Raw genomic sequence first — 115,343 nt, forward strand, 5'->3', positions numbered from 1 at the left:
ATTACTTTGATCTTCCCGCCATTGAATTTTATTTTTAGTAGCATAAATCAAAATATCATTTCTAGAAAAAGGGAGTAACGGGCGTACTATAGGTCCATTAACTTCTGGTATTCCGGTTAAACCATCTAAACCAGTTCCTCGAGTTAAGTTTATTAAAACAGTTTCAATAATATCGTCTTTATGATGTGCTGTAATTATATAATCCAACTCATTTTCTTTCATGATTTTTTCAAACCAATTATAGCGTAATTCACGCGCAGCCATTTGTGTTGAAATACCCTTTTCTATAGCATAATTTTCGGTGTCAAATTTTACAACAGCACAAGGTATTTTTAATTTTTTTCCTAATTCAGTTACAAATAGTTCATCTTTGTTGCTATCTTTTCCGCGTAATTGAAAGTTGCAATGTGCTAAAGAAATTGGATATTCTAGCGAATGCATTAGGTGTGTTAAAACTACGCTGTCTATACCTCCAGATATAGTAATCAATAGTTTTTTACCATTTAAAAATGCTAAATTTTTATTGATGTGTGCTTGTAAAGCTGTTTTCATTGCGTAAATATAATTAATTCTAAGTGTTTGGAATTTATTTTTTGAATTTAATGAAGCTGTCAAAAAATATTAAAATCGTTATGCTAAAAGAAGTTCGGGTTGACATATAATTTACTTTTTCAACTTTCGACTATCTATGTTTAATAAAACTTGTTTCATAGCTTTTGCTTTGAGTAGGCATTCTTCATACTCTTTTTCGGGTATAGATTGTGCGGTAATTGCTCCTCCAACAGAATAAGAAACATAATTATTAGATTTATTATATAAAATACTGCGTATTATTACATTAAAATCGAAATCTCCTTTTGGTGTAATATACCCAACAGCACCTGAATATAAACCGCGTTTTGTTACTTCTAAATCTTCAATAATTTTCATTGCAGAAACTTTTGGAGCTCCGGTCATACTTCCCATTGGAAAAGTGTTTTTTATAATATCAATAGGGTGAACGGTTGGTTTTACTTTACATGAAATAGTTGAAATTAATTGATGTACTTGTTCAAAAGTATAAACTTTGCATAATTCATCAACTTTTACGGTTCCTTTAATTGCCGCACGAGATAAATCGTTTCTAACCAAATCAACAATCATAATGTTTTCAGCACGCTCTTTTGGGTTGTTTTCTAAAGCTGTAATTAAATTTAAATCTTCTTGTTTAGAAATTGCTCTTTTTGCGGTTCCTTTTATAGGTTGAGAAATTACGGTAGCTCCATCTTTTTTTAAATAACGTTCTGGCGAAGCAGAAAGTAAAAATTTAGTATCTAATTTTAAGAATGCTGCAAAAGGAGGTTTAGAAATATGATTTAAATTTTGATAGACTTCAACCGGATCAATTACTGCGTTTTCACAATAAAATTCCTGACAAAAATTGGTTTCATAAATAGCTCCTCGGTGTATATGTTTTAATACCGAATTTATTTTTTTAAAATATTCATCTTTATGAATGCGAAGCTTTATTTTTAATTGCTTTTTGTTTACTAGTTTTTGCTTGTTGTTTTTTCGTAGATTGATTTCATTTAAATCTGAATGAATTTCAGAAGAAAATGGATTCAAATATTTAATTTCAACTGTATTTCCTTTTATGAAGAATAATTTTTTAGGTTGAAAAAAATATAAATCAGGAAAATGTAGGTTGTCAAAATTATTAGAGGTTAAATTTTCAACATCATTTTTTAAATCGTAACTTAAATAACCAAAAATATAATCGTTTGTAGTGGTTTGAAATTCTTTTAATTTATTGAAGGCGTTCTTGTAAGATGATTTAATTTCAGAAAAACCATCTACAGCCAAAACAGCATCAAAATTTGAATGTTTTTGTTGATAGTTGTTACTATCTAACCAAACAGCAGTTTTAAATTGCTGCGCCCAAAACAGCAATTGTGTTTTGAGTTTAGCAATATTTTCTGATTGAAATTGATAACTTGTTCTATTCATTTCGGCAAAAATAAAAAAGTCATTTCAATTTGAAATGACTTTTTTTGTATATGTGACTCCTGCGAAGGTAGGAATCTATTAATTTGTTGAGTGCTATTCTAAACTTTTTAACTTTTAACTAAAAATCAACTATGTATTGCTCTATCATTTACAGCTAAACAAGCTTCTTTAAAAGCTTCGGTAAACGTTGGGTGTGCATGTGATGAACGTGCAATATCTTCACTAGATGCTCTAAACTCCATAGCGATAACTGCTTCAGCAATCATATCTGCTGCTCTAGCACCAATCATATGAACTCCTAAAATTTCGTCAGTTTCAGCATCAGCTAATACTTTTATTTGTCCATCTAAATCCATACTTGCTCTTGCTCTACCTAAAGCGCGCATTGCAAAAGAACCAGTTTTGTATTTTACACCAGCTTCTTTTAATTGCTCTTCAGTTTTACCAACTGCAGCAACCTCTGGCCAAGTATACACAACACCTGGTATTAAGTTATAATCTATATGTGGTTTTTGACCTGCAATTATTTCTGCAACCATAGTTCCTTCTTCTTCAGCTTTGTGAGCTAACATGGCGCCTTTTACAACATCACCAATAGCATATATATTAGAAATATTTGTTTGTAAATAATCGTTGGTTTTAATTTGTCCACGATCAGTAGTTTTAATACCTACGTTTTCTAATCCCAATCCTTCAGTATAAGGTTTTCTACCTACAGAAATTAAGGTGTAATCTCCTTTAAATTCGGTTGGGACACCTTTTTTGTTGTCGGCAGTAACAATAACTTCATCTCCATTGTTTACAACTGAAGTTACTTTATGACTTGTAAAGAATTTAATTCCTTGTTTTTTTAAGGATTTTTGCAATTCTTTTGATAGCATTGCATCCATACCAGGAGTAATAGTTGGCATATATTCAATAACTGAAACTTGCGAACCTAAACGGCTGTAAACAGAACCAAGTTCTAAACCTATTACACCACCACCAATAACAATTAAATGTTTTGGTATTTCGGTTAAACTTAAAGCTTCGGTAGAAGTAATTACTCTTTTTTTATCAATTTCAATAAATGGTAAGGTTGATGGTTTTGAGCCTGTAGCAATAATAGTTTTTGCAGCTTCAATCTCTTCAGAGGTACCATCTGCTTTTGTAATTGTAATATGCGTAGCATCTTTAAAACTTCCAACACCTTGTAGTGTGTCAATGTTATTTTTATCCATTAAATAATTGATACCACCAGAGGTTTGTGAAACTACTTCATTTTTTCGTGTAATCATTTGTTTAAAATTCACTTCTAAACCTTTTGTTTCTATACCGTGTGTTGCAAAATGCTTAGTTGCATCATAATAATGGTGCGATGAATCTAACAATGCTTTTGAAGGGATACACCCTACATTTAAACAGGTACCGCCAAGAGTATTATATTTTTCAATAATAACAGTTTTTAATCCTAATTGTGCGCAACGTATTGCAGCAACATACCCTCCAGGTCCAGAGCCTATAATGGCTACATCATATTTATTCATAATAATTTTTCTATTAGTAAGTTACAAAAATATAATATTATTTATTGAATTGAAGAAATATAAAAATATTTATAGTTAAAATTAATTTTAAAGAGTGTTTTCTGCTTGTGTGTTTGGTCTTAAGTATTTGTTTTTCAGTTTGATAGTTTGTTTTTTTGTTGTTTTATTATTTTTATGATGCTATTTTTTAACATTTTTTTACCATTTATTGTTAAAAAACATCCATTTGTTAAGTTGTTGTAAAATAAGGCTTTGTAAATGTAATAATAATTAAAATCTGTTTTATATTTGTCGTGTAATTGAGAAATGTTCCCCACAAGACTCAAAATTTTTATACCCCACAAAATAAGCTCTATATAGAATCCCCACTATATTATCTAATGGATTTTTTCATTAGAATGTTTCATAGACCCCTAAATTTAGATATACAATTTAGTAAATATTGTTACTAGATTAATTTTTGAAAATCATTTTTTGATTTCAAGATTAGTTTTAATTAAATAAAAAGATTATGAAAAAAATTACTTTTATTCGGTTTTTCGCTTTTTTAATATTGATGTTTTTGATAACTGTTGGTTATTCACAAGAGGTAAATAATAAAAGGATTGGTTTAAGTCCTGATAAAAGTCAAGTTTCTTCCAAAGCATTAAGTAAAGGGGCATTGCAATCTAAATCCCCACAAGGTTCATCAAGTATTTTAGTGCCAAATAATGATGCTACTTATGGGTCTACGCCAAAAGAATTAGTTGAAAATATTTTATCATCTACCTGTTTAACAATAGGAGACGTTAGATTTGGTTATTATAGAAGAAATAATGATAATTGGAGTTCTAACTTTGGTAATACAACATTAGATAGGCAATTAGGTTATTTTAATGATGGAAGTGCTTCTAATTTTTTAATTGATGAAGGTTTGTTGCTTTCAACAGGTAAGATTAAAAATGCTATGGGGCCGAGTTCTTCAGGAAGTTATTCTGATGAAATGAATGAGAATGCTAGTGATCCTGATTTAGAGCTTATTACTGGATATAGAATGTATGATGCAGCAGTTCTTGAAATTAACTTTACACCAATTGGAACAAAAATTGAGTTTCAATTTGTTTTTGCTTCCGATGAATATTTAGAATATTGTGGGACGCAATATGAGGATGTTTTTGGTTTCTTTTTAAGCGGTCCAGGTATTGCAGGAGGACAAGGTTATCAAAATGATGCTGTTAATTTAGCTAAATTACCTAATGGTGATCCAATTACAATTAATACAATACATCCTTATGTTCCTTCAAATATTAACAATATCCCAGTAGCTGCGCAAAATGCAGCTTATTACGCTAATAATAATATAAACATTTCAACTGAATTTGATGGTGGAACTGTTGTGTTAACCGCTGAATATACAGGTTTAGTATCTGGGCAAGAGTACAAGATGAAAATGGCTATTGCAGATGCAAGTGATCAACAATATGATGCGGGAGTTTTTTTAAAAGCAAGAAGTTTTACTTCGAATGCATTGGATATAACTAATCCTGAAGCTGTTTGTTTTGGAGAAACAGTTGATATTACGGCTTCTGAAATAACAGCTGGTAGTACATTGTCTGGACCATATACTTACTGGGAAGATGAAGATGCTACTATACCTTATAATACTCCAACTACAGCAACTGATGGTACATATTATATTAAAGCCATTGATGGCAATAGTGGTTGTGTAATTGTTAAGCCAGTTGTTGTAACGGTTAATTCTGTTGATGTTGTTGAAATTGAATCAGAACATAATAACTTACTTTGTATTGGGGGTAATGATGGCTCATTTAAAGTTGAAGCTTCTGGAGGTGTTGCACCTTATTCTTATAGTTTAAATAATATTGATTTTAGTAATACAACAGGAGAATTTAATGGATTGACAGCAGGTACATATACTGTATATGCTAAAGATATGATTGGTTGTGATGATTTAACACCATTAACAATTAATATTGCTCAGCCAGGAGGTGAAGTTTGTAAAATTGAAAAATCGAATTGTCCGCCTTCAGATTTGGCTTCAGTTTGTTCAGATGGAGATGGAGGTACACCAGTATTTTGGACACCACCTCAATTTTCTTACACTTGCTGTACTGCAGGTGGCGGAGGAGATCCATATTCATTTTTTATGGAATTTGATTTACCAGAAAGTAATTTTGGAGCAAATTGTTGGGAGTTTAATTATGCACAAAGAATAGGTCTTGATAATTTAAGACTATTTCAATCATCAGGTTCTGTAGGTTCAAAATATACAGATTCGTATTTTATTAGTCCAAAACAATATTTCTTTAATTCAAGTGGAGGAACTGATATTAATATTGAATTAATAGACGTAACTGCTACTGTAAATTGGAGATTAGATGTTTTAGATCCAAATACAAATGCTGTTTTATATTCATATTCTATAACAGGTATTACTTCAAATGGTCAGCAAACTATTTTAATTCCAGATACAGTGCCAAATGGAGTTTATAAATTAAAATTTAATTTTTCTAGTAATGATGCCAATGGAGGTGATAAAATTGAAGTTGATAAGGCTTATTACAACGCAACAATTGTTGACACAGATTGTGCAGGAGGAATTAATTTTGTAGTAACTTCTACACATATTCCAGGTGATGAATTTGTTGTGGGAACTACACCAGTAATTTATACTGCTACATTGTCTATTTTAAATGAAAATCCAATAACAAAAGAATGTATTTTTGATGTTGTTGTTAATGATCCTTCAGCACCTACAGGTGAAGCAGAACAAGAGTTTTGCGCCGTTAATAACCCTACAGTTGCCAACTTAACGACAACAACAGGGGAAGCCATTCAATGGTATGAAGATGCGACTGGAGGAACAGCATTGGATAGTACTATAGCTTTAGAAAATGAAGAAGATTATTATGCTACTCAAACTATAGGAGGTTGTGAAAGTACTACAAGACTTAAAGTTGTGGTTACTATAAGTGATCCAAATGCTCCAACAGGTGAATCAATTCAAACATTTTGTTCGTCAGACAATCCAACTGTTGGAAATTTAATAGCAATTGGTGATAATATTAAATGGTATGCAGAAGCAGGAGATAGATCTCCTTTAAGTTCAACAGATTTTTTAGATGATGGTGAAAACTATTTTGCAACTCAAACTATTGGAAGTTGCGAAAGTGATGAGAGATTTGAAGTGACTGTTACAATAAATACATTCATAAACTCAAATGCTGGAGATGATCAGCCATTATGTGATACTTCAACTTTTAATATGTCGGCTAATAGTCCTTCACCCGGAACAGGGCTTTGGACAATAGAGAGTGGAACGGCAACAATTACAACGCCAAATTCACCTAATACAACCGTTACGGGTGTAAATTCAGGTAGTGCTGTTACTTTACGATGGACAATAGAAAATGGCGCTTGTAGTGATTATGATGATGTTGTTTTGACAAATAAAGCCTTAGACGATGCCAGTTTTAGTTATTCTGTGGCAGCATATTGTGCAGATGGAACAGATCCAACACCTACAATTAGTGGATTAGCAGGAGGAACATTTAGTTCAACCACAGGATTGGTAATAAATGCAAATACAGGAGCGATAGATTTAAGTGCATCAACACCTGGAACTTATACAGTAACCTATTCAACAGGTACAGCAGGTACTTGTACAAATAGCAGTACAGATTCAGTAACCATTAACGCTTTTGACGACGCTAGTTTTAGTTATTCAGGTTCACCATATTGTGCAGATGCAACTGATCCAGAACCAACAATTACAGGATTAGCGGGAGGAACATTTAGTTCAACAGCTGGATTGGTTATAGATTCAACTACAGGGGAGGTAGATTTAGATGCTTCAACACCGGGAACATATATAGTTACTTATACTACAAATGGTACGTGCCCTAATAGTAGTACGCAATCTATTACAATTAATGATTTACCAACGGTATCAGTAAGTGGCGCAGGAGAATTGACATGTGCGGTTACAAGTTTAACATTAACAGCTGTACCAGTAGTAGATGGAACACCTTCTTACCAATGGTACAATGCTTCAGGAGCAATTACAGGAGCAACATCAGCTACGTATTCAGCAACAACACCAGACACTTATTATGTAATTGTAAAAGATGGAGATGATGGATGTACAGTAACATCTTCTAATTTAGAAGTTACACAAGACATAACAGATCCAACGGTATCAGTAAGTGGTGCAGGAGAATTGACATGTGCGGTTACAAGTTTAACATTAACAGCTGTGCCAGTAGTAGATGGAACACCTTCTTACCAATGGTACAATGCTTCAGGAGCAATTACAGGAGCAACATCAGCTACGTATTCAGCAACAACACCAGACACTTATTATGTAATTGTAAAAGATGGAGATGATGGATGTACAGTAACATCTTCTAATTTAGAAGTTACACAAGACATAACAGATCCAACGGTATCAGTAAGTGGCGCAGGAGAATTGACATGTGCGGTTACAAGTTTAACATTAACAGCTGTACCAGTAGTAGATGGAACACCTTCTTACCAATGGTACAATGCTTCAGGAGCAATTACAGGAGCAACATCAGCTACGTATTCAGCAACAACACCAGACACTTATTATGTAATTGTAAAAGATGGAGATGATGGATGTACAGTAACATCTTCTAATTTAGAAGTTACACAAGACATAACAGATCCAACGGTATCAGTAAGTGGTGCAGGAGAATTGACATGTGCGGTTACAAGTTTAACATTAACAGCTGTGCCAGTAGTAGATGGAACACCTTCTTACCAATGGTACAATGCTTCAGGAGCAATTACAGGAGCAACATCAGCTACGTATTCAGCAACAACACCAGACACTTATTATGTAATTGTAAAAGATGGAGATGATGGATGTACAGTAACATCTTCTAATTTAGAAGTTACACAAGACATAACAGATCCAACGGTATCAGTAAGTGGTGCAGGAGAATTGACATGTGCGGTTACAAGTTTAACATTAACAGCTGTGCCAGTAGTAGATGGAACACCTTCTTACCAATGGTACAATGCTTCAGGAGCAATTACAGGAGCAACATCAGCTACGTATTCAGCAACAACACCAGACACTTATTATGTAATTGTAAAAGATGGAGATGATGGATGTACAGTAACATCTTCTAATTTAGAAGTTACACAAGACATAACAGATCCAACGGTATCAGTAAGTGGTGCAGGAGAATTGACATGTGCGGTTACAAGTTTAACATTAACAGCTGTGCCAGTAGTAGATGGAACACCTTCTTACCAATGGTACAATGCTTCAGGAGCAATTACAGGAGCAACATCAGCTACGTATTCAGCAACAACACCAGACACTTATTATGTAATTGTAAAAGATGGAGATGATGGATGTACAGTAACATCTTCTAATTTAGAAGTTACACAAGACATAACAGATCCAACGGTATCAGTAAGTGGCGCAGGAGAATTGACATGTGCGGTTACAAGTTTAACATTAACAGCTGTGCCAGTAGTAGATGGAACACCTTCTTACCAATGGTACAATGCTTCAGGAGCAATTACAGGAGCAACATCAGCTACGTATTCAGCAACAACACCAGACACTTATTATGTAATTGTAAAAGATGGAGATGATGGATGTACAGTAACATCTTCTAATTTAGAAGTTACACAAGACATAACAGATCCAACGGTATCAGTAAGTGGTGCAGGAGAATTGACATGTGCGGTTACAAGTTTAACATTAACAGCTGTGCCAGTAGTAGATGGAACACCTTCTTACCAATGGTACAATGCTTCAGGAGCAATTACAGGAGCAACATCAGCTACGTATTCAGCAACAACACCAGACACTTATTATGTAATTGTAAAAGATGGAGATGATGGATGTACAGTAACATCTTCTAATTTAGAAGTTACACAAGACATAACAGATCCAACGGTATCAGTAAGTGGCGCAGGAGAATTGACATGTGCGGTTACAAGTTTAACATTAACAGCTGTACCAGTAGTAGATGGAACACCTTCTTACCAATGGTACAATGCTTCAGGAGCAATTACAGGAGCAACATCAGCTACGTATTCAGCAACAACACCAGACACTTATTATGTAATTGTAAAAGATGGAGATGATGGATGTACAGTAACATCTTCTAATTTAGAAGTTACACAAGACATAACAGATCCAACGGTATCAGTAAGTGGTGCAGGAGAATTGACATGTGCGGTTACAAGTTTAACATTAACAGCTGTGCCAGTAGTAGATGGAACACCTTCTTACCAATGGTACAATGCTTCAGGAGCAATTACAGGAGCAACATCAGCTACGTATTCAGCAACAACACCAGACACTTATTATGTAATTGTAAAAGATGGAGATGATGGATGTACAGTAACATCTTCTAATTTAGAAGTTACACAAGACATAACAGATCCAACGGTATCAGTAAGTGGTGCAGGAGAATTGACATGTGCGGTTACAAGTTTAACATTAACAGCTGTGCCAGTAGTAGATGGAACACCTTCTTACCAATGGTACAATGCTTCAGGAGCAATTACAGGAGCAACATCAGCTACGTATTCAGCAACAACACCAGACACTTATTATGTAATTGTAAAAGATGGAGATGATGGATGTACAGTAACATCTTCTAATTTAGAAGTTACACAAGACATAACAGATCCAACGGTATCAGTAAGTGGCGCAGGAGAATTGACATGTGCGGTTACAAGTTTAACATTAACAGCTGTGCCAGTAGTAGATGGAACACCTTCTTACCAATGGTACAATGCTTCAGGAGCAATTACAGGAGCAACATCAGCTACGTATTCAGCAACAACACCAGACACTTATTATGTAATTGTAAAAGATGGAGATGATGGATGTACAGTAACATCTTCTAATTTAGAAGTTACACAAGACATAACAGATCCAACGGTATCAGTAAGTGGCGCAGGAGAATTGACATGTGCGGTTACAAGTTTAACATTAACAGCTGTGCCAGTAGTAGATGGAACACCTTCTTACCAATGGTACAATGCTTCAGGAGCAATTACAGGAGCAACATCAGCTACGTATTCAGCAACAACACCAGACACTTATTATGTAATTGTAAAAGATGGAGATGATGGATGTACAGTAACATCTTCTAATTTAGAAGTATTACAAGATATCGTAACACCAAGTGCAGCGATTACAGGTAATGCAGAATTAACGTGTGCATTAGAGGAAATTAGTTTAAATGCAAATGGAAGTTCAGATAATCAGTCAGCAGAATTAAGTTATGCTTGGGTTGGACCAGATAATTATACAGCAACAACAGAAATTATAGCTGTAAGTTCACCAGGCGTTTATACAGTAACAATAACTGATAAAGACAATGGATGTACTTATGAAACAGAGGTTGAAGTATTACAAGATATCGTAACACCAAGTGCAGCGATTACAGGTAATGCAGAATTAACGTGTGCATTAGAGGAAATTAGTTTAAATGCAAATGGAAGTTCAGATAATCAGTCAGCAGAATTAAGTTATGCTTGGGTTGGACCAGATAATTATACAGCAACAACAGAAATTATAGCTGTAAGTTCACCAGGCGTTTATACAGTAACAATAACTGATAAAGACAATGGATGTACTTATGAAACAGAGGTTGAAGTATTACAAGATATCGTAACACCAAGTGCAGAGATTACAGGTAATGCAGAATTAACGTGTGCATTAGAGGAAATTAGTTTAAATGCAAATGGAAGTTCAGATAATCAGTCAGCAGAATTAAGTTATGCTTGGGTTGGACCAGATAATTATACAGCAACAACAGAAATTATAGCTGTAAGTTCACCAGGAGTTTATACAGTAGTTGTAACAGATGGAGATAATGGATGTTCAGAAGAAGACAGCGTAACGGTATTACAAGACATTGTAACACCAAGTGTAGAAATTACAGGAAATGCAGAATTAACGTGTGCATTGGAAGAAATTACATTAAATGCAAACGGAAATTCAGATAATCAGTCAGCAGAATTAAGTTATGCTTGGAGCGGACCAAATAATTATACCGCAACAACAGAAGAGATAACGGTAAGTTCACCAGGAGTTTATACCGTAGTTGTAACAGACGCAGATAATGGATGTTCAAATGAAGACAGCGTAACGGTATTACAAGATATTGTAACACCAAGTCTTGAGATCACAGGAAACGAGGAATTAACCTGTACATTAGAAGAAATTACATTAAAAGCTAATGGAAGTTCAGACAATCAATCGGCAAATTTAAGTTATGCTTGGAGCGGACCAAATAATTATACCGCAACCACAGAAGAGATAACGGTAAGTTCACCAGGAGTTTATACCGTAGTTGTAACAGACGCAGATAATGGATGTTCAAATGAAGACAGCGTAACGGTATTACAAGATATTGTAACACCAAGTCTTGAGATCACAGGAAACGAGGAATTAACCTGTACATTAGAAGAAATTACATTAAAAGCTAATGGAAGTTCAGACAATCAGTCAGCAGATTTAAGTTATGCTTGGAGCGGACCAAATAATTATACCGCAACCACAGAAGAGATAACGGTAAGTTCACCAGGAGTTTATACCGTAGTTGTAACAGACGCAGATAATGGATGTTCAAATGAAGACAGCGTAACGGTATTACAAGATATTGTAACACCAAGTCTTGAGATCACAGGAAACGAGGAATTAACCTGTAGATTAGAAGAAATTACATTAAAAGCAAATGGAAGTTCAAACAATCAATCGGCAGATTTAAGTTATGCTTGGAGCGGACCAAATAATTATACCGCAACCACAGAAGAGATAACGGTAAGTTCACCAGGAGTTTATACAGTAGTTGTAACAGACGCAGATAATGGATGTTCTTATGAAACAGAGGTTAGAGTAACTCAAGATAGAAGTCAAGCGAATGTTGTTTTAACAGCTGAAACAACGGAGTTAAATTGTAATGTAACAAGTATTGTGTTAGATGCTAGTGAGAGTACTGGAGGTGATAATTTTTATTGGAAAGGTGGAGCGACTTCTTCTAGTATTACTGTAACAGAGCCTGGTTCGTATTATGTTTTTTATACAAAAGATTCTAATGGTTGTACAATTTCAAAAGAGATTACAATCACTCAAAATATAGAAAAACCAATTGTTACTATAACAGGAGGTTCAGAGTTGACTTGTGAAATTACAAGTGTAATATTAGAAGCAAGCAGTTCAACAGTTCAAGGAGATGTAAGTTATTTATGGAGTACTGGAGCGGCAACAGCAACAATTGATGTAAATGAGCCAGGAATATATACAGTAACTGTAACAGATTCAGAAAATGGATGTAGTACAACAAGTGAAGACTTTACAGTAACAGAAGATGTAGAAAAACCAGTTGTTACTATAACAGGAGAATCAGAGTTGACTTGTGAAATTACAAGCGTAACATTAGATGCAAGTAGTTCAACAGTTCAAGGTGACGTAAGTTATTTATGGAGCACTGGAGCAACAACAGCAACAATTGATGTAACTGAGCCAGGTGATTATACAGTAACTGTAACTGATTCATTGAATGGATGTAGTGCAATAAGTGAAACTTTTACAGTAACACAAAACATTACAGACGTTATTGCAATTATAACAGGAGAATCAGAGTTGACTTGTGAAATTACAAGCGTAACATTAGATGCAAGTAGTTCAACAGTTCAAGGTGACGCAAGTTATTTATGGAGCACTGGAGCAACAACAGCAACAATTGATGTAACTGAGCCAGGTGATTATACTGTAACCGTAACAGATTCAGAAAATGGATGTGGTGCAATAAGTGAAACTTTTACAGTAACACAAAACATTACAGACGTTATTGCAATTATAACAGGAGAATCAGAGTTAACTTGTGAAATTACAAGCGTAACATTAGATGCAAGTAGTTCAACAGTTCAAGGTGACGCAAGTTATTTATGGAGCACTGGAGCAACAACAGCAATAATTGATGTAACTGAGCCTGGTGATTATACAGTAACCGTAACAGATTCATTGAATGGATGTAGTGCAATAAGTGAAACTTTTACAGTAACACAAAACATTACAGACGTTATTGCAATTATAACAGGAGAATCAGAGTTGACTTGTGAAATTACAAACGTAACATTAGATGCAAGTAGTTCAACAGTTCAAGGAGATGTAAGTTATTTATGGAGCACTGGAGCAACAGCAGCAACAATTGATGTAACTGAACCAGGTGATTATACAGTAACCGTAACAGATTCAGAAAATGGATGTAGTGCAATAAGTGAAACTTTTACAGTAACACAAAACATTACAAATGTTATTGCAATTATAACAGGAGAATCAGAATTGACTTGTGAAATTACAAGCGTAACATTAGATGCAAGTAGTTCAACAGTTCAAGGTGACGCAAGTTATTTATGGAACACTGGGGCAACAACAGCAACAATTGATGTAACTGAGCCAGGTGATTATACAGTAACTGTAACAGATTCAGAAAATGGATGTTCTCTAACAAGTGAAATTTTTAAAGTAACAGAAAACATTACAGAAGTAGTTGCTGTTATTACAGGGGAATCAGAGTTAACATGTTCAATAGAAAGTGTAACCTTAGATGCAAGTAGTTCAACAGTTCAAGGTAACGCAAGTTATTTATGGAATACTGGAGCAACAACAGCAACAATTGAGGTGTTACAAGCAGGAAGTTATACGGTAACGGTAACTGATATGAATAATGGTTGTAGTGCTTTAAGTGAAGCCTTTATAGTAACAGAAGATTTTACAGTAGAAACTATTGATAATATAGATAATGTTGTAACACTTTGTATTGAAGATTTAGAAATAGATCTTACAACTCTATTAGTTGATGATTATGAATCTGGAGGTACTTGGGTAGATGAATTTGATAGTGGTGGCCTGACAGGTGATTATTTCGATCCTTCAATAGTGAATTTAGGAGCATATCAATTTACATATACAGAACCAGGAGAATGTGGTAGAATTATAAAAGTATATGTAGAAGTAAATGATGATTGTGTTGTGCTACCTTGTTCAACTAGTGAGTTAGAGATTTCAAAAGTTGTAACCCCTAATAATGATGGATTTAATGATCAATTTGAAATATCAGGATTAGAAGGTTGTGGTTTTACCTATGATGTTCAAATATTTAACCGTTGGGGTAAAATGGTATATCAATCAAATAATTACCAAAACGATTGGAAAGGTAATTTTAACACTGGAGGAGCAACTATTGGTTCAAGCACAGAGTTACCAACAGGAACATATTATTACATTGTTAATGTATTAAGTAGTGGTTTTGAACCTATTACTGGATATATATATTTAGGAACTAACTAAAAAATAAATCTATGAAACGTATAATTATACTTACAGTAATGTTGATTTTAGGATTAGAATATTCTAATGCGCAACAGTTGCCACAGTTTACTCAATATATGTACAATACAATTGCTATCAACCCAGCTTATGCGGGTAGTAGAGACGCATTAAGTATTGTAGGTTTAAATCGAAATCAGTGGGCTGGTTTTGACGGAGGGCCACAAACACAAACATTATCTATTCATTCTCCTTTAAGAAATGAACAAGTAGGTTTAGGTTTGTCTGTTATAAATGATAAATCAGGTTATGAAAACTTTACTTATATGTATGCAGATTTCTCATATACTATTAAGGCAAGTGAAGAAGTTGATTTAAGTTTTGGTTTAAAAGCAGGGATGACTTACTATAAACTAGCAGAAGAATTATACAATGCAACTGAAGTTAATCAAGACCCTTATTTTAACGACAAGTTAAATAGATGGAATTCAAACTTTGGAGCGGGTATTTTATTACATTCTAATAAATGGTACGCCGGTTTATCAATACCAAAATTAATAAATCACGATTTAAATAACGATACAGAATATGCAGCTTTAGAGAGAGTTCATTATTATGCAATTGGAGGTTATGTTTTTGATTTAAATGAAAATTTAAAGTTAAAACCTTCATTTATGTTTAAGTATACAAAAGGAGCTCCAATTTCTACAGATTTAACAGCTAACTTTTTATTTAATGAAAAGTTTTGGTTGGGAGGCTCATATAGATTTAATGGAGATCAAAAAGCATTAGGAGCTCTTGTTGATTTTCAAGTTACAGACCAATTTAGAGTAGGGTATACTTACGAGATACCTACAGGTGAAATTAGACCCTATACTTCAGGATCACATGAAATTTTGTTGATGTATGAATTTAAATTTTTGAAAAGAAAACAAAAATCTCCAAGATATTTTTAATCCAATAAATGATGAAAATTATGAAAAATATAAGTATTTTATTTGTTGCTTTAGTTTTAATAAGTACATCAGTATTTGGACAAACAGCAAAACAAAAAAGAGCAGAAAGAGAGTTTAATAGTTTTTCGTTTGTAAAAGCAATTAACACTTATGAAAAATTAATTGATACAAGTTTTAATAAGCATTATGCAATGCGACAACTTGGAGATGCCTACATTATGTTACGTGAGCCAGAAAAAGCATTAGAAATTTACAAAGAAGTTGTAAAACAAGAAAATGTTCCTTCTGAATATTATTTATATTATGCACAAGCTTTACGTGCAAATGGAAAATACGAAGCTTCTAAAAAATGGATGAAAAAATTTGAAGAAGCTGGTAATGAAGAAGATTCTAGAGTAAAACGTTTCTTTAAAAATGATGATTTAGCAAGCGCTATATTTAATACTTTAGAAAAAAATACAATTCAAAAATTACCAATTAATACAGAGTTTAATGAGTTTGGAGCTGTTGAATTAAATAATGAAATAATATTTAGTTCATCAAGAAATGAAGGTGTTTCTATTAAAAGGTTATATGCTTGGGATAAACAACCAATGCTAGATTTGTATAGTGTTTCTAAAGATGAAGCTTCTGTTGAAGCAACATCAAAAATAGTAGGAAGTGTAAATACAATCCATCATGATGGCCCAGCAACCTTTAATAGTGATGGTACTAAAATGTATTTTTCTAGAAACAACTACTATGAGTCAAAGAAAATAAACGATGCTCAAGGGATTATGCATGTTGGAATCTTTAGCGCAGATTTAATTGATGGTGAATGGAAGAATGTTCAACCTTCAAATTTAAATAATCCTAATTATATAGTATATCATCCGTCATTAAGTAAAGATGGTAAAAAACTGTACTTTGCATCAGACATGCCAGGTGGTTTTGGTGGAACTGATATTTATGTTAGTACTATTTTAGAAGATGGTACATTAGATAGTCCTATTAATTTAGGAGCTGTGATAAATACTGAAGGGAATGAAGCTTTTCCATTTATTAGTGAAGAAGGAACTTTGTATTTTTCTTCAGATGGACATGTTGGTTTAGGTTTAATGGATGTATTTGCTTCAGTTAAAGACAATAATAACAACATTGTTAATGTTATAAATTTAGGGGAGCCAATAAATAGTAAAAAAGATGATTTTGCCTATTATTTAGCAAAAGATGGTTTTAACGGCTATGTTTCTTCTAATAGAAAAGGTGGCGTAGGAGGAGACGATATTTATGCTTTTACAAGAATTCCTCCTTTAACTTTAAAAGGAACTGTTTACGATGCTGTTAATAATGAACCTTTAGTAGGTGCAAAAATAGTGTTAGCCAGAGAAAACGGTGAAGAATTAGCTTATTTTATAACTGAAGAAGATGGCGCGTATGAACATTTAATTCCTAGAGATGAAAAATTTGTTTTAAAAGGATCTAAAGAAAAATATCAAGATGTAAGTAAAAACTTTAATTCTTTTGGTTTAGAAAAAGCAAAAGAATTAATAGTAGATTTAAATATTGCTATGAAACCAATTGAAGATGTTGTAGTTTTGGCAGATCTTGAAACTATTTATTTTGATTTAGATAAATATAATATTAGACCAGATGCTTCTATTGAATTAGATAAAGTAGTTGCTTTAATGAATAAATATCCAGGAATGGTTATTAGATTAGAGTCTCATACAGACAGTAGAGCAAATGATGCTTATAATATGGTATTATCAAACAATAGAGCTAAATCTACTTATGAATATATTATTTCTAAAGGTATAGATGCTTCTAGAATTACAAAGTATGAAGGTTTTGGAGAAACTCAATTAGTTAATAAATGTTCTAATAATGTAAAATGTTCTGAAGAAGAACATCAATTAAATAGAAGAACAGAATTTATAATTATAAAAATGAAGTAATTATAAATACAAAATAGCAGTCGTAACATAGATTCACTTGATTATACTACCGTTGTGGGGACGACAATTTTCTCAGGGAATTTATTTGCGGCTGCTTCTTTTTATAACATACTTTTAAAAGTTGTTATTATTTCATCTTTATTGTTCTTAAAGTTGAAATTTGGAGTTAAAGTGTTAATATGTAATTTATGATTAACACTTTTATTTTTTAATGAACTTTTTACTACTTTTAAAAGAGGTACTTTGCTGTTTATTAAACTTGCTGTTTTCATTTAAATCTTTTTTAGTAAAATTAATTGTAATTAAAAAATAGTTGCTGTGGGGTTCTTTATGTGTTTTATTTTTTTATAAAAATATGCGTAAAATAGTTTCTGCCTTTTTCATCGGATTTTGTTGATATACCAAAATGAGTGGTATCAGGGTTTTCTATATTTTTTTTATGTTCAGTACTATTAAGCCAACCATTTACAACTGCTTGAGCTGTGCTATAACCATAAGCAACATTTTCTGAAACAAATTTTGCTCCAGCATTAGTTATTAAATTTTGTGCTCTTATATTAAAATTAGCATGGCTAACTTCTCCATTAGTAATCATAAAATTTGTATGAGTATCTGCCTCACTAGAAATAATATTTAATACTTTAAGAGTAGATAAGTTATTTTCACTTCTATAGGCGTTAATTAAGTTTAAAATTTCGGTTTCAATGTCTGAATACACTTTAACAGTTGTTGTTTCTTCAACTTTACTTGCTTCAAATAATTCAACATCTTCATCAGCAGAAGAACAAGAACAAAAAAATGATAAAAATAATACGAAGGTAATATATAGGGGTTTCATTTTTGTGGGGTTTAAGTTGGGGTTGATTTAATGTATTGGGTATAGTTTATTTAATTTTGGGGTTAAAAAAAACAACAGCAAGTGATATTCTTACAGAATATTTCGCTGTTGTTTTTGGATTATTAGGGGTATTTAATCTAAAAAAATTCATGATAAAATTGTTGGGGTTATGAATTTATACTACAAAGATATGTTTAAAAAGAGTATAAAACAAAAAAATAACCATTTATATGTCAAAACATACCATTTATTCTATTTCTGATGTGTTTTGTATGGTTTTTAATTACTTTAGTAGGGTGAAATCGTACCGTTTATACTTAATAAGGAATAGAAAGAGTTTGTTGAATGAGTATAAAAAAAGTGAATTTTTCTAAAAATCACTTTTTTTATACTCTGATTTTTGTTAGTTGAATAAACCAGCTCTTTTTAATAATGCAGTGTTATCTGGTTTTTTACCTCTAAATTGTTTGTAGAGCTTCATAGGTTTTTTTGTACCTCCTTTTTCTAAGATATTCGATTTAAATTTTTTAGCGGTTTCTTTATTAAAAATACCGTTTTCTAAAAATAGTGCAAATGCATCTGCATCTAAAACTTCGGCCCATTTATAAGAATAATAGCCAGAAGAATAACCTCCTTGAAAAATATGAGAAAATGAAGTGCTCATACAGTTTTCTTTTACATCCGGAAATAGTTGTGTACTTTTAAATGAATCTAATTCAAAGTTTTTAACATTTTTTATGGTTGATGGATCTTTACTATGCCATTTCATGTCTAAAATACCAAAGCTTAACTGACGTAAGGTTTGTGTGCCTTCTAAAAAGTTTGAAGACTTTTTAATTTTATTAATTAATTCCATTGGAATAAGTTCGTCGGTTTGATAGTGTTTGGCAAACAAGTTAAGCGCTTCTTTTTCAAAGCACCAATTTTCAAATATTTGACTAGGTAGTTCTACAAAATCCCAATACACATTAGTTCCAGATAAGCTTGGGTAGGTGGTGTTAGCTAACATACCATGTAAAGCATGTCCAAATTCGTGAAATAATGTGGTAACTTCATTAAAGGTTAATAACGATGGTTTTGTTTCAGTAGGTTTAGTAAAGTTACAAACTATTGAAATATGTGGTCTAGAGTTTTCATTATCTTTTTTCCATTGTCCTTTAAAAGAAGTCATCCAAGCACCGTTTCTTTTTCCTTTTCTTGGGAAAAAATCTGCATACAATATTGCAATATAATTACCATCGGTATCTGTAACCTTATATGTTTTTACATCTTTATGGTAGGTGTCAATTGTAGTTATTTCTTCAAATTTTAAATCGTATAATTTAGTTGAAATTTCAAAAACGCCAGCAATAACATTTTCTAATTTAAAATAAGGTTTTAATTTTTCTTCTTCTAAATCGAACAATTCTTTTTTTAATTTTTCTGAATAATAAGAACTATCCCATTTTTGGAGCTGTGTAATACCATCTTTTTTTGCAATTTCAGAAAGTTGTTTAAATTCTTTTTCGGCTGCTGGTTTTGCTTTTTCTAATAAATCATTTAAAAAAGTATTTACTGTTTGTGGTGTTTCAGCCATTCTTTCTTCTAATACAAAATCTGCGTGCGATTTGTATCCTAATAAAACAGCTCTTTTATGTCTTAAGTTAGCAATGTCTAAAACAATTTGCTGATTGTCATTTTTATTATTTCTAAATGCTTTAGCTCCAAAAGCAAGCGCCATTTTTTTTCTGAGTTTTCGGCTTTCAGCATAGGTTAAAAATGGAACATAACTTGGGTAGTCTAAAGTAAAAATCCAACCGTTTTTATTTTTTTGTTTGGCTGTTAATTTTGCAGCTTCAATTACACCTTCAGGTAAACCTTTTAGTTGTTCTTTTTTTGTTAAATGCAATTCAAAATCATGGGTTTCAGCTAAAACATTTTCTCCAAATTTTAATTTTAATTGAGAAAGCTCTGTATCTATTTTTCTTAACTCATTTTTTTGATCTTCATTTAAATTTGCTCCATTTCTAACAAAACTTTTATATTTATTAGTTAAAAGCATGTCTTGTTCTTCGGTTAACTTTAGAGCATCTTTATTTAGATAAATTAACTTTATTCTTTTAAATAAATCTTCATTTAAGGTAATGTCGTTTGAAAATTCAGTTAACATAGGAGATACTTCTTGAGCAATTTTTTGAATTTCTTCTGAAGTTTCAGCTGAATTTAGGTTAAAAAAAATGCTTGAAATTCTATCTAATTGTTGGCCGCTAAACTCTAAAGCTTCAATAGTATTTTCAAACGTAGGAACACTTTTATTTTTTGTTATTTCGTTAATTTCTGTTTTTGCAATGTGTATAGCTTCAATAAAAGCCGGTTTAAAATGCTCATTTTTAATTTTTGAAAAAGGAGCAGATGTATATAAAGTATCAAATTTTTGTAACAATGGATTTTTCATAGTTATAGAAACGTATTTTAATTTTTTACAAAGGTATTACTTAAGTTTACTTTTAGTATTAATAAAATTATAAAATGAAGGTCTTTTTTATAATTAGAAAATATTGTTTTAAAGAGAAATTAGTATAATTTTTTTTCAAATTAAACGTTTTATTATAAACGATTACTGAAAAATTAAATACAATTTCTAGTTGAAACTTTAATAGAGAAAGTCTAATTTATTAAAAATTATAAATAATTTAAAAATGAAAAATAAAAGCAATAAATTAATTGTAAATACCATTGCTCCAAAATTTATTTATAAAAATAAAAAAGGAGTTATTATTTTGCCTAAAACAGGGATTTCTTTATAGTTTGTCTTTAATGTTTTCTGAAGCCTTAATTACTTTGGTTTTTAGGTTTTCTTTGTAAAGTACTATTTTATCGAGTACTACTTTATTTGAACTTCCAATAATTTGGGCAGCTAATATACCTGCGTTTTGTGCACCATCTAAAGCAACTGTAGCTACAGGAACTCCGCCAGGCATTTGAAGTATTGATAATACAGAATCCCAGCCATCTATAGAATTTCTCGATTTTACAGGGACTCCAATAATAGGTAGCGGACTCATAGAAGCTACCATTCCCGGTAAGTGTGCAGCACCACCAGCACCCGCAATTATAACTGATATTCCTCTTTTGTGGGCATTTTTTGCATAATCGAATAATTTTTCAGGGGTTCTATGTGCTGAAACAATGTCAACTTCAGTTTCAATATCAAAACTTTTTAAAATATCAATTGCTTGTTGCATTATTGGAAGATCAGAATCGCTTCCCATTATTATTCCTACTTTACTCATTTATTTTAGTTTAAAAGTTTAAAAGTTGAAAGTTTAAAAAAATCGAAAGCTGAAAGTTTAATTCTAATTAGATGTAACCTTTCCCTTCTTCAGACTTCTATTTACTAACAACTCTAATTGTATTTTTTACTTTTTCAGCAATTTTGTGTGCTTCTGTTATATCATTATTTACAATAGTTACATGGCCCATTTTTCTAAATGGTCTGGTTTGTTTTTTTCCATAAATATGAGGTGTTACACCATCCATTTTTAGAATTTCTTCCATATTTTTATAAACCACATCACCCGAAAATCCTTCTTCACCAACTAAATTAACCATAATTCCTGCAACTTTACTTTCGGTATTTCCTAAAGGTAAATTTAAAATGCTTCTAACGTGTTGTTCAAACTGGCTAGTGTAAGAAGCTTCAATGCTATAATGGCCACTGTTGTGTGTTCTTGGAGCTACTTCATTAACCAATATTTCATCATTTTCAGTTTGAAATAATTCAACAGCTAACAAGCCAATATGTTTAAAAGATTCAGCAACTTTTAAGGCAATATTTCTAGCTTTATTAGCAATTTCATTAGAAATTCTTGCCGGACAAATAACATATTCAACCTGATTGGCCTCTGGATGAAATTCCATTTCTACTACCGGATATGTTTTTACTTCTCCATTTTTATTTCTGGCAACTATAACAGCAAGTTCATTTTTAAACGGAATTAGCTCTTCAATTATACAATCTGTATCAGCTAAAGCATTTAAATCGTTACTGTTTTTTACAATTTTAACACCAGTTCCATCATAACCAAATTGAGCAGATTTCCATACAAAAGGAAATTGTAAGGTTTCTTTTTGTAATTCTTCTAAAGTAGAAAATCGTTTGTGAGGTGAAGTTGGAATATTATTTTTTACAAAAAAATCTTTCTGTTTTCCTTTATGCTGAATTATTTGTAAAACACTAGGTTGTGGGTATATTTCTAAGCCTTCGGCTTCTAATTTTAATAGTGCTTCTGTATTTACATGTTCAATTTCAATAGTTAGTAAATCTACTTTTTTACCAAAATTGTAAACTGTATCAAAATCTAGTAAGTTGCCTTGATGAAATTCGTTACAGATTTGCGCGCAAGGAGCATCTTTTGCACCGTCTAAAATAGCTGTATAAATATCGAATTTATGCGTTTCGGTTAACAGCATTTTTCCTAATTGACCACCGCCTAAAACGCCTAATTTAAAATTTGATGAGAAATAATTTTTCACTTTTTAATGCTTTCGGACAAAAATAGTAATCTGATTTAATTTAATTGGTATCTAAACTTAAAAGTTTGAAATATTTAAAGTTGAACCACTTTTTGTTACTCGGTATTCTCTGGCAAAATAATGGTTTCCTTCGGTTTGAGGAGATCCATCGTAAATGCTATATTCACTTTCGTCGCAAGAGCATTTTAGTCTGAGGCTACCATCAAAAGTCATAGGAGTATTACAGTCGTAATTTGGACAAGCTCTTTCAAAAGCTTTGTATGGCGGGTTTCCAACACCTGTGTTTTGAATAATAATACCTTGTATTCCACCATTTGTGTATGTCCAGCCGCCAGGAACTTGAAGGTCTATATATTGTGGTAAATTTAAATTTATAGTTTCGCTAAAACTAAATTCAGGTAAAATATCGTTTGTTTCATTTTTTTCGCAAGAGATGGAAAAAAGTATTAAAAACAACAGTAAAAATTTTCTCATATATTTTAAGCTACGTTTGTTGTTAAACGTGTGCAATTTACAAATATTTCGTATATTTGTTTTAAATCTCATTCTGGTTCTCAGTTTTGAGATTTTTTGTATTTAATAAAATGATAAGTTATGAGTAAAATTTCGTATTATTCTGAAGAAGGAATGAGAAATCTAAAGAAAGATTTAGAGTATTTAGAAACTGTAGAACGTCCAAGAGTGAGTAATGACATTGCCGAAGCAAGAGATAAAGGAGATTTAAGCGAAAATGCCGAATATCATGCTGCAAAAGAAGAACAATCTCTTTTGGAGTTAAAAATAGCAAAGCTAAAAGAAGTTATTTCAAATGCAAGAATTATTGATGAATCTAAATTAGACACTTCTAAAATATTAATCCATTCTAAAGTAAAATTAAAGAATACCGCTAATGGTATGGAGTTTAATTATACCTTAGTTGCAGATTCTGAAACTAACATTAAAGAAGGAAAGCTGTCTGTAAATTCTCCTATAGGAAAAGGGCTACTTGGTAAAAAAGTAGGTGAAACGGCCGAAATTCAAGTGCCAAGCGGTATGTTAACTTTTGAAATTTTGGAAATTTCTAGATAGTAGATAGTTAACAAAAATTAAATTTTTTAAAACCCTTTTCAATTGTCAAATTGAGAAGGGTTTCTTATTTTTGGTTAAAATTAAATGTATGAGTTCTATATTTACAAAAATTATAAATGGAGAAATTCCATCGTATAAAATTGCTGAAAATGAAGATTTTTATGTCTTTTTAGATATTAATCCAAATGCAAAAGGACATACCTTAGTAGTGCCAAAAAAAGAAGTAAATAAATTGTTTGATTTAGAGGAAACACTTTATACAAAATTATTTAGTTATTCTAGAAAAATTGCAAAAGCTATTGAAAAAACCATACCGTGTGAACGTGTTGGATTAGCTGTTGTAGGTTTAGAAGTTCCACATGTACATGTACATTTAGTTCCACTACAAAAAATGGAAGATATTCAGTTTATTAAAAAAGTAACAATGAGTGCAGATGAGTTTGAAGCTACAGCAAAAGCAATAGCGGCAAATTTATAAGGTTATTTTTTTAATACAATTAAAAAGGTAGTTCCTTTCTTTAATTCAGACTTTAAAACAGCTATTTTCCCATTGTGGTAATCTTCTATTATACGTTTTGCTAAGGATAATCCCAATCCCCATCCGCGTTTTTTAGTTGTAAATCCGGGTGAAAATATTTTTTGCTGTAAGTGTTTTGGAATGCCTTTTCCTGTATCTGCAATTTTAATTTTTACATTTTTAGAATCTTCTGTAATAGAAAGGTTTATTTTACCTTTTCCTTCCATAGAATCAATGGCGTTTTTGATTAAATTTTCAATAACCCAGCTAAAAAGTTGCAGGTTTATTTCTGCAAAAATTTCAGAATTAGTAGTTTTAAAATTAAAAATAACTTGTTTAGAACTTCTAGATTTTAAATAATTAAAAGCGTTGCTTGTAGCTTTAACAATATTGCTTTTTTTAAGCACAGGAATAGAGCCTATTTTAGAAAATCGTTCGGCAATTGTGTTTAACCGATTAACATCATTTTCAATTTCTTGAACGGTACTTTCATCTGTGTTTTCAAGTCTTAAAATTTCAATCCAGCCTAATAAAGACGACAATGGTGTGCCAATTTGATGTGCTGTTTCTCTAGCCATACCTGTCCATAGTTTATTTTGATCTGCAATTTTATTAGACTTAAAGAATAGGTAAATTACACTTGCAAATAAAAATAAAATTAGAATTAATGCAATAGGATAGTATTTCAATTTGGTAAGTAAATCAGAATCTCTATAATAGATTAATTGTTTTGTATTACCTCTTGTATGACTTACCGTTACCGGAGGGTTTTGGTCTTTCATTAGCGCCAATTGCTTTTCTAAATAAGCAGTTTTTTTTATTTTAGTAGAGTCTAAATTTGCCCATAAAGTAATACTGTCTTTTTCGTTGGTAATAATCATAGGAATATTATTGTTTTTTCCTATAATTTTATCTTCTAAAGAAAAATCAGCATTTAAATCAAAAGAACTAAAGCGTTCGTATGCACCAGCTAATATTTCCATTTTAGCGCGTTCTTCAGTTTTAAATTTTTGAAAGAAAACATACGTATTCCATAAAATAAGAGTAACTATAATAAAAGATGTTATTATTACCGTCCAACGTATTATTTGTACATTTTTATATGAATTCATTATCCAAATATAGAATATATGTTACATATAACTTAAAAAACAAAACCTTATTATTAGAAGTTTAATTTTTTTTGATGTTAATAAGTTTACAAAATAAGCTAAGTGATATTTTGGTTTTGATGTTGTAAAAAAATTACATTTGTGAAATCTATTTTAGAGAAAAAAACGAAAGATTTGGTGTGTTAAACACCTTTAATGAAAAAATTTGAAACATGGAAGTTACTGGAAAAATTAAATTAATAAACGATGAGCAAACGTTTGGTGCAAGTGGTTTTAGAAAAAGAGAGATGGTTGTTACTACAAATGAACAATATCCACAAATGTTGCTAATTGAATTTGTTCAAGATAAGTGTGATTTGTTAAATAATTATAAAGTAGGACAAGACGTAAAAGTTTCTATAAACTTACGCGGTAGAGAATGGATAAATCCTGAAGGAGTTGCTAAATATTTTAATGCAATACAAGGATGGAGAATAGAAGCAATACAAGAAGAAGGAGCACAAGGCGCTGCACCAGCACCATTAGATAATTTAGAAACAACCTCTAATGTTGATGATAACGAACCAGATGACTTACCTTTTTAAGGAAGTGTAAATATTTTAAAAACTGTCTAAAAAGTTTTGAAAATGCATCATGCTAAACTTGTTTTAGCATCTCAATACTGATATAAATTGGATTGAGAACCTAAAATTAAAAATAGGTTGACCAGATTTTTACTTTTCAGACAGTTTTTTTGTTTCTATATATTTGTAAAAAAACAGCGTAAATGTATCTACTTTCAAAAGATTTAGTTTTTCCACCAGTTGAATTAGCAAACAAAGATGGTTTGTTAGCAGTTGGTGGCGATTTGTCTTTAGAACGTTTAATATTGGCTTATAAAAGTGGTATTTTTCCTTGGTACAATCCCGGAGAGCCTATTATTTGGTACAGTCCAAAAGAACGAATGGTATTGTTTCCAAAAGATTTAAAAATTTCTAAAAGTATGCGACAACTTATTAAAAAAAATAAGTTTAAAGTTACTTTTAATCAGAATTTTGAAGCGGTTATTTCAAATTGCAAAACTATAGAAAGAGAAGGGCAAGGTGGAACTTGGATAACCGATGAAATGCAAGAAGCTTATATAAAACTTCATAAGCAAGGGATTGCAAAATCTGTAGAAGTATGGCTTGAAAATGAGTTAGTTGGTGGTTTGTATGGCGTAGATTTAGGAACTGTTTTTTGTGGAGAAAGTATGTTTAGCAAAGTAAGTAATACTTCAAAATTAGCGTTTATTTATTTAGTTCAAAAACTAGAGAAAGAAAACTATAAATTAATAGATTGTCAAGTTTACAATCCGCATTTAGAAAGTTTAGGGGCCGATGAAATTTCTAGAGAAGAATTTTTAACCTATTTATAGAACAGTTATTGAAACTTTTTTAAAAAGAACGTTACTATAATTTTAATAGAACTTCATTACCTTTGACTTTTAATAAAATACCACAAAATGGATATAAAAAATGCACAAAAAGCTGTTGATAATTGGATTAATGAACATGGAGTTCGTTATTTTAATGAATTAACAAATATGGCTCAACTAACCGAAGAAGTTGGAGAAGTAGCACGTATTATTGCACGTAGATATGGTGAGCAAAGTGAAAAAGAAAGTGATAAAAACAAAGATTTAGGAGAAGAATTAGCTGATGTTGTTTTTGTAGTTTTATGTTTAGCAAACCAAACTGGAATAGATTTACAAGCAGCATTTGATAAAAAAATGGATATTAAAACAGAACGAGATCACGATCGTCATCATAATAATAAAAAATTAAAATAATTATGAATCAATATAAAAATGCATCTTTTTTAGATTTAACAATTAGGTTTGGAGCCGGATTTTTAGTGCTATTTTCAATAGTAAAAATAGGGTTAAAAATATTTAGAGCAGGAGGTTTTAATGAGATGATTGCTGCTTATTTTGGACCTGATAATTGGTACATATTTGTAGGTCAAATTTTGTTAGGCTCGTTGTTTTATGGTCTTTTTATGGCGGGTTATTATAAGTTTATTAAAAAATAAAACATATGCTTCGCTAAATTTGGATACTGTTTTTTGAACATTAACTTTGCGGAAAAATTAAAAATAAATGTGCTTACCACTAAATGGTATTATTAATAAAATGTAAATTTTAATCTATGGAATTGTTGAAAATTGATAAAATAAATAATACTATTTGCCAAAATATTGAAATTACTGGATCTAAAAGTGAAACAAATAGATTGTTGATTTTACAACAATTTTATCCAAATTTAAACATCGAAAATATTTCAAATTCAGACGATTCTAAACTAATGCAAAAAGCATTAGCTAGTACTTTAAACGAGATTAATATTGGGCACGCAGGTACTGCTATGCGGTTTTTAACTTCGTATTTTTCGGTAAAAGAAAATTCTGAAATAGTACTTACAGGTTCGCATAGAATGAAAAATAGGCCTATTAAAATTTTAGTAGATGCCTTAACTTCATTGGGAGCAAAAATAGAATACGTAGAAAAAGAAGGGTATCCTCCGTTAAAAATTACTGGAAAAAAATTAACAAAAAGTTTTGTTGAAATTGAAGGAAATGTAAGCAGTCAATACATAACATCTTTACTTTTAATAGCACCAACTTTAGAAAACGGACTGCAACTAAAATTTAAAGGGGCAATTACATCTGTGCCATATATTAAAATGACCTTAACTTTGTTGGCTGAACTGGGAGTGAACCTTTCTTGGAACGATGATACTATTTCTATTCAACCAAAGCCAACTATAAATTCTAAAACTGTAGTAGTAGAGTCTGACTGGAGTTCGGCATCCTATTATTATGGTTTGTGCGCTTTAAGTCCTAATTCTAAAATAATATTGTCTTCATACAAAAAAAATAGTCTACAAGGCGATTCAGTTTTAGCCGAAATTTATAAGAATTTTGGAGTAGAAACTATTTTTGAAAATAATAAAATAGTACTTGCAAACAAGCAAACTACAACTAATAGTGTGCAACCACTTAATTTAAATTTAATTGGAGCTCCAGATATTGCTCAAACAATTGTTGTTACTTGTTTTGGTTTAAAAAGAGAATGTTTTTTAACAGGACTTCATACGTTAAAAATTAAAGAAACTGATAGATTGGTGGCTTTAAAAAACGAAATTGAAAAATTAGGAGGGGAAGTTATAATTACAAATGAAACCTTGCATTTAAAACCAGCTACTAAATTTAATAAAAATATAGCAATAGCTACTTACGATGATCATAGAATGGCTATGGCTTTTGCCCCATTAGCATTAAAGGTTCCGCTTCAAATTGAAGATCCAAATGTGGTGTCAAAATCGTACCCAACTTTTTGGGAAGACTTCAAAAAATGCACTTTATAGTATGTTTAATATTCTCAATTACAAAGTTTTATTGCAAATCACTTGACAACGCCTATGCCGATGTTGTATATTTGCGCTCATTCAATAAAAATAAGAGTATTTGTACTTTGCTTAAATTATAGAATTTAGTAATTATACAACTGCTTTTATAATACTAAAAAATAAAAATCACATATGAAATTATCACATTTTAAGTTTGAATTACCAGAAGATTTATTAGCTGAATATCCTGCAGAACATAGAGATGAATCTAGATTAATGGTGTTAAATAGAAAAGAAAAAACTATTGAACACAAACAATTTAAAGATTTAATCAACTACTTTGATGAAGGCGATTTAATGATTTTAAATAATACAAAGGTTTTTCCAGCACGTATGTATGGCGAAAAAGAAAAGACTGGTGCAAGAATTGAAGTGTTTTTATTAAGAGAATTAAATGCAGAAAGCAGATTGTGGGATGTTTTAGTAGATCCAGCTAGAAAAATAAGAATTGGTAACAAATTATTTTTTGGTGATGATGAAAGCTTAGTTGCTGAAGTTATTGATAATACAACTTCTAGAGGAAGAACATTACGTTTTTTATATGATGGCTCTTATGAAGAATTTAGAAAAAAATTAGAAGAATTAGGAGAAACTCCACTGCCAAAATTTATTAAAAGAGCAGTAACTCCAGAAGATGAAGAGCGTTACCAAACAATTTATGCAAAACACGAAGGTGCAGTAGCAGCTCCAACAGCTGGTTTACACTTTTCTAAACATTTAATGAAACGTTTAGAAATTAAAGGTGTCGATTTTGCTGAAGTTACATTGCATGTTGGTTTAGGTACTTTTAGTCCGGTTGAAGTAGAAGATTTATCAAAACATAAAATGGACTCTGAACAAGCTATTATTTCAGATGAAACAGTTTCTGTTGTTAATAATGCTATAGATTCTAAAAGAAGAGTTTGTGCAGTTGGAACAACTGTTATGAGAGCTATTGAAAGCTCTGTGTCTTCAAATAGTCGCTTAAATGCTTTTAATGGTTGGACCAATAAATTTATTTTCCCTCCTTATGATTTTAGTATAGCAAATTGTATGATTACAAATTTCCATACTCCAAAATCTACATTAATGATGCAGGCAGCTGCTTTTGCTGGTTATGATTTTTTAATGGAAGCCTATGAAGAAGCTGTTAAAGAAAAATATAAATTTTACTCGTATGGAGATGCGATGTTAATCATCTAATAAAATTATTTTTTTAAAAGTTTAATTGTCTAAAAAGTAAGATTTTCGTCAACCTGAAACAGACTGGTTCAGAATGAAGGTTTTTTACACTTTTTAGACAATTTATTTTCTAAACGAGAACCAATAAATGAGTACAAAAAAAGATATACGCGCATTAACCAAAACAGAATTACGAGATTTCTTTGTTGAAAATGGTGATAAAGCATTTAGAGGAAACCAAGTGTATGAATGGTTATGGAGTAAAAGTGCACATTCTTTTGAAGAAATGACAAATATTTCAAAAGATACACGACAAATGCTCGAAACTAATTTTGTAATTAATCATATTGAAGTTGATGATATGCAACGCAGTGCTGATGGAACTGTAAAAAATGCTGTACGTTTACACGATGGTTTAGTGGTAGAATCTGTGTTAATACCTACTGGAAGCAGAACAACAGCTTGTGTGTCTAGCCAAGTTGGTTGTAGTTTAGATTGTAGCTTCTGTGCAACGGCGCGTTTAAAGAAAATGCGTAACCTTAATCCCGATGAAATTTACGATCAAGTTGCAGCAATAAACCAAGAGAGTTTATTGTATTACAATCATAAATTATCAAACATTGTTTTTATGGGAATGGGAGAGCCCTTAATGAATTATAACAATGTATTAAAATCTATAGAAAAAATTACTTCAGAAGAAGGCTTGGGAATGTCTCCAAAAAGAATTACGGTTTCTACTTCAGGAGTTCCTAAAATGATAAAAAAATTAGCAGATGATGAAGTTAAATTTAATTTAGCAGTTTCATTACACTCTGCCATAGATGAGGTTAGGTCTAAAATAATGCCTTTTAGTAAAGCATTTCCGTTAACAGATTTAAAAGAATCTATAGAATATTGGTATGCAAAAACAAACAGCAGAGTTACTTACGAATATGTTGTTTGGAAAGGAATTAACGATACAAAAGAAGCCATAAATGCTTTGGTTAAATTTTGTAAATATGTGCCTTGTAAAGTTAATTTAATTGAATACAATCCAATTGACGATGGTGAGTTTCAACAAGCAAATCCACAGGCAATAGACGATTATATAAGCATTTTAGAAATGAACGATATAATTGTTAACGTTAGACGAAGTAGAGGGAAAGATATTGATGCCGCTTGTGGGCAATTAGCAAATAAGAAAAGCTAGATTTTTTGTAGCGGTTATTTTTTAATAACTTTCTAAAGTTTAAAGCAAATTGTACTTAAACGTCTTACTGAGCTTGTCTCAGTATCTCATAATTTATATATACAAATTTTATTAACTACAAATGTTAACTTGTACATATATTTTAAATTAAGAAGTGTATAGGTTGATGCGAAATTCGGCTAAATTTAGGTTTATTAAACGTAGATAGATTAATATTTAGTTATATATTTGCTGCATGTTTGGTTTTGCATTTATTTTTTAAATGTGAATTAAAAGGGAATTCTGTTAAATTCAGAAGCTGTTCCCGCAACTGTAAGCTAAGTCTTTTTATAAAGATGCTTTTTGTTACATAACTTCAAAATAACCACTGCATTGTAAAGTGTGGGAAGGTTAACAAAAAGACGCGAGCCAGGAGACCTGCCAGAAAATAACAACTTAATTACAAGTTAGTTGTCGGGAGAAACAACATTTTAATTATGAGATATTTTTTAATTTTAGTTGTGTTTTTTTATAGTTTCGCATTGTTTTCGCAAGAAAAGAAAGCTGAAGCTTTAGATACTGTTTATCTAAAATCTGTTAAAATAATAGAAAAATCTATCGGTCAAAAAACAACTATTTTATCTAAAAAAACAATTCAAAATTATAGCCCACAATTAACAGAAGTCTTAAATTTTGAAACGTCCATTTCTTTTAAAGAAAATGGTTTAGGAATGGTTTCTTCACCTTCTTTTAGAGGAACCACGGCACAGCAAACAGCTGTGGTTTGGAATGGAATAAATATTAATTCTCAATTTTTAGGTCAAACAGATTTTAATACAATTAGTACTGCTAGTTTTGATGAAATTGTTATTAGGCCTGGAGGCGGAAGCACACAATTTGGAACTGGAACTATTGGTGGAAGTATAAATTTAAATAATAATTTTTCTTTTGAGCAACAAGATCAACTAACTGTAAATGCCAGTTATGGTAGTTTTAACACTAAAGAAATTGGTCTAAAAGCAAGCACTTCAACTTCAAATTTAAATGTTAATGGTGGTTTAGCTTATTTTGATTCTGATAACGATTATAAATATGCCAATTCCAATCAAAAAAATGAAAACGGAGAATTCTATAATAAATCGGCCTTTTTAAATGGAGCTTATAAATTTAATTCAAAACAACAACTTAAATTATACTCTTCATTATTTAATGGTTTACGTCATTTTTCTATTTTAGAAACCACGCAAAGTAGAACTAAATATAAAGATGAAACGTTAAGGTTAATGTTTGAGTATAATGGTGTGTTTAACAAGTTTTTTATCAATACAAAAACAGCTTTAATCAATGAAGATTATACCTACTTTCCAGATGTAACTACAGATAGCGATTTAAGTACTGGAACTGCGTTTTCTAAAATTATTAAAAATGAATTTGGCTATAAAATAAACAAGGCTTTTTTATTAAAAGCGTTTATTAATTATAACAATACTTTGGGTAAAGGTTCTAATTATAATAACGAAAAAAGAGAAGTTTTTACTTTAGGTACATATTTTAAGCACAATATAACGGATAAGTTAGTGTACCAACTTACTGTTAATAGTGATAATACTTCTAATTATGAGAGTCCGTTGTTATTTACTTTTGGTTCAGAATTTAAGGTTAGTCCGCACTATAAAATTAGTATTCATAGCTCTAAAAATTATAGAGTGCCAACTTTAAACGATTTGTTTTGGCCAGGAGCAGGAAATCCAGATTTAAAACCTGAAACTTCGTTGCAATACGAATTAACCAATACATTTATTTTTAATCATTTTAACTTCAAATTAACGGGGTATTATAATAATGTAAAAGATTTAATTGTCTGGTTACCAGTTTCTAGTACGGTTTGGAAACCTACAAATACCAATAAAGTTTTAATAAAAGGAGTAGAAGCAGAAGTAGCTTATAGTCACTTTTTTGGCAATCATTACCTTAAAAGCAGTTTGTCTTACGCCTATACAAAATCTCAAAATAAAGAAACCAATAAACAGTTAACATACGTTCCTTATCATAAAACGGTATTGTCTGTTTTATACAATTACAAAAGACTAAATCTAAATCTAAATAATAATTATACAGGTGTTGTTTATACCCAAACCGATAACAATAAAAAAACAGCTTTAGATCCGTACTTATTAACAAATTTAAATTTTGGAGTTGCTTTAGATTTCAAAAAAGCAATACATATTGGCTTTAAAATAAAAAACCTTTGGAATACAACTTACCAAAGTGTTGCTTATAAACCAATGCCTTTAAGAAATTATCAATTTTATTTAACACTAAATATTTAACACAATGAAAAACCAATTTTTTAAAACTTTATTAGTTTTATTATCAATTACTATGTTTGTATCCTGTGATGATGATTCATCAGGTGAAGTTTATGTGCCTAAGGGCGATTATGATTTAGGATTTATAGTATCTAATGAAGGAAATTTCGGTACGCCAACTGCTTCTGTAAGTTATATTTCAGAAGATTTATTAGAATCGGCTAACGATGTTTATTCAACAGTAAATAACAATGCAGCTTTAGGCGATGTATTACAAAGTATTACGTTTGAAGATGATTATGCGTATTTAGTTCTAAATAATAGCAACAAAATTGAAGTTGTTGATAGATATACTTTTACACAAGTAACAACAATTACTGAAAATATTAGTGGTCCAAGATATGCTGAAGTTGAAGATGGTAAATTATATATTTCTAATTCAGGAACATCAAGTATTGGAGTTTACAATATTTCAGATTTTAGCTATAATACTTCTATTGAAATTGGAAGTACTGTAGAACAAATTATTATAGAAGATGGCTTTATGTATGTACAAAATGCAGCATTTGGTTATGGAAATACTATAACTGTTGTTAATCTTACTACAAATACAATTGTTAAAACAATTACTACAGGAGATGGCTTAAATTCTATGGAAGAAGAAGATGGAGTAATTTATGCAATGCATACAACTGGAGTTACTAAAATTAGTACATCTACTAATGACATTATAGGAGAGATTACAGTAGGAGGAACATTAACAAGTCCAAGTCAAATAGATATTGAAGATGGAATGATTTATTTTATTTCAGGGTCTAAAATTTATGCATCAAGTATAAATAGTACCGAGTTTTCAGATACTCCTTTAGTTGATACAAATGTAGAAGGTCCATCTTGGTTTATTGGGTATGGTTTTGCTGTAGAAAACGATAAAATATTTTATTCAGATGTAAATGGTTTTTCTGAAAACAGTGAATTATTAATTTACGATTTACAAGGTGTGTTTTTAAAATCAATTACTACTGGAGTTGGTTCAAACAACGTTTATTTTAACGATTAAGTTTTAATTTTTCAACCTTAAAAAAGTCCTATTATTTTAAAATTTTAGGACTTTTTTTATTTAGGTTAGTGGTTAAAAGTTTCATATATAGCTGGTGGCAGAATATTCATTTAATATAAAAAAATTATATATATATAATTAGTATATTTGAAAGTTTATTAAAATAATGCAAAATTTAAAAGTATCTTTTTTTAGTTTGTTTTTATTGGTTTCTATAACACTAGAAGCTCAGGAAACACTTCCAATATATTCAGATTATTTATCTGACAATGTATTTTTGGTGCATCCTTCAGCAGCTGGATTTAGAGATTGTGGAAATGTGCGCTTAACTGCCAGAAATCAATGGAGTGGTATAAAAGATGCACCCTCATTACAAACTTTAAATATTCATTCTAAATTTGGAACGAATGCAGGTTTAGGCTTAATTATTTTTAATGATAAAAATGGGTATCATAGTCAGCAAGGTGTTCAAGCAGCATATGCGTATCATTTAACTTTAGGACGAATAGAAGATTATAAAAAGCTTTCTTTTGGGCTGTCTTTTATGATGGTGAATAATAAACTTGATGAATCTTCATTTAATATTCCAGATCCAGAAATTTCACAAATTGTACAAAGTGAACGTTATTTTAATGCCGATTTTAGTATGGCTTATCATAATGTAGATTTTTTTGGATATTTTACCGTTAAAAATTTAATGTTAAATGCTAGAAATTTATATAATAGTCAATATGAATCTTTAAATTTACGTAGGTATTTGTTTTCTTTTGGATATTATTTCGATTATTATAAAAATAGGAAAACTATAGAATTTGAACCTTCTGTAATGGTTCAATATATAGAAAGAACAAAAGAGAAATTTGTAGATTTTAATATGAAAGTTTATAAGCATTTACCAACGGCCAAACTTTGGGCAGCTTTTTCGTATAGAAGAGGATTTGATAATGTAGATGCCGATCAAATAAATTATATAACACCAATTGTAGGTGTAAATTTTGAAAAATTTATGCTTGCTTATACTTACACAAAGCAAACAGGTGAAATTTTATTTGACAATGCTAGTTACCATCAAATTACATTAGGATTTAATTTTGGTTGTAATGGCTCCGTAAGATTTTGGAACGAAAGAAGTGGTAAAACAAATAGAATGTTTTAAGTAAAAATATATTTAGTATGATTATTAAAGAATTAAATGGTATAAAACCAACTTTTGGAGATGATTGCTTTTTAGCTGAAAACTGTGTAATTATTGGTGAAGTTTCAATGGGGAATCAATGTAGTATCTGGTATAACGCTGTTATTCGTGGTGATGTACACTACATTAAAATGGGAAATAAAGTAAATGTTCAAGATGGAGCAGTAATTCATGCAACCTACCAAAAATACCCAACTAATATTGGAAACAATGTTTCTATTGGTCATAATGCAATGGTTCACGGTTGTACAATTCACGACAATGTTTTAATAGGTATGGGATCTATTGTTATGGATGATTGTGTTGTAGAAAGCAATTCTATAATTGCAGCTGGTGCCGTTGTAACTAAAGGAACTCATGTTCCTTCAGGAACTATCTTTGCGGGTGTTCCTGCAAAAAAAGTAAAAGATATTAGTCAGGAATTAATTTCTGGTGAAATAGATAGAATAGCCAATAATTATGTAAAATATTCGGGCTGGTATAAGGAGTAGTCTACTATTTTTAATGCCTTTAAATAAATTATACCTTTAAAGTTGTTTAAAGGTATAATTTAAACTGATTATAATCTAAATTAAGGTTGTAATTGGTTTATAATATTTATATAATTTTCTACACTAATATTTTTTGCTCTAAATGTTTTAGTGCTATCTAATAAGTACATAACAGGTGTTTGTACAACGTTGTACAATGTTTGAAAATCTACTTCTTCTTTAGAATAATCTCCATACACAACTTTGGTAGGCGTTACGTGAATCCAATCGCTTAATTGTTCTTTTTCAATAAAATCTATCCATTCCTTTTTTAAATCTGGATTTAAATTTACGGCATATATTTTAACGCCTCTACTTTTTAAATCTTTAAGATACCATTTATTTATCTTTGGAAGTTCTTTAATGCAATGGCCACAAGAAGGGTCCCAAAAAATAACTACAGTATAAGGAGAGGAAACATCATATAAGTTTAGTGTTTTCCCATCTATAGTTGTCATAAATAGATTTTTGGCTTTGTTTCCAATTAAATTATCTTTTCTATGTGAGTTGGTTGTGTTTAAAAATATTTTTTGTTGCTCTGTTAACCAGCTATAAGTTTTATCTTTAAAATAGTTGTTGTAAATATTAATAAACACACGATCGTTACCCATTACTTTTGGATTTGCATACGTATTTGCAAAAAATATGCTGAGGTACGAAAACATGCTGTTATTTTTATCTCCAGTATTGTTTAAAATTGTAAAAACTTCTTTAGTTATAGACTCCGGATCTTTTGGAACTAATGCATTAAAATAGGTCGTAATTTTAGTTTCTAAAAATGGATTTCTTAATAAACGTTCATCGTTAAAATTTATTCCTTCAAAAAAATGATCTTTTAAGTATGTTAAAGAGTCTTTTTTTGTAGCCAGTGTTACTTCATTAAAATAATGTTCTATAGGTTTTGAAAGATTGAAAAGTAACGATAAAACATTATCAGGGTCTTTTTGTATGATATTGCTTTTGTATGTTATTATAGACTTATTAAGTGTAGATATTTTGCCTTTAATATGTGCACTACCTTTATTGGTTGTAGCAGTTGCTAATTGTTTTGTTAGTTCTTGTATTTGTAGATTGTTTTGCTTTAATAAAGTGTTAAATTCAAAAAAACGTGTGTTTGTTTCTGAATTTTCAATGGTAGTTTTGTCTGGATGTTCTAAATTTAATGAAATTGAAAATTGTTGTTGTTTATCTATAATAAACTCAGTTACAATTTGTTTGTCGGCATTAACTAACATATAAATACCTTCGGTGTATTTTTTATTTTTTTTAAAATTAATTTCACCTTTTAAATTTGCCTTTGTAGAATCTAATAATACGGTATATTTTCCGTAATAACCAGCCAAATAATACATATTTGTTTTAAAAGAAGGGTCTTTAAATGTAATGGAAACTGCTTGTTTTTGTTGACCTATTAAAGCTATTTGAAAGCAAAAAAATATTAAAAATATGTTAAAATTAAATTTGTTAAGCACGGGTGTTTGTTTTTTTTAAAAATGATATTATATCGTAAAAAAATAATTATTATTGTACGAATATATAACTTTGTGTAAAAACTTTAACTTTTTTTAATATATTTGTTTTATTAATACACCCCCTTTCTTATTAATTTAAGATTGGTATTAAAATAAAACTATGTTGACCAAACCCCTCATTAAGTCAATAAAAAGCCGTGTCTTTTTATTCGCATTCTCGTTTCTTGTATTGTCTTCTTATGCAAGTGTTTATAGTAATAATGTTTCAACTTCAAATAATGAATTAGGGCCTGTTTTAGGTGGTAAATCTGCAACAAAACATAAAGCTATTTTTGATGGTTTTAACGATGTTTTTTCACCAATTGATGGAGTAAAAACGGTTTTAACACCTGTAATTACTGTGCAGCCATTAGCAAATCAAACGGTTTGTGCGGGAGAAGGTATAACACTTACAGTTAATGCCACAACAACAAACGGACCTTTATTATACCAATGGTATAGAGGTGTCAATTCTTCAGGAGCAGCGCTTAGTGATGTTGGGAATATATCGGGGAGCAATTCAACTACACTTACTATAACAGGTGCTACGCCTACAGATGCAGGAGATTATTATTGTGAAGTTACAGATAGTTTTGATAATAGTACTGCGGGTGTTTTAGCAACAATAACAATCTCAAACCCTACAATTAGTATTAATCCGCCGGCTAATACAACCGTATGTGAGCTAGATCCGGTTACTTTAACTACAACTTCAAGTGCGGGTACTGTGACTTGGGATAATGGTATAACAGAAGGTGTTGAATTTTTTGCTACTGCTACTACTACTTATACAGCTACTATTAAAGATGCTAACGGTTGTGAAAATACAGATGCAGTTACAATTACAGTAAATGCATTACCAAATACACCAACAACAGCAAGAATTCATCCTGATTGTACAACACCTACAGGAACGGTTCAATTTTCGGGCTTACCTACCACTAGTGGTAATTGGACAATAAGTTATGGAGGAACAGGTGTAAATGGAAGTGATTCTACTTATCCTTATACGGGGCTTGCACCAGGAAACTATAATTTTACAGTAAGTAATGGTAGTGGATGTACCATAAGTTTACCAAATATAACAATAGACGCTGCGCCACCAGTACCTACTGCGCCTGTTGTAGGTGTGCCAACGCAAACAACATGTACGGTAGCTACAGGTAGCATACCACTTACTGGTTTACCTGCTACGGGTAATTGGATTTTAAATATTACTGGAGTTACAACTCCTACATATACATATTCAAGTAGTGGTGTTAGTTATACAGTACCTAATTTAGCGCCAGATACGTATACCTTTTCAGTAACTAATAGCGATGGTTGTACTTCTCCTATTTCAAGTACTGCTACAATTAATAACCAACCAACAATTGCTGCACCTGCTGTACAAACTATAACACAGCCTACTTGTTCAACACCGTTTGGAAGTGTTATATTTAATAGTTTACCCTCTGGAAATTATACAATTACTAGAAACCCAGGAGGAGTTATTATAAGTAATATTAACACTGATGTTAATATCCCTACAGGTTCATATACTTATACAGTAACAGATGCTAATGGTTGTATTTCTAATAGTACAAATGTTACTATTAATGCACAACCTGCAACACCGACCCCTTTAACAGCGAGTGCGCAAGATTTTACAGGTACTGGTTATACTATTAGTGATTTGGTAACGAGTACTCCTACGGCAGGAGCCACAGTAAATTGGTATAATACTCCTTCAGGAGGTTCTGCATTACCTGTATTAACAGGTTTAACAACAGGTACATACTATGTTTCTCAAAGTTTAAGTGGTTGCGAAAGTGCACGTACGCCTGTAACTGTTAATGTATATCCTAATGCAATTGGAGGTTCAGTAACTGGTGGAACTACTGTTTGTTATAATTCAAGTGCTTCGCTAGTATTAACTGGGCATACAGGAACCGTTCAAAATTGGGAATCTTCTCCCGTGGCTGATTTCTCAAGTGGTAATACAAATATTGCAAGTACATCTACAACTTATACAAGTACAAATAATACTACTTCTTCATATTATAGAGCTGTGTTATCTAGTGGTGGTTCAATAGATTATTCAAACCCAGCTTATATTCAAGTAGATGAAGCAAGTGATGGAGGTATAATTGCACCTACTAATTTTAATGTTTGTCAGAATGATGTATCACTTGGTACAATTACCCTAAGTGGTCAAATAGGAAATATTATCCGTTGGGAATCTTCAACAGATACTGTTAATTGGTCTACTATAGCTAATACAACAAATTTATTAAATTATACAGGGTTAACGCAAACAACATATTATAGAGCAGTTGTACAAAATGGTGTTTGTGCTCCTGCTTATTCTCCTATTAGTACAATTACAGTAAATCCTTTACCTTCTATTTTAAATATTGTAGATGAAAACCATTGTTATGGTGAAAACTTAACATTTGGATACCCTATAGGAACTACACCTTCTAATCTTGATTATGAATGGACTTCAAGTGCAGGGTTGAGTGATTCTACTTCAGAATTAAACATTACAGTTACTCAAACTGAAGACTATACATTAACTATTACAAACACAAGTGGTTGTACCGTTTCAGAAGATTTTACCATTACCTTATTACCCAACCCAACAGCAACTGTTGCCGCTGATGCTACAATTTGTGAAGGTGATGCTATAAGTATTGGTGCAGCACCTGTAGCAGGATCTGCATATAATTGGACTAGTAGTCCAGCAGGATTTAGTTCATCTGTTTCAAATCCTAATGTAACACCTTCGGTAACTACTACTTATACATTGGTAGAAACTTCGGGTTCTGGTAGTTGTACAGAAACTAACAGTGTTACTATTACTGTAGATCCAACTCCAATAATTAATATAACAGGTAGCCCAAATATTACAATTTGTGAAACAGCAACAAATCATTTTATTGGAGCAAGTATAACAAACCCTTATGCAACTTATAATTGGGAAGTGCTTCCTGCAAATGCAGGAGATTTATACAATCAATTAGCTACAGGAGTAGAGTTTACACCTTCTGCAACAGGTATAAACAATGGTTTTGCTACAGTACGCTTAAACGTAACCGATAATTGTGGTACAACTACATATCAAGATATTTTAGTTAACATTGATAGACAACCAACTGCAGTGGTAAGTGGTGGAGGTGCTGTATGTAACACTACACCTATAACATTAAGTGCTGTAGGATCTCAATTTGCTACGGGTTATATTTGGAGTAAACCATCTGGAATTTCTGGGACATTAGTACCTAACGGTACAGGAACTACAGCAACATATACACCTAGTACTGCCGATGTTTTAAATGCAGCTACTTTAAACCCAATAACATTTACATTAGTTACAACTTCAGGTGGTTCTTGTGCGCAAAGTGCCCCAGTAACAGTAGATGTAACTATTATAGAACCACCAATAGTAAGCACAATTGCTGCAACAACTATTTGTGAAGATGGAAATTTTACACCTGATATAGCAAATGTTACTATTACCAATGCTGCATCTTTTGCTTGGACACATAATGGAGATGGGCATTTTACAAATATAAACAGTGAAACACCTACTTATATACCGGGAGTTAATGATAAAATAAATGGAACAGTTACATTAACACTAACAGCCTATGGTAACTCTCCTTGTTCATTTGAAACAAGTGAAACAATTTTAACAATTGAAAAAAATCCTGTAATTGATCCTATTGCAGATGCCATAGTTTGTGCAAGTCCTATAACTCCATTAAATTTAAGTGCAACTATTCAAAATCCAGGTACTATTCTTTGGACTAGTAGTGGTACAGGTTCGTTTAATGGAACAGAAAATTCAGCAACACCAATTTTTACACCAAGTACTGCTGATTTAAATACAAATATTACCTTTACTGTTACGGTACAGCCTACAAGCTCTTGTGGCACAGTTGCTAAGGAAATATTTATTTATACCATAAATGAAGAACCTACGGTAAATGCTGGCGGAGATGACACTATTTGTGAAAGTCAGCCAACATATCAATTAAATGGTACTGTTAATAATGCAATTTCACAATTGTGGACAAGTTCAGGTTCAGGTTCTTTTGATAATGATACTAGTAAATATCCTATTTATACTTTTAGCCCTAGTGATATTGTAACAGGTTCTGTTACTTTTACATTATCAGGATCTCAAACTAGTTGTGGATCTATAACGGATGATGTTACTATTACCTTAGAAAGAAATCCAACTGTATCTGTTGGAGGTCCATATGAAATTTGTCAAGGAGAATCCATAACATTATCTGGTAATGTTAACCATACTTCAGATTATGAATGGTCAAGAAGTTCGGGAAGTGGAACTTTTGTAGGTATTAATACTCTTAACCCTACTTATACATCAACTGGGTCAGAAACTGGTCTTATTACATTTACTTTAACAGCAGAACCTGATTCTTCTTCAGAATGTGCAACACCTAGTTTTGTTACTACGCAATTAAAGATAGTTCCCAACCCTACAGCTGATGCCGGTGCCCCAGGTCAAATTTGTGAAGGAGATTCATTTTCTATTACCACAGCTTCTGCTACAGATTACGCAGGTTCGAGTGGTTCAACAGGGCTTTTATGGACAAGTTCTGGTGATGGTTCTTTCACTGGAGGTAATACATTGACACCAACATATAATCCAGGGGCTACCGATAATAATAATGGTAGCGTAATATTAACATTAACAGCTAGTAATACGAATGCTCCTTGCTTTAATGATGCTGTAGATCAAATGACTTTAACCATTAACAAAATACCAACAGTTAATGTAATAAATTCAAGCATAGATGTTTGTACAGATACGGCTCCTTTCGAAATTACAGGCGTAACAGCTTTAGATTACGATACTTTAGAATGGACAACTTCGGGTTCTGGAACTTTTACACCTTCACCAAACCCTTTAAATACTACAACAGCTATTTTTTATAATCCATCAGTAACAGATATTACTTCTGGTTCTGTAGTATTGACATTAGAAGCAGCTAGAGATCCTTTAAATTGTAACTCTAGTACAACTAATACTGTAATTTTAAATTTTGTTGAAGATCCTATTGTTGATGCTGGTCCTGCAACAGCTACTATTTGTGAAGGAACTTCATACACCACACTTTCAGCTAGTGCTAATCATTATTCTAATGTAACCTGGACATCAACAGGTACTGGAACTTGGGGAGGTACTCAAAATGATGTATCAAACGCACAATATACACCGTCTATTGCAGATATTGGGTTGGGTTCAGTAACGCTTACCTTAACAGCTACAGGTTTAGCCCCTTGTTTTGAAACTATTACAGATGCTATTGTTTTAAATTTAGAACCGTTACCTATAATTACAACAGCAGGCACAGCAACTGTTTGTGCAAGCGAAACATCATTTGCAATTGCAGGAACAAGTATTGCTAATAATTACGAACCAGTAACATTAGGAGATTGGACTTCAACAGGAACAGGAAGTTTTACCACTTCTGGAGACCCTTTAAATCCTATTTACACACCAACAGCTGCTGATATTGCTTCAGGAAATGTAACATTAACGTTAACAGTAACTCCTAAAGCACCATGTTTAGCGCCACAAAGTGAGGATATTACCTTAACGTTTATCCCAGAGCCTATTGCAAATGCAGGTGGTAATTTATCGCAATGTGAAACTCCTTTTCAAATTATAACAGCTACAGCAACCGCAGGAACTTATAGCGGTTTGGTTTGGACTACATCAGGTACAGGTACTTTTGCTGGAGGAATAACAAATATTATAAATCCTACATACATACCTTCTACTGCTGATATTTCTGCAGGTTCTGTAGATTTAACATTAACTGCGAATCCTGTAAGTCCTTGTGCAGCTCCTTATTCAGAAACTATTACTGTTAGTATAGCTAAGTTACCTGAAATTACTGTAGCGAATCAAGCTCCTATTTGTGAAGACGCAACGAATGTGCAAGTTTTAGGAACTAGTATAACTGATACATTAAGTTTTATCTACACTTCTACAACAGGAACTATTATTAACAATGAAACAACTTTAAATCCAACCGTAACACCAAGTGCTACGGATATTGCATTAGGATATATTGCACTAACTATTGAAGCTGAGCCTACTGGAACTTGTGGAACAACACCAGTAACTGAGATAGTAACAATTCCTATTGAAAGAAATCCGGTTGTTAATGCTGGAACTCCTCAAAATATTTGTGAAGGAGAAACTATTACTACTTCAAATGCTACTGTTTCTTTTGTAGATATTGCAGGTGGTAATTTAGTATGGACAAATAATGGAGGTGATGGTATTTTTATAACATCAGCTAATGCTGTAGTTACAACTTACCAACCAGGACCTACAGAAATAGATAACGGACAAGTAAATTTAACTTTAACTGGAACGGCTACTTCACCATGTGCTGCAACTGCTATTGCTAATGTAACACATACAATAGTAAAAAATCCTACACTTAAGGTGAGTCCTGCTAGTGTAGATATTTGTGAAGATGCTACCTATCAAGTACAACCTGGACAGGTAACTATTACAGATTTTAGTAATGTTGCTTCGGTAGTTTGGTCTGCAACATCACCAGGAACTATAGCTCAAGGAAATCCCTTGGATTTAGAACCAGTTTTTACGCCAAGCATTACGGATATTAATAATGGTTATTCAGATTTAACAATTACAGTAACTCCAATAGGAAATTGTGCTGGAAATATTTTAACTAAAACTATTCGTGTTAACATTTCAAAAAATGCAACAATTGATGCAACCCAAACAAATTATACTTTTTGTGAAGGAACAAATAAACAATTAGAAGCTATTTTTACCAATGAAGATGCAAGTACTTATAACTGGCAAATAATTAGTGGTACAGGTAGCATTTCAGTAAATAATATAGCTACACCAGAATATATTCCAGCTTCAGATAGTGATACTGTAGTAATAAGAGTATCAGTAGCAGGTAATTCACCTTGTGCAAATATAGTGTCTAAAGAATTTACCATTAATAAAGTACAAACACCAGAGGTTACTTTAGCAACTAATGCTGTAACGGTTTGTAGTTCAGAAACTTCAATAGATTTAAATGCTGTAACAGTTACTAATACAACTGCAAATACAACATACCAATGGACAAGTTCATCTAGTAGTGCTACATTTAGTAATCCAAACAACCCAATTTCAAACTATACTTTTTCGAGTGCAGATAAAACCAATGGTACAGTAACTTTACGTTTAACAGCAACTAGCGATGCAACTTGTGCTTTAGAAGATTATGATGAAATTGTAATTACAATTATAGATGCTCCTGAAGTTACAATTACCAATCCTACTTCAGAAATATGTGAAGGAACAAGTTTTGCTGTAAATTCAATTGCAACTACTGCAAATGCTAGCTCTTATTTATGGGAACCAATTGGAGCTTCAGATGGAACATTTTCTAATGCAAACGATTTAACGTTAGCAGAATATATACCAGGAGCTAATGATATTTTAAATGGTTCGTTTACCATACAACTTACAGCATCGGGAGCTACAACTTGTACTCCAGCAACTGCAACTACAACTGTAAATATAATTGCAAATCCTACTGTTGATGTTGGATTAGAAAACAGAACTAGTTGTGCTTCGGAACCTTTTGTAATTACTGGAGTTACAGGGCAAGATTATGATTCGTTATTATGGACTTCAACAAGTGGTACTCCTGGTACATTTAGTAATAATGGTATTTTAAATCCAACATATACACCAAGTGCAACAGAAATAGCATCAGGTTTACCAATAGTATTAAGACTTACAGCAAATCCGAAAACACCTTGTGCAACTCCTGTTTTTGATGATATTACTTTAAACTTAGCGCCAGAACAAATTGTAGATGCAGGGGCAGATATGTCTATTTGTGAAGGTGAAGATATTATTTTAAATGGGTCTGCAACAAATGCTTCAAGTGTATATTGGACAACTAGTTCAACAGGAGCAACCTTTTCAACCACTGAAAATACAAGTTATACACCAAGTACTTTAGATTTAAATAATGGTACAGTTACGCTTACATTACATGCAGTTAGTGATACCAATTGTGTTGAAGTAGTGGATGCTGTAGTTGTAACTATTTTGAAAAAACCAACTGCAAATGCAGGAGGATCCGTTACAATTTGTGAAGGAGCTTCTTATACCTTATTAGCTAGTGAAGCAACAGCAACCAATGCAAGTTCAATTTTATGGACAGTATCTGGTGGTGGAACTATTACAGCTGGTACAGAAACAACTTTAACACCAGAATTTATTCCTGCAGTAGGTCAAACAGGAAATGTAACACTAACATTAACGGCATATGCAAATACAACTTGTGGAACTGCTAATGATGTAATTTCTACAAAAACTATTACTATTATTCCAAGTCCAGAAGTAAGTATACCTTCAACAAGCACTATTTGTCAGGGTGAAAGCTTAACAATTACTGCGGCAGAAGCAATAGCTTCAAATTATGCTTCATTACTTTGGACATCGTCTAATGGTTTAGGAACTTTTTCACCATTAAATGCAGCAGCTACAACTTACACTCCAGATCCTACACAAACAGGTACGGTTACATTAACATTAACAGCAATTGCTTTAGATGGATCTTGTACAGATGTTTCAGAAGATTTAGATTTAACTATTGCTCCTTCTGTTCAAGTTGAAGCAGGAACAGGAACTGCAATTTGTGAGGATGAAACTTATATAATTTCAGATGCTTCCATTTTAAATGGAAATGGTGTGTTTAACTGGTCTATTACAGGCCCTGCAACAATTACAGCAGGAACAGAAACAACACTTACTCCAGAAATAGTTCCTAATGTTGGAGCTTCAGGAATAGTAACTGTAACTTTAGAAGCTTCTGGTCCAGCAAGCTGTCCAGCTCCAGTTTCTGATACAGTATCTATTACAATTAATCCGTTGCCAGTTGTTGATGCAGGTTTACCAATTGAAGCTTGTGAAGGTATTACAGAAATTCCATTAAATGGAATTGCGAGTAATGGAGTAACGTATACATGGACACATACAGGAGCAGGAACAATTCAAGCAACCACGGATCCTTTACAACCAAAATACATTCCAGCTGCGGCAGATTATACGAACCCTACAGGAGTAACAACAATTAATGTTTACTTAGAAGCTACTGGTGCAGGTAGTTGTGGAAATATAAATGATAGTACTACAATTACTTTATATGCAAACCCAACAGTTAATGCTGGAGCAGATATATCAGCATGTGAAGGAGGAACAGTAACATTAAGTGGAGCAACAGCTACTAATTATAGCGCTGTAACTTGGTCTGGAGGTACAGGAACTTTTGATTATAGTTCATCTGCAATAAATCCAACCTATACTTTGGGTAGTGGAGATACAGGAACAGTAACTCTTACAATGTCTGCAACTCCAAATGTTGCTTGTGCAACTGGACCTATTACTGATGAAGTAGTTATTAATGTAACACAACTACCAACAATTACAACAACACAAAATGAATTTACTTTTTGTGCTGAAACATTTACTTTACCAGATGTTGTAACTATTACAAATAGTACTAATTATACTTGGTCAAATACAACAGTGGTTTCAAATAAATCTGTTCCTGTAAATGCAACAACAGAAACACCTTCAATAACACCAACTGTTGATGAAATTAACAATGGATTTATTTTGTTAACTTTAATTGCGCAACCTACAACACCGTGTGTTGGAACAGCAGAAGAAACTATAAAAATTAATTTAAATGCTGCTCCAATAATTGATGCAGGGACTCTTGTTTCAGTATGTTCAGATACAAACCCAATAGCATTAAATTTTGGTGCTAGTGTTTCGCCAAATACTACAACATATAATTGGACTACAGATGGTACTGGAACAATTTTGCCAAGTACTGTAAATAGTTTAGTACCACAATATACACCTGGTATAAATGAAACAGGTATTGTAACATTTACATTACATGCAACTAATCCATCGCCTTGTGTAGGTGAAACAACAGATACAGTAACTTTAGATATTACTCCGTTACCTACAGTAAATGCTGGTTCAGATGCGACTATTTGTGAAGGATCGTCTTTTAATATTACAGATGCAGACGCATTATACTATACATCGATACAATGGACTGCTTCATATGATATTGCAGGAGCAAGTCCAGCAACGGGTACATTTAATCCTTTAAGTGCAAATACAATAAATCCAACATACACACCAAGTGTAGACGATATAACTGCAGGTCAGGTATACCTTACTTTAAAAGCTTCTAATAGTTGTGGAATTACTTCAGACTATATGAAGTTAACTATTGAACCAGGAGTTGGAGTATTTGCAGGAAACAATACAACTCTTTGTGAAGGAGAATCGTATGCCTTATTTGATGCTACTGCTGATAATGCAGCTGGAGGTGTTGTATGGACAAGTGCTCAAAATAGTAATGGAACTTCAGTTCCTAGTTATATAGGTGGAACTTTTAGTAGTACTACGGATACCAACCCAACATATACACCAAGCGTAGATGACGTGAATCAAGGTTATGTATATTTAATTTTAACCGGTTCTGGAGCAGGAACTTGTAGTGTTGATAATAGTTTTATGCGTATTGATATTGCTAAAAAACCATCAATTACTGTAACAGATGCTTCTATTTGTGTTGATACACCAAGTATTACGTTAAATAGTAGTGCAAATAATTATAAAACTATTGAATGGAGTATTTATAGCGGACCAGGAACTTTATCTAATAAATATTCAGAAACTCCTACGTTTACTTCTGGATTAGCTTCAACAATTACAGCTGTACAGACAACAGTAGCAAGGGCGGTTTTAACACCAAATGATGGATGTCCTTCTTCAGAAACAATTATTCAAGATTTAATTATTACAATTCAACCATTACCAACTGTTGAAGCAGGAGATAATGGAGCTGTTTGTTATATTTCTGGACAACCTATTTCTTTATTCACAATAAATAATACCAATGTACTTAATGCTAGTTCTCAAAATTGGTCTACTTCAGGAATTGGTAGTTTTACAGCAGGTACACCTACTAATTATCAGTCTTTAGCAAATAATTGTCCTGGAACTGAAGATTTAACATTAACGGCCAATGGTGTTGGAGCTTGTAGTTCAAGTACTGTTTCAGATGTAGTTACTTTAAATATTAATTGCGAAGCGCCAGATTTGGGTACTATAACATCAAGTGCATCAACTACACTTTGTGCTGGAACAACAGGTGTTGTGTATCAAGTACCAGCAAATCCAAGTGTTACAACATATAATTGGAGTGTTCCAACAGGCGCAACTATTGTAAGTCAAAGTGATAATATTATTACGGTTGACTATGGTGCTAGTGCTATAAATGGAAATGTAGCTGTGTATGCATCTAATTCTTGTGGAAATGGATCAATTTCTACTTTAGGAATTACTCTAGAACCTGTACCAGTTGCTACTACAATAGTTGGAGCAACAACAGTTTGCGCAGGAGAAACCGGAGTAACGTATACAGCAGGAGTAATACCTAATGCAACAAGTTATACTTGGACGCTTCCTGCAGGTGTTAGTTTAGTCTCTGGAGCAACAACCAACGAAATAACTGTAAACTTTACTTTAACTGCTGTTGATGGAGATATTATTGTACAAGCAAATAATGCATGTGGTTCTGGAGTAGCATCTGTGCTTCCAGTAACTGTTATTGCACCACCAACTTTAACGAATACAACTACTACACCAATATGTTCTGGGGATACTTTTACACATCCTTTAGTGAGCACACCAGGAGTTACATTTACTTGGGATAGACCAGTTCAAAGTGGTATTGATGGTAGTGCATCTGATTCAGGTGATATTACTGATGTATTGGTAAATACAACTGCTTCAGTTCAAAATGCAATTTATACCGTAACATTAACTTCAACTGAAGGATGTATAGCAACTGAAACTATTTCAGTAGCAATTAACCCAGCACCACAATTAACCAATGCTCCTGCACTTACTGAAATATGTTCAGGAGATACATTTGATTTTAGTCCTACAAGTAGTACTTCGGGTACAGTTTTATGGTCAAGAGCTACTATTGTTGGAATTGCAGAACTAGGATCTAACAATAATAATACACCAATTTCTGAAACTTTAACCAATACTACAGATGCCTTAATTACTGTAGATTATGAAATTACGTTGCCAGCAACAGGAAATGGATGTACTGATACAGTTATCGTTTCTGTAGATGTAAATCCTACGCCTTCAGATGCAGGAGTTATTTCAAGTACAGATACAACAGTATGTGCAGAAACATCTGGATATACATACTCTGTACCTGCAATACCAAATGCAACATCTTATGTTTGGACAGTTCCAGCAGGAGCAACTATTGTTTCTGGAGCTACTACTAATACAATAACTGTAGATTTTAGTGCAAGTGCCGTTTCAGGTAATATTGAAGTTTATGGAACTAATACTTGTGGTGATGGTGCTTCAAGTGCTTTACCAATAACAGTAATAGCACCACCAACACTTTCAAATATACCTTCTGTTTTAGATGAAATTTGTTCTGGAGATGCATATGGTTATACACCTCTTAGTGCTACTGCAACTAGTTTTGATTGGGTAGTAAATCCTACATCAGGTATTACTGTTAATACAGCTAATGGTTCAGGAGCAATTTCAGGAGCTTTAGAAAATACAACAAGTTCACCTATAACAGTAACATATGCTTATACATTAACAACTGCAGAAGGTTGTACCAATACCGAAGATGTACAAGTTGTTGTAAACCCATTACCAGTATTAGATAATTTAGCTACAGCGCCAACTGAAATATGTTCAGGAGCTTCATTTGACTTTGATCCGACTAGTGATCCAATAGGCACAGTAACTTGGAGTAGAACAAAAATTGCAGGAATAACAGAATTAGGATCAAATAATAACACAAGTGGTATTCATGAGATTTTAACCAACACAACTACTAATATAATCACGGTAGTTTATGATCTAGAAATAATTTCAAACGGATGTACAACTAATACAACTGTAAGTGTTGATGTATTACCAATACCAGGAACTCCAGGTGCAATTACTGGAGATACTATTGTTTGTGAAGGAGTTAATGGAAATTATAGCGTACCAGCTATTGATGGAGCAACGTCTTATAATTGGACATTTAATGATGGAACAAATACAACAGTAATTACTACAACAACAAATACCTTAAATTTTGGTCCGATAACTACTTCAGGAACTTTAACAGTTCAAGGTGAAAATACTTGTGGAACAGGTGTTGTTTCAGCAGCAATTAACATTACAGTAATAGCACCACCAACACTTTCAAATCTACCTTCTGTTTTAGATGAAATTTGTTCTGGAGATGCATATGGTTATACACCTCTTAGTGCTACTGCAACTAGTTTTGATTGGACAGTAAATCCTACATCAGGTATTACTGTTAATACAGCTAATGGTTCAGGAGCAATTTTAGGAGCTTTAGAAAATACAACAAGTTCACCTATAACGGTAACATATACTTATACATTAACAACAGCAGAAGGTTGTACCAATACCGAAGATGTACAAGTTGTGGTAAACCCATTACCAGTATTAAATAATTTAGCAACTGCACCAACTGAAATATGTTCAGGAGACACTTATGCATATAATCCTTCAAGTATACCTGGAGGAACTATTAATTGGTCAAGAAATTATACAAGTGGTATTACTGAAATTCCAGCTAGTGGAACAGGAGCTATAAGTGAAACATTAACTAATACAACAACAAATATAATTACTGTTGTTTACGATTTAGAAATAATTTCAAACGGATGTACAACTAATACAACAGTAAGCGTTGATGTATTACCAATACCCGGCACTCCAGATGCAATTACAGGAGATGGAATTGTTTGTGAAGGAGCTAATGGAAATTATAGTGTAACAGCTATTGAAGCTGCAACTTCATATAATTGGACATATAGTGACGGAACAAATACAACAGTAATTACTACTGCTACCAATACCTTAAATTATGGTCCGATAACTAATTCAGGAACTTTAACAGTTCAAGGTGAAAATGCTTGTGGAACAGGTGTTGTTTCAGCAGCATTTAATATTACTGTAATTGTTCCACCAACACTTTCAAATGCCCCTAGTGCTGCTGAAGTCTGTTCGGGAGAATTATTTAGTTATACTCCAGCTAGTTTACAAGGTATTCAATTTGAATGGGAAAGATCTTTGGTTTCAGGTATTTCTAATAGTGCTGTAACAGCGATTAATGGAGCGATTAATGAAACTTTAATAAATACAACTAGTACTCCTATTACAGTTACATATACCTATACAATTACAACAATAGATGGTTGTACTAATACGGAAAGTTTTGATGTACTTGTACAACCTTCACCAGTATTAAATTCAGGTACACCAGCAGCTATATGTTCTGGAGACTATTTTATATACAATCCTACAAGTGAACCAGTAGCAAGTACCATTAATTGGTCAGTTGTAAATTCTAGTGATTTTATAGCAACGGGCTCTGGTACAGGTTCTGGACCAATAAATCAACAATTAACAAACTTAACAAATGGTGTTGTAACTGTTGTTTACAATCTTGAAATTATTGCAAATGGCTGTACAAGTAATACTACTATTAGTGTAGATGTAAACCCATTACCTGATGCAGCAGGTACAATTATTGGTGATAATAATATTTGTGCTGGTAGTGCAGGAAATACGTATACGGTACCTTTAATTGCAAATGCAACAAGTTATTTATGGACCTTACCAGATGGTTCTACATATTCAACTTCCGGTAACACATTGGTTACTTCTTTTGGTTCTTCAGCAATGTCTGGAAATTTAACAGTACAAGGTATTAATGCTTGTGGTAACGGTGCAGTATCTAATCCATATTATATTAATATTATTACACCACCAACACTTTCAAATATACCTACAAGTGCAGCAATTTGTTCAGATATTCAGTTTAATTACACTCCAGCAAGTAGTTCTGCAGTAAATTATAATTGGGTACGAAATTTTGTGCCAGGAATTAGTCCGGCAACAAGTTTAGGTTCAAATGCGATTAATGAGGTGTTAACCAATACAACTAATTCGCCTATTACTGTAACTTATACTTATACCTTAGAAACATCGGAAGGTTGTACAAATACTTCAACACAAGACGTACAAGTTACCGTTAATCCTTCACCAATATTAACAGCTGCAGCACCAGTTTCAATTTGTTCAGGAGATTCCTTTACATATACACTTTCAAGTAATATTCCTACAGCAACTTTTACTTGGAAAAGAGCTGCTACAGGTACCATTTCAGAAAGTTCAAGTACTGGTACTGGAGATATTAATGAAACTAGTTTAACCAATTTAACAGAGAATGTAGTTACGGTTATTTATGATGTTACAATTGATGATGGAACGTGTACTACAGATACAACTGTAAGCGTAGATGTAGCACCTATTCCGGGAGATGGAAAAGATATTTCTGGTCCTAATACGGTGTGCGCAGGAGAAACAGGTGTGGTATATACTACTCAAGAAATTACGAATGCAGTAGATTATTTATGGACCTTACCTGATGGTAGTGAAGTTACTACTTCAAGTAGTACTATTACTATTAATTTTGCAGCAACAGCAACTACAGGTAGTTTAACTGTACAAGGTGTAAATGCCTGTGGAAAAGGAATAAGCTCAAATCCATATACAATTACTGTTGTACAACAGCCAACATTATCAAGTAGTTTAACACCGCCAGCTGTATGTTCTGGTGAGTTATTTCATTATGAAGCTACTAGTGCAAACACAACTACTACTTTTGAATGGGAACGTATAGCTCAACCTAATATTGCAAATGCTGCAGGTTTTGGATTTAATACTATTAATGAAGTGTTGATAAATACAACAGATGTACCAGTACCTGTTGATTATGAAGTAACATTAACAACAACAGATGGTTGTAGCAATACACAAACAGTTACGGTAATTGTAAACCCATTACCAAGTTTAGATTTAGTTGTAACTGATGCTCCTGGAAGCGTATGTTCTGGAGTTTCTTTTTCATTCACACCACAAACAAAAGCTGTACCAGTAACTACTGGAGCTATTAGTTGGGTTAGAAATGGGGTTACAGGTATTAATGGTTCTTCATCTAGTAGTGGTTCAGGAACCATAAATGAAACACTTACAAATTCAACTAATAATACAATTACAGTTGAATATATAATAACCTTACCAGGTACTACAGCTAATGGTTGTACTTCAACTGAAATTATTGAAGTTGATGTTGACCCAGTACCAGCTGAAGCAGGTGTAATTACTGGTCCTACTGAAGTTTGTGCAGGTTCAACTGGGCATGTGTATAGTGTAGCTTCAATTACTAACGCTCTTGAATATGTATGGACATTACCTAATGGCAGTGTTGTTACTACAAACTCTAATACAATAACTATTGATTATAATGTGTCAGCTACGGATGGTTCGCTTTCTGTAGAAGGTAAAAATGATTGTGGAAACGGAATACCTTCTGTATTACCAATTACTGTAATTGCTCCACCTGTATTATCAAGTTCATTAACATATGAAGTTTGTTCAAATACAACATTTAATTATACTCCAACAAGTAGTACGGGAACCACTTTTAGTTGGACAAGGTCTGCAAATCCAAATATTCAAAATCCAGCTAATAATGGTACTGGAGCTATTAATGAAACACTTATAAATACAAGTAATAATGATGTATTAGTAGATTATGAATACACTATTACAACTGATATAGGATGTACAAATACAGAAATAATAACAGTAACTGTACACCCATCACCATCGCTTGATTTTACAGTACTACCAACTTCGGACATATGTTCAGGAGAAGTATTTACATATACACCTGTTCTAAATTCAACTCCAGCTACAACTGGTCCTGTAATTTGGACACGAGTAGATATTGCAGGAATTACTTCATCTGGTGTTAACACTGGATCCGGAACTATTACAGAAACATTAACAAACTCTACAAGTAATACTATAGCAGTAACCTATCAATTAGAGTTACCTGCAACAACCCCGCAAGGTTGTACGGCAACAGAAAATATAGTAGTAAATGTTTATCCATCTCCAATTGCAACCATAGGTGGTGGTGGAAATGCTTGTTTAAATAGTACAGATAATTTAATAACTTTTACAGGTGCAAATGGTGTTGCTCCATATACTTTTGAATATACTGTAAATGGATCTACTTTAAACACCATAACAACAGTAGGAAATAACAATAGTGTTCAAGTAACGTCTTCATCAAGTATAATTGGTTCATATAGCTATGAATTACAAAGAATTATAGATGCAAATGGTTGTGAAACCGACTTATCATCAGCACCATTGACTGCTACAATAGATGTTATTGCAGCACCTACTTTAATAATAACCAATCCATTACCAATTTGTGAAAATGCTACTGCTGATTTAACAGATACTGCGATTACTGCTGGTTCAGATACAAATATCACATTATCTTATTGGACGGATGCAACAGGTACAAACCCTTATTATACACCTGAAGCAGCAACACCAGGTATATATTATATTAAAGCAATTAATAACACAACAGGATGTTCAAGTATTGAACCTGTTGAAGTTATAGGAGTTCCTACGCCAGAAATTATAGTAAATAGTTTAACTATCTGTGAGGGAGATGTTGCCACTATTGCTGTTTCTCCAAAAAATAGTGGAGATACTTATCTGGCAGGAACTTTTGGAAATACCTATACTTATAGTTGGGATACAGCTAGTTTAGGTACTAGTCCAGGAAATGTAGCAACTTTTACAACACCAACTACACTTACTGCTGGAACTTATAATTACAGCGTAACTATAACAAGTGTTGAAAGACCAACCTGTATTAGTGAAACTGTATATGGAACATTAACTGTTAATCCATTACCTACAGCAACTATAAGTGGGCCAACAGCACCAGTTTGTGTTGATGAGCAAGCAACACTTACATTTACAGGTAGTTTAGGAACTGCTCCATATACATTTGAGTATAATATAGATGGAGGAACTGTAAAAACTGTAACTTCAGTTGGTCCAGCTACAACAATCACAGTTGATACAAGTATATCAGGAACATTTAATTACAATTTAATAAGTGTTACTGATGGAAGTAGTACAGCTTGCACACAATCGTTAACTGGAGTTAGTTATACTTTAGAAGTGGCACCGCCTCCAAGTTTAACAATAGTTAATCCAGATCCTATCTGTGAAAATGATACAGTAGATTTAGAAACTACTATTTCACCTTTAAATAGTGGTCTAACCTATACTTATTGGACAAATATTGATGCTTCAATAGCTGTAACTACGCCACACGCTGTAGCATCAGGTACTTATTATATTAAAGCCGAAGATACGAATGGATGTACTACTATAGAAGAAGTTGTAGTTCAGGCAAATCCATTACCAGAAGTAACTGTTAACAGTGCAACAATTTGTGAAGGAGATTTAGCAACAATAACAGCAATTCCTAACATAAATGGTAATTACAATTATAATTGGTCTGTACCTTCAGGGGCATCTTCTCCAGGAAATATAGCTACTTTTAATACTGATGTTGCAGGAACTTATACTGTATTTATTACAGAAGCAAATGCTCCATATTGTGAAAGTGCAGTTGCAACTTCAACGGTAACAGTAAATCCTTTACCAAATGCTGCAATTTCCACTTCAGCGAATGAGGTTTGTATGGGTACTCCTGTTAGTATAACCTTTACAGGTTCAAATAGTACTGATACATATGAATTTGAATATACAGATCCAACAGGAGCAACACAAACTATTGTTTCTATAGGTAATACAGCTGTGGTTAACGTACCAACAGATGTAGCTGGTGTTTATACCTACACATTAATAAGTGTAGCAGATTCTAGTACAGCTTGTAGTCAAGCACAATCAGAATCTGTAACTGTAACTGTTAGAGATGTACCTACCGTAGATGCAGGTGCAGATATAACAGTCTGTGCAGGAGAAGAATTAACACTTACCGCAACAGGAACAGCAAGTAGTTATGTGTGGAATAATGGAGTAGTAGATGGAGTTCCATTTATACCTGCCTTATCCACTACATATACAGTTACCGGAACAGATCCTTTTGGATGTGAAAATACAGATGAAATAACTGTAACTATTGCACCAGCTATTACAGGAACAATTAAAACTCCTTACGATTTTGAGATATGTAAAGATGCAACACCACCAACTATAACATTTGTTGGAGCTAACGGAACAGCACCTTATACATTTACTTATGAAATAAGTTCGGCTTTATTAGGAACTCCAGTAACAGGAACTATAACATCAATAGGTAATGAAGCTAATTTAGTGCCAGAATTACCAACATCAACAGCAGATTCATTTACAATAACTTTAATAAATGTGGAAGATGCTGGAAGCTGTAATAATGGAAATTTAATAGCTCCAAATCAAGCATTTGTAAACGTGTTAGATGCAGGTATTAATCCATTAAATTTAATTGAAGTAAGTCAAATAGTATGTGAAAATGAGCCAATTGTAGATGTAGTTTTTGAAATAAATGGCTCTCCTCAAAATGCATATGTAGATGATTTACCAGCTGGTGTAACAAGTGATTATATACCAGGAGCAACTTTAGGAAGTCCAGGTATTTTAACCATAAGTGGAACACCAAACGAAGCAGGTATATTTAATTATACAGTTGTAGTTTCTGGTTCATTAGTTGGATGTGATGCCACCTTCCCTGGAACATTAACTATTAATGAAACTGGTAAATTATCCCTACAAATACCAGGTTCAGATACACAATTGGTTTGTAATAACACACCAATATCTAATATTACGTATGATATAGAAGGAGGAGCAACAGGTGCAACAGTTGTATTTTCACCAAGTACACCAGCAGGTATTTCTTATAGTGTTACTAATAATACAGTAGTAATTTCAGGAACACCAACTGAAACTGGAGTATTCACTTATACTGTAGAAACATTTTCTTCAGATAATAGTTGTGATCAAACAACCGAAACAGGAACAATAACGAGTACTGAAAGTGAAATAAATGTAGTTTCAGGAACACCAGATCAAACAGTTTGCTTTGGAACAGCTATTGAAACTATTACGTATAGCATATCAACTGAGCCATCAACAGCAACACAAGCAGCTTTAGTGTTGAATGGTACCTTACCAAAAGGAGTTACTTTTGATTCTTTAACAGGAATACTATCAGGAATACCAACTGAGAGTGGAACTTTCTCATATAGTATAGACTCTTCAATTGGTTGTGCAGTAGCATATACTGGTGAAATAATTGTAAATCCATTACCAGAAGTAACAGTTAATAGTGCAACAATTTGTGAAGGAGATTTAGCAACAATTACTGCAACTCCTAGTACAAGTGATTATTATAATTATACCTGGACTGTTCCAGTAGGAGCAACTCCTCCAGGAAATGTAGCTACTTTTGATACAGATATTGCAGGTAATTATACCGTATATATAACAGAAGTAAATGCACCGAATTGTGAAAGCGCAGTTGCAACTTCAACAGTAATAGTAAATCCATTACCTAGTGCAACCATTACAACGTCAGATACTGAGGTTTGTATGGATACTCTTGTAACAATTACGCTAACAGGTTCAAATAGTACAGATACTTATATGTTTGAGTATACCGATCCTACAGGAGCAACACAAACAATTGCTTCTACAGGTAATACTGCAGAGATTAATGTTCCTACAGCTACTGCTGGTGTTTATACCTATACATTAGTTAGTGTTGAAGATTCTAGTACAGCTTGTAATCAAGTACAATCAGATTCAGTAACAGTTACTGTTAGAGAAGCACCAACTGTAGATGCAGGTGCAGATATTACTGTTTGTGCAGGAGAAGAACTAACACTTACAGCATCAGGAACGGCAAGTAGTTATGTATGGAGTAATGGAGTAGTAGATGGAGTACCATTTACACCTACCATATCTACTACATACACAGTAACAGGAACAGATTCTTTTGGATGTGAAAATACAGATGAAATAACTGTAACTATTGCGCCAGCTATTACTGGAACAATTAAAACGCCATACGATTTTGAACTATGTAAAGATGCAACAGCACCAACTATAACATTTGTTGGAGCCAACGGAACAGCACCTTATACATTTACTTATGAAATAAGCTCAGATTTATTAAGCACACCAATAATAGGAAGTGTTACATCAACTGGAAATGAAGCTGATTTAGTTCCAGAATTACCAACATCAACAGCGGGTTCATTTACGGTAACTTTGTTAAGTGTTTCTGATGATAAAGGTTGTTATAATGAAGATATTGTAGCTCCAAATCAAGCATTTATTAAAATATTAGATGCTGGTATTGAACCATTAAATTTAACTGAAGTAAATCAGAAAGTATGTGAAAATGAGCCAATTGTAGATGTGATTTTTGAAATAAATGGTTCACCTCAAGATGCATATGTCGATGATTTACCTAATGGAGTAACTAGTGAGTACGATAGTACTACTGGTATTTTAACTATTAGTGGAACACCAACTGAAGCAGGTACTTTTGATTATACAGTTGTAGTTTCTGGGTCTTTAATAGGTTGTGATGCCACATTCCCTGGAACATTAACAATTAATGAAACGGGTAAATTAAACTTACAAATACCAGATTCAGATAATCAATTAGTTTGTAATAATACACCAATAACTAATATCACTTATAATTTAGAAGGTGGTGCAACAGGTGCAACAGTTGTATTCTCTCCAAATGCTCCAGCAGGAATAAGCTATACTGTTAGTGGTTCAAGTGTTATAATTTCAGGAACACCAACTGAAACCGGAGTGTTTACATACACTGTAGAAACATTTTCTACAGATAATAGTTGTAACCAAGCAATTGAAACTGGAACAATTACGATTACAGAAAATGAAATAAGTGTAGTTTCTGGAACACCAAATCAAACAGTATGTATTGATACAGCAATTGATGCGATTACTTATAATATAACCACGGTTCCATCAACAGCAGCAGCTGCATCATTAGTATTGTATGGTACATTACCAGAAGGAGTTACTTTTGATACTGAAACAGGTATTTTATCAGGAATACCAACGGAAGGTGGTACGTTCTCATATAGCATAGAAGCTTCAACAGGTTGTGCTACACCAATATCAGGTGAAATAGTTGTAAATACTAATTTACCAGTAGTTCTTATTGAAAACGGATTAGATACTATTGAAGTTTGTGAAGGAAGTGAAATTTCGCTTACTGCAACTGGAGCTGATAGTTACGAATGGTATCAGTTAAATTCAGCTGGAGTACCAATTTCATTAGCAACAACTGATGTTTATACTTATAGTCCAACCGCTAATCAAACATTGTATGTTGTTGGAACATTAACAGATGGTTGTTCAAGTACAGCTCAGATAAATGTAACTCTTAAACCTGCAATTACAGCAACTATAACAGGTCTTAATACATTTGAAATTTGTAAAGATGAAACAGCACCTAGTATTATATTTACTGGTGCAAACGGTATTGCTCCTTATACATTTACGTATACTATTAATGGAATAACTAATACAGTTTCTACTATTAGCAATAGTGATAGTGCTGTAATAACTGTTTCAACAGATATTGCGGGTAGTTTTGATATTCAATTGATTAATGTTGAAGATAGTGGAAGTACAAATTGTAATCCTCCAACACTTTTAGAACCTACTTCAGCAGTAGTTTCAGTTACAGATTCAAGTGTATACCCAGTTGCTGGAGCTGAAATTTACCAAACAATTTGTGAAGGCGAAACTATTTCAAATATTAGTTTTAATATTCAAGGAGATGCAACAAATGCTTATGTTGAAGGTTTACCTTCTGGAGTTACTAGTTCATTTACAGGGAATGTATTAACTATTTCTGGAACGCCAACAGTAACTGGTAACTATACTTATACAGTTGTTTCATCTGGACTTTCTGCTTCTTGTAATTCAACATTTAGCGGTTCTATTGATATTAATGAAAATAATAAAATAACTGCACTTAATGAAGCTATTGTAAACCAAGCGGTTTGTCCTAGTGAATCCATTGTCCCAATATTATTTGAATTGAGTGGTGGTGCAACAGGTGTAAACGTTACAGGACTACCTTCTGGAATAATATGGAATATAGACAGTGGTATTGTAACTATTTCTGGAACAAACAATGCAGCAGTTGGTGATTATACTTATTCTATAGAAACACAAGGAACATGTTCAAGTACTTCTACAACAGGAGTTATAGCTATTACAGCTCCAGATAGTCTAGCATTAACAAATGGAAGTACAGATGAAGTTGTTTGTGTAAATAGTAGTTTAACAAGTACTATTCAGTACCAAGGTACAGCTGGTTTAACACTACAACTTAATGGTGTTTTACCTCCTGGAGTTTCATTTAATGCAGATCCAGCTACTGGAAGTGCTATTATTTCTGGTACACCAACACTTGTAGGAACTTATAATTATAGTATTTCATCAGATTCTAACTGTAGTGAAGTAATTGAAGGAAGTATCGTAGTAGAAGATAATGCATATATAAATTTAAGTAGCGGTGCTATAAATCAAGTTATTTGTGTAGGATCTCCTATAGAAACTTTAAGGTATAAATTACCTTTAAGTGTATTACAGTCAGATGTAACATTTACAACTCCTTTACCAACAGGAATTAATTATATTGTAAAAGATGGTGAATTAATTATTTCTGGTACACCAACTAATGCATTACCAGAAACTACTTTTGAAATAACTGTTAATAGCTTATGTGGAAGTACTTCAACAACGTTTAAATTAACTATTGAAGAGACTCCAGAAATTACATTAGTGGCAGGTTCTGGTGTAATAACACAATCTGTATGTCAAAATCAATCTATAGAGCCAATTCAGTTTACTGTTAGTCCTATTGGTACAACAATAGATTTAAGTTTATTGCCAAGTTATATAACAGCAACAGAAATTAATGCAAGTACAGGTTTATGGGAATTAACAGGTGCACCATTAAGTACAGGAACCTTTAATTTTGAAATTCAAACGATAGGAAATTCAAATTGTAGTGCAATTTTACCAATTCAAATTGAAAATTTATATGCAGCTGTAAATGCTGTGTTGGCTACAAATAGTGGTTCAGAAAATCAAACTTTATGTTCGTTTAACAATTCAATAGAAGATATTGTTTATACTATTACAGGAACTATTCCAGATCCAAGTATTATTACTGTTGCTGGCTTACCAAATGGAGTAAGTTATACAAAAACTACAACTACCACAGGAATGATAGTAACCATAAGTGGACAAGCAACTGAAACAGGTGTTTACGATTATGAGTTGGTATATGATAATTGTGGAGCAATTAAAACAGGTACAATAGAAGTTTCTTCGCCTATTTCAATAAATAGCTCGGTAACTCAAATATCTTGTACTGGTACAGATGCAGAGATAAGCGTTGAAATTTTTGGAGGTGTTCCTTATATTGATGCAAGCGGACAACCATTCTATAATGTATCTTGGGAAGGTCCAAACGGATTTAAACAAAACCAAACAACTATTACTGGTCTTGAGCCTGGAAGTTATACTATTACAGTTAAAGATGCTTTAGGTTGTAACGCACAATCTGAAACCTTTACAATTGAATCTTTAGAACCTTTATATGTTGAATTGTTAAGTATTACAGATATAACAGGCTGTGATGCTACTTTAGGCTGTGCTAATTTAGATTATGTAGGAGGAACAGGAATTTATACCTCTTTCTTATTAGAATATAAAAACCCTCAAAATCAGGTTTGGAAATCAATAACACCTAAAAATAATAACTACTATAATATTTGCGATTTAGAAGCAGGTTTGTATAGAGTTACAGTAACAGATAGCGGAGGTTGTGAAACAGAACCATTTACATTTACTATTGAAAATGGTAGTGAATTTGCAATCGAAAATTTAGTGTTTGATCAAGATTTATGTAGTGGAGAAACAGGCGTAATTTTAATGGAAGTAACTTCTAAAGATTCAGACCTTATATTTACGTATAATGGCGCTGCAGTTACAGTAGAAGACCTTGGAAATAATTTCTATGAGCTTCAAATTAGTGCAGGACTTGTAACTACAGGAGTTGTAACCGTAACTAACTCAGATGGATGTTCGCTTTCTAGAGATATTACCTTAGAAACAATGGAACCTAATTTTGAATTTACTTCTATTGAATTTGAAAACTTTGGGTACTATGAAGTTAATTCAAGTATTGAGTTTACAAATTTAAATTTTGCAAATTCAACAATTTATAACCCTAATGTTTATACGTACGTAGAATGGGATTTTGATGATAATACGCCGTTTAAAACATTTTATTATCCAGATGATTTAGTTCCAAATGAAAATGATGAAAATATAGAAACTGTTTTCCATACATATACAACAGACGGAATTTATGATGTTACCCTTACACTTTATAACAGTGCTGGCTGTGCCACATCTATAACCAAAACTATTATTGTAGGTAAAGGTGCATCGGTAATATTACCAACTGTATTTTCACCAAATGGTGATGGAGTAAATGATATGTACAGACCATTGTTTAGAGGTATTACAGAAATATCAATGTATGTTTATGATAGTTGGGGGAACCTAGCTTATGAGTTTACATCAGATGATGCAACAGCTCTTCAAAACGATGCTAATTGGGGGTGGGATGGTATTGAACCGGTAAATTCGGAACCTAAAAACGGTAATTATAGGTGTTATATAGTTGCTAAAACGTTAGATAACAAGGTTATTGAAAAGAGTGTTAGATTCTTAATAATACAATAATTATTTCTTAAATAAATAATAAAGACACTAATGATGAATAAATATATATACAGTATTATAGCTATCTTCTATATTAGTACAACTATGTATAGTCAAGAATATATATACTCAAATCAAAATAAACTATTAGGAAGTTTAAACCCTAGTTTTTATGGTTTTGATGAAGTGCCACATGTAGGGGTTTCATATGGAACTCAAAAAGTTTTAAATAACGATAGTAATATAGAAAATAGCTATGCTTTTGGTTCAACCTTTTTTGAAGATTATAACTTTTCATTAGCTTTAGATGTAAACCTTTTTAAAATTTCATCACTTGGATATACAGGTACTCAAGCTAATTTGCACTATATCTATAAAACTAATTTAACCTATGAGTGGGTTTTAAATACATCACTTTCTTTAGGATATGGAAATAATAAATTAGACTTTTCGTCATTAGTTTTTGAAGATCAGATTAATATTTTAACAGGTAATATTTCAGGTTTTTCCATAGATCCTGTAAATGCAAATAATAGGGTAAGTTTTTTTGATTTAGGAGCAGGTGCACATATACACAATAGTAGAAATATGTTTTTTGGATTAAATCTAAAACATTTAAACCAGCCCAATATTTCTTTAAATGATGAAGCCGATGATAATAAAGAACTTTTAATTTCTTTACAAGCTGGTTACGAAATAGATTTAAATCCGTTTAGAAGAGATTTTTTACCGAGAAATTCATTTTTGTTTTTGTATGGGTCAATGACTAAACAAGGTATAAAATCTAGGTTTGATTTCTACCAAGAAGCTATTTTTGATGATTTTTCACTGGGTATAAATCAACATGTTAATAATTATGAAGGCGCTTCATTAACATCTTTTGGTACATCAGCAAGTATTTTTCTAGATCAAATGGAAATTGGTGCTAATTATTCTTTTGAAATAAGTAGTAAAAAATTAACAGGTATGCCGTATAATTATTTTGAAATATTTATTTCTTTTGATTTCTTTGAATTAAGGCAACGAAGAAGAGGAAATAATAGTAGGTTTTATAGTTTTTATTAAACCTAATTTTACAAAAAAGTTTATAACTTTATAAAATAAATTAAAGATATTAGACTTTAATTGACAATATTAAAATGAAGTAATTGTGTTTACCTGGGTAAATTTAGCTAGTATAGTTTTATTTCCATTTGTATAGAAAAGATGTGTCGGTGCTGTAGAATTTGTATTTAATAAGTTGTTTTTATTTAATACTGCTTTTGTTTGTTTAGCAACGGCTTTTCCAGAATCTATAATGTTTACGTTAGACCCAATTATTTTTTTTATTTCTGGAATTAAGTAAGGGTAATGTGTACAGCCTAAAACTAAATGGTCTATATTAAATTTAAGCATGGGTTTTAAATAGGTTTCAAGTAATTGAATAATTTCTGGTGCATTTAATTTACCAGCTTCAATTAATGGAACTAAACCAGAGCCTTCCTGTTCTATTATGTTTAATTTACTAGTATATTCTTTTGCTGTTTTTTCAAATAATTTACTAGATAAAGTTCCTTTTGTAGCTAAGATACCAATAGCACCAGTTTTGCTATACAAAGCAGCTGGCTTTATAGCAGGTTCTATGCCTATAAATGGAATATTATAGTGTTTTCTTAAATAATCTATAGCATTTGTAGTTGCAGTGTTACAAGCAATAATAATTAGCTTACAGCCTTTAGAAATAAGTAGTTCTGTATTTTTTATAGCTAAAGCAATAATTTTTTCAGAAGGTTTTTCTCCATAAGGAGCATTTTTACTATCGGCTATATAAATAGTATTTTCATAGGGCAATAAGGTTACAACTTCTTTCCAAATTGAAGTGCCACCAATACCCGAATCAAATAAGCCAATAGGTTGTTTATTCACATTAAAAATCTTTTAGATGAAATGAATTCTAAATGTACAAAAAAGCTGTCTAAAAAGTGAAATTTTCGTCTGCCTGTATGTATTCAGGTCTCAGTATAATGAGTTTCTGAACCAGGTTCAGAATGACGTATTTCAAATCTTTCTAGACAGCCTATTAATTTATAGGTGATTTTTTATTGAATACCTAATTTAGCTTTTACTGCAGGTAATAAATCTGTACCATTAGCAACAATAATACTAGAAGCATCTAAAACATAAGTAAACCCTTGTTCTTTGGCAACATCTTCAATTGCTTTTCTAGCTTTTTCTAGAATTGGTTTTAATTTATCATCTCTTTTTTTAGCAATATCTTGTTGTGCAATTTGAGAAGCTTGGTATAAGTTTTGTCTATCTTGTTGAACTTCTACACTTCTTTGTTGATTTACTTCGTCAGTTTGAGAAGCTACTTCAGCTTCATATTTTTTTAATTTAGCTTCAAGTTTATCATTTTCTGCTTTTAACTCAGATTCGTATGTTTTACTTAATTTTTCTAAATCTGCATTTAAAGTTTTAGTTTCTGGCATAAGACTTAATAATAAATCTGTGCTTATGTGTCCTACTTTAGTTTGGGCTTGAACCGAGTTAAACCCTAAAGTAATTACTGCAATTAATAATAAAGTTCTAAATTGTTTCATTTTATTCTTGTTGTTTAAATTAATTTTCTTTGTTTTCTTGTTCTTTCGCTTTTTTTGCGTTTTCTATAGCTTGTATTCTTTGTAATCTTTTAGCTTCAATAGCTTTTTTTAGTTCTTCTCTTTTTTGTAATTGTAAAGCTCTTTTTTCTTCTATTTTTTGTTGTAATGCTGCTTTTTTAGCTTCTTTTTCGGTTAATTTTTTTTCAGTTTCTGTAACTTCTTGGTTATCACTTTCAGAGTTTACAATAGTACTGTTAATACCTTGTTGTTTTTCTTTAGCAGCTTCTATTTTTTTCTCTCTAGTAATACTGTTTATTACCAACTCACTAATGTCGTATTCTTTATTTGTATATAACATTACTAAATCTGTTGATTTATCTAAAACAAAATCAAATTTTCTTTTTACTGCAATATCTTGTATTGCATTGTAAACTAAATCTTGAATTGGTTGTACCAATTGTTGTCTTAATAAAAATAAATCTCCTTCAACTCCAAAATAAGAGTCTTGTAATTTTTTTAATTCTAAAGTTTTAATTTGTATATCTTCTTCTTTATCTAAAATTAATTCTTTAGTCATTAAAGCTTTTTCAATATTTAATTCATCTTTTAAAGCTTCAATTTCTTGTTGTTGTTTTTCAATATTCTGTTGCCATGTTAAGGCTTTAGAATTTAATTTAGATTGTGCTTCATTATATTCTGGAATATTTTCTAAAATATATTCCATATCTATATAACCAATCCTTTGAGCTTTTTGCGCAATTGCCGAAAACCCTATAATTAAAAATGCAAATAAAAGAACTTTTTTTGTCATAACTAATATGTATTTAGAAAAAACCGTGCCAATTTATAATTCATGTACCTATATAACCTTTTTTAACGGTCACATGTTGTTCGTTATTTGTTATTATCTCATACGAATAATTTTTTTGAGTGGCTCGTTTCATTTACAAATATAAGAGTTTTACATTAGAATTGTTGTCCTATTATAAAGTGTGTTTGCCAACCTGATTTTTCTGTTCCACCAGGTAGTGGATCGAAACCGTGTGCAAAATCAATACCAAGCAATCCAAAGGCTGGCATAAAGATTCTTAAACCTACACCTGCAGATCTTTTTAATTGGAAAGGGTTAAATTCTTTAAAGCCATCGTAAGAGTTACCTGCTTCTAAAAATCCTAAAGCATAGATAGATGCAGAAGGTTTTAGTGTAATTGGGTATCTAACTTCCATTTGGAACTTATTGTAGATGGTTCCTCCTGCAATTGAAGATAGTTGTCCGTTTTCATAACCTCTTAAGGCAATGGTTTCTCTACCATCTAATTGGTATGATGCCATACCGTCTCCACCAACAAAATAACGTTCAAAAGGAGAATCTCCAACTTCATCGTTGTAGTTTCCTAAAAATCCAAATTCTATATTAGACATTAATACAACATCTTTAGTTAAAGAGGTGTACCATTTTCCTTTAAAAAAGGCTTTGTAGTATTCTAACCATTTATATTTTTCTGCTAATTCCATAGAGTCGTAATCTTTATCGTTTAATAAAGAGTATGGAATTGTAAGTTTTGCTCCTATGGCAAATTCTGAACCTCCTTTTGGAAATATTGGGTTTGGTCCTGCAGAATTTCTTCCAAGCGTAATATTATAGGCTAAATTATTTAAATTACCATTACTTAAAGTTAGGTTACCAATACTCATTCCGTAATCTTTAAGGTCGTATAGTTGGTAACTAATACTTTGCGATAGTGTAAAATAATCATCAGGCCATTTTAAACGTTGTCCTAAACCTACAGTTGCACCAACTATGTTTAAACGTTGATCTTTATCAACATCGTTAGAGTAGTAATCGTATCTAAATTGTTTAGAATTATACACAGAAAAAGATAATGATCTCGGTTTTTTACCACCTAGCCAAGGCTCTGTAAAAGAAAAACTAGATGTTGTGTAGTATCTACTTTTTTGTAAACGTAAAGATAGTGTTTGCCCGTCTCCCATTGGAAGCGGTTTATATGCTTTTTTATTGAAAATATTACGTGTTGAAAAGTTATTGAATGAAAGTCCTAAGGTTCCAATAAAAGAGCCACCACCGTAACCACCTTGTAATTCTATTTGACTAGAACCTTTTTCGGCAACTGTATAATCTATATCTACAGTTTTGTCTGTATGGTTTGGAGAAATATCTGGAGTAATTGCTTCAGCATCAAAAAAGCCTAATTGGCCAATTTCTCTAATGGTTCTAATAATATCAGCTTTACTGTATAAATATCCTGGTTTTGTGCTTATTTCTCTATAAATTACGTGGTCGTTTGTTCTGTCATTACCGTTTACTGTTACTTTATTAATTTTGGTAATTTGATCTTCGTAAATTCTAATTTCTACATCAATAGAATCGTTATTTACTCTTGTTTCAACCGGCATTACACGCGAAAATAAATATCCGTTGTTTTGGTACTCTGTAGCAATATCTTGAGAGTCTGGAGAGCCATCACCTGTAACACGTTCTTTTAATAACTTACCGTTGTAGGTATCTCCTTTTTCAATTCTTAAAACTCGTTGTAATTGTTCATCTGTATATTTACTGTTTCCAATAAATTTAATATCACCAAAAATATATTTTTTACCTTCTTCAATTTTAAGGTTTAAGTTTAATGTATTGTCGTCGTTCCAAGTAAGTGAGTGGTCTAAAATTCTTGCATCTCTATGTCCTCTTTCGCTGTATGTAGTTATAATGTTTTCTAAGTCTTCATTAAAATCAGCATCTATATATTTAGAACCTTTCCAAAATCTACCAAGCATTTTCTTTTTGGTATTTTTCATTGCTTTTCTAAGTTTCTTATCACTTAAAGCTTCATTGCCTTCAAAATTAATGTTCTTAATTTTTACTTTTTCACCCTTATCAATATGCACTAACATATTAACTATGTTTACATCAGAAGTGTCTTTTTTTGTATCTAAAGAAACTTTGGTTTTTAAAAATCCTTTTTCTTGGTATTTCTTTTTAAAATAATTTGTAGTGGTAACTAATAAGTTATCTGTTACCATAGCACCTCTTTTTAACTCGGCATCTTTTTGAAGTTCTTTTGCTTTACTAGTTTTTACACCTGTAATTGTAATGTTGTTTAGTTGTGGTAGTTCTTCAACTTCAAACTCTAAATAAACAGTAGTACCATCTATTTTTGCAACGTATACTTCTACATTACTAAATTGCTTTGTTTCGTATAGTTTTTTTATGGCGCTTGTTAATTTGTCTCCAGGAAGTTTAATTTCTTGACCAACTTTTAATCCAGTGAATACTTTTACGGTTTGCTCTTCAAATTTTTGAAGGCCTTTTACTGTTATTCCTCCAAGTTCGTAAGAACTATCTTTAATAAATTTTGCATTTGATACAGTTGGCAAAACTGAGTCTTTTTTAATAGTGTCATTTGCAATTTCACTATTTTTTATATCAACATTTTTGTTGTTATTGGTTTGTTCTTCTTGCGCATTTAGCGAATTAAAACTTAAAATAACGGTAAAAAGTAAAAGGGCTATTTTTAAATTATTCATTTATTTTTATAATTTGTTCACTGGTTTTTCCAAACCTTCGTTCTCTATTTTGATACTCTAAAATTGCATTAAACAGATTTTCTTTTTTAAAATCTGGCCAAAGTGTATTTGTAAAGTACAATTCGGCATACGCTATTTGCCACAATAAAAAATTGCTGATTCTTTTTTCTCCGCTTGTACGAATTAAAAAATCAACATTAGGCAAAGAAAACGTATATAAATGATTATTTATAATATTTTCATCAATTTCTTCAAGTTGAAGCTTATTATTAACAACTTTTTTTGATATATTTCTGATAACATTAACAATTTCATCTCTTGATCCATAGCTTAACGCTAGTGTTAAGGTTAAAGCTGTGTTGTTTTTGGTTTTATCTATTACTTCAGTTAGCTCTTTTTGAGCACTTTCTGGTAAATCATGAAGATTACCAATGGTATTTAATTTAATATTGTTTTTTTGAAGTATTTTTAATTCTTTTTTAAGTGAAGAAACCAATAAAGCCATTAATGTTTTTACTTCTAATTTTGGACGTTTCCAGTTTTCTGTAGAAAAGGCGTATAACGTTAAATACTTAACACCTATTTCTCCACATGCTTCTATGGTTTCACGTACAGAGTTTACGCCATTTTTATGTCCAAAAACGCGCGGTTTATTTTTAAGTTTAGCCCATCTACCATTACCATCCATTATTATGGCTACATGTTTTGGGACTTGATTTTTTAAGATATTATTTTTTAATGCTTCCATTAATAGGGTGTTGCGTAACAAGGTGGTCTTCCAAAAGTATAAACTAGGTTAATACCACTAAAAATATACCAATCATTACTATCTGGATTTCCAAATTGTAATGCTTTTATTTCATAATTATTATAATCTATATCATCTACAAAAGTATAACGAGCTCTTAGTTCTATTGCTATTGCAAAATCTCCAAATAATTTGGTTTTATAACCTACACCAAAAGGAACAGCAAAAGATGTGTTTGCTTCGTATTCATAATTAGAACTATCGGTTCCGCCAACTATTGTTTTATAATTAAAAGCAGCAATTTCAAATAATAAATATGGAGTGCTTGTTTTTCTAAAATCATCTAAATTGTATTCGAAGTAATTAAATTCTAACCCAATAGCTAGTTCCTTTATGCTGTTTGTAAATTTAATACCTCTATTATAACGTGCCAGATTAGATGAGTTTTTGTCATCTGCTTCTATTTGTGCAAAGGTAAAAGTACCTCTAAAAGAAAGGCGTGGGTTTTTATTCCATTTATAAATTAACCCTCCCATTAAACTGTTGGGGTTAATATAATTTTCTTTTCCAATATCTCCAATATAGTTACTACCACCAACCATTATTCCAATTTCATGAATTTGTGAAATGGAAGTTGTTGTGATACAGATAAATGCAATAAGTAAAATATTATTTTTCATAATATAAAATAGCGAGCAAATATAAATAAATATACTTGCTTATAGAAGTTTAACAATGTCTTTTTTGATAAACTGTTTATATCTGAAAATATTGTTGAAGTTTAAAGCCTACTTTAGAAATAATAATTGACTCAATAAAAAAACATACATTGTATATTTTTTATTTTTAATATTAAATGTAATTTTTAGTCGTTATTAAGTCACCTTTAAAAATAAAGGAAAGGTTTGTGTATATAAGGTTAATTAGCTGATAAAGTGTAGAGTATTCTCTAATTTTGGTAAAAAATTTAAATTTCTTTTTTAAATATTAATAATATTTATTCGCTAAAAACGAGTGTTTAATGTCTTAAAGTTTTTAGAAATAATTTTTTAGATGCCAATTAGGTATACATAGAAGAATTAATTCCTAGTATCTTGTCCCCAAAGTAACTTCTCTCTTAGTGTTTTTATAAATGTTTGATCTTTAAATTGTACCACTTTTAAGTTAAAATCTGATTTTTTAACCGTTATTTCGGTATTGTTGTCTATGGTTTTAATTCTAGAATCTAAAGATAAAAAGAAATGATCTTCTCTTCCGCTTACAGTAAATGTTATTTTTGTATCATCTGGTATAACTAATGGTCTTGCATTTAAATTGTGTGGTGCAATTGGTGTAAGTACAAAACTTTTGGCTTGCGGTGTTATAATAGGTCCTCCACAACTTAATGAATATCCAGTAGAACCTGTCGGTGTTGCAATAATTAATCCGTCAGCCCAATAAGAGTTTAAAAATTCATCATCTAAATACGTTTTAATAGTAATCATAGAAGCGGTATTTTTTCTGTTTACTGAAACTTCATTTAAAGCAAAATTTAACGTGTTTAAACCATCTACCTCTGGATATGTTGTAATGCTTAATAGAGAACGTTCTTTTAATTTGTACTCTTTTTTTAGAAGTAAATTTACCGCATTTAAGATATTTTCTTTTTGTACGGTTGCCAAAAACCCTAATCTACCTGTATTTATACCTACAATTGGAATATTTGAGGCTCTTATAAAAGTAACAGCTCTTAAAATTGTTCCATCTCCACCAATGGTAAACATAAAATTAAATGTGTTATCTAATTCTTTATAAGATGTAAAAGTTTTATACTTTTTTATGTTCAGATGTTTTTTAAGGGATTTGTAATATTTTAATTCAATTACAAAATCTATATTGTTAGAGGTTAATATTTGAAATAAATTCTCTACATAAGCACTATCTTCAATTTTAAAATACTGACCGTAAATTGCTACTTTCATTCTTAAATGTTTAAGTATTTTTGTAAGTAATCAGACCTTTCTTTAAGCTCTTCTAAATAAAAATCTTCTTTATGTTTTGATAAAACGGTGTAATTATAGCGTCTAAAAGCTTGTATAATTTCGTTAATATCTCGAGCACTAAATTTAAGTGTAATTTTAACAATAGCACCTGAAGTTTCCGAAATAAATAACCCAGATATTTTCCCGTTATTAGTTTCTACAATTTGACATACTTGACTAAACGAAAAATCTAAAATTTCCTTTTCTAATTGCAATACAACACCTTCATTATTTAAAAAAGGCGTTTCGTTATAAACGTGTAAAATGTCAATTAAATCTAAATAACCTAAATAAGTGTGGTCGTCTTTAATTACAGGAACTAAATTAGTTTCGTTAGCAGCAAAAGCTTTAATTAATTCTAATAAATTTTCAGATTGGAGTGTGAAAAATAATTTAATTAAATAGCTAAAGTCTTCTAAGTTTTTTTCATCGTCATTAATTTCATCAATATCAATTTTTGAAATTAAACCTAAAAGCTTAGCGTCTTCTACAACAGGAAAATGGGAAAATGCAGTTTCTTTAAAAAATAATTTTATAGCTTTTACCGAACTATTGCTGGTAAAAGGTTTAAATTTTTTAAGTATAAAAGGGGCGGTTTCCATATTGTTCACTATTATAGTACAAATAAATCAAAAATAAATCCAAAACGTAAGCTTAAGCTAATTTAATTTTAAAAAATATGTAAATAAATAGATTTGTTTTTTTACTAAAAGCTCTTAAAATTAATAAATATATACATGTTAGCGTACTGTTTTTAATTGTTATAAAAGTAAAAGAAACCATTTATATGTAATATTTTAAGGTTAAATTAGGTATTAGTTTGTAAATTTGCTTCGCTTTTTAATTTTTAAAAATTTTAGCAATGACAAAATTAAGTGTAAACGTAAATAAAATTGCAACTTTACGTAATTCTAGAGGTGGAGATTTTCCAAATGTAGTAAAAGTATCATCTGATATTCAAGATTTTGGAGCAGAGGGGATTACCATTCACCCAAGGCCAGATGAACGTCATATTCGTTATAAAGATGCGTATGATTTAAAAGAAATTGTAACTACCGAATTTAATATTGAAGGAAATCCAATTAAGAAATTTATGGATATGGTGCTTGCAATTCGTCCAACACAAGTTACTTTGGTGCCAGATGCTGTTGATGCAGTTACTTCAAACGCTGGTTGGGATACAATTACCCATCAAGCTTTTTTACAAGAAGTTATTACCGAATTTAAGTCTAAAGGAATAAGAACGTCAGTTTTTATTGATACAGATTTTAAACTGATAGAAGCTGCAGCAAAAACTGGAGCAGATAGAATTGAATTGTATACCGAAGATTTTGCAACGCAATATGCCTTGGGAAACAAAGATGCTATAATTCCATACACAAAAAGTGCAGAATTAGCTACAGAACTTGGTTTAGGAATTAATGCCGGACACGATTTAAGTTTAAATAATATTAAGTTTTTTGCAGAAAATATTCCAAATCTTTTAGAAGTTTCTATTGGGCACGCATTAATTACAGAATCTCTTTATTTGGGATTAGAAAATGTGGTGAATATGTATAAATATAAGTTAAAAGTTTAAAAGTTAGAAAAAGGGGAGAAGTTAAAGAGCTAATACTTTGACCGCGGCTGAGCGTAGTAGAAGCTAAAATAGTATAAAATAGTTATGGCAATCTCAAAATTTAAGATTAAAAATTGAGAAAATTAAATACCAATGCCAACAATTAAACGATTTAACAAAAATGATTCTACATTCAAAAATTTTAGGTACCGGAACACCATTGCTTATTTTACATGGGTATTTTGGAATGGGTGATAATTGGAAATCTTTAGGGAATAAATTTGCAGAAAATTACCAAGTTCATTTAATAGATCAACGTAATCATGGACGTAGTTTTCATACCTATGATTTTGATTATGAGTTGCTCGTTGAAGATTTATTTAAATATATACAACATTATAATTTAGAAAAAGTAGTAATTTTAGGACATTCAATGGGAGGAAAAACAGCTATGCTTTTTGCAGTTACTTTTCCTGATTATGTAGATAAATTAATAATTGCAGATATTAGTCCTAGATATTACAAGCCGCATCACCAACAAATTTTAGCCGCATTAAACGTTATAAATTTCGAAATACAAAATACAAGAAATAAAGTAGCAGAAACTTTAAAAATTTATATTAAAGATCCCGGAATACTTCAATTTTTACTTAAAAATGTCTATAGAAAAACAAAAGAGCAATTGGCATATAGGTTTAATTTAGAAAGTTTAACCGAAAACAATAATGAAGTTGGAGCAGCATTGCCTTCATTTACAGAATTTAATGGAGAAACATTATTTTTAAAAGGAGAAAAATCTGATTATATTACAAAAAATGAAGAGGGATTAATAGCAGCGCATTTTCCAAATTCAAAAATTGTAACTGTCAAAAATGCAGGGCATTGGCTTCACGCAGAAAATCCGACGCAGTTTTATAGCGAAGTTGTCACGTTTTTAAACAAAAAATAAATTTGGCATAGTTATAGACAGATTTAAGATATAAAAAATATATACATGAAATTAATTTTAAGAATTTTATTAACAGCTATAGCCGTAATTATTTTAGCTAGCTTTTTACCAGGCGTAGCAATTGCTAGCTATACAAGTGCAATTATTGTAGCCGTAGTTTTAGGAATTTTAAGAGTAACAGTAAAACCATTATTAATATTTTTTACTTTACCCGCTACCATTGTAACACTCGGACTCTTTTTATTGGTAATAAATGCAGTAATTATTTTACTAGCAGATTATTTTGTTAGTGGATTTTCAGTTTCAGGATTTTGGATTGCATTATTATTTAGTGTACTACTATCTATATTCCAATCGGTATTGTATTCTTTTTTAGAAGAAGATAAACAAAAATAGTTGAATTTGAACAGGTTAAATATTTGTCAAGTACGCAAAAAGTAGTACTTTTGCACCCAATTTTGAATGATTTTAAGATAAAAACAACATAAAATGAATATTACAAAAGAAAGTGTTGATGCATTAAATGCAGTAGTAAAGGTTGAAATTTCAGCTGCTGATTACCAAGAGAAAGTAGATAAGATTTTACAAGATTACCGTCAAAAAGCTGACATTCCAGGATTTAGAAAAGGGCATGTGCCAATGGGAATGATAAAAAAGCAATACGGTAAATCTATAATGATAGACGAGGTTAATAAGCTACTTCAAGAATCTTTAAACAACTATTTAGTTGAAGAAAAATTAGATATCTTAGGAAATCCATTGCCAAAAATGCAAGAAGATTTTAACTGGGATAAAGAAGATTATGAATTTGAATTTGAATTAGGTTTAGCTCCTGAGTTTGATGTAGATTTAGATGCAAAAAATAAAATAACACAATACAATATTGTTGCAGATAAAGATCTTTTAGATAAAGAAGTAGAAAATATCCAAAAACGTTTTGGTAAAATTGTACCTCAAGAAACAGTAGTAGAAGGTGTAAATATTGCAGGTACTTTTGCTAACGAAGAAAAAGGAATTGATAAAAAATCTACAATAGAATTAGATTCAATAAAAGGAAAAGTAAATAAAAAGAAATTTATTGGAGCTAAAGTTGGTGATGTTATTGAATTACAATCTAAAGGATTGTTTGATGACGAACATAAATTAATGGGTGCTTTAGGTGTAGGTCATGACGAGATTCACGGTTTAGATATTCCTTTAACTTTTACAATTGAAGAAATTAGTGTAACTGAATTAGCCGAAGTTAATCAAGAATTATTTGATAAAGTTTTTGGACCAGATATTGTAAAATCTGAAGAAGAACTTAGAGAAAAAATAAAAGAAGATGCTGAAAAGCAATTTCAAACACAAGCAGATCAACAATTATTAAATGCAGTAACTGAATATTTAGTAGAAAATACTAAATTCGATTTACCTGCAGAATTTTTGAAAAAATGGTTAGCTGTAGCTGGTGAAAAACCAATCTCTCCAGAACAAGCTTCTGAAGAATATGAAAAATCTGAAAAAGGTTTACGTTACCAATTAATTGAAGGAAAAGTATTAAAAGATAACGATATAAAACTTGATTTTGAAGAGTTAAAAGACTTTACAAAAGGTTTTGTAAAAGCACAAATGGCACAATACGGGCAATTAAATCCAGCAGAAAAAGAATTGGATGATATTGTACAACGTGTATTAAGCAATCAAGATGAAGCTAAACGTTTACAAGAACAATTAGTAAGTCAAAAATTATTAGCTTTCTACAAAGAAAAAATCACGTTTAAAGTAAAAGAATTAAATTACGAAGAATTTGTAAAGGAAGTTTACAAATAGAGTAAAAACAATCATTCCTGTGAAAACAGGAATCTAAAAATATTAAAAACTCCTTAAATTTTAAAAATTAAGGAGTTTTTTTATGTTTTTTACAACTCTTTAGAAAATTCTAATTTAGGCAATATTGCTATTTTTTTATTTTGAATAGATTGCATTTTACATAAAATTTTATCGAGCATTTTTACAGCTTTTTCAATATATATACCTTTATTTAACATTGCGCAAGAAACACGTTGAGACATTGCAGCATCTGTAATTTCAGCTCTTGTTGGAATTCCTTTTTTTGCTAAATTTTCCAATACTTGAGTTGCCCAAATATCGGGTATATGAGCAGCTTCACAAATATGAATTATCTCTTCTTGAATAACTGCAAAATTTTTCCACCCCGTTTCAATAGCTAAATCTCCCCGAGCAATCATAACTCCAATTGGATAATTTTCCATAGCTTTTAATAAAATGCTTGGTAAATTTCTAAAGGCTTTTTTGGTTTCAATTTTTAATACAATACTTAAATCAGCATTCAGTTTTTTAAATTCATTTAGTAGATCTTCAACGTCGTTTTTAGAGTTTACAAAAGAAAAATTTACAGCATCTGCATTTTTAGCAACAAATTTTAGGTCTTCTTTATCTTTTTCTGTTAAGCCATTAATTCCTAAGTCGCTATTCGGAAGGTTAATTCCTTTATCCGCTTTAAGTTTACTTCCATTTTTTTTGGCATTGGTGATTTTTATCAATAAAAAATCTGAAGCAACTTCTTTTATAATACCTTCAATTTTACCATCGTCAAAATAAATTAATTCGCCTTTTTTTACTTCAGAAAACAGTTGAGGTAATGTGCACGAAATATGTGGGTATTCAATTAAATTTCCAGCTTCATCATATTTTGTAGGTTCTCCTAAAATTGGTGCTTTATTTAATTTTAAAGTATCGCCTTCAAATAAAAAAATAATTTCTTCTAAGGGCAATATTTCGTGAACGGTATGTATTTCTGAAGTCGATTTTTTCTCTAAAAATACTGTTAATTGTGTGCCAGTAGTAACAAAAGCAGAATCTGAACAAGAAGCCCATCTTCCATAACCTTCTTTGCTTTCAATGGTGATTTTACATTTTTTACCTCTAGAATCTAAAAAAGTAACATAAGAGCCTTTTCGGGTTTTTTGCAACCATTTTTTATTTACGGGAATAATAGCATCAACTTCAGCGTTTTCTGGTGGAAGCATTCCAAAAGGTGCTAACCATACTTTTGCGGGCACTATAACTTGGCCTAAAGTGTTTCGTTTTGGTTTTATATGAATTACTTTGTAACCAGGTTTCATTTTGCCAGTTCTTAATTTTGGACCACCTAAATCCATAAATATTTTACAATTTGGATTTGCTTGTTTTGTGTTAGCAATAATTTTGCTCCAAACTGGTTCAGAATCGTGGGCGCAATTAATTCGTGCGGCATCCATTCCTAGAGCTGTAAGGTTTTTTGCAAAGTCTTTATCTTCTGAAGCTATGGTAGGTTGGGTTACTAAAATACGCGTGTTACGGTTTCTATCTATTTTACCAAATAAAGCATTTACGTGTTTTTTTATTAATTTTTTGCTTTCACTTTTTGTTAAAAATCCAGAAGTTTTTTCAACCTTATGGTTGTTTAATAAATGATTTATGATTGTTTTATAAACAAGTAAGTTGTGTAAAACACTGCTTTCTGAGCTTGATGTATTTGGCAATCCAATTTTACTTAATTTATCTTGAAAAACAGCATTATCAAAACTTCTAAGTGCTAAGTAGTGAATTAAGTTTTTAGCACTTTCCGTATAATTTGGATGTACACCTAAAATTTGGTTTTTATACCTATTCTCATATTCTAAGATTTTTTCTAAAATTAAATCTATTTGAATACGTATTTCTTCTAGTTTTTCGGTTTCAAAAAGCATACTTAAAAATTTGAATTAAAAGTACTAATATTTAGTATAATTATTGCTAATTGAATGCCTAAAAAAATGATAATTGTTACTTGCGTTTCTGACCTCTAGTTTTAGGTTTCTTGTATTTTTTTGCTATTTCGCGTCTATAAGATCCACCAAGGTTTTTCTTGCTATTTTTTTCTTTTTTCTCGTGAAAAGCAGCACCACTTGGTTCTGTTATTGTCTTTTTTCTACTGCTTTTTTCTGGTTCAACTTTTGGTAGTTCTTCATCAATCAATCTAGTGGAAATTTCAATGGTTTCAGGTAAATCTTCAACATCAATTTCAGTATTCATCAACAATTCAATTTCACCTAAATATTCAGCTTCTTCTTCATTAAAAAATGAAATAGCAGTACCTTCTTGTTCAGCTCTACCAGTTCTACCAATTCGGTGCATATAATTTTCAGGTTCTTCAGGAATATTAAAATTAATTACGTGACTCACCTCTGTGAAATCCAAACCTCGCGCAATAATATCACTTGCAATTAGTACATTAAAAAAACCTTTTTCAAAATTAGTTACTGCTCGTAAACGATAATTTTGGGTTTTATTAGAGTGAATTACATTTGTATCACCCGGAATTAAATCTTCTAATTCTTCGAATAAGATATTGGCTTGTTTCTTGTTTTTTACAAATACCAATACTTTTTTAAAAGTCTCTTTATCTTTTAGTAATTGCACTAAAAAGTTGACTTTTGTATAAAAATTTGGAACTGGATAAGCCAATTGTTTAATAGTATCTAAAGGACTTCCGCTTGCTGCAACTTCAATTTTTATAGGCGATTTAAAAAAGTCGTGGAGTAAATTGTTCACTTCTTTAGTTAAAGTTGCAGAGAATAAAATATTTTGTCTTTTTTTAGGTAGTAAATCTAATAAAGTTATTAGTTGCGCTCTAAAACCTAGGTTCATCATTTCATCAACTTCATCAATTACCAATTTCTGAATTTGTTTCAACTTTAAAATACCATCCAAGGCTAAATCTAACAATCTTCCAGGAGTTGCAACTAAAATATCTTGACCTTGATACACAATTTGTTTTTGCTTATTTAAATTTGTACCTCCATAAACACCGGTAAAACGCACATTTATATAAGGTGTTAAATTTTCAATTTCTTGTATTACCTGAACTACCAATTCTCTAGTTGGCACTACAATTAAAATACGTGGATGTTTTTGCTCAGAATAGGTGAGTTGTTTTAAAATTGGTAATAAATAAGCGTAGGTTTTTCCGGTTCCGGTTTGTGCAATTCCAACTACATCTCTACTGCTCATTATTACATTAAAAGCTTTTTCTTGAATAGGTGTTGGTGTTTCAAAACCCATTTCAGTAAGGGCGTCGAGTAAAAAGCGGTTTAGATTTAAATCGGAAAAAGTCATTTTTTTAGTTTTTGCAAATATAAGTCTTAAATTATAGTTTAAAGTAAATCAATCTATTATTCACTATAACTTTTGAAAAACTTACATTTTTGCCCTTCTTTAAAGTTGAATTGTAGCTGTAAAGTGTATAATTTACTATTCATTATCCATTTCAAACAATAAATTTACGTTGGGGTCGTATTTAATTTCTTTTACGTCTAAGGCTTTTGTTGTAACTACAAAAGGTTCTTTTTGATTAGTAACTTCAACGGTTTTAATTTCTGAAGTTCCATCGGAATAAATAATCTCTAGATTTAATGGAAATTCAAAAGTTTGTTCTTGAAGTTGTTCAACCATAATTCTTAATTTGTCTCCACCGTGAATCCAAGATGCTTTTATTTTTGGTTGACCTGTTTTTTCAAGCCATTGTGTAAAAAAGGTATCTAAATTTTTGCCAGAAACTTGAGCCATAACTTTTTTAAAATCTGTTGATGAGGCATTTTTAAATTTGTAAAAATCGTAATAGGTCTTTATACCTTTCCAAAAATTTTCTTCTCCAATTTTAGCCTTTAGCATATGTAAAACCCAAGCTCCTTTTTGATATGAATTTGGGTTTAATAATTTTAAATAATCGGTTGTTTTAGTGTCTACAATAGGAGTTTGTTGTGTTTTATAAAAGTTTAAAATCTTTTCACGATCATCGGTTAAGCGTTTTCTAAAAGCAGCTTCTCCATCGGCTTCTAAAATATATAAATTAGTAAAGTAGGTTGCAAAACCTTCACTTAACCATAAGTGAGACCATTCAATTTCTGTTGCAGAATTACCAAACCATTGGTGTGCAATTTCGTGCGCAATTAAATCTTTATGTTCTTGGTTTCCTGTTACAGATTTTTCAAAATAAAATATATTTCCGGCATTTTCCATGCCTCCATAACGTGTTTTAGATTGCACGTTTGCTAATTTTTGAAATGGATAATCGCCAATTTTTTCAATAAAGAAATCTAAAATGTCTTTAGCAATAGCAAAATCGTTAAAACCAGCTGCTTTTGTTTGTGGATATACCCAGGTAGAAACAGGGATATTATGTGTAATTCCAGTGTTTTGAACAGCAAATTTTGCAATACCAATTACCATAACTTTTGTTGGTAAAGGAACCTTAGTTTTGTAATGATATTGTTTTAAGTCTTCAGTTAAATTAGTTTCTTCAACTTCATATCCGTTGGCAATTACTTGGTAATGGTTTGGAGCTTTTATAAAATACTCAATAGTTGCTTTGTCTGAAGGATGATCAACACAAGGAAACCAATTGTGCGCTCTGTTTGGCCAGTTATCGCCAAAAAATGTACGATCTCCATACATATTTTTAGAAATTATTAAACCATCTTTAGGTATTCCACTATATTTAATGGTATAAGTATATGGTAATCTTGGGAATACATGTTTTGCTTCAATAGCTAGTTTATTGTCTTTTTGACTAAAGTCTACAACAATATTATTTTGATACACACTATCTACTTGCATTCCAATTCCAGTAGAATCTTTTGAAACTAGGTCTAATTCAAACCGCTCTAAAGATCTTTTAAATTTTATAGAAACCTCTATTTCTGCGTCTATTACATCGGTAGAATCATTAACGGATAGTGTTAATTTATAATGCTGTACATCTATACTATTATAATGAGCATTGTTTGTTTGTGCAAAAAGTATGTTACAGAATCCGAAAAAAAGAAAACTAATTTTAATAATAAATTTCATGTGCGTATTTATTTTTTTGAAGTTCAAATATACTTAAAAACAATCCCATTTTAAATAAAAATGATGTTGAAAGTTTAAACAGTTAGGTTAATAATTGTAAAAATAAACTTTTAATCTAATGTTGTAAAGGTGCATAATTTTTAAAACCGGAAGTAGTTTTATAATTTCAATAGGTGATTGTTTTTATGAGATAAACTTAATAAAAATAATCATTTTCTGTTAAAATACTGTTATATAAAGTCGTTCAAAATTTACTATTTGAGTCAGAGGCTTCATGTTTCATGAATACTTCTTATCTTTACCCCCATAATTTTATAAAACTATAAAATGGATTACGGAAAAGAATTTAAAAAGTTTGCGACTAAAGAACAAGGTATTAGTAGCACATATTACGATAAGATTGTTAGTAGTGTAACACCTTATATTATTGAAGAACGACAGTTGAACGTAGCACAAATGGATGTGTTTTCTCGTTTAATGATGGATAGAATTATATTTTTAGGTACTGGAATAGATGATAATGTTGCAAATATTATACAAGCACAATTATTATTTTTAGAAAGTGTAGATAATTCAAAAGATATCTCAATTTACATAAATTCTCCAGGTGGTGGAGTTTATGCTGGCTTAGGAATTTACGATACTATGCAATTTATTAAACCAGAAGTAGCTACAATTTGTACAGGAATGGCAGCTTCTATGGGTGCAGTTTTAATGTGTGCAGGAGAAAAAGGAAAACGCTCTGCATTACCACATTCTCGTGTGATGATTCACCAACCTTTAGGTGGAGCACAAGGACAAGCAAGTGATATTGAAATTACAGCACGTGAAATTTTAAAATTAAAAGACGAATTGTATCAAATAATTTCAAAACATTCTGGACAAACTATGGAAAAAGTTACATCAGATTCAGATAGAGATTACTGGATGAAAGCTGATGAAGCTAAAGCTTATGGAATGATTGACGAAATTTTAGTAAGAAAGTAAAAAAACACGGAGTTAAAGTATGGCGAAAGATGAAGTTTTAGAGTGTTCGTTTTGTGGTAGAAAAAAACCAGAAACAGACTTGTTGATTGCAGGTTTAGATGCGCATATTTGTGACAAATGTATTGAACAAGCACATGGAATTGTAATGGAAGAAATAGCTGGAAATTCTTCTGATGCACTTAGTGCTGAATTGATAGTGAAAAAACCTTTAGAAATAAAGGAATTTATAGACCAATATATGATTGGTCAAGATCAAGCAAAACGTGTAATGGCAGTAGCAGTTTACAATCACTATAAAAGATTGCTACAACCAAATACCAAAGAAGAAGACGATATTGAAATAGAAAAAAGTAATATTGTTTTAGTAGGTGAAACCGGAACAGGTAAAACATTAATTGCGCGTACAATTGCAAGAATGTTAAATGTGCCTTTTTGTATTGTAGATGCTACGGTTTTAACAGAAGCTGGTTATGTAGGTGAAGATGTTGAAACTATTTTAACTCGTTTGTTACAGGCCGCAGATTACGATGTAGCTAAAGCAGAACGCGGTATTGTTTTTATTGATGAAATTGATAAAATTGCCAGAAAAGGAGATAATCCATCAATAACAAGAGATGTTTCTGGTGAAGGTGTGCAACAAGCATTGTTAAAATTATTGGAGGGAGCTGTTGTAAATGTTCCACCAAAAGGAGGTAGAAAACATCCAGATCAAAAATTTATTGAAGTCAATACAAAAGATATTCTTTTTATTGCTGGTGGAGCTTTCTCTGGAATTGACAAACTAATAGGAAAACGTTTAAACAGACAAGCAGTTGGTTATAGCGCTTCTATTAAAGTTGATAAAGTAGATGAAACTAATTTACTGCAATATATAATTCCAAGCGATTTAAAATCATTTGGTTTAATTCCAGAAATAATTGGTCGTTTACCAGCATTAACATATATGAATCCTTTAGATGCTGAAACATTAAGATCTATTTTAACCGAGCCAAAAAATTCAATTATTAAACAATATCAAAAATTGTTTAAAATGGATGGTATCGACTTTTCTATAGATGAAAAAGCATTGCAGTATATTGTAAATAAAGCAGTTGAATATAAGTTGGGAGCTCGTGGTCTACGTTCACTGTGTGAAGCTATTTTAACAGATGCTATGTTCGAACTTCCTGGAACAGACGCTACAGAGCTTAAAGTAACAGAAAAATACGCTGAAAATAAAATTAGAAAATCAACATTAAAAAAGTTGAAAGCGGTTTCGTAAGTTAAAAATTTAAACCTAACAGGTTTTAAAACCTGTTAGGTTTGTTATTTCTATAAAATTAAAACGAGCAAAATTGATTTCAAGAGAAACTATAGATAGAGTTTTTGAGACCGCCCGAGTAGAGGAGGTTATTGGTGAATTTGTTCAATTAAAAAAATCGGGAAGTAATTTTAAAGGGTTAAGTCCTTTTTCCGAAGAAAGAACACCATCTTTTATGGTGTCGCCTGTAAAGCAAATCTGGAAAGATTTTAGTACAGGTAAAGGAGGTAATGTAGTTTCTTTTTTAATGGAACAGGAACATTATTCGTATCCAGAAGCCATTCGTTACCTCGCAAGAAAATACAATATTGAAATTGATGAGACCGAACAAACCGACGAGCAAAAGCAACAAGCTGATGAGCGTGAGAGTATGTTTCTGGTTTCAGAATATGCACGTGATTATTTTCATAAAAACCTATTGGAAGATCCGCAAGGAAAAGCAATTGGTTTAAGCTATTTTAAAGAAAGAGGTTATACCAAAGAGACTATTAAAAAGTTTCAATTAGGATATTCTTTAAACGAGTGGGAAGCTTTTACTTCAGAAGCATTAAATAAAGGATACAACTTAAAATATTTAGAATCTACAGGTTTAACAATTGTAAAACAAGATTCGCAAAATTCAAATAATAATAAGCAATTCGATCGCTTTAAAGGTCGTGTTATGTTCCCAATTCATAGTATGAGTGGGCGTGTGTTGGGTTTTGGTGGAAGAATTTTAACAAACGATAAAAAAGCAGCCAAATATTTAAATTCTCCAGATAGTGATATTTACCATAAAAGCAATGTGTTATATGGAATTCACTATGCAAAAAAAACTATTGCGCGCGAAGATAATTGTTATTTAGTTGAAGGCTATACAGATACAATAACATTGCATCAAAGCGGTATAGAAAATGTAGTTTCTTCATCTGGAACGGCGCTAACAGAAAGTCAGATTCGATTAATAAATAGACTTACAAAAAATATTACCATTTTGTTTGATGGTGATGCTGCAGGAATTAGAGCTTCTATAAGAGGAATTGATCTAATACTTGAGCAAGGTATGAATGTTAGGGTGTTAATGTTTCCAAATGGAGATGATCCTGATAGTTATGCTAAAAAAGTCTCTGAAGTAGAATTAAAAGATTATTTAGAAAATAATTCGCAAGATTTTATCAACTTCAAGGTTTCTTTGTTAATGGAAGAAGCCAAAAATGATCCTGTTAAAAAAGCTGGATTGATTCGAGATATTGTTATTAGTATTTCAAAAATCCCAGATAGAATTCAAAGAGAAGTTTATATACAAGAATGTTCCAGAATAATGGATATTTCTGAAAATGTACTTTTTAATGAATTGGCTCAAATTGATACCAAACAACAAAGAGAAGCTTCAAAAAAAACAACTAAAAAGCCTTCGGGTAATTTTAATACCGGAAATCGTCCAGATCCTAATGAACCTCCAATGGAAGTTTTGTATCCAGAGATGATGCAACTGGATAAAACACCTCAAGTAGCCAAGGTTAATGAACTTGAAAAATATGAGCGTGAAATTATAAAAATTTTATTATTGTATGGTAATAAAGAGGTTGATTTTGTGGATTTTGTTGAAGATGAGGAGGCTGTAGAGCGAGGTTTTCATACTTTGAAAAAAGAGCATTTTCAAAATTTAGTTTCAAAAGAAATTTATTTGAACTTACAAGACGATGAAGTAGAATTTACCAATGAACTTTTTAAGCAGATTTATTATGATATTATTAATCAACTAAATCAAAATGAAAGTATTTCTATAGATGTTTTGGTAAATCACCCTAATCAAGAAATTGCCAGTTTAGTAACCAATATTTTAATGGATGATGAAAAGCATGTTTTAAGTAATTGGGAGCGTAAAGATGTTATTGTTAAAAGTAAAGAAAGCGACCTTTCTAAAATGGTACTCGATGCTATTTATAATTTACGACGCGTGTTAATTGAAGAAAAAATAAGTTCTCTTATAGCAAACGTTACAAAAGAAGATGAACGAGAGCAAATTTTAGAAACTGTTGTTAATTATACAGGTTTAAAACAGCGATTGTTTGAAAGGTTAAATAGAGTAGTTTAACTAAATAAGATCTTCTAACACAATTGCACCAGCAAATTCTTCTTTAATAAGTAATAAAACTCTATCGGCTTCTAATTTTGTTTCAAAATCACCTACTTGTGTTTTCCATTCAGGTTGTTTGTAAATAATTTTAGCTTTATATTCAGGAAAAGTAGCTGTAAAATTATTTTTTATTTTATAAGCTTCACTTTCAGTACCATTGTATAGTTGAATTTTATAAACTACAGTATTTTTATTTTGTTGATTATAGCTTTTTTTTTGGGTAATTAAATCTTCAATTTTTTGAGCTTCGCTTTGTGCAAATATCGCTCCAGTAATAAAAAATGTTATTATAAAGCCAAGGCCTTTTATTTTATTTAAAAACTTCATGTTGTAATTTTTTTCAAATTTATAGTATTCAAAATTCATGTAAAAGCATAAGCCTGTTATTTAGAATGAGTATAAATTAAGTTTAACACAATTTTTAGATTTTTAGTTTTACTTTTAAATAGTACTTTTGTGAAATCATTTATTAAATAATGATTTTTATCATTGTTTTTTAATGAAAATATTGTACCAAACAAGAAAGAAAAGATTTTTTTTAAGTATGAAAAGTGTGAAACAACACAGTCCATTATCAAGATTAGTCAATAGTAGTCTTGCTTTCCTTTTATTATTTTCACTCAGTTTATCTGCGCAACAAGCCGATGTAGCTAATGGAGAAAAACTCTTCAAGGCTAATTGTGCCGCGTGCCATAAACTCGATAAAAAACTAGTAGGTCCTGCTTTAGAGGGTATTACGGAAAAAAGAGAACAAGATTGGTTAATTTCTTGGATTAAGGATAGTCCAGGAATGATTAAATCAGGAGACAAGTTAGCAATTCAGGTTTTCGAAGAAAACAATAAATTGCCAATGGTAGCAAATCCACATTTATCTGATCAGGATATTATAGATATTTTGGAGTATACTAAAGGTGAGCCTGTAGTAAAAGAAACTGCATCTGTTGCTCAAGAAGTTGATCCAGGTGTAGAACGTGGTAAACAAATTTTTAAAACCAATTGTGCTGCCTGCCATAAAATGGAAGGTAAATTAATTGGTCCGGAATTGTTAAAGATTACAGATACACGTGAACATGAATGGTTAAAAGCATGGATTAAAGATAACAATGCTTTAGCTGCTTCTGGAGATAAATTGGCAAAAGAAGTTCAGGCGAGTAATCCTGCTGTAATGACTCCTTTTCCTCAATTATCTGATCAAGATTTAGAAGATTTATTAAAATATTTTGCGGTTGGAGATGTGAAAGAAGTTGTTGTAGCAACTGCAGATGCTTCAAGTGAACAAATTTTTAATAAACCTGGTTTTGGTGTTTTACCAACATTAGGTGTTACAATTTTAGCATTTTTATTGCTTTCATTAATTGTAGCAGTAACTACAAACAAAAAAGTAGAAGAAGGAGAAGAAGGAGAAGAGTCTACAGAAAACATGTTGAAAACAATGTTTTTCAATCCGTTTTTAAGATTCTTAACTATAATTTTTGTTTTATTAGGTGGAGCATGGTTCTTTTTTGGATGGTTAATGCAAATTGATGTAAATGAAGGTTATCAACCAATTCAACCTATAACTTTTTCACACGCTGTTCATGCTGGAGATAATAAAATAGATTGTCAATATTGTCACTCATCAGCTAAACATAGTAAAACTTCTGGAATTCCTACGGCAAATGTTTGTATGAATTGTCATAAGTCAATATCTGAGTATACAGGTCCATTATTTGATGGTCACACAAAAGAAGATTTAGATAATGAAATTCAAAAAATTTACGATGCAGTTGGATGGGATAAAGATAAAATGGAATACATTGAAGGGTATGAAGAAAAACCAATTGAATGGGTTAGAATTCACAATTTAGCTGACTTTGCTTATTACAATCACTCACAACACGTTACTGTTGCTGGTTTAGATTGTCAAAAATGTCACGGTCCAGTTGAAGAAATGCACGAAATGCACCAATTTTCACCATTAACAATGGGATGGTGTATTGATTGTCATAGAGAAACTGAAGTAGATATGACTGAAAATGGATATTATAAAAATATTCACGATCAATTAGCTAAAAAGTACGGTGTAGAAAAAGTGACAGCCGCTCAAATGGGAGGTTTAGAATGTGGAAAATGTCACTACTAATAAATTAATTAAAAATTTAAAGATTAAAAAATTGAAATCTTTCAATCTATTAATTTTTCAATCTTTCAATAATAAATAAATAAACTAAATGGCATCAAACAAAAAATACTGGAAAAGTGTTGAAGAGCTAAAAGCAAAAAGCTCTATTGTTGATACGTTAAAGCAAAACGAGTTTGTTGAAGAAATTCCTACTGACGAATTTTTAGGAGATAAAGAAAATCTAGAATCTTCATCAACAACACGTAGAGACTTTTTAAAATATGTTGGATTTACAACAGCTGCAGCTTCTTTAGCAGCTTGTGAAGGTCCAGTTGTTAAATCAATTCCATATGTAATAAAACCAGATGATATTATTCCTGGTGTTGCAGAATATTATGCAACTACAATGGCAGATGGATTTGACTTTGCAAATGTTTTAGTAAAAGTTAGAGAAGGACGTCCAATAAAAATTGAACCAAATAAAGACGCAAAGGGAAGTACTAATGCACGTGTGCAAGCTTCTGTGCTTTCATTGTATGATAGTCTGCGTTTAAAAGAATCTAGGTTTAACGAAAATGGAGCTGCTATTTCATCAGAAAATGCAGATAAGCAAATATTAGCTAAGTTAAATGAGGTTAAAGCTGCTAATTTACCAATTGCAGTACTTAGTGGAACTTGTGCTAGTCCTTCAACAAAAAAGTTATTAAGTAATTTTGGTGAAACTTTTGGCAATGTAAATCACGTAGTTTATGATGCTGTTTCAGAATCTGCTGCATTAGATGCTTTTGAAGCTATGTACGGATCTAGAGCTTTACCAGATTATAATTTAGATAAGGCTGATGTTATAGTTTCTATTGGTGCAGATTTCTTAGGAGATTGGCAAGGTGGAGGTTTTGAAGCTGCTTATGCAAAAGGACGTGTTCCTACTAATGGAAAAATGTCTCGTCATATACAGATTGAATCTAATATGACTTTAACTGGGTCTAATGCAGATAAACGTTTTATGGTAAAACCATCAGAACAAAATTTAGCATTAATTAAATTATATAACGCCGTAGTTAAAGGAATTTCTACAAGAGAAGCAAGTCCTTTAAACGATACTATTTTAAAAGCTACAGCTCAAATTAAAAAAGCAGGTAGTAAAGCAGTTGTTGTAACAGGAATACAAGATAAAAATGCACAATTATTAGCATTAGCTATAAACCAAGCTATTAATAGTGAGGTTATAGATGTTGTAAATACAAAAAATGTTAGAAAAGGAAATGATACTGCTGTTGCTCAGTTAGTTTCAGATATGAATGCAGGTAAAATTGGAGCAATAATTATTAATAATTCCAATCCTGTTTATACGTTACCTAATTCAGCTGAATTTGTTGAAGGATTGAAAAAAGTAAAATTATCTGTTGCATTTTCTATGCAAGATAATGAAACTGCAAACGCAGTTCAATATGCATTAGCTACACCACATTATTTAGAATCTTGGGGTGATGTTGTTATTAAAAAAGGACAATATAGTTTAATGCAACCAACAATAAAACCATTGTTTAAAACACGCCAGTTTCAAGATGCTTTGTTAGCTTGGATAGGTAGTGCTTCTACTTATTACGATTTTCTTAAAGAATATTGGAATGTAGAAATATTAAAAGGTAAATCTTGGAATCAAGCTTTGCATGATGGTGTATTTGTTGTAGATGCTACTGAAGATGCGGAGGTTGTTATAAACGATGTTGATATTGATGCAGCTGGTTCTGAATTAGCGAAAATTAAAGGAAGTGAATTTGAACTTTCATTATATACAAAAACAGGTTTAGGTGATGGACAAATGGCAAATAATCCTTGGTTACAAGAATTTCCAGATCCAATTACAAGAACCTCTTGGGATAATTACTTAACCATGTCTAAAGCAGATGCTGAGGCTCTTGGTGTAATTAATTATAACGTTGCAAACGGTGCTTTAAATGGTAGTTATGTTGAAATGTCTTTAAACGGTGTTTCTGAAGTAATGCCAGTTTTAATACAGCCAGGTCAGGCAAAAGGCTCATTAGGACTAGCTTTTGGTTACGGACGTAAGCAAGGTTTAAAAGAAGAAATGCAAGTTGGTAAAAATGCTTACCAATATTATAAAGATTTTAATAAATATCAATCTAATGTATCTTTAAAGTTGGTAGGTGGTGAACATGAATTTGCTTGTGTTCAATTGCATAATACTTTAATGGGTAGAGGTGATATTATTAAAGAAACTACAATTGAAGACTTTAATAATTTAGATTCTAAAGAATGGAATAAAGTTCCTATGGTTTCTTTAGATCATAATGAAGTTGAAGCAACATCAGTAGATTTATGGACTGAATTTGATAGATCTGGAGGTCATCATTTTAATTTATCTATAGATTTAAATGCATGTACCGGTTGTGGAGCTTGTGTTATTGCTTGTCATGCAGAAAATAATGTGCCAGTTGTAGGAAAAGATGAGATTAGAAAATCAAGAGATATGCACTGGTTGCGTATTGATAGATACTACTCTCACGAAGAAGATTTTGCTGGCGATAATGAAAAGAAAGAAGCAGGAACTGGAGTTATAGGATATAAAGATACAATGGCTGAGTTAGAAGATCCATCAGAAAATCCTTCTGTTGCTTTTCAACCTGTAATGTGTCAACACTGTAATCACGCACCTTGTGAAACAGTTTGTCCTGTTGCTGCAACATCACACGGTCGACAAGGTCAAAATCAAATGGCTTATAACCGTTGTGTAGGAACAAGATATTGCTCTAATAACTGTCCATACAAAGTACGTAGATTTAACTGGTTTAACTATCCTAATAATAGTGAATTTGACTACAATATGAACGATGATTTAGGTAAAATGGTGTTAAATCCTGATGTTACTGTCCGTTCACGTGGAGTTATGGAAAAATGTTCTATGTGTATTCAAATGACGCAAGCAACAATTTTAAAAGCTAAAAAAGAAGGAAGACCTGTTAATACTAACGAGTTTGAAACAGCTTGTTCTAACGCCTGTAGTACTGGAGCTATGGTTTTTGGAGATGTGAATAAAGAAGAAGATACTGTAGCTAGTTTAGCTAAAGATAAAAGAGCATATCATTTACTAGAACATATTGGTACAAAACCAAACGTGGTTTACCATGTGAAAGTTAGAAATACGAAAGAAGCATAAAATATTAATATAAGATAATAATTAAATTAGAATATGTCGTCTCATTACGAAGCACCTATTAGAAGACCTTTAATTGTTGGGGATAAAAGCTATCACGATATTACATTGGATGTTGCAGCTCCAGTTGAAGGTAAAGCAAATAAATTATGGTGGACAGCTTTTACAATTGCACTTTTAGCATTCCTTTGGGGACTTGGCGCAATTATATACACCGTTGGAACAGGAATTGGAGTTTGGGGTTTAAATAAAACCGTAGGCTGGGCCTGGGATATTACTAACTTTGTATGGTGGGTAGGTATCGGTCATGCTGGTACTTTAATTTCAGCTGTATTATTATTATTCCGCCAAAAATGGAGAATGGGTATTAACCGTTCTGCCGAAGCAATGACAATTTTCTCTGTAGTTCAAGCAGGTTTGTTCCCTGTAATTCACATGGGACGTATGTGGAATGCACATTTTGTGTTGCCAATTCCTAACCAATTTGGATCACTTTGGACTAACTTTAACTCACCATTACTGTGGGATGTTTTTGCAATTTCAACCTATTTATCTGTTTCATTAGTTTTCTGGTGGACAGGTTTATTACCTGATTTTGCAATGTTGCGTGATAGAGCTGTAAGACCTTTTCAAAAGAAAATTTATAGTTTATTAAGTTTTGGATGGACAGGTAGAGCAAAAGATTGGCAACGTTTTGAAGAAGTATCTTTGGTTTTAGCTGGTTTAGCTACACCTTTAGTACTTTCTGTACATACAATTGTATCTTTTGACTTTGCTACATCGGTAATTCCTGGTTGGCATACAACAATTTTTCCTCCGTACTTTGTTGCTGGAGCAGTTTTCTCTGGATTTGCAATGGTAAATACCTTGCTTATTATTATGAGAAAAGTATCAAATTTAGAAGCATACATAACAAAACAACATATAGAATTAATGAACATTGTAATTATGATTACAGGTTCAATTGTAGGTTGTGCTTATATTACCGAGTTATTTATTGCTTGGTATTCAGGTGTAGAATATGAACAATATGCCTTTTTAAATAGAGCCACTGGTCCTTACTGGTGGGCATATTTATTAATGATGAGTTGTAATGTGCTTTCTCCACAATTTATGTGGTTTAAAAAATTACGTACAAGTATTATGTTCTCTTTTATTATTTCAATAGTTGTAAATATTGGAATGTGGTTTGAGCGTTTTGTAATTATTGTAACATCTTTACATAGAGATTACTTACCATCATCTTGGACTATGTTCTCACCAACATTTGTAGATATTGGAATTTACGTTGGTACAATAGGATTTTTCTTTGTATTGTTTTTATTATATGCAAGAACTTTCCCTGTAATTGCGCAAGCAGAGGTTAAATCTATTTTAAAATCTTCTGGAGAAGCTTATAAATTATACAGAGATGCAGGAGGAAAAAATCCAGCACCTACTAAAAAGGAGATTAAAACTTCAAAAGAAACACCTGCAAGTACTAAAGATACTTCAGAACAAAAAAATGTGTTATTAGGTAGTTTAGGAACATTTGATGTTACAACACAAACTGCGGATGATTTAAAATTAATTAGTGGAGTAGGACCTAAGTTAGAAAAAATATTAAATACAATTGGTATTTATAGTTTTGAACAAGTTAGTAAAATGACTGAAAAAGAATATGATTTGTTAGACTCACTTTTAGATTCATTTAAAGGTAGAGCAAAACGAGATGATTGGGCAGGACAAGCTAAAAACTTAAAAAATAACGGGTAATTATGAGCTCAAAAGTAATACAAGCAATGTATAATGATGATGACATCCTTATGGATGCTGTAAAAGAAGTACGTGCAGCAAATCATCATATAGAAGAAGTTTATACACCATTTCCAGTTCATGGTTTAGATAAAGCAATGGGACTTAAAGGTACGCGAATTGCAATTACTGCTTTTATGTATGGATGCGTAGGTTTTATATTTGCTGTTTGGATGATGAATTATATGATGATAGAACAATGGCCACAAGATATTGGAGGAAAACCTAGTTTTACATTTTTACAAAATATGCCAGCTTTTATTCCAATTATGTTTGAATTAAGTGTGTTTTTTGCAGCGCATTTAATGGTAATTACTTTTTATATGAGAAGTAGATTATGGCCATTTAAAGAAGCTGAAAATCCAGATCCTAGAACAACAGACGATATGTTTGTAATGGAAGTTACTGTAGATGGAAATGAAAAAGAATTAGTTTCTTTTTTAGAAAATACAGGAACGGTTGAAATTAAAGTAACTGAAAAGCATTAATTAAAATGAAGAACATTTTAAAAATAACAATTGCATTGGTGTTTCTATTTGTTTTATCATCTTGTTGGGGTGATAAGTCAAAACCTAATTACCAATATATGCCTGATATGTACAAATCTGTAGGCTACGAAACTTATACAGAAAACCCAAATTACTCTAATGGTATGACTACTCAGTTACCTGCTGAAGGAACTATTGCAAGAGGTCATGTTCCTTATGAGTATGAAGATACAAATGAAGACTATGAAGCTGCTAAATTAGAACTTAAAAACCCTTTAGAATTAACAGAAGCTAATTTAGAGAATGGTAAAAAAATGTATAATATATACTGTTTAACTTGCCATGGTAAATCTGGAGCTGGAGATGGAGTTTTAGTAGAGAGAGAAAAGTTTTTAGGTGTACCTAATTATAAAGATAGAGATATTACTGAAGGAAGTATTTACCACGTAATTATGCATGGTAGAAATATGATGGGATCTCACGCTTCTCAATTAACAACTAAGGAACGTTGGCAAGTAACTATGTACGTGCAACAACTTAGAACTGAATTATTAAAATAACACTTTTACTAAGATAGAATTTAAAGATATGTATACCTTTTCAAGTAAATTAAAAACATTTTCTTACGCCTTAATGATAGTAGGTATTTTAGGTGTTGCTTACGGTTTTTTTACTACACCAAGTTCAGTAGAAGATGTTAAAATAATGCTTCAAGAAAGTCATAATGCTCACGATGAAGCAGCAACACATCAAAATGAAGCACAGGCTAATAACGCCCATGACACAGCACATGCAGATGATGTACACGCCGAACACGCTTTTCATTATTTAATGAATAAACCATGGTCAGCAGTTTATGTTGCACTATTTTTCTTTTTTATGATTTCATTGGCAACCTTAGCATTTTATGCAATTCAACATGTTTCGCAAGCAGGTTGGCCTATTGTATTATTTAGAGTAATGGAAGCAATAACTGCTTATTTACCAATAGGTGGAATTTTATTATTTGTGTTTTTTGTTCTTTCATCACTACATTTAAATCATTTATTTGTTTGGATGGATCCAGAAGTAGTTGCACATGATGAATTAATTCAAAATAAAGCTGGTTATTTAAATATACCTTTCTTTTTAATTAGAGCTGCTATTTATATTGGTGGTTGGATTTGGTATAGAGAACATTCAAGAAAATTAACTTTAGCACAAGATAACGCTACAGACATAAGTAATTACACAAAATTATTTAAACGTTCTGCAGCATTTTTAGTATTCTTTTTAGTAACAGAATCTATGATGTCTTGGGATTGGATTATGTCTTTAGATCCTCACTGGTTTAGTACTTTATTCGGATGGTACTTATTTTCAAGTATGATAGTTTCAGCAATAACAACTATTGCTCTTGTTTCTATATATTTAAAAGGAAAAGGTTATTTAGAATTTGTAAATGATAGCCATTTACATGATTTAGCTAAGTTTATGTTCGGTTTCAGTATTTTTTGGACCTACTTATGGTTCTCTCAATTTATGCTGATTTGGTATGCAGATATCCCAGAAGAAGTTACTTATTTTGTAACTAGATTTAACGATTATAATGTTCCGTTTTTAGGAATGTTAGTTTTAAACTTTTTATTCCCTCTATTAGTATTAATGAATAGTGATTATAAACGTGTTAACTGGTTTATAGTATCAACAGGGATACTAATATTGATTGGACATTATATTGATATTTTTGTGATGATTATGCCTGCTACAGTTGGAGATCAATGGTTTTTCGGAATTACTGAAATATGTGCAGCATTATTAGTACTAGGAATATTTATTTATGTAGTGTTTAACGCATTAACAAAAGCTCCTTTATTAGCAAAAGGTAATCCTTTTATAAAAGAAAGTGAACAATATCACTACTAAAAGATAAAATATACTCATAGAAAAGAGTCCTGAATACAAAATATTCAGGATTTTTTTTATATTTGGCACAACTAAAAAAATCTAAACTAAAAAAATGACAGCATTACTTTATATTTTACTGGCAATTGTTGTTGCCGTAGCTATTTGGCAAGTTGCAAGTATTCTAAAATTTAAAAGCGTAATAGCCACTGAAAAGGATAATAATACCCAAGGTATTTTATTTGCGATTTTTGGAATATTCTTCTATGGATTAATGATATTTACGTTTGTAAAATACTCTGTAATTTTACTACCTGATGCAGCCTCTGTAGAAGGTGAGAGTTACGATACTTTATATGCCGTAACTATGATATTAATTCTAGTGGTACAGGCAATTACTCAATTTTTACTTTTCTATTTTGCTTTTAAATATAGAGGAATAAAAGGAAGAAAAGCGTTGTTTTATGCAGACAGCCATAAATTAGAAATGATTTGGACAATAGTTCCTGCAGTTGTACTAGCAGGTTTGGTATTGTATGGCTTATCTGTTTGGGTAGATGTTATGGATCCTTCAGATGCTGAAGACCCTCTAATTGTTGAAGTTTACGCAAAACAGTTTTCTTGGGAAGCACGTTATGCCGGCGAAGATAATGAGCTAGGTTTAGCAAATGTTAGAAATATAAAAGGAATTAATACAATGGGTGTTGACATGTCTGATTTAAATGCCTTAGACGATGTACCTGTTAGAGAATTACGTTTACCAAAAGGAAGAAAGGTAATATTTAAGTTTCGTTCACAGGATGTATTGCACTCGGCTTATATGCCTCACTTTAGAGCACAAATGAATTGTGTTCCTGGTATGGTTACGCAATTTGCATTTACACCTTCATTAACTACTGAAGAAATGCGTTTAAATGATGAAACCATAGCTAAAGTTGAAGGAATAAATGAAATCAGAGCTGAAAAAGGAGAAGATCCTTACGAGTTTGATTATTTACTTTTATGTAACAAAATTTGTGGTTCATCTCATTACAATATGCAAATGAAAATTATTGTTGAAGAAGAAGAAGATTTTAATGCATGGATGAAAGAACAAAAAACGATGGCGCAAGTTGTGCAATAAACTAACTATTATTATTACTACTACTAAATAAAAAAATAGATTATGTCAGATCATCATCATAAAGAAACATTTATCACAAAATACGTTTTTAGTACTGACCATAAAATGATTTCTAAACAGTATTTAGTTACTGGAATTTTTATGGGTATTATTGGTGTATTTATGTCTATGCTATTTCGTTTGCAAATTGCTTGGCCAGATACATCATTTTCGATTATTGAAGCATTTTTAGGAAACCACCAAGATGGTGGAGTTATGTCTCCAGATATATATTTAGCACTTGTTACCATTCATGGTACAATTATGGTGTTTTTTGTATTAACAGCAGGTTTAAGTGGAACTTTTAGTAACCTTTTAATTCCTTTACAAATTGGAGCTCGAGATATGGCTTCAGGGTTTTTAAATATGGTTTCGTATTGGTTGTTCTTCTTATCAAGTATAATTATGGTAATTTCACTTTTTGTTGAAGCTGGACCAGCTTCTGCAGGTTGGACAATTTATCCTCCTTTAAGTGCTTTACCACAAGCAATACCCGGTTCTGGAATGGGTATGACACTTTGGTTAATTTCAATGGCAATATTTATTGCTTCTTCATTAATAGGAGCTTTAAATTATATTGTAACAGTGTTAAATTTAAGAACTGTTGGAATGAAAATGACAAGATTACCATTAACAATATGGGCATTCTTTGTTACTGCAATTATTGGTGTAGTATCATTCCCAGTTTTATTATCTGCAGCTCTGTTGTTAATTTTTGATAGAAGTTTTGGAACATCATTCTTCTTGTCAGATATATTTATTCAAGGTGAAGTATTACACTATCAAGGAGGTTCACCAGTGTTATTCGAACACTTATTCTGGTTCTTAGGACATCCAGAAGTTTATATAGTTATTTTGCCAGCAATGGGAATCGTATCAGAAATTATAGCTTGTAATTCTAGAAAGCCAATATTTGGTTATAGAGCAATGATTGGATCTATTATAGCAATTGCGTTTTTATCTACAATTGTTTGGGGTCACCATATGTTTGTTTCAGGTATGAATCCATTTTTAGGATCTGTATTTACATTTACAACCTTATTAATTGCAATTCCTTCTGCAGTAAAAGCTTTTAACTGGCTTACAACTATGTGGAAAGGAAATATTCAAATGAATACCGCAATGCTCTTTTCAATAGGTTTTGTTTCAACATTTATTTCTGGTGGTTTAACAGGGTTAGTTCTTGGAGATAGCGCTTTAGATATTAATGTGCACGATACTTATTTTGTAGTTGCTCACTTTCATTTAGTAATGGGTGTGTCTGCAATTTATGGAATGTTTGCAGGAGTTTATCATTGGTTCCCTAAAATGTACGGTAGAATGATGAATAAAACTTTAGGATACTGGCATTTCTGGATTACAGTTGTTGCTGCTTATGGAGTTTTCTTCCCAATGCATTTTGTTGGTTTAGCCGGTTTACCACGTAGATATTACGCAAATACAGCTTTCCCTTTATTTGATGATGTAGCCGATGTTAATATTGTAATTACAATGTTTGCAATTATGGGTGGAGCTGCTCAGTTAATTTTCTTAGCAAATTTCTTTATCAGTATTTATAAAGGTAAAAAGGCAACTCAAAATCCTTGGAAAGCGAATACTTTAGAATGGACAACTCCGGTTGAACATGTTCACGGAAACTGGCCAGGTGAAATTCCAGAAGTGCATAGATGGGCTTATGATTACAGTAAACCAGGATTAGATGAAGATTTTGTTTTGCAATCTACACCTCTAAAAGAGGGAGAAGAAGAATCTTAATTTTTAGAAATATAATATAAAAAACGCCTTTTTAATATGTTAAAAAGGCGTTTTTTAATTTAGAATTATTCCTTCCTAAAATAGTATGGTATGAAAAATGTTGAAGATTATTGTCCAGCTAACTACCATGATTGGAGAAAATGGTTAGAACTAAATCACAATAAAAAAGATGGAGTTTGGCTGATATTTTACAAGAAAAAATCTCCTAAATTTAATCTAAGTTGGAGTGATTCTGTAGATCAAGCACTTTGTTTTGGTTGGATTGATAGTGTTAAAAAAACAATAGATACAGAAACATATAAGCAATATTTTAGCAAACGTAAACCAAAAAGTAATTGGTCTAAAATTAATAAGGATAAAGTTCAATTCTTAATAGAGCAAGGTCTTATGAACGAAAATGGTTACAAAAGTATTGAAATTGCCAAAGCAAATGGTTCTTGGACATTTTTAGATCAAATTGAAGCTCTAATAATACCAGAAGATTTAAAGGAAGAATTTGCAAAGCATAATAACTCCCTAGCATTTTTTAAATGTCTAAGTAATTCTAATAAAAAGATTTTATTGTACTGGGTTGTTTCTGCCAAACGAAAAGAGACTAGAAAAAAGAGGGTTTTTGAAATAGCTTATAATGCGAGTAAAAATTTGAAACCAAGGCAGTTTAGATACTAAATGTGATTGTATGTATAATCAATTTAATTTTAGATAAATACTTAAAGTCAGTTTAAAGAGAAGTAATTGTTATTGAAAATTTATGTATTTTTGAGTTTAAATACACACATTTAATATGTTTAGTAAAGGACAACTTATTTTTGCAGCTTTTTTTGTAATTGCATTTACAATTTTAATGATATGGAGTTATAGAAAAGATATAAAAGTTCATAAAAAGCACTATAAAAATACCTTTATTATTGTGATTGCAGTTTTTTTAATAATTGCTATTTTTACATTAATCACATTTTCTTTACATTAGAATATAATACTAAGTAATATTTAAAGACTATAAAATCTAGTGCTATTTCCTTATAATTTTTATTAAGGAATCTGATAAGAAGTAATGTAAACAATAAGTAAGTTTAATTTTAAATTAAATACCAACGGGTTATAATTAAATAAGCTACATTAGTAATTCTAAATTCTAATGATTATATTTATTTTTAATTATAGTATAAACCCAAATAATTTATAAGTCTTATGTTTATTTCTTTAGGAGTTCTTTTAATACTTGCTTTATTGCTTGTAAATGTTTTTAACCGATTTGTAAAAAATAAGAACGTGGTTAAAGATGCTTGGAGCAATATAGATGTAGCTTTAAAACGTAGATACGATTTAATACCAAACCTGGTAGAAACTGTAAAAGGGTATGCAAAACACGAAATATCTACATTAGAAAATGTTATAAATGCCCGAAATTCGGCAATGGCTGTGCCTTCAAACGATATAAATGCACAGATAAAAGCAGAAAATCAATTGCAACAAACCTTACGTAGTATATTTGCTTTAAGTGAAGCGTATCCAGATTTAAAAGCAAATACAAATTATTTAGATTTGCAGCAGAAACTTAACGAAATTGAAGAAAATTTAGAACGTAGTCGTAGGTATTACAATGGTACTGTTAGAGTAAATAATACTTATGGAGAGAGTTTCCCAGGAACACTGTTTGCGGGAATGTTTAATTATCAACAATTCGAATTTTTTGAAACCGATAAAGAAAGTCGTGAAAATGTAAAAGTTAGTTTCGATTAAACTAAAGGTTATGAAAAAATTAGTTCTTGTTCTTTTCGGATTTTTATTTTTTCTTAATAGTAATGCACAAGATTTTATTGTAAATAAAAGTCATATTCAAATTTACATAAGTGAAGAAGGCTATTTTGATGTAGTTGAAAACTATGACCTCACTTTTGAAGTACATAAACACGGTATTTACCGAGATATACAAACCAAATACAACTTATTAACAGCCGAAGGAACCCAAGAAAAACGTAAAATAAAAATTAGAAATGTTGAAGTTCCAAATTATAAATATGAAGTGGATTTCGATTTTGAACAACAACTAAGCGATAACCTTAATATAAAAATAGGAGATAAAGATATTTCACTTATTGGACCGCAACATTATCAAATAAAATATAGAGTTTATAATGCTTTTCTTTTTGATGATTCTAAAATTCAGTTCTATTGGAATGTAAAGCCAGATGGATGGAATACTGTTTTTGAACAATTGGATTTTACAATTTACCTTCCAGAAAATATAGACTTAAAGCCAGATGATCTTTTTGTATATTCAGGAACAACAGGAAATAAAAATAATAGTCAAGAATTTGAAGTTACTTATTTAAATAGTGTTTATACTGCAAAAAGTACTGCTAATTTTAAATCTTCTTACGGAGAAAGTGTTACAGTATTATTAAATTTGCCACCAAATTCTATAAAGGAAATAAAACCATTATGGCCATTTTGGGCAAGTTATGGATGGATATTGTTAATTGGTGTATTTTTAGCTGCTTTTTATTGGGTATGGAATAAGTATGGAAAAGATGATGAAGTCGTAGCAACTACAAGTTATTTCCCACCTAGTGGTGTAGATCCTGCAATGGCTGGTTTTTTAATTGATGATAGAGGTGATACGCAAGATTTAATTTCATTTATTCCACATTGGGGAGCACATGGAATTATTAAAATGGAATACATTCCTAAAGATGGATTATTATCGAAAGACGATACAAAATTAATATTATTAAAAGCTTTGCCTGTTGACGCTTCAGATTACGAAAAGAAACTATTTAAAGGACTGTTTGGAACTTACAAAGAAATAGCTAATAAAGAAGTGTTGATAAGTAGTTTGAAAAATACATTTTATACAACAATGCTTGAAGCAAAAGTAATTTTAAAAGAAAAAGCACAAATTTATTATGTTGAAGCCGCAAGAAAAATGCAAACTAAAGTTGTGATTGGAATTTTAATCATTGCAATTGTAAGCTTCTTTTTGTTCATAAATATATGGGGACTTTTAGCAGCAATAGCTGTAATACCAGTAGCAATATTTTTATTGATTATGTCTATTTACTTGGTTAAAAAAAATACGAAAGGAAATGCAGTTTTATCTGAATTAAAAGGTTTTAAACAATTTATAAAAGTAGCAGAAGAGAATAAATTAAAAATGCTTTTAAACGACAATCCAACTTATTTTGAATCTACAATGGGCTATGCACTTGCATTTGGTCTATTTAATGATTGGGCAAAAAAGTTTGAAGCTTTAAACTTACAGCCACCAAGTTGGTATAACTCAACATCTGGTCCATTAACCATGCATCATTTTACTAATTCTTTTTCCAATTCAATAACATCAGCTAGATCTACAATGGTTAGTACACCATCAAGTAGCTCTTCAGGTGGAGGTGGCTCTTCTGGAGGTGGTTTCGGAGGCGGAGGCGGAGGAAGCTGGTAAAATCTCAAGATTCTTTTAATTCATTTAAATTAAAAATTGTTATTATTTAGTAATTTAGCATTAAATTAAATATAAATTTTATTGTTATGAAGTTTTTTAAATACCTATTGTTTTTTTTATTAATAATAATTATTGGTACAGCAATTTATATTGCAACATTACCTGGTAATTATGATGTTAAAAGTTCAAAAATAATGAAAGTACATGCTTCGTTGATTTTTGAAAACATAAACGATTATAAAAATTGGCAACACTGGGGCCCTTGGTATGAAATAGACTCAACAATTGTAGCAAGTTATCCAGAGGTAACATCTGGTGTTGGTGCATCTTATTCTTGGACAGGTAAAGAAGGAACTGGGTCAATGAAAACAATTTCTGTAGTGCCTAATAAAGGTCTTATTCAGCAAATAGATTTTGGAACTGGAACTACACCTGAAGTGTATTGGGATATTACTGAAACTGAAACTGGAAATAAAGTGACTTGGGGAATGCGAGGAGAAAGTTCTTTTAGTGAAAAAGCATATTGGTTAACGCAAGGTGGTATAGAAAAAAATATGAAGCCAATGTATGATCGTGGGCTTGAGTTGTTAGAACAACATTTGTTAGCAGAAATGGATAAGCATTCTTTTAAAATTATTGGAGAAGTAGATTATGGTGGTGGTTTTTATTTATACCAATCAATTTCTTGTAAAATAGATGATGTAGATAAGCATATGAGTGAAATGTTTAAAAATGTAATTAATTACATGGATGAAAACGCTATTGAACCATCTGGAAAACCATTTTTGTTAACTCATAATTGGGATAGTGCTAACAATACAACAATGTTTTCAACTGGTGTACCTGTTAAAGAAAGAATTATTACTACAGATGATGTTTTAACTGGGTTTTTAGAACCTCAAAAAACATTTAAAACTATTTTTTATGGTAGTTATCAATATTCTCACGAAGCCTGGGAAGCTGCATATAAAGAGCTAACAGAACAAGGGTTTACAGCTTTGGAAACGAGTGAGCCTTTTGAAGTGTATTCTGTACGACCAACCGACAATCCTAATCCAGCGAAATGGGTTACGGAGATTTATATTCCTATAAATTAATAGTTTAAACTTTTAAGATTTTTTAAATGAATGAAATTGTAGCAGCTCAAAAAAAGTTTTTTCAAACAAATGTTACTAAAAGTATTTCATTTAGAATTGAACAACTTAAAAAGTTAAAACAGCTTTTAAAAGAAAATGAACAGCTTTTAAACGAGGCTATATTTAAAGATTTTAAAAAATCTGAATTCGATACCTATACAACAGAATTAGGTATAATTTATAGTGAAATTAATTTAGCTTGTAAAAAATTACATAAGTGGGTACGCACTAAAAGGGTATCAACAAATTTTTTAAATTTTCCTGGGAAAAGTTATATAATTCCAGAACCACTAGGTGTTACATTAATTATTGGAGCTTGGAATTATCCATATCAATTATCATTATCTCCTGCAATTGCTGCAATTTCAGCCGGAAATACAATTGTTTTAAAACCAAGTGAAATTGCTGTAGAAACAAGTTCTTTATTAGCAAAAATTTTAAATGAAGCATTTGATCCAGCATTTTTTAAAGTTGTTGAAGGTGGAGTTATAGAAACTACAAAACTATTAAATGAAAAATTTGATAAAATATTTTTTACAGGAAGTACAGCTGTAGGAAAAATAATTTATAAAGCAGCTGCAAAAAAATTAACACCTGTTACTTTAGAACTTGGAGGTAAAAGTCCTGCAATTATTGATGAAAATTTTAATATAAAAGTAAGTGTTAAGAGGCTAGTTTGGGCAAAATTTTTAAATGCAGGACAAACGTGTATTGCTCCAGATTATGTGTGTGTTCATGAGTCAATTAAAACTGAGTTTTTAAAGCAATTAATTGCAGAAATTAAAACATCTAATTTTAAAATTGAAAACAATAATTATGTTCAAATAATTAATCAAAAAAATACAAAACGGCTGATTTCATTAATAAATTCAGAAAAACTTTATTTTGGCGGGACTTATAACCTTGGAGAAAACACTATTGATCCAACTATTTTAACAGATGTTAGTTTTAACGATGAAATAATGGAAGATGAAATATTTGGGCCAATACTTCCTGTAATAGCTTATAAAAATATTGATGAAATTATAACTCAAATAAAATTAAAGCCAAAACCTTTAGCTTGTTATATCTTTTCAAATAATAATGCTTTTATAAAAAAAATAGAAAAAGAAGTTTCATTTGGTTCGGGAGCAATTAATGATGCTGTAATGCAAATAACGAATGAAAATTTACCTTTTGGAGGTGTTGGTAATAGTGGAATAGGTTCATATCATGGAGTATATGGATTTAAAGCATTTTCGCATTATAAATCCATTTTAAGAAAAAGTACTTGGTTTGAGCCTAATTTAAAATACTACCCATTAACAAAATTTAAATTGAAGCTTATTAAGTTTTTAATGCGTTAAAAAATTAGTTCATTTACTTGTTTGTGTCTGTAACAGCTTGTAATATGGTCGTTTACCATGCCAGTGGCTTGCATATAAGCATAAATTACGGTAGAACCAACAAATTTAAATCCACGTTTTTTTAAATCTTTAGAAATAATATCAGAAAGAAGAGTTGTAGCAGGAACTTCACTTAATGTTTTGTATGTGTTTTTTAAAGGTTTTCCGTTAGTAAATTTCCATATATAATTAGAAAAAGAACCAAATTCTTTCTGAATTTCCATAAAACAAGTTGCATTTGAAATGGTTGCTTTTATTTTTAATTTATTTCTTATAATTCCTTTGTTGTTAAGTAATTCGTTGAATTTATTATCGTTATAGGTTGCTATTTTTTTATAATTAAAATTATCAAATGCTTCTCTAAAATTTTCTCGTTTTTTAAGAACAGTAATCCAGCTTAAACCAGCCTGAAAAGTTTCTAAAATTAAAAATTCAAACAATTTTGTATCATTAAAAACAGGTACACCCCATTCTTTATCGTGATATTCAACATAAATTGGATCTTCTCCACACCAATCACATCTTTTATTTTTCATATTATAGTTTTAGAAAAATTATCTTTTTCCCCAGTTTTTATTAGGAGTCGCTCCTAAGGTTAATTCTAGCTTACCGCCAGATATAAAATCGTTATGTTCAAAATAACATTTTTCCCAATTTTTTCCATTTAGTGTTGCTGATTGAATATAAACATTTTCAGCAGTGTTGTTATTGGTTGTAATAATAAACTTATTATTTGAATAATAATCAGGATTTAAAGCGATTTCAATTTTGTCAAAAATAGGAGAAGTAATTTCGTATTGTGAGTTTTCAGAAACACCACCATCCATTTGAAACACACCAATTGCCATAAGTGCTCCCAATGCGCCAATTTGCCCTTGATCTTCATCTCCGTTGTAGCCTCCGTAAGGTGTTGTATCTCCAAATGTTACATCTTTTATATCTCTAACCCATTTTTGTGTAAGCCAAGGTGCATCTGTAAAATTAAAGAGATGCGCCATTTGACAAGATGGTTGATTTTCGTAATCTACCCAACTTTTTGCATGTTCTCGGTGTGGTGCAACAAAGCGATTGTCTTTTGCTTTTTTAAAAGAACTTGATAAAAAGGAAGTATAATTTTCTTTACTTCCAAATAAGTTTACTAATCCGTTTATATCATGTGGTACATAGTTTGTGTAAATAGCAGAATTACTTTCGCAAAAACCTATAGTATTGAATTTTTTAGCAATAGGAGCGAAGTTTTCAATCCAAGAACCATCAATATTTCTAGGATGCATAAGTTTGGTTTTAGGATTCCAAAGATTGCGGTAATTTTTAGAACGTTTATTAAAATATTCAAAATCTGAATCTTTTCCCATTGTTTTTGCCATTTGCGCTATACACCAATCTTGATAGGCGTATTCAAGTGTCATAGAAGCACCATCTTTATGCTGGCCTTTAGCTTTTATTCCTTCGGGCACATAACCTCTTTCAATATAATAATTCATTCCGCCTCCAGCTGGGTTTTTACCGTGTTCGTATCCTGCTCTGTCACGAATACCACCAGGATATGCGTTTTTTAATAAGCCTTGGTATGCTAAATCAACATTGTAATTTCTAATTCCTTTGTTATATGCTGTTGCAAAAAATGAAGCCGCAGGATCTCCTAACATAACATAGGTATAATTTCCCCCAGAAGGACCTCTAGGAATTAAACCTCCATTTTTATACATATCTACCATTGTATTGCAAAATCCGTCCATAACTTCGGGGTAAACCATAGACCAAAGTACGTTTAATGTCCAATGACTTCCCCATAAAGCATCAAAATTATAATGAGGAAATATAGGAGTTCCATTCTTATCTAAAGCTACTTGTTTAATTGCTGGTTTATCTCCTGTCATGTCGCTGTATTCACCATTTACATCACTTACTATTTTTCTACCTAAAAGCGCATGCCATAAGTCGGTATAAAATTTAATTTTTTGGTTTTCGGTTCCACCAGTTACCTGAATACGAGATAACATGCTGTTCCATTCATTTTTTGAGTCTACAACAGTTTTTTTAAAATCCCAACCCGGAAGCTCGGTTTGCATATTATTCCGCGCATTTTCTATACTCGTATAAGAAATAGCGACTTTTATTAAAACAGGTTTATCTGTAGTTTTAAAACGTAAGTAAGCGCCGTTGTTTTTTCCGTTTATTTCTTCTGAAGGAGGTAGAATCTTATTGTTTTCCCAACCACCAAATTCTTCAATTTTATGATCGACTTTTGCCACAAAATACACATAGGTAGGTTTTGGTCTACGAGATGTTTTTCCTAATAAAGAAAAACCTTCAATTTCATTATTATTTATTTTTCTAACATAAGAAGAGTCAACTTTGCTATGTGCTAAGAATGCACCTGTATGAAAATTAATATAAGAACTGTCGCTCTTTGGAAATGTATATTTATGAAATCCTACACGAGTGGTTGATGTTAATTCTGCGGTTATATTAGAATCATCTAAAACAACTTTATGATAACCAGGTTCAACAATTTCTTTTTCGTGTGTAAAAGAAGATTTTGTTGCTTCCATTCCTAAATAACTTTTGTTTTCTCCAATTGTTGGCATAACAGGGATTCCGGAAAGTTGCCAAGCATGGATATGGCTAAAACACCTTACTTGTAAGCTGTCGTACAAATAACCACTTTTCCAACTACCTTTTGTCCAAGTATCAGGACTTAAACTAACCATTCCAAATGGGCGGCTTGCTGATGCAAAATAAAACCAACGACTGCCGTGTGTATCAATAATTGGGTTAACATAATCTACAAAATTAGTAGCTGTTTGCGTTGTTATTTTTGTTTCTGAGCAGGAGCTAAAAGCAAAAAGTAGTAGGAGACTTGCAAAAAATATTTTCATATTATACTCTTAATAATTATTAATGTTACAATATTTGAAATAGGCTGTGTTTTAAATTCTATTCCACAAACGCATTGCTGCTTTTTATAAAAAAAATATAAGGAACTAATTGGAATATTTGGGGTATAAAATTCCTATAAAAGTAGTTTTTGTAAAAAGTTATATTAATTGTAAAAATATGAAAAATTATAAATTAATTGTTGAATTTTATATGATAAAATGTAATTATTACAGTATTGAAATTAGCGTTTAAATCAATTATTTTAGAAATATTATTAGCCGAACTTAATAGTAAAAGATAAACGAATTTAAGATTTAAGAAAAAAGTTTTTGAGATAGAATAATTTCATTAAATTTATTTATTAAATAGCCGTAATATTATAAGTTTTAACAATTTTCAATTTTTTTTTTAAGCGATTATTTTTTGTGATTTGTAGGAGAAAGAAGAAAATAACTAAAAGTTAATTAAGTATAGTATTAGGCAAATAGAGAATAACTTCCGTTTGTAATTACAATTAGGTTGTTTATCGAAATTTTTTAAGCATAGAATAAAAAATAAATAAATTTACTGTATAATTATGTTAACTAATAAAGATGAAAAAAAATAGATATAGTATCGGTTGTGATATAGGAGGAAGCCATATAAGTTGTGTTATTATTGGAGTAGACACAGGTGTTGTTTTAGAAAGTTCATTAGTCAATATTAAAGTTGAAAATTCAGAGCCAAAAGAAGTTTTAATTGCTGCCTGGACCAAAGCAATAGCAGCTTGTAAAGAGAATTTACCAGATAGTTCTGAATTTTTAGGAGTTGGATTAGCCATTCCTGGCCCTTTTGATTATGAAAAAGGGATTGGTTTGTTTGATAATTCAAATCAAAAATTTGTGGATTTAAAAAATGTTAATGTAAAAGAAGCGCTATCTGAGAGTTTGGCATTACCACAAGAACAAATTCGATTTGTAAACGATGCTACAGCTTTTTCATTAGGTTGTTTTTGGTATGGAAGTGGAAAAGGAAGCAAACAAATGGTTGCTATAACCTTAGGAACTGGATTTGGATCATCATTTATTAGTGAAGGAAAAGCCATTGAAGAAGGAATTACAATTCCAGAAAACGGATATTTATGGGATAAGCCTTTTAAAGAAGGAATTGCAGATGATTATTTTTCTACAAGATGGTTTGTAAATAGTTTTAATGAAATTTCTAAAGAAGAAGTAACAGGTGTTAAACGAATAGCTGAATTAGCAAATTTAGGAAATCAAGAAGCAATTTCATTATTTAATAATTTTGGTGAAAATTTAGCGAATTGTTTGGCAGAGCATCTACAAAAATTTAGTGCAGATGTAGTTGTTATGGGTGGAAATATAGCTGAAGCTTTTGAGCTATTTAAACCAAGTTTGTACTCGGAATTAAAAGAAAAAGGAATAGAAATTCCATTTAAAGTATCAATCTTAAAAGAAAGTGCAGCTATGTTAGGTGCAGTAACCTTATTTAAATAAAAAACAATTATGAGTAATAAAAAAGTAAATACGTTGCCAATATTTTTAGCCTTTTTGTGTATGGGGTTTGGAGATGTTGTAGGGCCAATGGTAAGTTTAGCAAAAGAAACTTTTGAGTTAACTAACTTTTTAGCAACCTTATTGCCTTTTAGTGGGTTTTTAATGTTTGGAATATTATCTATTCCAATGGGAATATACCAAGATAGAAAAGGAAAGAAAAAAGTTTTATTAATAGGCTTAGCCATTGCTTTTATAGGGCTTTTAATGCCTATTTTATCAGGAATGTATGGTCCAATAATTGAGGCTGGTACAGTAGATTTACAATCTAAATTTTATGTAATTTTAGGATCTATTTTATTATTGGGTGCAGGAGCTACAGTTTTACAAGTTTCAGGAAATCCTATAATGAGAGATGTTTCAGCGCCAGGAATGTTTTCTAGTAATTTATCTTTAGGGCAATCAATAAAGGCTATTGGTTCTTCATTAGGTTTTTTATTACCTCCTTTTGCGGTAATGGCAGGAATGGATTGGACTTTGTTATTTCCAATTTATTCAGTACTAATTTTAATAACATTTGCTTGGACAAGCAAATTAAAAATTGAAGAAGTAAAACACGAAGATGAAACGCCTGCCTCTTTAGCAAGTTGTTTATCATTATTAAAAAACAAATATGTTTTAATGATGGTTATGGCAATTTTTGTATATGTTGGAGCAGAAGTTTCAATGAGTTCAGGAATTCCAATTTTATTGAAAGAAGAATTTGGAATAGAAGGTTTTAGTTTGTGGTTAAGTTGGGCATTGTTTTTCTTACCAATACTAATTGGTAGATTTTCAGGTGCTGCTATTTTAACAAAAATAAAACCAATCAAGTTTTTATTTGTAACAGTAATTTTATCAATTATAGGTGTATTTTTATTAATATTTGGAAACACAGCACTTGCCTATGCAGGAATTATTTTGGTAGGTTTAGGGTTTGCAAATATTTTCCCTTTAGTTTTTTCAATTACAGTAGATAAATTACCAGAACGCGCAAATGAGTTAAGCGGATTAATGGTAACTGCTATTGTAGGTGGTGCTTTTATACCTCCAATAATGGGATATGTAGCAGATTCAACAAGTGTTTTATTAGGCTTTTTAGTGCCATTAGCATGTTTAATATACATATTGTTTTCAGCGGTAGTAGCTTCAAAAAAATAGGTTAAGTTTTGTAGGCTTTTCTAAAATAGAAACGTTATTTTACTTAATAAAAATATTAATAAGTGCACTTCTAAAAGAGGTGTGCTTATTTTTTTTGGTTAGAAGTGGTTGTAATAAAATAACTTTTTTCTATTTACATAAGTTGTAAGTTTTGTTGAAAACACAACAAGTGTTCTTTAAGTTATTCAGATTCTTGATTCCTTGATTTTACAAAAGCGATACATTTTTTGCAAAAAAAAATGCAATCACTTTATAATTAAGTGATTGCATTAGCTAAATGTTGACCTACAAGGACTCGAACCTTGACTGACGATACCAAAAACCGGAGTGCTACCATTACACCATAGGTCATTTTGCGGATGCAAATTTAAGGGAAAGTTTTTATTTTGCAAATAAAATTTATGTTTTTTTTAAATAAATTTTTTTCGAGCTCTATTTTAGCACTTTATTAACTATTCAAATAAATTTAAACTTAAATAATTACGTTTAATTTTATTAAATTCGCCACGTACTAAATTTAACTTATGAAGTCACTCAATTTCTCTAAATGGAATACCATTATTGGATGGGCAATTTTTGCAATTGCTTTAATTACCTATACTTTAACATTAGAACCAACAGTTAGTTATTGGGATTGTGGTGAATATATCGCAACATCTGTAAAATTAGAAGTTGGGCATCCACCTGGAGCTCCTTTATTTCAAATGTTAGGTGCTTTTTTCGCAATGTTTACAACAGATGTTACCCATATAGCTAAAATGGTAAACTTTATGTCTGCTTTAGCCAGTGCATTTACTATTTTATTTATGTTTTGGACAATTACAATTTTAGCTAGAAAGTTAGTGTTAAAATCATCTGAAATTACTAAAAGTACAGCTATTGCTATTTTAGGAAGTGGAGCTGTAGGTGCTTTAACATATACTTTTTCAGATAGTTTTTGGTTTAGTGCAGTAGAAGGAGAAGTGTATGCTATGTCTTCTTTCTTAATGGCTTTATTATTTTGGTTAGGTTTACGTTGGGAAGCAGAAATAGGGAAACCTGGAGGTGATAAGTGGCTTTTATTAATAAGTTTTGTTGTTGGTTTATCTTTTGGAGTTCATATATTATCCTTATTAGTAATACCTTCAATTGTATTTTTATATATCTATAAAAAATATAAAAATTTAAATGCTAAGCAATTTATAATAGCAAATGCAGTAGCAATATTAGTATTGCTTTTTGTATTTAAAATGTTATTTCCATATACATTAAAATATTTTAGTGCTTTAGAGTTGTTTTTTGTAAACTCAATAGGATTGCCATTTAATTCTGGAAGTATTATAGCAGGTATTTTATTAATTGTAGCATTTTATATAGGGTTAACCTATACGCATAAGAACAATAAGGTTGAAGCAAATACAGTTTTACTTTCAATATTATTTATTATGATTGGTTTTTCTTCCTGGTTAATGCTACCAATAAGAGCCAATGCAAATACAACTATTAACGAAAATAACCCATCAAGTGCGCGTGAATTACTAGCATATTACGATAGAGAACAATACGGAGATGCAAGTGTGTTTTACGATACATATTACTCTATTATATTTAATAGAGAAATAGATAGTAGCAACCCAACTAAAGATGATAAACCTAAATACGAAAAAGACGAGAAGCTTGGAAAATATGTTATTGTAAATCACTATAAAGACGCTTTGCCAAATTATAGCGATAAACATAAAGGTTTAATACCTAGAATGGTGAGTACCGATGGATCAGTAATTAAAAATTATAAAGCCATTGCAGGAATACCTGAAAACAGTAAAAGAAGACCAACTTTTATTGAAAATATTAAATATATGATCGATTTTCAGTTTGGTTATATGTACGGAAGGTATTTTATGTGGAATTTTGTTGGAAAGCAAAACGATGTACAAGGAAACCTAGATTTACAAAATGGAAATTGGTTAAGCGGTATTAAATTTATTGATGAATTACGCTTAGGGCCACAATCTAATTTGCCTTCAGATGTAGAAAATAATAAGGGTAGAAATACGTACTTTTTCTTACCATTTATTCTAGGTTTTATAGGGCTGCTTTTTCACCTTAAAAAAGATAAAAACGATTTTTATGTATTGCTATTGTTTTTTGTATTTACAGGTTTAGCAATTATATTTTATACAAATCCAAAACCTTTTGAGCCTAGAGAGCGCGACTATGCAGTGGTTGGTTCGTTCTATATTTTTGCTATTTGGGTTGGTTTTGGTGTATTGGCTATTTTTGAAAAATTAAAAAAGTATGCCAGTCAAAATATGGTGGCAATAGCTGTATCTGTAATTAGTTTATTAGCGGTTCCAACACTTATGGCATCTCAAAATTGGGATGATCACGATAGGTCTAATAGATATACAGCGCACTTAAACGCAAAAGCTTATTTAGACTCTTGCGATGAAAATGCAATTTTATTTACAATTGGAGATAACGATACGTTTCCACTTTGGTATATGCAAGAAGTTGAAAATTATAGAACAGATATGAAATTGATAAATACCAGTTTATTTCAAACAGATTGGTATATCGATCAAATGAAACGTAAAACTTACGAAGCTGATCCAATTCCGTCTCAATTAACGCACGATAAATACAAGTGGGGAACCTTAGATGTTGCTTATTATTTTGAAGAAATATTTCCACAATTAAAAGATTCTGTAGTAGATATAGATTATTTTATGAAATGGATTGAAAGTGATAAAGAAATTACACAATATGATTTAGATGATGATGGAATTCCTGAAAAAGTATTACCATCTAACAAAATTAGAATTCCTGTAGATAAAGAAACAGTATTAAAAAATGGTATTGTAGCACAAAAAGATGCTCATTTAATTGTACCTTATATAGATATTGAAATTGGTAGTGCAATTACAAAAAATAGAATTTTAATGCTCGATATTATAGCGAATAATAATTGGGAAAAACCAATCTATTTTACTGGAGGTGCACAAGCTGATGAGGAATATATTTGGATGAAAGATTATCTGCAATTAGATGGAATGACTTATAAATTAGTGCCAATTTATACTAAAAATGATGGTAACTTCTTTGAAATGGGAAGGATTAATACAGATATTATGTACGAGAATGTTAAAAATTGGGATTGGCGTAACATAACAGATGATAATATTTATTTAGATGTAGAAACACGTAAAAATTCTGTGACCTACCGTAACAATATGGAACGTTTGGCTAGAGAATTAATAAAAGAAGACAAGCCAGAGAAAGCATTAGAAATTTTAGATACATCATTAGAAAAAATGCCTGTAGATAAATTTGGGCATTATAGTATGTTAATTTCATATATAGATTTATATTATTACATAGGTGAAACCGAAAAAGCTAGAAAATTAACTTCAGAATTAAAAGAGGTACTTCAAGAAAAATTAGTGTATTTCAGTCAATATGATGAAGCAAAAATAGATGTTGTTTATAGTCAAATTGAACGTAACTTTTTAATGTACGATCAAATAGTAAAGACCTCAATTCAGCTAGATGACGAAGCGTATGCCGAAGAGATTAAAAATGAATATATTGAATACCTAAAGCTTTTTGACTTTTTAATGGGTGAGGTAGAGTAGTAATTTATGATGATGAAAGAGAAGGGGTGTTAGAAATTTTATTAATCTAAGGATTGTTAATAGCCAACAAAAAGCTTGTTCTGAACTAAGTAGAAGTATGAACTATTTAACATAATAAAATAACTACATGAAGCCTTATTTTATAAAAACTCCAAGGCTGTTAAAAATTATTTTTAATAAATGGTCTTGGAGTTTTTCTGTAAAAGCAAAAAATATTTACTTAACTTTTGATGATGGTCCAACACCTGAAATAACAGAGTGGACATTAGCTCAATTAAGAAAATACAATGCGAAAGCTACATTCTTTTGTATTGGGAAAAATGTTGAAAATCACCCTGAAATCTTTCAAAAGATAATTAAAGAGCAGCATTCGGTTGGGAATCATACACATAATCATTTAAACGGGTGGAAAACCAATACGCAAGATTATTTTCAAAATTTTGAGAAAGCTGACAAAACAATAACTTCAAATTTAAGGTTGCTTTCAAATTCACAATCAAAAAAGTTGTTTCGTCCACCTTATGGTAAAATGTTATTAAAACAAAGTAAAAAAATTAGAAATAAAGGCTATAATATAATTGCTTGGGATGTGATTAGTGCAGATTTTGATACTACAATATCAAACAGTAGATGTTTAAAAAATGTTGTTAAAAATATTACAAATGGTAGTATAGTTGTTTTTCATGATAGTGTTAAGGCTAGTGAAAAATTAAAATATGTATTGCCTAAAATATTAGAATTTTACTCAGAAAAAGGATATACCTTTAAAAAAATAGGCTAAAACTAATTTTAAAAAACATCGGTTTGTAGTTGTAAAGAATTTTTCAAGTGCATTCTATCAATAGAAAATGTAGTTGAATTACTATCTATATAATCAATTAAAAGAATCGCTTTTTTAGTTAATTCTTTACGGTTAAGCCCATAATCTTTATTTTCTTGATTCATTTTTTTTATAACTTCATGTAGTAATTTAGCCAATTTTTCTAAATGAGATTCGTGTAAATTATTTATGTTTTTTAATAATGCTTCATTATCAAGTTTTATAATAGATGAAATTGATATATTAAATTCAGAAGTTAAAGTTTCATTTATTTGGTTAATTTCGGTTTCTATTTCTTTAGAATCTGCATTATGAATATTT

At 31.2% G+C, this 115,343-nt stretch carries 68 protein-coding genes, 1 tRNA gene and 1 riboswitch (2 of these 70 cut by a window edge); of the genes, 42 read left to right on the forward strand and 27 right to left on the reverse strand.

Translation table 11 applies throughout. The features are described from left to right. From tilS to lpdA, 3 genes are all read right to left on the reverse strand, one after another. Positions 1–552 carry the beginning of a tRNA lysidine(34) synthetase TilS gene (gene tilS, locus MKD41_RS14195; RefSeq protein WP_240243003.1) on the reverse strand. It extends 807 nt beyond the left edge of the window, so only the first 552 of its 1,359 coding nucleotides appear in the window; it begins with the start codon at positions 550–552; the stop codon falls past the left edge of the window. Positions 553–663: 111 nt separating this feature from the next. After that, the gene (locus MKD41_RS14200; RefSeq protein ID WP_240243004.1) at positions 664–1,986 is read right to left on the reverse strand and encodes an anthranilate synthase component I family protein; all 1,323 of its coding nucleotides are present in this window, start codon (positions 1,984–1,986) and stop codon (positions 664–666) included. 125 nt (positions 1,987–2,111) lie between these two features. Further along, positions 2,112–3,512 carry a dihydrolipoyl dehydrogenase gene (gene lpdA / locus MKD41_RS14205; protein WP_240243005.1) on the reverse strand — a complete coding sequence of 467 codons (1,401 nt, stop codon included), beginning with the start codon at positions 3,510–3,512 and terminating at the stop codon, positions 2,112–2,114. A 511-nt stretch (positions 3,513–4,023) separates the two neighbouring features. On the opposite strand from lpdA, the gene MKD41_RS14210 reads away from it, so the two are divergent. The 3 genes from MKD41_RS14210 to MKD41_RS14220 are packed head-to-tail and all read left to right on the forward strand — an operon-like array spanning position 4,024 to position 17,740. Next, complete coding sequence (locus MKD41_RS14210) at positions 4,024–14,868, forward strand: choice-of-anchor L domain-containing protein (RefSeq protein WP_240243006.1); 10,845 nt, start codon at positions 4,024–4,026, stop codon at positions 14,866–14,868. Positions 14,869–14,879: 11 nt separating this feature from the next. Then, positions 14,880–15,803, forward strand: a complete 924-nt coding sequence (locus MKD41_RS14215) for a PorP/SprF family type IX secretion system membrane protein (RefSeq protein ID WP_240243007.1) — start codon at positions 14,880–14,882, stop codon at positions 15,801–15,803. Between the two features lie 20 nt (positions 15,804–15,823). Further along, complete coding sequence (locus MKD41_RS14220; protein ID WP_240243008.1) at positions 15,824–17,740, forward strand: OmpA family protein; 1,917 nt, start codon at positions 15,824–15,826, stop codon at positions 17,738–17,740. 101 nt (positions 17,741–17,841) lie between these two features. Here the strand turns inward: MKD41_RS14220 and MKD41_RS14225 are convergent, their stop codons facing one another. The 6 genes from MKD41_RS14225 to MKD41_RS14250 all read right to left on the reverse strand — a co-directional run bounded on the left by MKD41_RS14225 (position 17,842) and on the right by MKD41_RS14250 (position 23,567). Next, positions 17,842–18,012, reverse strand: a complete 171-nt coding sequence (locus MKD41_RS14225) for a hypothetical protein (RefSeq protein WP_240243009.1) — start codon at positions 18,010–18,012, stop codon at positions 17,842–17,844. Positions 18,013–18,077: 65 nt separating this feature from the next. Continuing rightward, a complete protein-coding gene (locus MKD41_RS14230) occupies positions 18,078–18,578 on the reverse strand; it encodes a CAP domain-containing protein (RefSeq protein ID WP_240243010.1) in 501 nt (166 codons plus the stop codon). Between the two features lie 403 nt (positions 18,579–18,981). Continuing rightward, entirely contained in the window at positions 18,982–21,012 is a 2,031-nt protein-coding gene (locus tag MKD41_RS14235; RefSeq protein ID WP_240243011.1) for a M3 family metallopeptidase, read from the reverse strand. A gap of 346 nt (positions 21,013–21,358) precedes the next feature. Continuing rightward, a complete protein-coding gene (gene purE / locus MKD41_RS14240) occupies positions 21,359–21,850 on the reverse strand; it encodes a 5-(carboxyamino)imidazole ribonucleotide mutase (RefSeq protein ID WP_240243012.1) in 492 nt (163 codons plus the stop codon). A 97-nt stretch (positions 21,851–21,947) separates the two neighbouring features. Next, complete coding sequence (locus tag MKD41_RS14245) at positions 21,948–23,093, reverse strand: 5-(carboxyamino)imidazole ribonucleotide synthase (protein WP_240243013.1); 1,146 nt, start codon at positions 23,091–23,093, stop codon at positions 21,948–21,950. A gap of 57 nt (positions 23,094–23,150) precedes the next feature. After that, entirely contained in the window at positions 23,151–23,567 is a 417-nt protein-coding gene (locus MKD41_RS14250; RefSeq protein ID WP_240243014.1) for a hypothetical protein, read from the reverse strand. A 120-nt stretch (positions 23,568–23,687) separates the two neighbouring features. Between MKD41_RS14250 and greA the strand changes: the two genes are divergently transcribed. Both greA and MKD41_RS14260 read left to right on the forward strand, forming a co-directional pair. Continuing rightward, complete coding sequence (greA, locus tag MKD41_RS14255; RefSeq protein WP_240243015.1) at positions 23,688–24,161, forward strand: transcription elongation factor GreA; 474 nt, start codon at positions 23,688–23,690, stop codon at positions 24,159–24,161. 88 nt (positions 24,162–24,249) lie between these two features. Next, entirely contained in the window at positions 24,250–24,639 is a 390-nt protein-coding gene (locus MKD41_RS14260; RefSeq protein ID WP_240243016.1) for an HIT family protein, read from the forward strand. A gap of 2 nt (positions 24,640–24,641) precedes the next feature. Here MKD41_RS14260 and MKD41_RS14265 read toward each other — a convergent pair whose 3' ends face one another. Then, positions 24,642–25,790: a sensor histidine kinase gene (locus tag MKD41_RS14265; protein WP_240243017.1), complete on the reverse strand. Its 1,149-nt coding sequence runs from the start codon at positions 25,788–25,790 to the stop codon at positions 24,642–24,644. A gap of 212 nt (positions 25,791–26,002) precedes the next feature. Between MKD41_RS14265 and MKD41_RS14270 the strand changes: the two genes are divergently transcribed. From MKD41_RS14270 to MKD41_RS14320, 11 genes are all read left to right on the forward strand, one after another. Further along, on the forward strand, positions 26,003–26,374 hold the full coding sequence (locus MKD41_RS14270) for a DUF3127 domain-containing protein (protein WP_240243018.1): 372 nt from the start codon (positions 26,003–26,005) through the stop codon (positions 26,372–26,374). Between the two features lie 182 nt (positions 26,375–26,556). Further along, a complete protein-coding gene (aat, locus tag MKD41_RS14275) occupies positions 26,557–27,186 on the forward strand; it encodes a leucyl/phenylalanyl-tRNA--protein transferase (protein ID WP_240243019.1) in 630 nt (209 codons plus the stop codon). A gap of 87 nt (positions 27,187–27,273) precedes the next feature. Beyond that, entirely contained in the window at positions 27,274–27,600 is a 327-nt protein-coding gene (locus MKD41_RS14280; protein WP_240243020.1) for a nucleotide pyrophosphohydrolase, read from the forward strand. A 2-nt stretch (positions 27,601–27,602) separates the two neighbouring features. After that, the gene (locus tag MKD41_RS14285; RefSeq protein WP_240243021.1) at positions 27,603–27,842 is read left to right on the forward strand and encodes a hypothetical protein; all 240 of its coding nucleotides are present in this window, start codon (positions 27,603–27,605) and stop codon (positions 27,840–27,842) included. A gap of 116 nt (positions 27,843–27,958) precedes the next feature. After that, positions 27,959–29,176, forward strand: a complete 1,218-nt coding sequence (locus MKD41_RS14290; RefSeq protein ID WP_240243022.1) for a 3-phosphoshikimate 1-carboxyvinyltransferase — start codon at positions 27,959–27,961, stop codon at positions 29,174–29,176. 174 nt (positions 29,177–29,350) lie between these two features. Beyond that, on the forward strand, positions 29,351–30,400 hold the full coding sequence (gene queA / locus MKD41_RS14295; RefSeq protein WP_240243023.1) for a tRNA preQ1(34) S-adenosylmethionine ribosyltransferase-isomerase QueA: 1,050 nt from the start codon (positions 29,351–29,353) through the stop codon (positions 30,398–30,400). A 127-nt stretch (positions 30,401–30,527) separates the two neighbouring features. Beyond that, complete coding sequence (gene rlmN / locus MKD41_RS14300; protein ID WP_240243024.1) at positions 30,528–31,568, forward strand: 23S rRNA (adenine(2503)-C(2))-methyltransferase RlmN; 1,041 nt, start codon at positions 30,528–30,530, stop codon at positions 31,566–31,568. Between the two features lie 223 nt (positions 31,569–31,791). Beyond that, a riboswitch (cobalamin riboswitch) is annotated at positions 31,792–32,007 on the forward strand. 37 nt (positions 32,008–32,044) lie between these two features. Then, positions 32,045–33,877, forward strand: coding sequence for a TonB-dependent receptor plug domain-containing protein (locus MKD41_RS14305; RefSeq protein ID WP_240243025.1), 1,833 nt, complete (start codon positions 32,045–32,047; stop codon positions 33,875–33,877). Between the two features lie 4 nt (positions 33,878–33,881). Continuing rightward, positions 33,882–34,916 carry a YncE family protein gene (locus MKD41_RS14310; RefSeq protein ID WP_240243026.1) on the forward strand — a complete coding sequence of 345 codons (1,035 nt, stop codon included), beginning with the start codon at positions 33,882–33,884 and terminating at the stop codon, positions 34,914–34,916. A gap of 166 nt (positions 34,917–35,082) precedes the next feature. Then, positions 35,083–36,072: a PorP/SprF family type IX secretion system membrane protein gene (locus MKD41_RS14315; RefSeq protein ID WP_240243027.1), complete on the forward strand. Its 990-nt coding sequence runs from the start codon at positions 35,083–35,085 to the stop codon at positions 36,070–36,072. A 17-nt stretch (positions 36,073–36,089) separates the two neighbouring features. Further along, complete coding sequence (locus tag MKD41_RS14320; protein WP_240243028.1) at positions 36,090–36,602, forward strand: gamma carbonic anhydrase family protein; 513 nt, start codon at positions 36,090–36,092, stop codon at positions 36,600–36,602. 80 nt (positions 36,603–36,682) lie between these two features. On the opposite strand, the gene MKD41_RS14325 is transcribed toward MKD41_RS14320, so the two are convergent. Then, positions 36,683–38,113: a redoxin domain-containing protein gene (locus MKD41_RS14325; RefSeq protein WP_240243029.1), complete on the reverse strand. Its 1,431-nt coding sequence runs from the start codon at positions 38,111–38,113 to the stop codon at positions 36,683–36,685. A 160-nt stretch (positions 38,114–38,273) separates the two neighbouring features. Here MKD41_RS14325 and MKD41_RS14330 point away from each other — a divergent pair, with 160 nt between their 5' ends. Together MKD41_RS14330 and MKD41_RS14335 are read left to right on the forward strand one after the other, a co-directional pair. Then, positions 38,274–64,028: a PKD-like domain-containing protein gene (locus tag MKD41_RS14330; protein WP_240243030.1), complete on the forward strand. Its 25,755-nt coding sequence runs from the start codon at positions 38,274–38,276 to the stop codon at positions 64,026–64,028. 33 nt (positions 64,029–64,061) lie between these two features. Continuing rightward, positions 64,062–65,072 carry a type IX secretion system membrane protein PorP/SprF gene (locus MKD41_RS14335; protein WP_240243031.1) on the forward strand — a complete coding sequence of 337 codons (1,011 nt, stop codon included), beginning with the start codon at positions 64,062–64,064 and terminating at the stop codon, positions 65,070–65,072. Positions 65,073–65,141: 69 nt separating this feature from the next. Here the strand turns inward: MKD41_RS14335 and murI are convergent, their stop codons facing one another. The 8 genes from murI to MKD41_RS14375 all read right to left on the reverse strand — a co-directional run bounded on the left by murI (position 65,142) and on the right by MKD41_RS14375 (position 73,500). Then, positions 65,142–65,912, reverse strand: a complete 771-nt coding sequence (gene murI / locus MKD41_RS14340) for a glutamate racemase (protein ID WP_240243032.1) — start codon at positions 65,910–65,912, stop codon at positions 65,142–65,144. Positions 65,913–66,085: 173 nt separating this feature from the next. Then, entirely contained in the window at positions 66,086–66,586 is a 501-nt protein-coding gene (locus MKD41_RS14345; protein ID WP_240243033.1) for an OmpH family outer membrane protein, read from the reverse strand. Between the two features lie 19 nt (positions 66,587–66,605). Further along, positions 66,606–67,397 carry an OmpH family outer membrane protein gene (locus MKD41_RS14350; protein WP_240243034.1) on the reverse strand — a complete coding sequence of 264 codons (792 nt, stop codon included), beginning with the start codon at positions 67,395–67,397 and terminating at the stop codon, positions 66,606–66,608. Between the two features lie 155 nt (positions 67,398–67,552). Then, positions 67,553–70,129: an outer membrane protein assembly factor BamA gene (bamA, locus tag MKD41_RS14355; protein WP_240243035.1), complete on the reverse strand. Its 2,577-nt coding sequence runs from the start codon at positions 70,127–70,129 to the stop codon at positions 67,553–67,555. Continuing rightward, the gene (locus MKD41_RS14360) at positions 70,122–70,877 is read right to left on the reverse strand and encodes an isoprenyl transferase (RefSeq protein ID WP_240243036.1); all 756 of its coding nucleotides are present in this window, start codon (positions 70,875–70,877) and stop codon (positions 70,122–70,124) included. Before MKD41_RS14360 ends, bamA begins: the two co-directional genes overlap by 8 nt. Then, on the reverse strand, positions 70,877–71,557 hold the full coding sequence (locus MKD41_RS14365) for a DUF6089 family protein (protein ID WP_240243037.1): 681 nt from the start codon (positions 71,555–71,557) through the stop codon (positions 70,877–70,879). Before MKD41_RS14365 ends, MKD41_RS14360 begins: the two co-directional genes overlap by 1 nt. Positions 71,558–71,956: 399 nt before the next feature. Beyond that, positions 71,957–72,838 (reverse strand): NAD kinase, encoded by an 882-nt coding sequence (locus MKD41_RS14370; protein ID WP_240243038.1) that lies wholly within the window; start codon positions 72,836–72,838, stop codon positions 71,957–71,959. 2 nt (positions 72,839–72,840) lie between these two features. Beyond that, positions 72,841–73,500, reverse strand: coding sequence for a CBS domain-containing protein (locus MKD41_RS14375; protein WP_240243039.1), 660 nt, complete (start codon positions 73,498–73,500; stop codon positions 72,841–72,843). A gap of 260 nt (positions 73,501–73,760) precedes the next feature. On the opposite strand from MKD41_RS14375, the gene MKD41_RS14380 reads away from it, so the two are divergent. From MKD41_RS14380 to tig, 4 genes are all read left to right on the forward strand, one after another. Next, on the forward strand, positions 73,761–74,477 hold the full coding sequence (locus tag MKD41_RS14380) for a pyridoxine 5'-phosphate synthase (protein WP_240243040.1): 717 nt from the start codon (positions 73,761–73,763) through the stop codon (positions 74,475–74,477). 160 nt (positions 74,478–74,637) lie between these two features. Further along, entirely contained in the window at positions 74,638–75,405 is a 768-nt protein-coding gene (locus tag MKD41_RS14385; RefSeq protein WP_240243041.1) for an alpha/beta fold hydrolase, read from the forward strand. Between the two features lie 45 nt (positions 75,406–75,450). Next, positions 75,451–75,801, forward strand: coding sequence for a phage holin family protein (locus MKD41_RS14390; protein ID WP_240243042.1), 351 nt, complete (start codon positions 75,451–75,453; stop codon positions 75,799–75,801). A 93-nt stretch (positions 75,802–75,894) separates the two neighbouring features. Continuing rightward, entirely contained in the window at positions 75,895–77,217 is a 1,323-nt protein-coding gene (gene tig, locus MKD41_RS14395; RefSeq protein ID WP_240243043.1) for a trigger factor, read from the forward strand. 89 nt (positions 77,218–77,306) lie between these two features. On the opposite strand, the gene MKD41_RS14400 is transcribed toward tig, so the two are convergent. From MKD41_RS14400 to MKD41_RS14410, 3 genes are all read right to left on the reverse strand, one after another. Next, a complete protein-coding gene (locus MKD41_RS14400; protein WP_240243044.1) occupies positions 77,307–79,139 on the reverse strand; it encodes a pyruvate kinase in 1,833 nt (610 codons plus the stop codon). A gap of 76 nt (positions 79,140–79,215) precedes the next feature. Continuing rightward, positions 79,216–80,547 carry a DEAD/DEAH box helicase gene (locus MKD41_RS14405; RefSeq protein ID WP_240243045.1) on the reverse strand — a complete coding sequence of 444 codons (1,332 nt, stop codon included), beginning with the start codon at positions 80,545–80,547 and terminating at the stop codon, positions 79,216–79,218. Positions 80,548–80,682: 135 nt separating this feature from the next. Then, positions 80,683–82,281: a M1 family metallopeptidase gene (locus MKD41_RS14410; RefSeq protein WP_240243046.1), complete on the reverse strand. Its 1,599-nt coding sequence runs from the start codon at positions 82,279–82,281 to the stop codon at positions 80,683–80,685. Positions 82,282–82,608: 327 nt separating this feature from the next. Here MKD41_RS14410 and clpP point away from each other — a divergent pair, with 327 nt between their 5' ends. The 3 genes from clpP to dnaG all read left to right on the forward strand — a co-directional run bounded on the left by clpP (position 82,609) and on the right by dnaG (position 86,645). Further along, entirely contained in the window at positions 82,609–83,268 is a 660-nt protein-coding gene (gene clpP, locus MKD41_RS14415; protein WP_240243047.1) for an ATP-dependent Clp endopeptidase proteolytic subunit ClpP, read from the forward strand. A 19-nt stretch (positions 83,269–83,287) separates the two neighbouring features. Next, positions 83,288–84,529 carry an ATP-dependent Clp protease ATP-binding subunit ClpX gene (clpX, locus tag MKD41_RS14420; RefSeq protein WP_240243048.1) on the forward strand — a complete coding sequence of 414 codons (1,242 nt, stop codon included), beginning with the start codon at positions 83,288–83,290 and terminating at the stop codon, positions 84,527–84,529. A gap of 73 nt (positions 84,530–84,602) precedes the next feature. Next, positions 84,603–86,645, forward strand: coding sequence for a DNA primase (gene dnaG, locus MKD41_RS14425; RefSeq protein WP_240243049.1), 2,043 nt, complete (start codon positions 84,603–84,605; stop codon positions 86,643–86,645). Here the strand turns inward: dnaG and MKD41_RS14430 are convergent, their stop codons facing one another. Further along, positions 86,646–87,014: an SPOR domain-containing protein gene (locus tag MKD41_RS14430; protein ID WP_240243050.1), complete on the reverse strand. Its 369-nt coding sequence runs from the start codon at positions 87,012–87,014 to the stop codon at positions 86,646–86,648. A gap of 217 nt (positions 87,015–87,231) precedes the next feature. Here MKD41_RS14430 and MKD41_RS14435 point away from each other — a divergent pair, with 217 nt between their 5' ends. From MKD41_RS14435 to MKD41_RS14500, 13 genes are all read left to right on the forward strand, one after another. Then, positions 87,232–88,809: a c-type cytochrome gene (locus MKD41_RS14435; RefSeq protein ID WP_240243051.1), complete on the forward strand. Its 1,578-nt coding sequence runs from the start codon at positions 87,232–87,234 to the stop codon at positions 88,807–88,809. Positions 88,810–88,897: 88 nt separating this feature from the next. Next, positions 88,898–91,966, forward strand: coding sequence for a TAT-variant-translocated molybdopterin oxidoreductase (locus tag MKD41_RS14440; protein WP_240243052.1), 3,069 nt, complete (start codon positions 88,898–88,900; stop codon positions 91,964–91,966). 33 nt (positions 91,967–91,999) lie between these two features. Continuing rightward, a complete protein-coding gene (gene nrfD / locus MKD41_RS14445; RefSeq protein WP_240243053.1) occupies positions 92,000–93,718 on the forward strand; it encodes an NrfD/PsrC family molybdoenzyme membrane anchor subunit in 1,719 nt (572 codons plus the stop codon). A 2-nt stretch (positions 93,719–93,720) separates the two neighbouring features. Continuing rightward, positions 93,721–94,245 carry a DUF3341 domain-containing protein gene (locus MKD41_RS14450; protein WP_240243054.1) on the forward strand — a complete coding sequence of 175 codons (525 nt, stop codon included), beginning with the start codon at positions 93,721–93,723 and terminating at the stop codon, positions 94,243–94,245. Positions 94,246–94,250: 5 nt separating this feature from the next. Continuing rightward, complete coding sequence (locus MKD41_RS14455) at positions 94,251–94,805, forward strand: c-type cytochrome (RefSeq protein ID WP_240243055.1); 555 nt, start codon at positions 94,251–94,253, stop codon at positions 94,803–94,805. A 28-nt stretch (positions 94,806–94,833) separates the two neighbouring features. Next, a complete protein-coding gene (locus tag MKD41_RS14460) occupies positions 94,834–96,150 on the forward strand; it encodes a quinol:cytochrome C oxidoreductase (protein ID WP_240243056.1) in 1,317 nt (438 codons plus the stop codon). Between the two features lie 94 nt (positions 96,151–96,244). Beyond that, positions 96,245–97,252 (forward strand): cytochrome c oxidase subunit II, encoded by a 1,008-nt coding sequence (locus tag MKD41_RS14465; RefSeq protein ID WP_240243057.1) that lies wholly within the window; start codon positions 96,245–96,247, stop codon positions 97,250–97,252. Positions 97,253–97,294: 42 nt separating this feature from the next. Beyond that, on the forward strand, positions 97,295–99,046 hold the full coding sequence (locus tag MKD41_RS14470; RefSeq protein ID WP_240243058.1) for a cytochrome c oxidase subunit I: 1,752 nt from the start codon (positions 97,295–97,297) through the stop codon (positions 99,044–99,046). 90 nt (positions 99,047–99,136) lie between these two features. After that, on the forward strand, positions 99,137–99,715 hold the full coding sequence (locus MKD41_RS14475; RefSeq protein WP_240243059.1) for a YdeI/OmpD-associated family protein: 579 nt from the start codon (positions 99,137–99,139) through the stop codon (positions 99,713–99,715). A gap of 522 nt (positions 99,716–100,237) precedes the next feature. Beyond that, positions 100,238–100,789 (forward strand): LemA family protein, encoded by a 552-nt coding sequence (locus MKD41_RS14485; protein WP_240243061.1) that lies wholly within the window; start codon positions 100,238–100,240, stop codon positions 100,787–100,789. A 10-nt stretch (positions 100,790–100,799) separates the two neighbouring features. Next, positions 100,800–102,491 carry a DUF2207 domain-containing protein gene (locus tag MKD41_RS14490; RefSeq protein WP_240243062.1) on the forward strand — a complete coding sequence of 564 codons (1,692 nt, stop codon included), beginning with the start codon at positions 100,800–100,802 and terminating at the stop codon, positions 102,489–102,491. Positions 102,492–102,577: 86 nt separating this feature from the next. Beyond that, on the forward strand, positions 102,578–103,588 hold the full coding sequence (locus MKD41_RS14495) for an SRPBCC family protein (protein WP_240243063.1): 1,011 nt from the start codon (positions 102,578–102,580) through the stop codon (positions 103,586–103,588). A gap of 26 nt (positions 103,589–103,614) precedes the next feature. Beyond that, entirely contained in the window at positions 103,615–104,973 is a 1,359-nt protein-coding gene (locus tag MKD41_RS14500; protein WP_240243064.1) for an aldehyde dehydrogenase, read from the forward strand. On the opposite strand, the gene MKD41_RS14505 is transcribed toward MKD41_RS14500, so the two are convergent. Together MKD41_RS14505 and MKD41_RS14510 are read right to left on the reverse strand one after the other, a co-directional pair. Next, positions 104,970–105,548: a DNA-3-methyladenine glycosylase I gene (locus tag MKD41_RS14505; protein WP_240243065.1), complete on the reverse strand. Its 579-nt coding sequence runs from the start codon at positions 105,546–105,548 to the stop codon at positions 104,970–104,972. The genes MKD41_RS14500 and MKD41_RS14505 overlap by 4 nt on opposite strands. Positions 105,549–105,566: 18 nt before the next feature. Next, positions 105,567–107,894: a GH92 family glycosyl hydrolase gene (locus tag MKD41_RS14510; RefSeq protein ID WP_240243066.1), complete on the reverse strand. Its 2,328-nt coding sequence runs from the start codon at positions 107,892–107,894 to the stop codon at positions 105,567–105,569. A gap of 594 nt (positions 107,895–108,488) precedes the next feature. On the opposite strand from MKD41_RS14510, the gene MKD41_RS14515 reads away from it, so the two are divergent. Continuing rightward, entirely contained in the window at positions 108,489–109,391 is a 903-nt protein-coding gene (locus MKD41_RS14515) for an ROK family protein (protein WP_240243067.1), read from the forward strand. Between the two features lie 9 nt (positions 109,392–109,400). Then, a complete protein-coding gene (locus tag MKD41_RS14520; RefSeq protein WP_240243068.1) occupies positions 109,401–110,588 on the forward strand; it encodes an MFS transporter in 1,188 nt (395 codons plus the stop codon). A gap of 280 nt (positions 110,589–110,868) precedes the next feature. Here MKD41_RS14520 and MKD41_RS14525 read toward each other — a convergent pair. Beyond that, positions 110,869–110,939: transfer RNA gene (locus MKD41_RS14525), tRNA-Gln, on the reverse strand. Between the two features lie 173 nt (positions 110,940–111,112). Here MKD41_RS14525 and MKD41_RS14530 point away from each other — a divergent pair. Further along, complete coding sequence (locus MKD41_RS14530; protein WP_240243069.1) at positions 111,113–114,202, forward strand: glycosyltransferase family 117 protein; 3,090 nt, start codon at positions 111,113–111,115, stop codon at positions 114,200–114,202. Between the two features lie 127 nt (positions 114,203–114,329). Further along, a complete protein-coding gene (locus tag MKD41_RS14535) occupies positions 114,330–114,983 on the forward strand; it encodes a polysaccharide deacetylase family protein (protein ID WP_240243070.1) in 654 nt (217 codons plus the stop codon). Positions 114,984–114,991: 8 nt separating this feature from the next. On the opposite strand, the gene MKD41_RS14540 is transcribed toward MKD41_RS14535, so the two are convergent. Next, positions 114,992–115,343: the 3' portion of a hypothetical protein gene (locus MKD41_RS14540; protein ID WP_240243071.1), read on the reverse strand. It continues 71 nt past the right edge of the window; 352 of the gene's 423 nt are visible here — the last part of the coding sequence; its start codon lies off the right edge, out of view; the stop codon is at positions 114,992–114,994.

Origin of the sequence: Lutibacter sp. A64 (genome assembly GCF_022429565.1) — a bacterium.
Taxonomy (GTDB): Bacteria; Bacteroidota; Bacteroidia; order Flavobacteriales; family Flavobacteriaceae; genus Lutibacter.

Excerpts from the sequence above, each read along its gene's own strand:
- clpP (WP_240243047.1), top strand. The coding sequence starts at position 82,609 with ATGGATTACGGAAAAGAATTTAAAAAGTTTGCGACTAAAGAACAAGGT.
- MKD41_RS14330 (WP_240243030.1), top strand. The coding sequence starts at position 38,274 with ATGTTGACCAAACCCCTCATTAAGTCAATAAAAAGCCGTGTCTTTTTA.
- lpdA (WP_240243005.1), bottom strand. The coding sequence starts at position 3,512 with ATGAATAAATATGATGTAGCCATTATAGGCTCTGGACCTGGAGGGTAT.
- MKD41_RS14435 (WP_240243051.1), top strand. The coding sequence starts at position 87,232 with ATGAAAAGTGTGAAACAACACAGTCCATTATCAAGATTAGTCAATAGT.
- MKD41_RS14440 (WP_240243052.1), top strand. The coding sequence starts at position 88,898 with ATGGCATCAAACAAAAAATACTGGAAAAGTGTTGAAGAGCTAAAAGCA.
- MKD41_RS14455 (WP_240243055.1), top strand. The coding sequence starts at position 94,251 with ATGAAGAACATTTTAAAAATAACAATTGCATTGGTGTTTCTATTTGTT.
- MKD41_RS14490 (WP_240243062.1), top strand. The coding sequence starts at position 100,800 with ATGAAAAAATTAGTTCTTGTTCTTTTCGGATTTTTATTTTTTCTTAAT.
- MKD41_RS14405 (WP_240243045.1), bottom strand. The coding sequence starts at position 80,547 with ATGACTTTTTCCGATTTAAATCTAAACCGCTTTTTACTCGACGCCCTT.
- nrfD (WP_240243053.1), top strand. The coding sequence starts at position 92,000 with ATGTCGTCTCATTACGAAGCACCTATTAGAAGACCTTTAATTGTTGGG.
- MKD41_RS14360 (WP_240243036.1), bottom strand. The coding sequence starts at position 70,877 with ATGGAAGCATTAAAAAATAATATCTTAAAAAATCAAGTCCCAAAACAT.
- MKD41_RS14465 (WP_240243057.1), top strand. The coding sequence starts at position 96,245 with ATGACAGCATTACTTTATATTTTACTGGCAATTGTTGTTGCCGTAGCT.
- MKD41_RS14430 (WP_240243050.1), bottom strand. The coding sequence starts at position 87,014 with ATGAAGTTTTTAAATAAAATAAAAGGCCTTGGCTTTATAATAACATTT.
- MKD41_RS14470 (WP_240243058.1), top strand. The coding sequence starts at position 97,295 with ATGTCAGATCATCATCATAAAGAAACATTTATCACAAAATACGTTTTT.
- MKD41_RS14460 (WP_240243056.1), top strand. The coding sequence starts at position 94,834 with ATGTATACCTTTTCAAGTAAATTAAAAACATTTTCTTACGCCTTAATG.
- MKD41_RS14260 (WP_240243016.1), top strand. The coding sequence starts at position 24,250 with ATGAGTTCTATATTTACAAAAATTATAAATGGAGAAATTCCATCGTAT.
- MKD41_RS14270 (WP_240243018.1), top strand. The coding sequence starts at position 26,003 with ATGGAAGTTACTGGAAAAATTAAATTAATAAACGATGAGCAAACGTTT.
- MKD41_RS14520 (WP_240243068.1), top strand. The coding sequence starts at position 109,401 with ATGAGTAATAAAAAAGTAAATACGTTGCCAATATTTTTAGCCTTTTTG.
- MKD41_RS14210 (WP_240243006.1), top strand. The coding sequence starts at position 4,024 with ATGAAAAAAATTACTTTTATTCGGTTTTTCGCTTTTTTAATATTGATG.
- MKD41_RS14335 (WP_240243031.1), top strand. The coding sequence starts at position 64,062 with ATGAATAAATATATATACAGTATTATAGCTATCTTCTATATTAGTACA.
- MKD41_RS14350 (WP_240243034.1), bottom strand. The coding sequence starts at position 67,397 with ATGACAAAAAAAGTTCTTTTATTTGCATTTTTAATTATAGGGTTTTCG.
- tig (WP_240243043.1), top strand. The coding sequence starts at position 75,895 with ATGAATATTACAAAAGAAAGTGTTGATGCATTAAATGCAGTAGTAAAG.
- MKD41_RS14320 (WP_240243028.1), top strand. The coding sequence starts at position 36,090 with ATGATTATTAAAGAATTAAATGGTATAAAACCAACTTTTGGAGATGAT.
- aat (WP_240243019.1), top strand. The coding sequence starts at position 26,557 with ATGTATCTACTTTCAAAAGATTTAGTTTTTCCACCAGTTGAATTAGCA.
- MKD41_RS14200 (WP_240243004.1), bottom strand. The coding sequence starts at position 1,986 with ATGAATAGAACAAGTTATCAATTTCAATCAGAAAATATTGCTAAACTC.
- MKD41_RS14220 (WP_240243008.1), top strand. The coding sequence starts at position 15,824 with ATGAAAAATATAAGTATTTTATTTGTTGCTTTAGTTTTAATAAGTACA.
- MKD41_RS14495 (WP_240243063.1), top strand. The coding sequence starts at position 102,578 with ATGAAGTTTTTTAAATACCTATTGTTTTTTTTATTAATAATAATTATT.
- MKD41_RS14315 (WP_240243027.1), top strand. The coding sequence starts at position 35,083 with ATGCAAAATTTAAAAGTATCTTTTTTTAGTTTGTTTTTATTGGTTTCT.
- MKD41_RS14265 (WP_240243017.1), bottom strand. The coding sequence starts at position 25,790 with ATGAATTCATATAAAAATGTACAAATAATACGTTGGACGGTAATAATA.
- MKD41_RS14375 (WP_240243039.1), bottom strand. The coding sequence starts at position 73,500 with ATGGAAACCGCCCCTTTTATACTTAAAAAATTTAAACCTTTTACCAGC.
- MKD41_RS14535 (WP_240243070.1), top strand. The coding sequence starts at position 114,330 with ATGAAGCCTTATTTTATAAAAACTCCAAGGCTGTTAAAAATTATTTTT.
- MKD41_RS14530 (WP_240243069.1), top strand. The coding sequence starts at position 111,113 with ATGAAGTCACTCAATTTCTCTAAATGGAATACCATTATTGGATGGGCA.
- MKD41_RS14215 (WP_240243007.1), top strand. The coding sequence starts at position 14,880 with ATGAAACGTATAATTATACTTACAGTAATGTTGATTTTAGGATTAGAA.
- MKD41_RS14380 (WP_240243040.1), top strand. The coding sequence starts at position 73,761 with ATGACAAAATTAAGTGTAAACGTAAATAAAATTGCAACTTTACGTAAT.
- MKD41_RS14515 (WP_240243067.1), top strand. The coding sequence starts at position 108,489 with ATGAAAAAAAATAGATATAGTATCGGTTGTGATATAGGAGGAAGCCAT.
- MKD41_RS14370 (WP_240243038.1), bottom strand. The coding sequence starts at position 72,838 with ATGAAAGTAGCAATTTACGGTCAGTATTTTAAAATTGAAGATAGTGCT.
- MKD41_RS14345 (WP_240243033.1), bottom strand. The coding sequence starts at position 66,586 with ATGAAACAATTTAGAACTTTATTATTAATTGCAGTAATTACTTTAGGG.
- rlmN (WP_240243024.1), top strand. The coding sequence starts at position 30,528 with ATGAGTACAAAAAAAGATATACGCGCATTAACCAAAACAGAATTACGA.
- MKD41_RS14225 (WP_240243009.1), bottom strand. The coding sequence starts at position 18,012 with ATGAAAACAGCAAGTTTAATAAACAGCAAAGTACCTCTTTTAAAAGTA.
- MKD41_RS14510 (WP_240243066.1), bottom strand. The coding sequence starts at position 107,894 with ATGAAAATATTTTTTGCAAGTCTCCTACTACTTTTTGCTTTTAGCTCC.
- MKD41_RS14400 (WP_240243044.1), bottom strand. The coding sequence starts at position 79,139 with ATGCTTTTTGAAACCGAAAAACTAGAAGAAATACGTATTCAAATAGAT.
- MKD41_RS14410 (WP_240243046.1), bottom strand. The coding sequence starts at position 82,281 with ATGAAATTTATTATTAAAATTAGTTTTCTTTTTTTCGGATTCTGTAAC.
- MKD41_RS14450 (WP_240243054.1), top strand. The coding sequence starts at position 93,721 with ATGAGCTCAAAAGTAATACAAGCAATGTATAATGATGATGACATCCTT.
- MKD41_RS14235 (WP_240243011.1), bottom strand. The coding sequence starts at position 21,012 with ATGAAAAATCCATTGTTACAAAAATTTGATACTTTATATACATCTGCT.
- MKD41_RS14290 (WP_240243022.1), top strand. The coding sequence starts at position 27,959 with ATGGAATTGTTGAAAATTGATAAAATAAATAATACTATTTGCCAAAAT.
- MKD41_RS14475 (WP_240243059.1), top strand. The coding sequence starts at position 99,137 with ATGAAAAATGTTGAAGATTATTGTCCAGCTAACTACCATGATTGGAGA.
- MKD41_RS14500 (WP_240243064.1), top strand. The coding sequence starts at position 103,615 with ATGAATGAAATTGTAGCAGCTCAAAAAAAGTTTTTTCAAACAAATGTT.
- MKD41_RS14250 (WP_240243014.1), bottom strand. The coding sequence starts at position 23,567 with ATGAGAAAATTTTTACTGTTGTTTTTAATACTTTTTTCCATCTCTTGC.
- bamA (WP_240243035.1), bottom strand. The coding sequence starts at position 70,129 with ATGAATAATTTAAAAATAGCCCTTTTACTTTTTACCGTTATTTTAAGT.
- purE (WP_240243012.1), bottom strand. The coding sequence starts at position 21,850 with ATGAGTAAAGTAGGAATAATAATGGGAAGCGATTCTGATCTTCCAATA.
- MKD41_RS14505 (WP_240243065.1), bottom strand. The coding sequence starts at position 105,548 with ATGAAAAATAAAAGATGTGATTGGTGTGGAGAAGATCCAATTTATGTT.
- MKD41_RS14385 (WP_240243041.1), top strand. The coding sequence starts at position 74,638 with ATGATTCTACATTCAAAAATTTTAGGTACCGGAACACCATTGCTTATT.
- MKD41_RS14285 (WP_240243021.1), top strand. The coding sequence starts at position 27,603 with ATGAATCAATATAAAAATGCATCTTTTTTAGATTTAACAATTAGGTTT.
- MKD41_RS14485 (WP_240243061.1), top strand. The coding sequence starts at position 100,238 with ATGTTTATTTCTTTAGGAGTTCTTTTAATACTTGCTTTATTGCTTGTA.
- greA (WP_240243015.1), top strand. The coding sequence starts at position 23,688 with ATGAGTAAAATTTCGTATTATTCTGAAGAAGGAATGAGAAATCTAAAG.
- MKD41_RS14230 (WP_240243010.1), bottom strand. The coding sequence starts at position 18,578 with ATGAAACCCCTATATATTACCTTCGTATTATTTTTATCATTTTTTTGT.
- MKD41_RS14365 (WP_240243037.1), bottom strand. The coding sequence starts at position 71,557 with ATGAAAAATAATATTTTACTTATTGCATTTATCTGTATCACAACAACT.
- MKD41_RS14310 (WP_240243026.1), top strand. The coding sequence starts at position 33,882 with ATGAAAAACCAATTTTTTAAAACTTTATTAGTTTTATTATCAATTACT.
- MKD41_RS14305 (WP_240243025.1), top strand. The coding sequence starts at position 32,045 with ATGAGATATTTTTTAATTTTAGTTGTGTTTTTTTATAGTTTCGCATTG.
- MKD41_RS14390 (WP_240243042.1), top strand. The coding sequence starts at position 75,451 with ATGAAATTAATTTTAAGAATTTTATTAACAGCTATAGCCGTAATTATT.
- MKD41_RS14280 (WP_240243020.1), top strand. The coding sequence starts at position 27,274 with ATGGATATAAAAAATGCACAAAAAGCTGTTGATAATTGGATTAATGAA.
- queA (WP_240243023.1), top strand. The coding sequence starts at position 29,351 with ATGAAATTATCACATTTTAAGTTTGAATTACCAGAAGATTTATTAGCT.
- clpX (WP_240243048.1), top strand. The coding sequence starts at position 83,288 with ATGGCGAAAGATGAAGTTTTAGAGTGTTCGTTTTGTGGTAGAAAAAAA.